This window comes from Streptomyces guryensis (genome assembly GCF_021261325.1).
Classification (GTDB): domain Bacteria; phylum Actinomycetota; class Actinomycetes; order Streptomycetales; family Streptomycetaceae; genus Streptomyces; species Streptomyces guryensis.
Map to the genome: position 1 here is coordinate 1 of NZ_JAJSBI010000027.1, position 112,886 is coordinate 112,886.

Below are 112,886 nucleotides of genomic sequence, written 5' to 3' on the forward strand. Positions count from 1 at the left end.
GTCTCAAGCGCCACCGGGCCGTCGCCACTCGTTACGACAAACTCGCCGTCCGCTTCGAAGCGACCGTGCTGGTCGCAGCCATTAACGAGTGGCTGTGACCAGCACTTTCGCAACAGGCCCTAGAGGGGCCCGGAACTCGACCTCAGCTGCCTGCGTGCCGCTGTGGATGGCGACCAGGTACGCGTGGTCCCCCGCGAGGGCGCGTCGCCCCGGGAGCGGTTTGCGGGCCGCCGGGCCCCGGGCGAAATTCGCGGGTTCAAACCCGCGGTTCGGCCGCCCTGACAGTCTCTCGCGGCTTCGTCACGGCTTCTTCGCAAGCCACTCGGCGAGTACGGCGGCCTGGCTGTGATCCACGTCCTTGGTGGCGGTCAGGAGCGTGAGCCCGTCGTGGGCGGCGAGGTCTTGCAGATGCTCGGCGGCCTGCCGGTGTCCGGCATCCTTCAGTTCGGACAGGTAGCGGCGACGGAACTCGGTGAAGCGGCTCGGCTCGTGGCCGTACCAGCGGCGCAGTTCGGTCGAGGGGGCGACATCACGCAGCCACTCGTCCAGGTGTGCGTCCTCCTTACGCATGCCGCGTGGCCAGACGCGGTCGACAAGTATCCGCTTGCCGTCCGTGGGCGAGGTCTCTTCGTACACTCGGTGGTAGGTGATCTGCTTGGCCATGACGGCACCCTTCAGATCGATCGGCCGACCCGGCCCTCCGAGATGGTGGGCGCCAGGTGCGCCCGCGCGGGGCCCTTCCGACCCGCTCATTTTATCGGCGATCGCCTTCGGCGGGACTCGCCCGGGCGAGCCGGCCGGTGAGAGGAGGAGGCCGAGCATGCGCGGCAGCCGTACGACACCGCAGGCCCACGACTTTCCCTCGGTGACGGCCCCCCGCCTGGGTTGCGTGCGTGAACTGGACGAGGCCGTGGCCACCTGCCGGGCCTGCCCACGGTTGGTGGCCTGGCGTGAGGAGGCCGCACGCGTCAAGCGCAGGGCCTTCCGGGACTGGGAGTACTGGGCCCGCCCGGTGCCCGGCTTCGGCCCGCCGGACGCACCACTGGCGATCATCGGACTGGCTCCGGCCGCGCACGGCGGCAATCGCACCGGACGCATCTTCACCGGTGACCCGTCCGGCGACGTGCTCTACGCCGCCCTGTACGACCTCGGCCTGGCCTCCCGGCCAGTGGCCGCGCACCGCGACGACGGGATGAAGCTGTACGGCGTGCGGATCACGGTGCCGGTGCATTGCGCACCGCCTGACAACCGCCCCACCACAGCCGAACGCGACACCTGCCGCCCCTGGCTCGCCCGGGAGCTGGAACTCCTGCGCCCGACCCTGCGCGCGATCGTGGTGCTCGGCGGCTTCGCCTGGCAGGCGCTGCTGCCGGCACTCACCGCCACCGGGTGGCGGGTGTCCCGCCCACGCCCAGCTTTCGGGCACGGCGCACGCGCGCAGCTCACCGATGCCCGAAGTGAACGGGTGTTGCACCTGATCGGCGGCTACCACCCGAGCCAGCGCAACGTGTCCACCCGCACACTGACCCCAGCGATGCTCCGCGACGTGCTGCACCGCGGTGCGGACATCGCCGGCGTGGCGGTCTGCCGCCCTCCCGCCTGATGGGAGTCCTTGACCAGCTCTCCTGCGTGGGGACCGGCGACGCGCGTCACAGGCTCGGGGGCACCGACCCGTGAGCGGCGGCGAGGGCATGGGCGCGTTCGGTGTAGTCGCGGATGCGGATGACCTGGTCGTGGCACAGGTGAAAGACTCGGTAGTACAAAGCAGGCTGCTCGTCCGCGGTGCCGGCGATGCCGGGAGCGGTGATGCGCAGGGCCAGAACGATCACGGTGGGGAAGGTGAAGATCTCCTCAGCGTGCACACGCACGCCTTGGTCATGACGCTCCTGGTACCAACGGAGCACGCCGGTCCGGCCCTGGCGTGGGGGCTCGCCGGGGCCGGCACTGACCCACAGCACCTGGGGGTGGAGCAGCGCCTCCAGAAGCCGTGGGTCGGCGGTGTGCAGGGCGTCGCGCAGGTCGGCGGCGATGGAGCGAAGGGAACGAGATGACATGCGTGTCTCCTCGGCACTGACAGGGATGGGCTCGTGTAACGGGTGAAGCCGCCAGAGCCGGCGGGCGTCGGCCCCGCCTGTTCGGTCGGGTGAGGCCGCACGGTCGGCCTGCTCCCTGCACACGGGCACTCTGGGCTCCGGGCCTGGTGTGAGCAGGATGCGCTGACGGTGGTGTTCCTCGGTCAGATCGTGCAGTCGGGCGTGGAGCAGGTCCGGCAGGGTGATGATCCCCACCACACAGCAGTCCTCGTCCAGGACCGGCGCACTGGTCTCGGCGTGCTCCGCGAACAGGTAGGCCACCTGACGAAGCGTGTCGTGAGGGCACACGGGTGCCGGAGCCGGGCGGGCTATCTCGCCCACTGCGAGTTTTTCCCGCGTTGCGGCGACATGCTCTCTCAGGTCGCGGTCGGAGACGACGCCCACCCACCCCTCGTCGCCGACGACCGGGTGGAGGGGCTCATGCCGTCCCGTCGGGAGGGAGCCCAGCCGGACCAGGAGGCTCTCGTCGACCAGGTCGTCCTTCGAGAGCACCATCGGGGCGGGGCGCATGACCTCGCGGGCGAAGAAGGTCTCCAGGGGATCGGTGGAGTACTCGCGGGTCAGGTGCAGGCCGCGGCGAGCGATCTTCTCGGTGAGCACGGAACGCTTCAGAACCAGGGCGGACAGGGCGTAGGCGGCGGTGGAGGAGACCAGCAGGGGCAGCAACGCGCCCCAGGCGTGGGTGAGTTCGAGGGCGAACACCACGCCGGTCAGAGGGGAGCGCATGACGCCACCGACCACCGCGGCGAGCCCGCACATGGCCCAGAAACCGGGCACGACGTCAGGGAACAGCATGACTTCCCGGGCGCCGAGCGCCCCACCGACCATGAACACGGGAGCGAGGACGCCCCCGGAGGTGCCCGAGCCGAGTGACAGAGACCAGATCAGGGTCTTGACGACGAGTATCCCGATGATCAGCGACAGGGTGGTGCGGCGGGTGAGCAGCTGGTCGATGACGTCGTAGCCGACGCCCAGCGCACGGGGTTCGACGAGGCCGCCGAGGCCGATGACCACGCCGCCGATCGCGGGCCACCACATCCAGTGGAAGGGCAGCTTCGCGAAGCCGTCCTCGGCCCGGTAGACCAGCCAGGTCGCGGCGACCGCGAGGGCCCCGCCGGTCAGTCCGGTGACCACGGCGAGTGCCTCCGTGCCCGTGGTGAGGTGCAGGCCGGTGACGGGGACGGGGAAGACGGGGGCGGTGCCGAGCAGGAAGCCGCGGCACACGGGTCACGGTGCTCCGCATGGGCGCAAGTATTGCATAAGGCAAGACTTGCGCTTGCGTAGAGTTGCGGGCCCGGTGGGCCCACGCGCAGCCGACTTGCCGCGAGGCCAGGCCCTGTACCGACCCCCCTGCCGGCGTCACTCGCGGGCGGGCGCAGGAGAACTCCAGCGACATCACGGCATCGACCATGCCGCCCCGCAGCCTCGACGCTGCTTCCTGCGCCTGCATCATTGCCCAATGCAATAGTGCGATGGAAGAGGCGGCTCCGGAGGGGTGGTCGGAGCCGCACGGGAAGAGGCCCGCCCGTGGAACGGGCACCCGCAGACATCACCCCGATGACCGGCGTCGCCACCGCCGCGCGCCCGGTCCCTCAGGTCATCGTGACCCGGCCGTCAGCGCCGGACATGGGACCGCGTGAACCGATAGGGGAGTTTCAGGGGATTGAGAGGAAGCGAGTCATGTCTGACCTCTCCCACGCTCGGCCCGACATCGCCGGCCACCCCGACGTGGCCGAGATGCGGGAACGCTATGCCCGCATGGCGGGCGCCCGTCAGGCCGTCGCCCTCGACGGGCTGATCCTGCTGACCGGGCTGTACACGGCGATCTCGCCGTGGGTGGTGCACTTCCACGCGCTGCCCGACATCACCGTGAACAACCTCATCGTCGGCATCACCATCGCCGTGATCGGCCTGGGCATGACGCTGGCGGGCGAGAAGCTGCTCCGGCTGAGCTGGACCGTCGCCGCCATGGGTGTGTGGCTGATCATCTCGCCGTGGGTGGTGACCGCCGGACACGGCGCCCCGGCGGGGGTCATCTGGAACAACTGCTGGATCGGGGGCGTTGCGTGCGCCCTCGGACTGGCCGCCATGGCCATGATGAGGACGGCCGGTCGCCCCACCGCCACGAAGTAGTGCCCCATCGGCGCGGCGCAGGCTTTGCGTCACCAGGGTCCCGCCGCGCCCCCGGCACGCGAATCGCCTCTGCGAGGTTCGCATGAGCCTCTCCCAGCATGACCAGCGCATCCTCGCCGACATCGAGCAGCACCTGACCGAGCAGGATCCTCAACTCGCACGGATGCTGAGCTCGTTGGGCAAGGTCGCACCCATGCGCACCCTCCTCCCGCGCATGCTCAGGCGCTGCCACACGGTTCCGCGGACCACCGCGGCGTTTCTGTGTCTCACCGCACTGCTCCTCGTTGTGGGCATCGCCGTTCGCAGTCCGGCCGTCTTCGTCACGGCGATGGCGATGGCCTGCGTCTCGCCACTGCCGAAGCTGGGCGGATTCTGCCGATGGCCTCTCCGCAGCCGCCGCACGGACCGCTGACCTCGGCCCCACTTGAGGACGTCGGTCTTCTTGTAGAGAATCTTGGCATTCCTGCCACGGCCCAGCTTGTAACCCTTCAGCCCAAGCTTCGACGCCTCTTTGTAGACCCAGCTGGTGGACATGCTGAGCCGCCTTGCAACCTCGGACGTGTCAATGAGGACAGGATCCACTCGGCGGCGATCGGCCGACGGAATGGATCGGAGGGAGACTTCGTCGGCAGTGCTGGGTGGCTTCAAGATCGGCTTGCTCCTTGCCATCGGCCGGAAGGTCAATTGGGACTTCGGCTCGACATTGGTTTCTTGCGGGTGGGTGGCCCCCGTCGCGTGCCACCGCCAAGCGTCACTGCGAGGGCGAAACAATGATCAGAGGAAAGCCCGTTTGGCTAACCGGCGGTGTGCGGCTATGTTGCGCGCCGCCGGATCGGATGCCCGATGTTGTTCGACCTGATGGTCGGGTGGTCGAGTCCTGCTGTGGTGAGCGTCACGAGAGTCTTCGGGAGCCGTTGCGTACGCTGATCGCGGCCGTTCGTGAGGGGCACCCCGGGGCGTGAAGGCGACCCCGAGTGCCTTTCCCGGCACCTGATACACCGTCAGGAAAGTCAGCATTCGGTCAGTGTGAGTCCTGAAAAACCTGGGGAGAGCTGCCCGAACATGCGACTCGTTGTAGGGTGTGGGAACAGCCCTTGACCTGCAAAAACGCAGGCAGGGAGCCTACTCGTGGGAGTGCCCCGATGTTGCGTACCATGTTCAAGTCCAAGATCCACCGCGCCACCGTCACCCAGGCCGACCTGCACTACGTGGGATCGGTGACGATCGACGCCGACCTCCTCGACGCCGCCGACCTGCTGCCCGGCGAGCTCGTGCACATCGTCGACATCACCAACGGTGCGCGGCTGGAGACGTACGTCATCGAGGGCGAGCGCGGCTCCGGCGTCATCGGTATCAACGGGGCCGCCGCCCATCTCGTCCACCCCGGCGACCTGGTGATCATCATCAGCTACGCTCAGGTGACCGACGCCGAGGCGCGGGCGCTCGAACCCCGCGTCGTGCATGTGGACCGCGACAACCGCATCGTGGCCCTGGGCGCAGACCCGTCCGAGCCGGTACCGGGCTCGGACCAGGAGCGCAGCCCGCAGGCCGTACCGGCCTGATCGCCGACCTCCCCGACCTTCGGACTCCGGACCAGGAGCGTGCCCATGAGCGACATCGAGATCCGCGACGACCGGGCGGCGGGCCGCCTGGAGGCGATCGGCGACGGTACGGACGGTGAAGTCGTCGGCCACATCGAGTACTTCGTCCTTGAATCTCCCGGGCGCGCCCTGGTCCCGGTCCACACGATCGTGGAGCCGGCCCACGAGGGGAAGGGCATCGCGGGCGCGCTGGCCCGGGAGCTGTACGTCATCGCCGAGCGCGAGGGAGTCGTCGTCGCGCCCTTGTGCCCCTACGTCACCAAGTGGGCCGCGCGTCACCCCGAGGAGGCGCCGGCCGCCGACCCCGAGCTGTTGCGGGCGGCCAAGGAGTGGCTGGTGGCGCACCCGGGACGGTTCTGAGGCCGCCCGGCAGTTCCGTGACCCATGACGACCCTGGGAGAAAGGCACCCCCACCCGCGATGCTCGCCCTCCTGCACACATCGCCCGCACACGTCCCCGTCTTCGACGTACTGCGCGACGAGTACCACCCAGGCCTGGAACTGCGGCACTTCGTCGACGAGGAGCTGCTGGCCCGGGCCCGCCGCGAGGGGCCCGAGGCGGTGGCGGACGAGGTGCGGGCCGCGCTGGACAAGGCGGTCGACGAGGGCGCGCGGGCCGTCCTGTGCACCTGCTCGACCATCGGCGGTGTCGCGGAGGCGGCCGCCGCCGGGACGGGTGTGCCGGTGCTGCGCAGCGACCGTCCGATGGCAGCCGCCGCGGTGGCCGCCGGTTCGCGGATCGTCGTGCTCGCCAGCGTGGAGAGCACGTTCGGGCCGACGGTGTCCCTGATCGAGGAGGAGGCCCGTCGCGCCGGTCCCTCCGTCGAGGTGCGCACCGGGCTCGTCGAGGGGGCCTGGGACCGCTTCGCGGCGGGTGACGGCGAGGGCTGCGCACGTCTCGTGGCGGCCGCGGCCGACGCGGTCACCGACGCCGACGCGATCGTCCTCGCCCAGGGGTCCATGGCCCCGGCCCAACAGCTGACGACCACGGCGGTCCCGGTGTTCTCCAGCCCGCGTCCCGGTCTCGCGGCGGGCGCGGAGGCGGTGCGCGGGCGGTAGGCCCACCTGGACGGCGTGTCGTCCTACGGGCGGGTGAGTGCGCAGGCGGCTGTCGGGTACGCGGGGGAGTAGTCCAGAGCCGACGTCGACCGACTGGCCGGAGGACACCATGACCAGCCCGCACCCCGACCCCGTACCGCCGGGTCCCCCACCCGGCCCGGGCCCCCAGCCGCCGGACCCTTACCCCTCGCCGGTCCCCAACCCCCAACCACCGCCCGGCCCGGAGCCCACGCCACCCGCACCGCCCGGCCCGGAACCCACGCCACCCGCACCGCCCGGCCCGGAGCCCACCCCGCCCGCACCGCCGGACCCGACACCGGGCCCCCGCCCGACTCCGGAACCGTCCCCGTCGCCGATCCCGCCGGGGCCGGAACCGGTGCCGAACCCGGAGCCGGGGCCCCCGCTGACGTGAACCGCTCATCGGCGTACGGCTGAAGCGGCTTCACCGCCTCGGACACCTCCGCCTGCACTTCTCGACTCCGGCGATGGGCGGGCGGGGCGGACAAAGACGGCGGACGGCCACTCGGGCCGCCCGCCGCCTCGTAGACCTACCCGCTACTGCCCGCTACGCGTCGACCTCCGACCGGTCCCCGCCCCACAGCGTGTGGAACGAGCCGTCGCGGTCCGTGCGCCGGTATGTGTGCGCGCCGAAGAAGTCACGCTGTCCCTGCGTCAGCGCGGCCGGCAGCCGCTCCGCGCGCAGGGCGTCGTAGTAGGCGAGGGCCGCGGCGAAGCCGGGGGTCGGGACGCCCTGGCGGGTGGCGGCCACGATGACCTCGCGCCAGTCGTCCTGGGCGTCCGCGATCTCCTGGGCGAACGTCTCGTCGGACAGCAGGCTCGGCAGGTCGGCCCGGGTGTCGTACGCGGAGCGGATGCGGTCCAGGAAGGCCGCGCGGATGATGCAGCCGCCGCGCCAGATCGCGGAGACCGCCCCCAGGTCGATGTCCCAGTCGTACTCCTCACGGGCGGCCGCGATCTCGTGGAAGCCCTGCGTGTACGACACGATCTTCGAGGCGTACAGGGCCTGCTCCACCCGGTCGGCGAAGGCCGCGGCCTCGGACTCGGACAGCGGGGAGGCCTTCGGACCGGCCAGCCCGCGCGAGGCCTCGCGCAGCGCCGCGTGACCCGACAGCGAGCGGGCGAACACCGCCTCCGCGATGCCCGACACCGGAACGCCGAGGTCCAGGGCGATCTGGACGGTCCAGCGGCCGGTGCCCTTCTGCTCGGCCTGGTCCACCACCACGTCCACGAACGGCTGGCCCGTCGTCGCGTCCACATGGGACAGCACCTCGGCGGTGATCTCGATCAGGTAGGAGTCGAGGCGGCCCGTGTTCCAGGTCCGGAAGATCTCGGCGATCTGCGCGGGGGAGTATCCGGCCACATCACGCAGCAGCTGGTACGCCTCGCCGATCAGCTGCATGTCGGCGTACTCGATGCCGTTGTGGACCATCTTCACGAAGTGCCCGGCGCCGTCGGGACCCACGTGCGTCACACACGGCGCGCCGTCCTTCGCCTTCGCTGAGATCTTCTCCAGCATCGGGCCGAGCGAGTCGTACGACTCCTTGGGGCCGCCCGGCATGATGCTCGGCCCGTTGAGCGCGCCCTCCTCGCCGCCCGAGACGCCCATGCCGACGAAGTGGATGCCCTGCTCGCGCAGTTCACGCTCCCGGCGGCGGGTGTCCGCGAAGTGCGCGTTGCCGCCGTCGATGATCATGTCGCCGGGCTCCAGGAGCGGGGCGAACTCCTGAATGACCGCGTCCGTGGGGTCGCCGGCCTTGACCATGATGACCAGGCGCCGCGGCCGCTCCAGCGCCGCCACGAACTCCTTGGCGGTCTCCGCCGCGATGAAGTCGCCCTCGTGCCCGAACTCCTCGACCAGGGCGTTCGTACGCGCCACTGTGCGGTTGTGCAAGGCGACCGTGTAGCCGTTGCGCGCGAAGTTACGGGCGAGATTGCGGCCCATGACCGCGAGTCCCGTGACGCCGATCTGGGCTGAGTTGCTCATTCGGTTGGCTCCTAAAGGATCCGGTATCGGTGGTGCCGGTCGTGCACGTCAGTATCGCCCCACCGACCATCCTGACTTGCCGGTACACCGGGCGCATGTCCGGGGTCCCCGATGTTCCGCAGGCAGATACGCACGGCACGCCCCACCCGCCTCAGCCGTTCTGCAACTGGTGTGAATCACTGGTTGTTCGAGGGACAGGGCGGCTGATTGCCGTCTTGTCATGGCCTGTTCGGGGCGCTTATTTTTGGCCCTTCTGGCATATGTCGAGGGGGATCTCCATGGCCGTACGCGGCCGGCACCGCCGGTATCAGCCGAACAGGATCAACCGCGCCTCACTCACCGTCACGGTCGGCGGCGCCGGCATGGCGATCCCGCTGATCGGCACCGGCACCGCCCACGCGGCCGACGTGTCCACCTGGAACAAGGTCGCCGCCTGCGAGTCGACGAACAACTGGAACATCAACACCGGCAACGGCTTCTACGGCGGTCTGCAGTTCACCCAGTCCACCTGGGAGTCCTACGGCGGTGCGAAGTACGCGCGGCGCGCCGATCTGGCCACCAAGGACCAGCAGATCGCCGTGGCCGAGAGGGTTTTGGAGGGCCAGGGGCCGCATGCCTGGCCGGTGTGTTCGGAGAAGGCCGGTCTGGCCCGGGGCGGCGGCGCTCCGGACGTCCACCCGGCCACCACCGGGAAGACCCCCGTGAAGACCTCCGTCGAGGACGTGAAGCCGCAGTCCACGCCCCAGTCCCGGGCCGGCAGGGCCGAGATGTACACCGTGGTCCGCGGCGACTCCCTCTCCCGGATCGCCGAGACCGAGCACGTCCGGGGCGGCTGGCGGCGGCTGTACTCCGCGAACCGGAAGACCGTCGGCGCCGACCCCGACCCCGACCTGATCTTCCCGGGACAGCGGCTGAACCTGCGGGCGAAGGCTCCCGCCACGCACCACACCGAATCCAAGTCCTCGACGGAGAAGGTGTCTTCGGCCACCGAGGAGAAGGCCACGACCAGCCACTCCCTGGTCGCTCCGGTGAGCGGGCCGATCGGCACGCCGTACCGCGAGGCCGGCTCCTCCTGGTCGAAGGGCTACCACACCGGTGTCGACTTCCCCGTCCCCACCGGCACCACCGTGAAGGCGGTCGCAGCGGGCCGGGTCGTCTCCGCCGGCTGGGGCGGCGCCTACGGCTACCAGGTGGTGATCCGGCACGCCGACGGCCGCTACAGCCAGTACGGCCACCTCTCGGCGATCTCCGTGAAGGAGGGGCAGGCTGTGGGCGGCGGGCAGCGCATAGGCCGGTCCGGGGCGACGGGCAACGCGACGGGCCCGCATCTGCACTTCGAGGTGCGGACGGGGCCCGGTTTCGGTTCCGACATCGACCCTGTCGCCTATCTCAGGGCCGGTGGTGTCAGGATTTGACGCGTACGCGGTGCCGGTCGGTGTCCGGCGACGGGATGTACGAGCCGCCGTAGAAGGGGCCGTAGAAGCGGTAGCGGGCCGGGTCCGGGGGCAGCTCGTCGTCCTCGTCGTAGGCCACCGCCAGGACGGTGGGGCCGACCTGGGCGGGGACCAGGATCTCCTCGCGGAGTGCGGCCACCGGCTGCTCGGGGATGGCGGCGAGCAGTTCCCCGACGGATTCCTCGATGGATTCCGTGACGGGCACCGGCTCGGTGACGGGGGCGGCCGGCTCCGGCGCGGGCTCGGCGGTGGTGCGGGCGATGCGCTCGGTGGTCAGCAGGATCAGACCGCCGGCCGCGACCACGCCGCAGCTCAGTGCCAGCGCGGTGCCCGTGCTGCCGTACCGGAAGGTCTCGCCGAACATCGTGATGCCGACGGCGGCCGCCACCACCGGGTTCACGACGGTCAGGGTGGCCAGCGGCGCCGCGAGTCCGGCGCCCCGGTAGGAGGCCTGGGACAGCAGCATGCCGGCCGTCGCGAAGAGGGCGATCACGGCCAGGGCGGGGATGTCGGCCGCGGAGCCGCCGCCGGTCCAGTCGACCGCGACGGTCTTCGTGAACACCGAGGACATGCCGAACGCGATGCCGGAAGCGGTCGCGAGCAGCATGCTGCGCACCGCCGGGTGCCGGTGGGCGGCCCGGCCCGCGATCATCAGGGACACGACCACGCCGCCGGAGACCACGGCCACGGCGATCCGCTGGGCCGTGTCCAGCGACTGCGCGTCCGAGGAGCCGACCAGGGCCAGCAGGCCGGCGAGGCCCACCGTCGCCATGATCGCGCCCCGCCATGCGGTCGCACCGGCCTTGCGGCCCACGAACAGCGCCGCCATCGGCAGCGCGAACACGATCGTCAGCGCACCCAGCGGCTGCACCAGGCTCAGCGGGCCGTACGCCAGCGCCACCACGTGCAGCAGTCCGCCGAGGCCGTTCAGCGCCACCGCGGCCCACCAGGTCGGCCGGCGCAGCGGCGCGTACTCCTGAACGGGCGAGGATACCGCCACGTACTCCTGCACGATCGCCCCGCCCGCGTAGGCGACGGCAGAGACGAGCGAAAGGAGAACGGACAACGCGAGGGCACTCATGAGCTGCTCCTCTGCGTGTGGCGGGGGCGCTGAACCCTGCGCGACGAACGGTCGGCCTTCATGGGCAACACGATGCCTTGTCGATCTGTTCCCGTCGTCGTCCCAGAGCAGGCAATGGGTCCTACTGCCGATGGAGTACGAATCGGGCGCCGTCCTCCCCAGGGTGGGCGACTCCGGGTGGACACCCCTGGGTGGCAACCCCTGGGGACCTTGGTACTACTGCTCTTCGTGGACCTCGATCAGGATCTCGCCGCCCTCGTACCGCTCGGCGGCTTTTCCGTACTGCGGACGGGCGGAGCGCCGCACACGCCACTGCCGACGCTCGCCCACGCGTACGAGAACCGGTCTTCCGATGTATACGGAAATGCTATTACTTTTCGGGTCGAAAAGGTTGCGAATATTCTCCGCGTTCCCGAGATGCGGATCGCGGTCTCGGTCGCCCAGCAGGGGCTGGCGGCCCGGCTCTGGGCGGTGACGCTCGGCTGCGCCGCGGTGTACGGCCGCGTGCCCGACCTGGACCCCGGGCTGCTGCACTGGAACCCCGACGCCTCCGCTCCCGACGACCTGTGGCTGTCCGAGGTCCGCCCCCTGCCCGCCGACCCCGCGACGCTCGCGGACGTCGTCCTGCACGGCCACCTCGCCCCGCTGGCGACGGCCCTGCGGGCGCACCACCGGATCGCCCCCGGCCTGCTGTGGGGCAACGCGGCCTCCGCGCTGGCAGGAGCCGCCCGGCAACTGGACCACTGGGCGGGCCTGCACGGCCGTGCCGAGGCCGCCGTCCGCACCCGCATCCTCACCGCCGAACTCCTCGCCCACCCCCTCCTGTCGAATACCGGCACCCTCACCGGCACCGCCTTCCGGCGCCGCAGCTGCTGCCTCTACTACCGGGTGCCCGGCGGGGGAGTGTGCGGTGACTGTTGCTTCACACGACCCCCGCGCTCTTCCCCGCGCGGCGCATCTGGGTGACCATGAGGGAACCGGTCGACAGGACATGGGGGTTGCGGGTGCGAGTCGGACTGCTGACCCGGGAGTACCCCCCGGATGTGTACGGCGGAGCGGGCGTCCATGTCGAGTTCCTGGCCCGGGAGTTGAACCCCCTGGTCGACCTCGAAGTGCACTGCTGGGGCGAGGGCCGCGGAGTGGGCGTCGTACGCCACCGCTCCTGGGCCGCCCTCGACACCGCCAACGACGCCCTGCGCACCTTCTCCGTGGACCTCGCGATGGCCGCCGGCCTCGAAGGCCGCGAACTGGTGCACTCCCACACCTGGTACGCCAATCTCGCCGGCCACTTCGGCAAGCTGCTGTACGGCATACCGCACGTGATGACCGCGCACTCGCTGGAGCCGCTGCGCCCCTGGAAGGCCGAGCAACTCGGCGGCGGATACGCCCTCTCGAGCTGGGCCGAGCGCACCGCGATCGAGAGCGCCGATGCCGTGATCGCGGTCTCCGGCGCCATGCGTGAGGACATCCTCGCCTGTTATCCGACGCTGGATGCGGCCAAGGTCCAGGTCGTGCACAACGGCATCGACACCACGCTCTACCGGCCCGACCACGGCACTGACGTGCTCGACCGCATCGGCCTCGACACCGAACGCCCGTACATCCTGTTCGTCGGCCGCATCACCCGCCAGAAGGGTGTGCCCCACCTGCTGCGCGCGGTGCGGGACATCGACCCGGGTGTGCAGGTCGTGCTGTGCGCGGGGGCGCCCGACACCCCGGAGATCGACCGGGAGTTCCGCGATCTCTACCAGGAGCTCAGCCGCGTGCGCCGGCACGTGCACTGGATCCCGCAGATGCTGCCGCGTCCCGAGGTGATCCAACTCCTCACGCATGCCACGGCGTTCGTCTGCCCGTCGGTGTACGAACCCCTTGGAATCGTCAACCTTGAGGCGATGGCCTGCGGGACACCCGTCGTCGCCTCCCGGGTCGGCGGCATTCCCGAGGTCGTGGACGACGGCAGCACGGGCCTGCTCGTCGACGTGGACGACGGCTTCGAGGCCGGCCTCGCGCGGGCGCTGGACCAGGTGACCGGCGACCCGGAGGCGGCTCGGCGGATGGGTGAGGCGGGGCGCGAGCGCGCGGTGGGGGAGTTCGGCTGGGATGCCGTCGCCCGCCGTACGGTCCGGCTTTACGAGGAGATCCTCAAGCAGGAATAGAACGAAGGGGACTTCCTCGAACAGGCTTACTCCGCCCTGGGCAGGGGCAGGCATGGATCAACCACGGTGAGGGGAGCGGCCATGCGTCGTGGCGGACCTTCGGTGCTCGGGATCGTACTGGCGGGCGGAGAAGGCAAACGCCTGATGCCCCTGACTGCGGACCGCGCGAAACCAGCGGTCACCTTCGGCGGTACGTACCGCCTTGTCGACTTCGTCCTGTCCAACCTCGTCAACGGCGACATCCTGCGCATCTGCGTCCTCACGCAGTACAAGTCGCACTCGCTGGACCGGCACATCACCACCACCTGGCGGATGTCCAGCCTGCTCGGCAACTACGTCACCCCGGTCCCGGCCCAGCAGCGGCTCGGCCCGCGCTGGTACCTGGGCAGCGCCGACGCCCTGCTGCAGTCGCTGAACCTCGTGCACGACGAGGCGCCCGAGTACGTCGTGGTGTTCGGCGCCGACCACGTTTACCGCATGGACCCGCGGCAGATGCTCGCCCAGCACATCGAGAGCGGCGCGGGCGTCACGGTCGCGGGTATCCGTGTCCCGCGCGCCGAGTCCTCGCAGTTCGGTGTGATCACCCCGGGATCGGACGGCCTGACGGTCGAGAGCTTCCTGGAGAAGCCCGCCGACCCGCCGGGCCTCGCGGACGACCCGGAGACGGTCTTCGCCTCGATGGGCAACTACATCTTCACCACCAAGGCCCTCATCGAGTCGCTGCAGCGGGACGCGGAGGACGAGAACTCCGTGCACGACATGGGCGGCTCGATCCTGCCTCAGCTCACCGACCGCGGCGAGGCCCACCTGTACGACTTCAGCGCCAACCACGTGCCCGGCGAGACCAACCGCGACCGCGGCTACTGGCGCGACGTCGGCACCCTGGACGCGTACTACGACGCCCACATGGACCTGATCGCCGAGCGCCCGGCCTTCAACCTGTACAACCGGCAGTGGCCCGTCTACACCCACTCGTACCAGCTCTCTCCGGCCCGTTTCAACGCGGGCGGCATGGCCAGCGAGTCGATCATCAGCGCGGGCTGCCTGATCCGCGGCCAGGTCACGCGGTCCATCCTGTCGCCGGGCGTCAGGGTCGACCCGGGCGCCGTGGTCCAGGGCTCGGTGCTGCACGACAACGTCCACATAGGCCGGGGCGCGGTCGTGCGCGGGGCGGTGCTGGACAAGAACGTCGAGGTACCGCCCGGCGCGACGATCGGCGTCAACCCGGAGCGGGACGCGGAGCTGTACACCGTCTCCAAGGGCGGAGTGATCGCGCTGGGGAAGGGGCAGGTGGTTCCGTAGCCGACGGGCCGGTCAGCCCGAGGCCTCCCGCATCGCCTGGAAGTTCTTCATGATGGCCTCGCTGGTGGGTCGCACCTCCCGGGTCGGGCTGAACTGCAGGGCCTCGGTGCCCGGCGCGGTGCGCACGGGGACGTGCCCGGGCGGTGCGTAGTACGCGTCGCCCTCGTCGTAGACCTCGTCGCGGTCCGCGTAGTGGAAGGTCAGCTGCCCCTTGAACACATAGCCCCAGTGCGGGCACTGGCACCGGTCATCGGGCAACCCCTTGAGCAGCGGCGTGTGATCGACATTCTCGCGGAACGTGACGAAGTCCACCGTGTAGTCGTCCAACTCCTCGGACCGGTCGAGAACGATTCCGAAGTCGCCGCCCTGGGAGGCCGTCTCCCTGGATACCTTCGACATCTCCCTCGCCCCTTTCTGCTGAGGGTGCCGTCGCAGCCGGCTGGCGCGACACAGGCGTGACGCTCTCCATTCTTCGCCGGTGATGGCGAGGGGGCCACTCGCCGGTTCCCACCCCGGGCTCGGCTTGTCATGTCCCTGGACGGAACCCGGAATCCGTGTTGGCATGCCAACTGCTGTCCATGACAACGTTGTTATGGGAGGTTCCGTGCACTTCCGACACCTCAGAGACAGACTCGCGTTCCTGCTCGCCGCACTGCTCGGCACGGCCGGCCTCGCCGCCGCCCCGACCGCCACCGCCGCCGACGCCCCCGTGGAGATCCACGGGCTGAAGGGCGAGTACTACACCCAGTCCGCCCCCGGCGCCTTCGACTTCGACCAGCTCAAGGCCACCGGCTTAGACCCGAACCTCGACTTCGACAACCTCGAACCGCGCCTCGCCTTCACCACCGGACAGTCGGACGACGTGAGCGTCCGCTGGACCGGCAGGATCGTCCCGGAGAAGACCGGCCCCCACACCTTCTCGATCATCGGCGACAACGGCTTCCGGCTGTGGATCGACGGGAAGACCGTCATCGACCACTGGGTCGACGACTGGGACCGCGAACAGGCCGGTGAGCCGGTCGAGTTGACCGCGGGCAGGGCCTACGACATCAAGGTCGAGTACTTCGAGCACTACGGCGGCTCCAACCTCCACCTGCGCTGGACCGAGCCCGGCGGCAGCAAGGAGGCCGTCCCCCCGTCGGCGTTCCGCCTCCCCGACGGATTCGACTACGACGGCGCCATCGCGACCACGGTCACCGGCACCGGTCGCACCCTCAAGCTCGACTTCGCCCAGCGCCTCGCCGCACCCCTGGCCGGCCTGACCGACCATCTCGAAGCGGTGATCGGCGGAGCCAAGTGGCCACTGGACAGCGCCGAGCCGGATCCCGACGACCCCCGCGCCCTCCTCGTCACCCTCGGCGAGCCCGTCGTCGGCAACAAGACCGGCACCGCACACGGCACCGCCGACGTCCGCTACGACGGGAACGGCGGCCTCGCCACCGCGGGCGGCAACGTTGTCAAAGCGTTCTGGAGCGGCGGCCCCAACCATTCCACGTACGAGCTGCGCACGAAATGGGCCGACCAGGTGGGCCCGGACAACGCCCTCCCCGAATACCCGCGCCCGCAGCTGACCCGCCCCGCCTGGCGCAACCTCGACGGCCGCTGGCAGTTCGCCGCCGCCGCAGCCGGGGAGCGGCCGCCGGTCGGCAGGACCCTCGCCGAGCGCATCCTCGTCCCGTACCCCGTGGAGTCCCAGCTCTCCGGCCTGGAGCGGCACGAGGACCGCATGTGGTACCGCCGTACCTTCACCGTCCCCGCCGACTGGAAGATCGGCTCGGGCAAGCGGCTGCGGCTCAACTTCGGTGCCGTCGACTGGCGTGCCGAGGTGTACGTCAACGGCACCGGGGTGGCCCGACACCAGGGCGGATACGACAAGTTCAGCGCCGACATCACCGATGCGCTGAAGCCGGGCCGTACGCAGGAGCTGATCGTCGGCGTGTACGACCCGACCGACGCGGCCACCGGCGAGAACCCCCCGATGGGCAAGCAGCGGCTCGACCCCAGCGGCATCTGGTACACGCCCACCTCGGGCATCTGGCAGACGGTGTGGCTGGAGCCGGTGGCGACCGACCACGTCGACTCCCTCAAGCTCACCCCCGACGTCGCGCGAAGCCAACTGACGCTCGAAGCCAGGGGAGTTCGCGACGGCGTGCCGATCACCGCGAAGGTGTACGACGGCCGGCGCAAGGTCGCCACGGCCCGCGGCCGCACCGGCGAACCGCTCACCCTGACGATCCATGCCCCGCACCTGTGGTCGCCCGACGACCCGTTCCTGTACGACCTGAAGGTCACCGTCGGCGCCGACAGCGTCGGCAGCTACTTCGGGATGCGCTCCATCGCCGTCAAGAAGGTGAACGGCGTCCCGCGCACACTGCTCAACGGCAGGCCCGTCTTCATGATGGCCACCCTCGACCAGGGCTTCTGGCCCGACGGCCTCTACACGGCACCCACCGACGACGCCCTCGCCTACGACCTGAAGGTGCACAGGCAGCTGGGCTTCAACGCCGTGCGCAAGCACATCAAGGTCGAGCCCGACCGCTGGTTCTACTGGGCCGACCGGCTCGGCCTCCTGGTGTGGCAGGACATGCCCGCGATGACCGCCGGGGTGAACCCGAGCGCCGAGGCCCGCGCCGAGTACGAGCGCGAGCTGAAGCAGATGATCGACGAGCACATCAGCAGCCCGTCGGTCGTCATGTGGGTCACCTTCAACGAGGGCTGGGGCCAGTACGACGAGACCCGCATCGCCGACCGGGCAAAGGCCTGGGACCCGACCCGGCTGGTCAACTCCATGTCCGGGCTCAACCTCGGGGCCGACGGCGGCACCGGCGACGTCATGGACGAGCACGGCTACCCCAGCCCCGCCCTGCCGCCCCAGCCCGACGGCCGACGCGCCCTGGTCAGCGGCGAGTACGGCGGCCTCGGCCTCGCGGTGCCGGGACACGCCTGGTCCGTGCAGCAGTCGTACGTCGACGTCGACCCGGCGGCCTACACCGACGACTACCTGGCCAGGCTCGCCGAGGTGCACGCCCTGGCCTGCAAGGGGAGCAACGGCGCGGTCTACACCCAGATCTCGGACGTCGAGGGCGAGTTGAACGGCCTGCTGACGTACGACCGCAGGGTGCTCAAGCCGGACGTCCAGCGTGTGCGCACGGCCCAGCAGGCCCTGATCCGCGACGCTTCCCAGGCGACTCCCGCAGGCTGCCCGACCCCCTGAACCCCGGAGGCCTTCCGACATGAGATGGACCCGGCGCCTGCGCCTGTGCACCGCAGGTGCGCTGGCAGCGTCCGCCCTGTTCGCGGCACCCGCCACCGCGCAGACCACCCAGCCGAAGGACGGTCGGCTCACCGATCTCGTCAACCCGTTCATCGGAACCGAGAACGAGGGCAACACCTATCCCGGCGCCGCCGTGCCCTTCGGCATGGTGCAGCTGTCGCCGGACACCGGCCACAACACCGGCTACGACTACTCCCAGAACCACATCCGCGGCTTCTCCCTCGTCCATCTGTCGGGCGTCGGCTGCGGGCTCGGCGGCGACCTGCCGGTGCTGCCGACCACCGGTGACGTCACACAGACGGACTACGCCAAGTACGCGGCCGAGTTCAGCCACGACGCCGAGCAGGCGAGCCCCGGTTACTACCGGGTCGGCCTGAAGACCGGCATCGAGGCGGAACTCTCCGCCACCGCGCGCACCGGCGTGCAGCGTTACACCTTCCCGGCCACCGACAAGGCCAACGTCCTGCTGAACGCGGCCCAGTCGCTGCACACCACCGTCTCCACCGAGGTGGAGATCCTCGACAGCCGCACCGTGCGCACCGCCATCACCGGCCGCGGCTTCTGCCAGGACACCAAGCCGTACACCGTCTACACGATCACCCGCTTCGACCGGCCCTTCACCGCCTACGGCACCTGGGACGGCTCCACGGTGACCTCGGGCTCGAAGAGCGGGCGCGACGGCGCGTACGTCCGCTTCGACACCACCAAGGACCGCACGGTCGAGGCGACCACGGCCCTGTCCTACGTCGACCCGCACGGCGCCGCGGTCAACCTGCGTGCCGAGGGCGGGCGTTCCTTCGACGCCGTACGCCACAGTGCGCAGCAGGCGTGGGAGGACCGCCTCGACGACGTGCGGGTGAAAGGCGGCGGAGACAGCCTGCGCCGGACCTTCTACTCGTCCCTGTACCGGTCGTTCCTGGCGCCCAACATCGGCAGCGACGCCGACGGCCGTTACACCGGCTGGGACCAGAAGACCCACCGGACCGAAGGGTTCACGTACTACCAGAACTGGTCCCTGTGGGACACCTACCGCACCCAGTCCCAGCTGCTGTCCCTGCTGGCGCCCCGCGAGGCCCGGGACATGGCGATCTCGGTCGTCAAGATCTCCGAGGAGAGCGGCTGGCTGCCCAAGTGGGGCTACGGCACGGTCGAGACGAACATCATGACCGGCGACCCGGTCACCCCGTTCCTCACCAACGCCTACCAGCAGGGCTTGCTCAAGGGGGCCGAAGGATACGCAGAACGGGCGTACCGGGCGCTGAAGCGGAACGCCGACGGGGTGCCGCCCGCCGACTCGCCGGCGGTGGGCCGGGAGGCCGACAAGGAGTACCTCGCGGACGGCTTCGCGCCGTACATCAAAGGCCGCCCGCATGTGAAGCCGGGCGACTCGGACTACGACCACGGCGCCTCGGCGACCCTGGAGTACGCCCTGTCGGACGCGATGCTCGCCCAGATGGCCCGCGGTCTCGGGCACCCGTCCGACGCCGAGCGGTATGCCGCCCGCGCGCAGAGCTACCGCCATGTCTTCGATCCCTCGACCGGCTTCTTCCGCGCCCGCGACGCCTCCGGAGCCTTCACCGGGCCGGCCGACCCGGCGCGGAGCGAGGGCTTCCACGAGGGCACGTCCTGGCAGTACCAGTGGCTGGTCCCGCAGGACCTGCCGGGCATGGTCGGTCTCATCGGCGGCGAGCAGGCCGCGAACGACCGGCTCGACTCGTTCTTCGCCTACGACCGGCTGCTGGCCGACCCGGCGAAGACGGCCCGCGAGGTGTGGGTCAACGGCCCGTACGACTACTACAACGCCGACAAGTACAACCCGCAGAACGAGCCCGACCTCATCGCCCCCTACACCTACCTGTCGACGGGCGAGCCGTGGAAGACGACCGACGTCGTGCACGCGGCTCTGACCCTCTTCACGGACGCGCCGACCGGCATGACCGGCAACGACGACCTCGGCACGATGTCCGCCTGGAACGTGCTGTCCTCGATCGGCATCTTCCCGGTGCAGCCCGGTTACGACACCTGGGGGCTGTCCACGCCCGTCTTCGACCGGGTCGACCTGACGCTGGACCGCCGCCACTACCCGCGCGGCGCTCTGACGATCACCGCGCCCGGCACTTCCGCCGCCGAGCGCTACATCCAGTCGGCCCGGACGGACGGGATGGCCTACGAGCGGACCTACCTGACGACCGGTTCCCTGCGCTCCCTGCGCTCGCTCGCCTTCACGGTCGGCTCGCGCCCGTCTGAGTGGGGAACATCGGCGCAGGCGGCGCCACCTGCACTGAAGTGACCTCAGGTGTCTCTTGAGTCCCGCCTCTCACAGAGAGGCGGGACTTAATCTGCTGTTAACTGTGCGTAGCTTGATCGTACTTGACCGTAATCGCCAAGGGGGGGTTGACTGCTGGCTCACCCTTCGTCGACGCGAGGCAAGCCATTGACTTCTGACCTGCTCGCTCCTCTCGACCTTGCGTTCTGGAACATCGAGTCCGCCGAACACCCCATGCACCTCGGCGCGCTGGGGATCTTCGCGGCGCACTCGCCCACCGCGGGCGCCCACGCCGCCGACCTGCTCGCCGCGCGGGCCGCGGCCGTCCCCGGACTGCGGATGCGCATCCGGGACATATGGCAGCCGTCCGCGCTGCGGCCGTTGTCCTTCGGCAGCGCCACCCGCGAGCCGGACCCGGGATTCGATCCCCTCCATCACGTACGGCTGCACGCTCCGACCGCGGACTTCCACGCCGCGGCCGGACGGCTCATGGAGCGGTCGCTGGAGCGTGGCCGGCCGCCGTGGGAGGCGCATGTGCTGCCGGGGGAGGACGGTCTGTCCTTCGCGGTGCTGTTCAAGTTCCACCACGCCCTGGCCGACGGTCTGCGTGCGCTGACCCTCGCTGCCGCCATCCTGGACCCGATGGACATGCCGGAGCGCAAGCCCCGCCCCGAGGAGCCCAGGCGCGGCCTGCTCCCCGACGTGCGCAAGCTGCCCGGGCTGGTCAAAGGCACCCTGTCCGACGTGGGGCGCGCCCTCGACATCGGCGCCTCGCTGGCCGTGTCCAGCCTGGGGGTGCGCTCCTCGACGGCGTTCACCGCCGAGGCCACCGGCACCCGCCGCACCGCCGGCGTGGTCCTCGATCTCGACGACGTGCACCGCATCCGCAAGGCCCAGGGCGGCACGGTCAACGACGTCCTGATCGCCGTGGTGGCGGGCGCCCTGCGCCGCTGGCTCGACGAGCGCGGCGACGGCAGCGACGGGGTCCGGCCGCGCGCCCTGATCCCCGTCTCCAAGCGCCGCCCGCGGAGCGCCAGCCCACAGGGCAACCGGCTCTCCGGTTACGTGATACGGCTTCCCGTCGACGACCCCGACCCGCTCGGCCGCCTCGACACGGTCCGCTCGGCCATGGACCGCAACAAGGACGCCGGCCCCAACCGGGGCGCGGGCGCCGTCGCCCTGCTCGCCGACCACGTGCCTGCACTCGGTCACCGGCTGGGCGGACCGCTGGTCAGCCAGGCCGCCCGGCTCTGGTTCGACATCCTGGTCACCAGCGTGCCGCTGCCCAGCCTCGGACTGAAGCTCGGCGGCAACCCGGTCACCCAGGTCTTCCCGTTCGCCCCGCTGGCCCGCGGCCAGTCCCTGGCGGTGGCCGTCTCGACCTACCGCGGACACGTCCACTACGGCCTCGTCGCCGACGCCGAGGCCGTCCCGGACCTGGACCGACTGGCCGCCGCCCTCACCGAGGAGGTCGGGACACTCATCACCGCCTGCGGCTCCTGACCACCCGGATTTTGGAGGACGGGCCCGGCGCTCCGTACAATTCCCCGTTCGAAAGCGGACGCGGTCGGAGCGCCGCGCGGGTGATCAGGGAAACGGCAGCGCGATGACGGTGACAGACGAAGGCCCGGCGATCACGGACGAGGTCGCGTACGAGCCCGGTGACGAGGTCGCGTACGGCCCTGGCATCGACCCGGAGCGGCTCGCCGTCTGCCTCAGCGTGCTGGAGGAACTCGACAAGCTGGAGGTCGACCACCCCGACGCGATCGCCGTGCGCCGGGCCACCGCGGGCGTCTACCGCACGGTCAAGCAGCGCCGCCGCCAGGAGCGCCGGGCCGCCAAGACCGCCCACGACAAGGCGGTCACGGAGGCCACGGCTACCGGCTCCGCCCAGCGCATCGACGACGAGACCGAGGGCATCCTGCCGTCGTCGGCGACGGAGGAAGGCAGGATCGCGGGGATACTCCAGCGCCCCCGCTCCTGCTACACCTGCAAGACCCGGTACGTGGAAGTCGACTACTTCTACCACCAGCTCTGTCCCGACTGCGCCCGCCTGAACCGCGACAGGCGCGACGCCCGCGCCGACCTCACCGGCAAGCGTGCCCTGCTCACCGGCGGCCGCGCCAAGATCGGCATGTACATCGCGCTACGGCTGCTGCGCGACGGCGCGCACACGACGATCACCACGCGCTTCCCCAAGGACGCCATCCGCCGCTTCAAGGCCATGGACGACTCCGCGGACTGGATGCACCGCCTGGAGGTCGTCGGCATCGACCTGCGCGACCCGGCGCAGGCCGTGGCCCTCTCCGACCAGGTCGCCGAGGCGGGCCCGCTGGACATCCTCGTCAACAACGCGACGCAGACCGTGCGCCGCCTGCCCTCCGCCTACGCCGCCCTGGTCGACGGCGAGAGCGCCCCGCTGCCCGCCGGCGAACTGCCCGCCCACCATGTGATCGGCGCCTTCAACTCCGGCGCGGTCGACGGCCTGGCCGCCCTGCCCCTGGGCACCAGCGGCCTCGACGCCCAGCAGGTCGCCGACCTCGCGCTGGTCGCGGGCAACGCCAGCGTCGCCCGGCACCTCGACGGCACCGCCATCGACGCGGGCGGCCTGGTCCCCGACGTCGTCGACACCAACACCTGGGTGCAGACCATCGAGCAGATCTCCCCGGTGGAGCTGCTGGAGACCCAGCTGTGCAACTACACGGCGCCGTTCATCCTGATCAGCGCGTTGCGCCCGGCCATGGCCGCCGCCGCGAAGAAGGCGAAGAGCGGACGCGCGTACGTCGTGAACGTCTCCGCGATGGAGGGCGTCTTCGGCCGCGGCTACAAGGGCGCCGGCCACCCGAACACCAACGCCGCCAAGGCCGCCATGAACATGGTCACCCGGACCAGCGGCCAGGAGATGTTCCAGACCGACGGCATCCTGATGACCTCAGTCGACACCGGCTGGATCACCGACGAACGCCCCCACTACGACAAGCTGCGCCTGGCCGAGGAGGGATTCCACGCGCCGCTCGACCTGGTCGACGGGGCCGCACGGGTTTACGATCCGATTGTGCGCGGCGAACAGGGCGAGGACCTGTACGGCGTCTTCCTGAAGGACTACGCGCCCGGCAAGTGGTGAACCACCGGCCGTGACGTGTGGCCCGGCGTCCGTGGGGAACCCGGACCTCTGGTGATTACCGCGCCAGGGAGTGACCATGGGCAGTCCACACAGCATTGATCCGCGAGCGCAGCACGACCCGCGCAACCGCTATCCGACCGACGAACAGTTCTACGGCAGCGACCGCCCCGACCACGCCGTACTGCCGGAGGACCGGCCGCGCGGCGGCGGGGGCACGAGGCCGGTGAGGCACCGCGGCACGTGGGCCACGGTCGCGCTCGTCGCGTGCGTCATTCTGCTGATCCTGGTGGGGATCGCACTGTTCCCGTAAGGGAGCCACAGCCACCGTCACGAGCGAGGTGGTGCGTATGAGCGAAGACGGTCGTGGACGGCGTACTCCCGCGCGGAGTACGCCGTTCTGACGCGTGTGCCCCCGTCCACCAGCAGGTCCGCGCCGGTGATCCACTGCGCGGCGTCCGAGGCCAGCCACACCACGGCCCGCGCGACGTCCTCCGGCTCACCGATCCGCCCCAGCGGCAGCCCCGCGGCCAGCTCCTCCTCGCCCGGCTCCCACACGAACCGCGCCATCTCGGTGCGCACCAGCCCGGGGGAGACCGAGTTGACCCGCACCTTCGGCGCCAGCTCCCCGGCGAGCTGCTGCGTCAGATGCAGCAGGGCCGCCTTGCTCGTGCCGTACGCGCCGACGTTCGGTCCGACATGGGCGGCACCCTCCGTGCAGACATTGACGACCGAGCCGCCGTGCTCCCGCATCCAGGCCCGCCACGCCCTCTGCACCAGCCGCAGCGGCGCCTCGACGTTCACGGCGAACGCCTCCGGCCAGGCATCGGGATCGGCCTCCATGAGCGGCCCGTACGGCTGGTTCGTCGCCGCGTTGTTGACCACGACGTCGATCCGGCCGAACGCGCGCAGGGTCAGCTCCGTGACCTCCCGCAGATGGTCCGGATCCGCGACGCTGCCGCTCACCCCGATGCCGCCCAGCTCGTCGGCCGCGGAGCGCACCTCGTCCGGGTCCCGCGCGGTCACGCACACCAGCGCCCCCGCCGCGGCCAGCTGCCCCGCGACGGCACGCCCGATCCCGCGCGTCGCCCCGGTGACGACGGCGGCCCTGCCCTCGAGCCCGTACCCCTCGAACGCGTGCCCCTTGAGTGCGTACGACGACGTCATCGCCGTACCGTCTCATGACGGGCCGTCAGTCGACAGCCTCGAGACGGGAGTTCCGCGCGGCGACCAGCTCCAGCACCGTGCGCCAGTCCTCCAGCACTCCCGCGTCCAAGCCCACGCTGCGGCCCTCCTCGTCCGCCTGGCGCAGGCGCAGCAGATCCTCGTCGGCGGGCGGCTCGCGGCGATGGTGCTCGCGGATCAGCCGGGCGACCCGCTCGCCGAGCAGGCCTCGCACCGCGTCCGCCGCGCAGCCCGGGTGGGCGGTCTCGTCGCCCGGCCGCAGCAGCGGCCCGATGGCGTGGACCAGGCCCGCGACCTGGAGCTCCTTGTCGGCGGGGCGGCGGCGCCGCAAAAGCGCGGCGGTCTGCAGCGCGTGCTGGTGCAGATCGACCCGGCGACTTCGCAGGCCCGGGCCGTCCCATGAGCCCCGGCAGGCGTACAGCAGATCCATCAGCTCCTCGACACTGCGCAGCTCCATGCGCCAGCCCTTCCGCCGGACAAGCCGTTGCCGTCCCGCCAGCAGATCATGGCCGCCTTGCGATTCGGCCAACGGGACCTGAACTGCGTGGCCGGTTCACAGGCCTCCGTGACCTCACGTCACCGGTGAGGCGTCCGCGTCCTCGGGAAGCCGCTGTCCGGTCAGGGCGGAGAAGCAGTGCACGCCGCGCGCGAACCGCCACCCGCAGAGTGGCCCCCTTGCCGTGGACGGGGCGTCCCGGGAGCCGGACGACGATGCGGGCGAGCCCCTCGCCGACCACGCCGTCGTATGGAGGTGGACGACGGCGCCGGTGTCCTCGACCGTCTCCACCACGAGGTCCAGGCCCGGAGTCTCCCGGTCCTCCGTCGACAGGAACTCGAACTGCTCGGGCCGGACGCCGAGCACGATGTCGCCGGCGCCCCCGGGCGCGGCCGGGCGCAACGCGGCGCGGGGCAGCGGCGCGGCGAGGGCGCCGAACCGGCGGACAGCGGAAGCGGGAAGAGGTTCATCGCGGGCGAGCCGGTGAAACCGGCCACGAATGTGTTGACCGGGTGCGCGTAGACCTCCTTCGGCGTGCCCACCTGCCGCAGCACACCGTCCTTGAGGACGGCCAGCCGATCGCCCACGGCCATCGCCTCGGCCTGGTCGTGGGTGACGTACACCCTGGTGATGCCGAGGTGGTGCTGCAGCCGGACGATCCGCCTGTGGGTCCGCGCCCGCAGGCGGGCGTCGAGGTGGGACAGCGGCTCGTCCATCAGACAGACCCACGGGCCCCGCACCAGCACCCGCCCCTTCGCGACCCGCTGCCGCTCGCCGCTCGCCGCCCGCCGGCGACCCGGGCCTGCGGCCCAGGAACTGTTCGAGGTCGAGGACGGAAGCGGCGGGCCCGACGCGCTGCCGGGCGCGCACCCGGGACATGCGGGCGATCCTCAGGGCGAGCCGATGTTGTCGGAAGCCGACAAATGCGGGTAGACGGCGTAGTCCTGGAACACCATCGCGATGTCCCGGTCCCTGGGCGGAAGATGGGTCACGTCCCGGACGCCGATGAGGACCGAGCCCGAGTCGACGTCCTCGAGTCCGGCGAACATGCGCAGGCAGGTCGACTTTCCACAACTCCCTCGCACCCAGCAGGGGACGCGTGTTGCCCGTTCGGCACGCCTGTAGACCGAACGAGTGACAGGAGAGGGGTTGGAAACCGGACGACTTATGACAGTAACCCCAAGTTTTCAGCCCCATAGAGCGGATGCTCGCTCATTTGGTTAATCTGGAGTGGACGGGCAGTACCAACGGGTCCAACCCACACCCACGTCCGTCCCGGGGCAAGCCGGCAGACAACGGCCTGTTCTCAAACGAGTTGCCGGCGCCACCGCGTCCGAACTGCTTTCGACTCACACCCGAGCGGGCGTCAGGCGCCGGAACGCAAAGTGACCGGCACGCCCCGAGGGTGACCCGACACATAAGGAGTGCGCGGTGACACCGGAGAAGACGAATCGCGAACAGCGCCCCAAGGAACGCACGGAGCGCCCCGGCCGACGGTCGGACGAACTCGGCAGCCTGGAAGTCTGGGCCCACGCGGCCCCCATCCGCCTGGCAGGCTACGAGGACGACCTCGCCGAGCCCCACATCCTGCCCAGCGTCGACTGAACCCCGGCAGGACCTTCGCGATCGCCGGCTGCATGGGCGTGCGACACTCACGCCCATGCAGATCAGAGAAGCCGCGGCCGAGGACTGGCCGCGGATCTGGCCGTTCTGGCACCGCATCGTCGCCGCAGGCGAGACCTACACCTGGGACCCGGACACCTCCGAGGAGGCGGCCCGGGTCCTGTGGATGAACCCGGCCAAGCATGTCTACGTCGTCGAGGACGAGACCGGCGCGCTCGTCGGCTCGGCCTACGTCACCCCCAACTACGGCGGCCCGGCGGCCCACATCGCCAACGCCGGTTTCATGGTCGACCCCGACCGGGCGGGCCGCGGCATCGGCCGCGCCCTCGCCGAACACGTCCTGGCCGCCGCCAGGTCCGAGGGCTACCAGGCGATGGTCTTCAACGCCGTCGTCGAGACGAACCCGGCCGTGCAGCTGTGGACGTCCCTGGGCTTCCAGATCCTGGGCACCGTGCCGGACGCGTACGAGCACCCCCGGTACGGGCGGGTGGGGCTGCATGTGATGTACAGGGCGTTGTAGGGCTCCGCTAATCCTTGCGCCCTGTCACGGCCACGGTCACTCCGAGGCCGATCATGGTGAGACCGCCGACCCCGCCCACCATGGAGAGCCGGCGCGGGGAGCGCGCGAACCAGCCGCGGGCGGTGGACGCGATCAGGCCCCACACGCTGTCGGAAGCCAGCGCGATCACATTGAAGACCAGGCCGAGCAGCAGCATCTGCACCGTGACGTGTCCGCTGTCACGGTCCACGAACTGCGGCAGTACGGCCGCGAAGAACACGATGGTCTTCGGGTTCGTCACACCGACCGCGAACCCCTCCCCGAAGGTGCGCAGTCCGCTGTGGGCGGCCCCGCCGCCCGTGAAAGCGGCCCGCGGCGACCCGTGTTCACGCCACGCCTTCACACCGAGACACACCAGGTAGACCGCGCCTGCCAGCTTCAGCACCGTGAAGACGAGCACCGAGCGTTCCACGACGGAACCGATACCGAACGCCACCGCCGCGACCAGCAGATAGGCGCCGAGCGTGTTGCCCACGACCGTGGTCAGCGCGGCCCGGCGCCCCTGCGCGAGCGCCCGCCCGATCACGAACAGCACACTGGGCCCGGGTATCACGATCAGCAGGAGCGACAGCGCCGCGAAGGCGAGCAGCCGGTCGGTGGACATCATGCGGTCCATGCAAGCACGGGCGGGGGCCGCTCTTCAGCCCTATTTTTCCCCGGCGTCCACCGCTCCGGATCTACGCCTCCGTTTGCGCCGTGGCCGTGGCCGTGGCCGTGGCCGTGGACGCACGCCGTGCGGTGCGCCGCCGCAGGAGGCCGGCGAGGGGCAGGGCCGCCGCACCGAGGAGGAAGCCGTAGACGGCGACCAGGCCGTGGCCGTTGTCCTGGGCCAGCCACATCGCCAGGCCGGCCGCGGGCACGCTCATCGCGAGCAGACGCTGCCTGGTGTCGGTAGTGGTCAGCAGGAGCGCCGATGCGACGGTGGCGGCCAGGAAGTACGTCGCACCGGAGCTGCCGGCGAAGTTGCGCGGGTCGGTGCTGTGGGAACTCTCGCCGAACAGGGCGTCGATCCGCTCGGGCAGCAGGATGCCGGCGGTGAAGAGGGCCACCATCAGGGGGCCGCGCCAGAACCACTGGGCCAGCGCGGCCATCACCGCGAGGGTGACGATGTTCCAGGCGGCGCCGAAGAAGCCGCCGTTCTGCATGAAGACCGACGTCACCACACGCCACCAGCCGCTTTTCCGCGGGTCGCTGTCGAGCGCGTCCATCGCCCCGGACCAGCTGTGCTGGAGCACCACCCCGCCGATCGCCACCGCCGTGAGGGCGACGGCCGCCCACGGGATCGGACGTTGGCGGAGGGTGTCCTCGCCGACGAGGGCCACGCCGCTCTTGAACATCAGCACCATCAGTGCCGCGGTCGTCAGGTTGAACACAATGGTGCCCACGCGGATCAATCCCCCGTTGAAAGATCGTGATTGAAGGTCGGGGGAACAATAACCCCTAGTCCAGCGGCGCAGTCCGCTGCCATGGATGCAGCTTCTCCAGTTGCTGTGCCACCTCCAGCAGCATCGCCTCCGAGCCCGGGCGGCCCACCAGCTGGACGGCGCACGGGGCGCCGGAGGGCAGGGTGCCGAACGGGACGGACATGGCAGGCCAGCCGGTCAGGTTCCACGGCGGGGTCATGGGGGAGTAGTTGGTGTTGGCGAGGACGTTGGCCAGCCAACCCCGCTCGTGCCAGGCCACCGCCTTGGGGGAGCGGCGGGCGAGCGCGGGGGTGAGCAGGACGTCGTACTCGGCGAAGAAGGGCTCCATCCGGCGGCGCAGTCGGTCCCGGCTGTCGCCGCTGCGGACGCTGCTCAGGAAGCGGCGGCCGATGGCGGCGTGCACGCGGGTGCGCCGGGTGAGCAGGCGCGGGTCCAGGCCCTGGGCGTCCACCGCGGTGCCCGCGGTCCAGTGGGCGAGGGACATGGTGCTCAGGGAGAGCGGGTAGGGCGGGTCGGCGCGGCGGACCTGGTGGCCGGCCTTGATCAGGACGCCGGCCGCGTCGCGGGCCGCGGTCGTGTACGGCGGGCTGATCGTGACGCCGGCCAGGGGGCTGCGCAGCGAGACGGCGATCTTGCGCATGGCGGGCTCGGCCGGTGCCGCCGCCTCGCCGTCCGCCAGCACCGCCAGCATCAGGCGAGCGTCCTCGACCGTCGTCGCGAGCGGACCGTTCTCGGACATGCCGAACCAGTCGCCCTCGCTGACGCCCGCCGGGACGACCCCGTGGCCCGGCTTGATGGTGACCAGGCCGCAGTTGGCGGCCGGGATGCGCAGTGAGCCCATGCCGTCGTTGCCGAGGGCGATCGGCACCAGGGCGGCGGCGACCGCGGCCGCGCTGCCGCCCGAGGAACCGCCCGCCGTGCGGGTCGGGTCCCACGGGTTGCGGGCGGTGCCGTGAACGCCTTCGGTGGTGCCGAAGACGCACAGCTCGGGCACGTTCGTCAGCCCGACGACCACCGCGCCGGCCGCGCGCAACCGGGCCACCGTGACGTGATCGTCGGTGGCGGGCGTGTCCGGCGTCGCGGCGGAGCCGACGCGGTTGGACTCGCCGCGTACGGCGAGGTTGTCCTTGACCGCCACCGGCACACCGGCCAGCGGCAGTTCGGCCAGGTCGTCGCGGGAGGCCAGCTCGTCGGCCTCCGCGAGCGCCGCCTCGGCCCGCACGACCCGGAACGCCCCGCCCCGCCCGTCCAGCCGCCCGATCCGGTCGAGGTGCTCGGCCACCACTTCACGGGGCGTGGCCCGCTTCTCGCGTACGGCGGCGGCGATCTCGGCGGCGGTCCGGCCGACCCAGCTGGTCACGGGCGCTCCTCGGGGTGTGCGGCATGGGGCTACTCATGAGTATGCGGAGCACTCTGCCCCGCCGCGGGCCCCGCGTCGAGAGGACCCGCTCTTGGACATTCGAGCAACTCCTCTTGGATTTTTCGCGGGACGTGCGGAGGGTTCCGTTTCTTGCTTCGCAGGTTATCCGATCAATGCCTCAACTCCAGTCCATTCACCTCCCATTGACAGGCCTCTGACCTCGTCCAATGATCAGACATCCGATGACTCGGGGGTCGCTTATGAGCGGGCATCCCCGTACGAGCCGTACCGCTACCCAGGTGGAGTGACATGGGTGAGTTCAGAAAGAGGGCGTTGCGGCTGTTCGGCGCGGCCGTGGCACTGACCCTCCTGGTGGCGCCGACTTCGGCGGTCGCGCGGGAGCAGGAGCAGCAGACACCGCTTACGGTGCCCGCCCTCGCCAACTGGTCCGCCGAACACGGCAGTTACGACTACGGGAAGGGTGCCCGGCTGGTCGCCGACAGCCCGGTCGAGCGCCGGGTCGCGGGCACCCTCGCCGACGACCTGCGCGCGGCGGGCCACGGCACCGTCCCGGTCGTCAGCGGTGGCGCCCGCACCGGCGACATCGTGATCGACGTACGGCCCGCGACGACCTCACTCGGCGCCGAGGGCTACGAACTCCACGCGGGGAAACGGCTGTCGGTGACCGGTGCCACCGAGACCGGCGCCTTCTACGGCACCCGCACGGTCCTCCAGCTCCTCGCGCAGGGCGACCACATCCCCGCCGGACGGACGGTCGACGTACCGCGCTACAAGGAACGTGGCGTCGGTGTCTGCGCCTGCTACATCCACGTCTCGCTGCCCTGGCTGGAGAACCTGGTCCGCGAGATGGCGTACCACAAGCTCAACCAGCTGCTCCTCGAACTGAAGGTGAAGAGCGACACCCACCCCGAGGCCGACACCTGGGGCTACTACACCAAGGATGAGATACGCCGGCTCGTGGCCCTCGGCGACAAGTACCACGTCGAGATCATCCCGGAGATCAACTCCCCGGGGCACATGGACCCCTGGATCGAGAACCGCCCGGACCTGCAGCTGACCGACTCCGACGGCAACAGGCAGCCCGCCCGGCTCGACGTCACCCAGCAGGCCGCCTTCGACTACTACACGAGTCTGATGGACGAGTACGCGCAGGTCTTCACCGCGAAGTCCTGGCACATGGGCGCCGACGAGTACATGCTCGGCTCCGACTACTCCAAGTACCCGCAGATGCTCCGCTACGCCCAGCAGAAGTACGGTGCGAACGCCACCCCGCAGGACGCCTACGTCGACTTCATCAACCGCGTCCAGGCCTACGCCGCGAGCAAGGGCAAGCAGCTGCGCATCTGGAACGACGGGCTCACCGGCGCCAACACCGTCCCGGTGGCGGCGGGCACGACGGTCGAGCACTGGCTGAACGTGACCACCAGACCCAGCCGGCTCATCGCCCAGGGCCACCCGTTGATGAACGCCGCCTACTCGCTCTACCTCGTCCGGGGCGGCTTCCACAGCGACACCAAGGCGTTGTACGACCAGAGCTGGGACCCGCGCAGCTTCGAGGGCGAGAAGCTGGCCTCCAGCAAGGGCATCACCGGCGCGAAGATCAGCCTCTGGCCCGACAACGGCCGTGGTGAGACCGAGAACGAGGTCGCCGTCGAACTCTGGCCCGCGCTACGGCACATCGCCCAGGCCACCTGGGGCGACCCGCACCCCGACGCCACCTACGCCGAGTTCACCGCACGCGGCACGGCCGTGGGCCTCGCGCCCGGCCGGCGGGACCTGACCCGGCTGCCGGTCGCGGAGGGGACGTACACCTTCCGGACGGCGGGCACGTCCCTCGACGCGCAGGTGCAGCGCACGGCGGACGGCTATGCCACCGTGCGCACCGCGGACGGCTGCCTCGAAGTCCGCGGAGGCAAGCTCACCCTCAATGTCCCGCTCCAGCCAGGTGCCGAGGCGACGGCGCAGACCTGCGATCCCGCGAACACCCTCCAGCGCTGGGAGCTGGAACCCGCCGCGGGCGGCTACCGGCTCGTCAACGCCATCACGCGGATGGCGCTGAGCGTGACCGACGCCGGGCACCTCGCGCAGGAGCCGCCCGACCAGCGCACACCCGCTGTCTGGCACCTGACCGCTCACTGAACCCGAGGAGTCCCCATGGCCCTCTCCAGACGCATCTTCCTCACCTCGGCCATCACCTCGGCCGCCTTGCTCACCGCCTCCGGCCACCCCGCGGCCGCCGCTTCCGGAACGCCCGTCCCTGCCGACCCCCGCTACCGCATCCCCGTCAGCCCCGACGACACCCCGGACGAGCTGGTCCGCAAGGCCTCCCAAGTCCGGCCCACCGCACGGCAGATCGCCTGGCAGGCCCTGGAGCAGACGGCGTTCCTGCACTTCGGCGTGAACACCTTCACCGGCCTGGAGTGGGGCACCGGAGACGAGGACCCCAACGTCTTCCAGCCCGCAGGCCTCGACACCGACCAGTGGGCCCGCGCCCTGCGCGACGGCGGCTTCAAGCTCGCCATCCTCACCGTCAAACACCACGACGGCTTCGTCCTCTACCCCTCCCGCTACACCAACCACACCGTGACATCGAGCAGTTGGGAGGGCGGCCACGGCGACGTGCTGCGCTCCTTCGCCGACTCCATGCGCCGGTACGGCCTCAAGGTCGGCGTCTACATCTCGCCCGCCGACGAGAACCAGTACCTGCACGGCGTGTACGCCAACGGCAGCGCCCGCACCGAGCGCACCATCCCCACCCTGGTGGCGGGCGACGATCGCGCTCCGGACCGCTCCTTCACGCTGCCGGCCACCGACTACGGCGCCCACATGCTCAACACGCTCCACGAAGTGCTCACCGAGTACGGGCCCGTCGACGAGGTGTGGTTCGACGGCGCCCAGGGCCGCATCCCGCCCGGCAAGGTGGAGGACTACGACTGGGACAGCTGGTACACCCTGGTCCGCACGCTCGCCCCGGACGCGGCGATCGCCGTCACCGGACCCGATCTGCGCTGGGTCGGCAACGAGAGCGGCCTGGCCCGTGAGGACGAGTGGAGTGTCATCCCGGTCAAGGAGAACCAGTACGGCCGCACCGACTGGGCCCTGTCCTACGACACCCCCGACGAGGGCAGCCGCGCAGCCCTCGGCAAGGCGCAGCCGACGACGGACTACCTCCAGTGGTGGCCCGCGGAGTGCGACGTGTCCATCCGCGACGGCTGGTTCTACCACGCGGACCAGCAGCCCAAGTCCGTCGACGACCTGACCGGGATCTACTTCGGCTCGGTGGGCCGCAACTCCGTCCTGCTGCTCAACGTCCCACCGGACACGGACGGGCGGCTGCACGACACCGACGTCGTCCGGCTGCGCGAGTTCCGTGAGCGGATCGAGCGCGAACTCCCCGAGGACCTGGCACGCGGGGCACGGATCACCGGCTCGTCCCGGGTGCGGGCCGTCGATCTCGGCATCGATCAGGAAGTGGACCGCATACGGCTGGCGGAGGACATCCGCCACGGCCAGCAGGTGGAGGGCTTCGTGGTGGAGGCGTATCGCGACGGGGCGTGGACGGAGGTGACCCGGGCCGGGACGATCGGCGCGAGCCGCATCCTGCTCCTGCCGGCGCCGGTACGGGCCCGGCGGTGGCGGCTGCGGGTGACCGGGGCGCGGGACGCCGTACGGATCGCGCGGTTCGAGCTGTACCGGTCACGGGCCTGAGGCTCACCCGTGCCGTCATGCGCCGGGCGCCGCGACGGGAGGCACCTCAGGCGCCGTGACCCTCGGTGGGCGGGCCAGGAACACACTCGCGACGATGATCCACAGCCCGCCCGCGAGGAAGGCGATGAAGCCCGCCCACGGAATGAAGCAGGCCACCCCGAGAATGATTCCGGCCCAGCCCAGCCAGCGAGGCAAAGGCGTGCCTCTGCGCGCCGTGTCGAGACCGGCCGCGAGCATCATGATGCCGATTCCGGCGACAAAGGGAATAAAGAAATCGGTGCTGATGGCATTCATCGACTGAAATGCCTGGCCGCCGATCCGCCGTTTGTCGCTGGCGTCGACCATGGCAAGGGTGATGCTCGACGCCGTCCAGAAGCCCACCGCCGACAGAATGCCGCCGGCGAAGGCGACTTGGGGCAGCCAGCCGTGCCGGTCGGCCTCGGAGAGGTGGTGGCGCAGGTTCCCGGCGAAGAACACCAGGACCGCCGCCGCGAGGATCAGCAGATAGAGGGCGACTGCCTGGCGTGTGTCGTGCTGGTGGTAGAAGAGCTTGATCTTCGGGCCCGGATCCCCGATGTCCGGTGTCGACCCGCCGACGGCGAAAGCGACCACAATCAGAACGACGGCAACAATGCCGGTGAATGGTCCGAGGCGCATCGGAAACCTCCGATCCGGGCATGCGGATTTCAGGCATGCGCATTCCGGGCATGCGGATTCTGGGCATTCGGATACCTCTTTTTATGCTTTCACGCAACTCGGCACCCGGCAACTCGGCCGTTATTCGCGGCGTGTTTCAGGAATGGGAGCGCCGGTGCCGGCGAATTCGCCAGACGACAAGGGCCACGACGGCGATTGCGGCGGCGGCCAGGGCGACGGTCCGGCCCACCAGGCCCTCGACGCGTTCGTAGGCGGCGCCCACCGCATAGCCCAGAAGGACGTTGCCGACACCCCAGACCAGGCCGCCCAGGGCGTTGTACAGGAGGAAGCGGCGGTACGGCATGTTCGACGCGCCCGCCATCGCCGGAACGAAGGACCGGAAGAAGGCGACGAAACGGCCCACGAAGACCGCCGCCGGACCACGTCGGCGGAGCAGGTCGCGGGCCTTGTCCACCCGCTCGGCCCGCCGGCGCACGGGGCGCCTGGAGAGCAGCGGCGGTCCGAGACGCCGGCCGATCTCGTAGCCGACGCTGTCCCCGGCGATCGCCGCGAGGACGACGGCGAGCGTCAGCCAGGCCAGGTCGACGTTGCCCTGCCGGGCCAGTACGCCGCCGACGATCACCGCGGTCTCGCCCGGCAGGACGAACCCGAAGAACAGCGCGTCCTCGGCGAACACCAGAGCCGTGATCACGACGTAGACCACGGGCCCGGACAGATCGGCGAGCCAGTCGACGAGAGCGTGCATCTGCCGCCCCCCTTCTTCGCCGATTACGAGTACCCGGCAGAAGCGACGTGGCGCAGGGCCTGGCCCGCGGCTGTCCGGCGCAGCAGAAAGTTGACCGCGGTCATGGTCAGGACCGGCTCGCCGTGCTGGTTGAGGACCTCGATTCCGGTGTGGACCAGTCCGCGGTCCGGCTTGGAACGGGACGGGCGGCTCTTCCGTACTGTCGTGCGCAGGGAGAGGCTGTCGCCGGGCCGTACCGGCCGTACCCAGCGCAGGTCGTCGATGCCCGGGGAGGCCAGCCCGCCCACCTTGCTGATGTAGTGGTCGGCGTACAGCCGCATCATGACGGCGCAGGTGTGCCAGCCGCTGGCGATGAGCCCCTGGTACGGACCCCGCAGTGCGGCCTGCGGATCGATGTGGATGCCCTGCGGATCGAACTCCCGGGCGAAGCGGAGGATGTCCTCCTCGGTCATGGTGATGCTGCCGTAGACGTAGACCGCGCCCGGCAGGTAGTCCTCGAAACAGCGGTCCTCGATGGGTACGGCGAAGTCCGCGTCGCTCAGTGTGGTGGTGGTCGGTGCTGTCATTGGCGGCACGATAGCCGCCGGGTGGGGCGATCCCGCGGCGTGGCGGGTTCAGATCTCCTTGAGGATCTGCTCCAGGAAGGGCACCGAGTCCACCGCCGGGGAGGCCACCAGGCTGAGGCGGTCCATGACAGCGAGGTAGTGGTCGACCTCCTCGGGCTTGTCCAGGTACAGGGCGCTGGAGAGCTGCTCCAGGTAGACGACGTCCGGCAGGTCCGCAACGGGGAAGCGCAGCACGGTGATCGGGCCGCCGGCCGCCGCGTGACCGCCGACGTGGAAGGGCAGCACCTGGAGCGTCACGTTCGGCCACGCGGCCGCCTCGATGAGGTGCTCCAGTTGGGCACGCATCACCTCGGCCCCACCCAGGGGACGGCGCAGCGCCGCCTCGTCCACCACGACCCACAGCTTCGGCGCGTCCGGCCGGGAGAGCAGCTCCTGCCGGGTCATACGCAGCTCGACCCGGCGGGCGATCGCGTCCGGTGAGGTGATCGGGTGGCCGAGCCGGATGACGGCCTCGGCGTACGCGGGGGTCTGCAACAGGCCGGGGATGAACTGGACTTCGTACGTACGGATGAGGGAGGCGGCCTCCTCCAGGCCCAGATGCTGCTCGAACCAGCTCGGGAACGCGTCCCCGTACGCCCGCCACCAGCCGGGCTCGTTGGCCCTCCGCACCGAGTCCAGGAACTCCTGGTGTACGGCGGGGTCGTGGACGCCGTACAGGGTGAGCAGGTCGGCGATGTCACGCTGTTTGAAGCCGACGCGGCCCAGCTCCATGCGGCAGAGCTTGGCGTCGGAGGCGCGAATGGCCGAAGCGGCCGTCTCCCGGCTGATGTCGAGGGATTCGCGCAGACGGCGCAGGCGGGTGCCCAGCATGATGCGCTGCACGGTCGGCCCGCCGCGCCGCGGGCCAAGGATGTCGACACCGGAGGGGATGGGTTCTCGCTGAACTGCCGTCATGGTCATCCCCTCGGCCGCCGCACCGGCTGCGTCTGCGTGTGTTCGGGACTCAACCAAGGAGGGTAGCACCGAGGCGTCGTACGGCTGCGGTGCGTGAAGTGGCCGGAAGGCGCCGACCCCGGTGGCCGGCGTCTTCCGGCTGTCCGCGGGTGTGCCCGGCCTCAGCCGGCGGGGAGCAGGCCGTCGAAGTCGCCGTCCTTCACACCGCGGACGAAGGCGGAGATCTCGGCGCTGGTGTAGACGAGCGCCGGACCCTGGGGGTGGCGGGAGTTGCGGACGGCGACGCCGCCGTCCGGGAGGGCGGCGAGCTCGACGCAGTTGCCCTCCGGGTTGCTGTGGTGGCTCTTGCGCCAGACCGCCCCTGCCAGCTCGGTGGCAGGCATGCCGTTGCTCACGTGCTGCATCTGAAGCCTCTTTGAGATGAAGTCGCGTTGAGGTGGACTCGCGGTCGGCGCTGCAATTGCATCTTCAATTGCATCCACGGGTGGTGTGCGGGACGATAGCGCCCGGCGACCACTGCCCGCAAGATCATCTGCAATTGCAGGCGTAATTGCCGATGCACTTGCGTGCGGACTGTCGGACGTAGCACGATACTTCGCACAGGTGTAGCGCTCGGTTGTTCTCTCCGCAGGGGTACCAGGGGTCGCGATGTCCGCAGAGCAGGTCGCAGAACCGGTCAACCCCCTGCGTGTCGAGGCGACTTGGCAGTGGCTGTGCCAGGCCGTGGACCAGGTCGGCCGCCCCGGGCCCGGGCTCAGTCTTCCCCTCGTCCCGAGTTCCGAGGACGGCCCCGGCCCCGCCGACTGCTCGGTGCTCGTCGTACCGCCGATCGCCCAGTCCGCCCACATCGCCCGCGACTTCACGCGGACGACGCTCGTCGACCGGGCCACGGACGAACGCGTCCAGGACGTGGCGGTCACCGTGTCGGAACTGGTGAGCAACGCCCTGCGCTACGGCCGAGCAGCCGACGGCGGGGCGGAGTTGCAGCCGGCGTTGTGGCTCGCGTACTGGGATCGCTGGTCGTGCGCCGTGTGCGCGGTCACGGATGACAGCGACCTGGTCCCCGTCGCCATGGAGGCCGACGAGCTCGCGGAGTCGGGACGGGGACTGCAGGTCATCTCGGTGCTGAGCGATGCATGGGGATGGAACCCGCGCGTCGGCGGCGGAAAGGTCGTCTGGGCCCTGTTCCGGCTCTGACGGCGCCGGTTGGGCCGGCCGTCGCTGCCGCTCCCCACGCCTCCTACTGGTACCCGGACTCCCTGCCCTCCGGCACCCAACCGGCATCACCTGGCGCAGCCTGAAGGCCTGGCGCGCCGCCGACGACACCGACCTCGCCTTCAACACCGCTTCCGGCATGCAGTGGTGCGGGGCAGGATCGGGGACGCGGTCCGCGAAGAGTGGCGGATCAACGTGTGGGAAGGGCGGATGAACGGGGCGGCGGAGGTCGCCCCGCTGGTGACGGTCGATCACGAGGCGGTCGTGGTCACCGCCGTCAAGCTGGCCGACGACGGCAGCGGCGACGTGGTGGCCCGTTTCCATGAAGCCATGGGGGACGCGCCCGGGCCACCCTCACGGCCGGCTTCGAGGTGGCGGCCGTGACGGAGACGGATCTACTGGAACGCCCGGTGCCCGAGGAGGCGATCGAGCGCCGGGAAGGAGACCGGGCCGGTGTGCGGCTGCGCCCCTTCCAGCTGGTGACCTTGCGGTTCCGACGGGCCTGAGGCGGCCCCGCGCAGGCATGATGTGCCGATGAGAAGAAGAACGGTCACCGACCGGGACTGGGCCGCGGCGCCGGATCCCGTACTGGCGCTCGCGCAGCGGGACTTGGCGTTCTACGCCCGCACACGGGACAGGTCGCGACGGATGCACTACGCGACGGAACTGGGCGCCCTCGCCGCCACCTCCTCGACGGTGGTGGCGGCGGGGCTGCACGCCCCGGCATGGCTGACCGCCCTGATCGCCGGCGGTGCCGTCTTCTTCACCGGCGTGCGTCAGCTGTTCAGCCCCGCCGCGCGATGGGTCGTGTGCGGGCAGTCCCACGAGACGTTGCGGCGGGCTGTCGACCGTTACCGACTGCTGCCGCCCGCGGAACGCGACACGGCGGCACGGGCCACGCTCCAGGCGACCATCGAGGAGGTGGGCACGAACGAACTGCGGGAATGGTCGGACACGCAAGGGCAGGCATCAGGGCAGACATCAGGCCAGACGCAGGGAGGGGCCCTGGGGCAGGGCGCGGCGCCGCCGAGCGCCTGAGCGGTGCCGTTCCCACGGGAACGAGCTAGCGGCCTGCCGGGCGGCGGTCACCTGTCGAGCTGCGCGCGCAGCCATTGCTCCACCTCGCCCACATGCGCGGCCGCCGCCGCCCGCGCTGCTTCCGGGTCGTGTGCCACCAGCGCCCGGTGGATCGCCGCATGCTCCCGGCGGGTGCGGGCGAAGGCGCCCTCCTCCTGGTAGCCGCGCCACACCCGGGCGCGGAAGGTGCGGGAGGACAGGCCCTCCAGGATGGCTGCCATGGTGTCGTTGCCGGCGGCGGCCGCGATCTCGCGGTGGAAGGCGAGGTCGTGGGCGAGGATCTCCTCCGGGTCGTCGGTCGCGTTCATCGCCGCGAGGTGCTTTTCGACCTCGGCGAGCTGGGCGGGTGTGATGCGGGCCGCCGCCAGCGCGGTCGCGGTCGACTCCAGGATGCGGCGCACCTCCAGGAGTTCCACCAGGCGCGGGCCGCGGGACAGGTCGGCGACCACCCCGAAGGTCTCCAGGAGGTCGCCGGCCTCCAGTTGGGTGACATAGATGCCGGAGCCGTGCCGGGCCTCCAGCACGCCGAGCACGGTGAGCGCGCGGATCGCCTCGCGCATCGAGCTGCGGGAGATGCCCAGCTGGGCAGCCAGATCACGCTCCGTGGGCAGGCGCTGGCCCGGCTCCAGCCGGCCCCCTGCGATCAACGCCTTGATCTGCTCGATGGCGCGCTGCGTCACGGTGCCCTTCTGCGGCGCGGGTCCGGGCTGTGCCCCTTGGGTCAGGGTCTCGTCCACGCCATTCCTCCACTCACCGGGTGCGCCGCAGTCTAATCAGCGGAGTGGTCGGACCACTATGGCTCCGATCCGTGAAAATCTGCCGCCGGAGGGTGTTCTTTCGGCGGAGTGGTCTGATAAGTATGCGGGCATCTGCTCGAACACGCTCAACGAGGAGCCGCCAGATGCCCGGCAGGACAGTGGGGAAGCGGAACAGGTTTCGACTGGTCGGTGTGCTGGCCGTGGCCGCGAGCGCCTCGCTCGCGCTCGCCGCGTGCGGCAGCACCAAGGACACCGGCGGCACCGGCAGCGCCTCAGGCGGCGGCACCGGCAAGGTCGGGGTGATCCTGCCCCTGCTGACCTCGCCGTTCTGGCAGTCGTACAACGACTACGTGCCGAAGATGGCGAAGACCGAAGGCGTCGACGCGCTGAAGACGGTCAACTCCAACAGCGACCCCTCGCAGCAGATCACCGATATCAACAACCAGCTCAACCAGGGCGTGAAGGGCCTCGTCGTCGCCCCGCTGGACAGCGCCGCCATCGAGGCCGGCCTCGACCAGGCCGACCGCAAGGGTGTCCCGGTCGTCGCGGTCGACGTGGCGCCCGACAAGGGCAAGGTCGCCATGGTCGTGCGCGCCGACAACGTCGCCTACGGCACCAAGGCCTGCGACTATCTCGGCAAGCACGTCACCAGCGGCAAGGTCGTGCAGATCATGGGCGACCTCGCCTCGGTCAACGGCCGGGACCGCTCCGAGGCATTCCGGGCCTGCGTGAAGCAGAAGTACCCGAAGCTGAAGGTTCTTGAGATCCCCGCCAAGTGGGAGTCCGACACGGCCGCCTCCCAGCTGGGCACCCTCCTCAACGCCAACCCCGACATCAAGGGCATCTATATGCAGGCCGGCGGCGTCTACCTGGCGCCGACCCTGCAGACCCTCAAGTCCAAGGGGCTGTTGAAGAAGGCCGGCACCGCGGGCCACATCACCATCGTCTCCAACGACGGCATCCCGCAGGAGTTCGACGCCATCCGCAAGGGCGAGATCGATGCGACCGTCTCCCAGCCCGCCGACGCCTACGCCAAGTACGGCATGTATTACATCAAGGCGGCGATGGAGGGCAAGACCTTCAAGCCGGGCCCGACCGACCACGACTCGACCATCGTCAAGCTGCCCAGCGGCATCCTCGAGGACCAGCTGCCCGCGCCGCTGGTGACGAAGGACAACGTGGACGACCCCAAGCTGTGGGGGAACACGGTCAAGTGAGCGTCCAGGACAGCCCGCCCGTGCCCCTCGTCGAGGCGCGGGGCATCGTCAAGCGCTACGGCCCCACCACCGCCCTCGCGGACGGCAGGCTCACCGTGCTGTCCGGCGAGTCCCACGCCCTCGTCGGCCGCAACGGCGCCGGCAAGTCGACCCTGGTCAACGTCCTCACCGGACTCCAGACGCCCGACGAGGGCACGATCCGCTTCGACGGCGAACCCGCACCCCCGCTCGCCGACCGCGACGCCTGGCGCCGCAAGGTCGCCTGCGTCTACCAACACCCCACCGTCGTGCCGGAGTTGACGGTCGCCGAGAACCTCTTCATCAACCGGCAGCCGCTCAGCCGCGGCTTCATCAGCTGGCGGCGGCTGAAGGCCGAGGCGGCCGCCCTCCTCGACACCTGGGACGTGCGCGTCGACCCGGAGGCACGCACGGCCGACCTCAAGGTCGAGGACCGCCAGATGGTGGAGATCGCCCGGGCGCTCAGCTTCGGCGCCCGCTTCATCGTCCTCGACGAACCGACGGCCCAGCTGGACAAGCGCGAGATCGAGCGGCTCTTCAGCCGCATGCGCACGCTCCAGGACTCCGGTGTCACGTTCCTGTTCATCTCGCACCACCTCCAGGAGGTGTACGAGGTCTGCCAGGCCGTCACGGTGCTGCGCGACGCCCGCTGGATCACCACCGCCCCGGTCGCCGACCTGCCGAGGGCCGCGCTGATCGAGGCCATGGCGGGGGAGTCCATCGAGGCGATCGCCGAACAGGCCGTACAGGAACGGGTCGTCGACGCCGGCGCGCCCGTCCTGCTCGACGTCCGCGGGCTCACCTCGGACGCCTACGAGGACGTCGACCTGACCGTCCGGCGCGGTGAGGTGGTCGGGCTCGCCGGATCCAGCGCCAGCGGCAAGACCGAGCTGGCTGAGGCCGTCGCAGGCCTGCGCACGCCCACCGGCGGAACCGCCCGACTGGACGGCGAGCGGCTGCGGTTCGGCTCGGTGCAGGCCGCTCTGAAGGCCGGCGTCGGCTGTGTCCCGCGCGACCGGCACGACCAGGGCCTGGTCGCCGGGATGACCATCGGCGACAACACCACCATGAGCGTCCTGGACCGGCTCGGCCGCTTCGGCTTCATCGGCACCGACCGCAAACGCGGCTTCGCCACCGAACTGATCGACCGCCTCGACATCCATACCGAGGGCCCCGAGCAGCCCGTCTCCGACCTCTCCGGCGGCAACGCGCAGAAGGTCGTCATGGCCCGCGCCCTCGCCTCCGACCCGCGGCTGCTCGTCCTGATCAACCCCACCGCGGGCGTCGACGTGAAGTCCAAGGAGTCACTGCTGGCCCGCGTGGACAGCGCCCGCGAGGACGGCACCGCGGTCCTGGTCGTCTCCGACGAACTCGACGACCTGCGGCGCTGCGACCGCGTCCTCGTCCTCTTCCACGGCCGCGTCGTCGCCGAGCACCCGGCGGGCTGGCGCGACCATGAGCTGATCGCCTCCATCGAAGGAGTGGACCACCATGGCTGACACCAAGGCTCCGCCGGTGAAGCCGGTGAGCATGCCCGACGCCCGGGCGGCGAGGGCGGTCCTGCTGCGCCGCGCCCGCGAACTCGCCCTGGTCCCCGCACTGTTGCTGCTGCTCCTGCTCGGCGCCCTCCTGAACGACTCCTTCTTCACCGAGGCCACCCTGATCTCCATCCTGGCCTCGTCGGCATCGCTGGCGATGGTGGTCCTGGCCGAGTCGCTGGTCCTGATCACCGGCAAGTTCGATCTGTCGCTGGAGTCGGTGGTCGGCATCGCGCCGGCGGTGGCGGCGCTCCTGGTGCTGCCGGCCGCCGAGGCCGGCTGGGGCACGGAACTCCCCACCGGGCTCGCTCTGCTGGCCATCCCTCTGGTCGGCGCGGCGATCGGTGCCTTCAACGGCATCCTCGTCGTGAAGGTGAGGCTCAACGCGTTCATCGTCACCCTCGCCATGCTGATCATCCTGCGCGGGCTGCTGGTCGGTGCCACCAAGGGCAAGACGCTGTTCGGCATGCCCGACGCGTTCTTCTCGGTGGCCACCACCACGTTCCTGCGCATTCCGATCTCCGTGTGGGTGGCCGCCGCTGCCTTCGCGATCGCCGGGCTGGTGCTCAAGTACCACCGTGTGGGCCGTTCGCTCTACGCGATCGGCGGCAACCTGGAGGCGGCCCGCGCCGCCGGAATCCGCGTCGACCGGGTCCGGCTCGGCGTCTATGTCGTCGCCGGTGTCCTCGCCTCGATCGGCGGTCTGATGTACACCGGCTACGTAGGCGCCATCGGTGCCAACCAGGGCCAGAACATGATCTTCACGGTGTTCGCCGCCGCCGTGATCGGCGGGATCAGCCTCGACGGCGGCAAGGGCACCATGTTCGGCGCCCTGACCGGCGTACTCCTGCTGGGTGTGGTCAAGACCATGCTGACCATGGCCCAGGTGCCGTCGTTCTGGATCGACGCCATCTACGGCGGAATCATCCTGCTCGCGCTCATCCTCGCCCGCCTCACCACGGGCCGCGCCCAGGACTGACGCCCGCCCCTGCCCCCGACCGAAAGGCCCTCCGTGTCCCCGACGCCCGGCCCCTCCCGCCGCATCACCGCGGTCGACACCTACGACATCCGGTTCCCGACCTCGCGCGAGCTCGACGGCTCCGACGCGATGAACCCGGACCCCGACTACTCGGCCGCGTACGTCGTACTGCGCACCGACGGCGAGGACGAGCCGGAGGGGCACGGCTTCACCTTCACCATCGGGCGTGGCAACGATGTCCAGGTCGCCGCGATCCACGCGCTGCGTCACCACGTGGTGGGACGGTCCGTCGACGAGGTGTGCGCCGACCCGGGAGTCGTCTACCGCGACCTGATCGGCGACAGCCAGCTGCGCTGGCTGGGGCCCGAGAAGGGCGTGATGCACATGGCGATCGGGGCGGTCGTCAACGCCGTGTGGGACCTGGCGGCCAAGCGTGCCGAAAAGCCGCTGTGGCGGCTGCTCGCCGAGGCCGACCCCGAGTGGCTGGTCGGGCAGATCGACTTCCGGTACCTCACGGACGCGCTCACCCCCGAGGAGGCGCTGGAGATCCTGCACCGGGGCCGCGCGGGCTCCGAGGAGCGCACGGCCCGGCTGCTGGAGCACGGCTACCCCGGCTACACCACCTCCGCCGGCTGGCTCGGCTACAGCGACGAGAAGCTCACCCGGCTGGCCGCCCAGGCGGTCGTCGACGGGTTCACGCAGATCAAGCTCAAGGTCGGTGCCGACCTCGACGACGACATCCGCCGCTGCCGGGTCGCCCGCTCGGTCGTCGGTCCGGACATCCGCATGGCCATCGACGCCAACCAGCGCTGGGACGTCGGCGAGGCGATCCGCTGGACCAAGGCCCTCGCCGAGTTCGACCCGTACTGGATCGAGGAACCCACCAGCCCCGACGACGTCCTCGGCCACGCGGCCATCCGTGCGGCGGTGGCCCCCGTCAAGGTGGCGACCGGCGAACACGTCCAGAACCGGATCGTCTTCAAACAGCTCCTGCAGGCCGGCGCCCTCGACGTCGTCCAGATCGACGCGGTCCGAGTCGGCGGCGTCAACGAGAACCTGGCGATCCTGCTGCTCGCCGCCAAGTTCGGGGTGCCGGTCTGCCCGCACGCGGGCGGCGTCGGCCTGTGCGAACTCGTCCAGCACCTGTCGATGTTCGACTACGTGGCGGTCTCCGGCACCACCGAGGACCGGGTCATCGAGTACGTCGACCATCTGCACGACCACTTCCTCGATCCGGTGGTGATCCGCCAGGGTCACTACACGGCACCCGCCGCGCCGGGCTTCTCGGCCGCCATGCGCCCGGAGGCGATCGCGCGGTACACCTTCCCCGGCGGCGCCTTCTGGGCCGCCGACCTCGACGAGAAGAAAGAAGGACGGGCGGCATGAGCGACTTCGAGGGGCTGAAGGCCCTGGTCACGGGCGGGGCCTCCGGCATCGGACGGGCGACGGCGGAACTCCTCGCCGCCCGCGGCGCCCAGGTCGCCGTCCTCGACCTCGACCCGGCCCCGGTCGACAAGCCGCTGCTCGGCTTCCGCGCCGACGTCAGCGACGACGCGTCCGTACGGGAGGCGGTGGCCGCCGCGGTCACCGAACTCGGCGGCCTCGACATCGTGGTCAACAACGCCGGTGTCGGTGCGCAGGGCACGGTCGAGGACAACGACGACGCCGAATGGCACCGCGTCCTCGACATCAACGTGGTCGGCATGGTCCGCGTCGCCCGCGCCGCCCTGCCTCATCTGCGCCGCTCGCAGCACGCGGCGATCGTCAACACCTGCTCCATCGGCGCCACCGCGGGCCTGCCGCAGCGAGCCCTGTACTGCGCGAGCAAGGGCGCGGTGTACTCGCTGACCCTCGCCATGGCCGCCGACCACGTCCGCGAGGGCATCCGCGTCAACTGCGTCAACCCCGGTACGGCGGACACGCCGTGGATCGGCCGTCTGCTGGACGCGGCCGACGACCCCGCGGCCGAACGTGCCGCACTGGAAGCCCGCCAGCCCACCGGCCGCCTCGTCAGCGCGGCCGAAGTCGCCGGTGCCATCGCCTACTTGGCGAGTCCGTTGTCCGGCGCCACCACCGGCACCTCCCTCGCCGTGGACGGCGGCATGCAGGGACTGCGCCTGAGGCCGGTGGGTCAGTGACGGCGAACCGGCTGGGCGGCAGCGCCGTCGAGGTCAGCACACTCGCCTTCGGTGGTGCCGTCATCGGCAACCTCTACACCGAGGTGAGCGAAGAGCAGGCGCAGGAGGCCGTGGCCACCGCCTGGCAGCAGGGCATCCGCTACTTCGACACCGCCCCGCACTACGGCCTCGGCCTGTCCGAACGCCGCCTCGGCGCCGCCCTGCGCGCACACCCCCGTACCGGCTACACGATCTCCACCAAGGCGGGCCGCCGTCTGGAGCCCTACGGCGGGGGCGGCGACGACCTCGCGAACGGCTTCGCCGTGCCCGCCACCCACCGTCGGGTGTGGGACTTCAGCGCCGACGGCGTACGCCGCAGCATCGACGCCAGCCTGCAACGGCTCGGCCTCGACCGCGTCGACGCCGTCTACCTCCACGACCCCGACGACCACGCCGAACAGGCCTTCCGCGAGGGATACCCGGCGCTGGAGAAGCTGCGCTCGGAAGGAGTCGTGGGCGCCATCGGCGCGGGCATGAACCAGGCCGAGATGCTCACCCGTTTCGTCCGCGACACCGACGTCGACGTCGTCCTGTGCGCCGGCCGCTACACGCTCCTGGAGCAGCCGGCGCTCACCGAGCTCCTGCCCGCTGCGCAGGAACGCGGCACGTCGGTGGTCATCGGCGGTGCCTTCAACTCCGGTCTGCTCGCCGACCCGAAGCCGGGAGCGACGTACAACTACGCGGCCGCTCCAGCGGGGTTGCTGGACCGCGCCCTGCACCTGAAGGCGGTCGCCGCCCTGCACGGCACCACGCTGCGCGCCGCCGCCCTCTCCTTCTGCGCCGCCCATCCGGCGGTCGCGAGCGTGCTCGTGGGCGCCCGCTCGGCTGCGGAAGTCCGCGACTGCGCCGAGCAGTTCGCGGCGCCCCCTCCCGCCGCCTTCTGGCAGCAGCTGCGCGCGGAAGGGCTCCTGCCGCCCGACGCCCCCGTACCCGCCGAGGAACCGTCATGAGAGTCGCCCTGCACACCAAGGTCCGCGCGGACCGTATCGCCGAGTACGAGGCTGCCCACCGCGAGGTCCCGAAGGAACTGACGGACGCGATCCGCGCGGCCGGCGCCACCTCCTGGACGATCTGGCGCAGCGGCACCGACCTCTTCCACGTCCTGGAGTGCGAGGACTACGCCCGTCTCCTCGCCGAACTGGAGAAGCTCCCGGTCAACATCGCCTGGCAGGCCCGCATGGCGGAGCTGCTGGACGTCGTGCACGACTACTCCGGCGAAGGTGCGGCCGCCGGTCTGCCCGCGGTCTGGGAGCTGCCATGACGGTGGACGCCCACCACCATGTGTGGGACCTCTCCGTCCGGGACCAGGACTGGATCCCCGAACCCAGCCCACTCCGCCGGAACTTCACTGTGGCCGACCTCACCCGCGAGGCGCACGCGGCCGGAGTCGACCGCACCGTCCTCGTACAGACGATCACCGTGCCGGAGGAGACCCCGGAGTTCCTGGAACTCGCCGCCGCCCACGACCTGATCGCGGGCGTCGTCGGCTGGACCGACCTCACCCGCCCGGACATCACCGACGAACTGTCCCGCCTGCGCGCACTCCCCGGCGGTCACCACCTCAAGGGCATCCGCCACCAGGTCCAGGGCGAACCCGACCCCGAGTGGCTGCTCCGCCCGGACGTCCACAGAGGCCTGGCCGCGGTCGCCGCAGCGGGCCTTGTCTACGACCTCGTCGTCCTCCCACACCAACTCCCGGCCTGCACCAAAGCGGCCGCCGCTCTCCCTCAACTCACCTTCGTCCTCGACCACTTGGGCAAACCGTCCATCGCCTCCGGTGCCCTCGAACCCTGGGCGGCCGGCCTCCACGCCCTCGCCGACCTGCCAAACACGGTCGCCAAACTCTCCGGCCTGGTCAGCGAGGCCGACCCGGACTCATTGACCGTCGACGACCTCCGCCCGTACACCGACACCGCACTGGAGGCGTTCGGCCCCGACCGCCTGATGTTCGGCTCGGACTGGCCGGTGTGCACAGCGACGGTGACATACGGCGCGGTCATCGACATCGCACGCCGGTTGACGCCGGAGGCCGAACACACCCAGCTCTTCGAGACCACCGCCGTCCGCGTCTACGACCTCTGAGCCACCCCCGCCAGCCGCGTTGGCGGCAGATACTCCCGCACATACGTCCGCTCCCAGCAGGCCCCTGTCTCCCGCAGCTTCCGCCAGCTCGTGTACTCGTAGCGGAAGAGGCGGGCCCGGATGTAGCGGGGCGGGGCGTCCGGCGGGAACGGGGAGCGGCGCAGCAGGCGCAGCGTGTCGCGGTCGTTCTCCAGGAGCCGTTCCACCAGGGCGCCGAACCATGCCCCGGCGTACGAGGGCGAGAGCGCGGCGAACCACATCAGCCAGTCGAGGCGCAGGTGGTAGGGAGCGAACTGGCGGGGCCAGCGCCGTGGATCGCCCGGTTTGCCCTTGAACTCGTATTCCCGCCAGTCCGAGTCCTCGTGCGGTACGGCGTCGTCGGTGCCCTCGATGACCACCTCGTGCCGGATCCGGCTGACGCTGCCGAACGCGCCGTAGGTGTTGACCAGGTGGAGAGGGTCGAAGGAGCGGTTCATGATCTGGCGGCGGGAGATCATGTTCGCCACCGGGTGGTAGCTGAGCCCGAGGAGCAGCGCGGCGATCGCGAGGACCACGGCCTCGTACCAGAGCGGGGCGTCGGGCACGGAGGACGGCGGGCCGGCCGGGAGCTTCAGCGCGGAGACGGCGAGGACGATGGTGATCCAGTTCAGCCAGGCGAAGTTGCCCGACAGGACCAGCCACAGCTGGGTGACGATCATCAGCGAGGCGGCGGCCGTGGCGACCGGCTGAGGGGTGAACAACAGCACCGGGACGACGAGTTGGGTGACGTGGTTGGCGGCCACCTCGACCCGGTGCAGGGGCCGGGGCAGGTGGTGGAAGAACCAGCTCAGGGGTCCCGGCATCGGCTGGGTCTCGTGGTGGTAGTACAGGCAGGTCAGCTTCCGCCAGCACGCGTCGCCGCGCATCTTGATCAGGCCTGCGCCGAACTCCACCCGGAACAGGATCCAGCGCAGCAGGAAGAGGACCACGACCGGCGGAGCCACGTCGTCGTTGCCGAGGAAGACCGCCAGGAAGCCCACCTCCAGCAGCAGTGATTCCCAGCCGAAGGCGTACCAGGTCTGGCCGACGTTGACGATCGACAGGTACAGCACCCAGGGGACCAGCCACAGCAACATCCCTGCCCAGAGCGGGAGTCGGGAGTCCAGTCCGGCGATCAGTGCCGCCGAGACCGCGCAGCCGGTCCAGGCGCAGGCGGCGAAGAAGCGGTCCGAGTAGTGGAGTTGGAACAGGCTGGGGGCCTGCTTGAAGCGCACCCGGCCGACGAAGCGGGGGACCGGCAGCATGCCTCGCTCGCCGATCAGCGCGCGGAACTGCAGGGCCGCCGTCAGGAACGCCACGAGGTACAGGCCGGCCAGAGCCCGCTGGAAGACCAGCCGGCTCCACCAGTACCCGGGTGCGATGAACCACTCCACGGCCGTGCGCTCCTCACTCCATTGTCGCGCCGAACCCTATGTCACTCTCCGTATGTCCCTCTTCCGCTTGCGTAACCCAAGTGGGTGAGGCGGACAATAGTGACGAAATGCGTGAACTGAGCCAGGAGGAACGGTTTCGACGGCCGAGCACCGACGGCGACCGGAGAGCCGGGGAATTCCTCGTCGCTTCCCGGTCGAAGAATCGGGTGAACCCTGGCAAGGTGGGCCCATGGTTGATCGGGGCGTGAGCGCCCTGTCTCTCCCGGACGCCTGGCCCGCCCACCCGGATCCGATCCTGGCGCTCAACCGCATGGGCAGCTTCGACTGGGACCTGGACACCGGTCTGTTCCACATGGACGCCCAGGCCCACGAGGTCTTCGACCTGCGCCCCGACGAATACGACGACCACCCCGAGACGCTCGCCGTCCGGGTCCCCAGGCCCGAGGCCTACCGGCTCGACGGCCTGGTCGCCCAGGCCCTGAAGGACGGCAGCGAGAACTACGGCGCCTACTTCCGCATCCGCCGCCGCGACGGCACCCTGCGCTGGACCCACACCCAGGGCTACATCCGGCGCGACGAGACGGGCCGCCCGCGCCGGATCATCGGCATCGTCCGGGACGCGACCCAGGAGCTGAGCGAGAGCCAGGACCGCCGCGAGGAGGCCGCCGAGGACGCGGCGCGGCGCGAGCAGACCAACGTCGTCCAGCTCACCACGGCCGCTCTCGCGCACGCCCGCACCGTCCAGGACGTCATCGACGTCCTCAAGGACACCCACGGCCTCACCCACCTCGGCGCCACCAGCCTGGTCGTGGGCCTGGTCGAGGCCGGCCGCATCCGGCTGATAGCGGAGGGCCCCGCGGGGAGCTTCGTCCCCGGCACCGACGTCACCCGCATCGACGAGCCGTACCCCATGAGTGAGGTGGTGCGGACCCTCACGCCCCGCTTCATCGAGTCGCCGGAGGAGTTCGCCCAGGGCTATCCCCTGCTGTGGCCGCACCTCACCGGCCTGAACATCACGGCGGCCGCCTATCTGCCCCTGATCGTCCAGGCCCGGCCGATCGGCGCCATGGGCCTGCTCTACAGCGACCGGCGCGGCTTCTCGCCCGAGGAGCGCAACGTCCTGCTCGCCCTGGGCAGCAGCATCGCGCAGAGCATGCAGCGCGCCATGTTCTACGAGCAGGAGAAGGACCTCGCAACCGGCCTCCAGCAGGCCATGCTGCCGCGCACCATCCCCAGCGTCCGCGGCGCCGACGTCGCCGTCCGCTACCGCTCCGGCTCCGCCGCGGGCTCCCTGGGCCGGGACATCGGGGGCGACTGGTACGACCTGATCCCGCTGCCCGGCGGCCGGGTCGGCGCCGTCATCGGAGACGTCCAGGGCCATGACACGCACGCGGCCGCCGTCATGGGCCAGCTGCGCATCGTGCTGCGCGCCTACGCCGCCGAGGGCCACACCCCCGCCACCGTCATGGCCCGAGCCTCCGTCTTCCTGCGCGAACTCGACACCGACCGGTTCGCGACCTGCCTGTACGCGGAGGCCGACCTGGCCACCGGAGTGGTCCAGGTGGTCCGTGCCGGTCACATCGACCCGCTGATCCGGGACGCCGACGGCAGCTGCCGCCGGGTCTCCCTGCCCGGCGGACTGCCGCTCGGTCTGTCCGCCGAGTTCGGGCGCCTGGAGTACCCGGTCGGCACCCTCGAACTCGACCCCGGCAACACCCTCCTGCTGTGCACCGACGGCCTCGTCGAACAGCCCGGCGCCGACCTCGACGACGGCATGCGCACCCTCACCGCCCTCATCACCAGCGGCCCGGACGACGTACGGGACCTCGCGGACTGTCTCATCTCCGTGGCCGAGGAACGCGGCGGCGACGACGACGTCGCCCTGCTCCTGCTGCGCCGCCGCGGCCTGGACGCCCAGCGGACCGGCGGCCGGCTCCAGCAGCACGTGTCCCCGGGCGACCCGGAGGCCCTCACCGAGGCCCGGCACATGATCCGGGCCGCGGTCCGTGCCTGGGGCGCCAAGGAGCGCGCCGACGAGATCGAGCTGGTCGCCGACGAGATGATCACCAATGCGCTGATGCACACCGAAGGCTCCGCGATCGTCACCCTCCGGGTCCTCGGCGGCAGCGAGCGCCGGCTGCGCGTCGAGGTCGACGACTCCTCCAGCGCCCTCCCGCGCCGCCGCGAGGCGGGGGAGTCGGGGGTCTCCGGGCGGGGCCTGCTCCTGGTCGACCTGCTCACGGACGTGTGGGGCGTGGAGGCCCGCGGCGGCGGCAAGTGCGTGTGGTGCGAGTTCGTGGTCCCGGACCGCGACTGAGCCCGCCACGGCTGCTCCCGCCCGCCGCTGTCGTAGCCGGGTGGCACTCTGGACGTATGCCGGAACTCCCCGAGGTCGAAGCGCTCAAGGACTTCCTCACCGAGCACCTGGTCGGTCACGAGATCGTGCGGGTGCTGCCCGTCGCGATCAGCGTCCTCAAGACGTACGACCCTGCACCCACCGCCGTCGAGGGCCGCGAGGTCACCGCCGTGCACCGGCACGGGAAGTTCCTCGACCTGGAGACGGACGGCGGCCCGCACTTCGTCACCCACCTGGCCCGCGCGGGCTGGCTGCACTGGAAGGACCGGCTCCCGGACGGCCCGCCCCGCCCCGGCAAGGGCCCCCTCGCCCTGCGCGTGGCCCTGGAGACCGGCGCGGGCTTCGACCTCACCGAGGCGGGCACCCAGAAACGCCTCGCCGTCTACGTCGTCCACGACGCCCAGGAGATCCCGGGCGTCGCCCGCCTCGGCCCCGACCCGCTGGCCGACGACTTCGACGAGAGCCGCCTTGCCGCCCTCCTCGGCCCCGAGCGCCGCCAGCTCAAGGGCGCCCTGCGCGACCAGAGCCTGATCGCCGGCGTGGGCAACGCCTACAGCGACGAGATCCTGCACGCGGCGAAGATGTCCCCGTTCAAGCTCGCCGCGACCCTCACCCCCGAGGACACCGCACGTCTCTACGAGGCCCTGCGTACCACGCTCACCGAGGCGGTCGAGCGCTCCCGAGGGGTGGCGGCCGGCCGTCTGAAGGCGGAGAAGAAGAGCGGTCTGCGCGTCCACGGCCGCACCGGCGAGCCCTGCCCGGTGTGCGGCGACACGATTCGCGAGGTCTCCTTCAGCGACTCCTCGCTCCAGTACTGCCCGACCTGCCAGACGGGCGGCAAGCCGCTCGCGGACCGGAGGATGTCGCGGCTGCTCAAGTAGCCGGTCGGCTCGGTCGGCCTACCCCTTCCGGCCCTTCGTCTTGTCCTTGCCGCGCCTGTCCTTCCCGCCGTGCTGCCCGTCCTTGTGCTTCTTCGGCTTCGGCGGAGCCGACCTGGCGGAGGGGACGGCGGACGGCGGCGCGCCGCGGGCAGTGGCGGTGTCGCTCGCGGGCGGGGTGGTGACGTCCGTCGGCGTCGAGGCAGCTGTCCGGGTCGGCGACGACCTCGGCGGGACGGTCGGGGCAGGGGTGTCGCCGCCGGAGTTCAGCGCGGCCCCGAGGGCCGTGGCCGCGGCGAACAGGGCGACGGCCGCGCCCCCCAGCAGGGCCTTGGATGCCCGTCGCCGGCGGTTGCGGGGGCGGGAATGCGCTGCGGGGGCGCCGGTTCGGGGCGGTGGTGGAGAGGGTGCGGAGGGCGGCGCGGGGATGAGGGCCCTGCCGTCCGGTCCCGGAGGTTCCGCCGGGTCCAGCGGTTCCGTCGGTTCTGTCAGCTCTGCCGGTTCGGCCGGGGCCCGGCTCCATTCCTGCGCGCCAAGCCACTCGGCCGCTTCCTCCGCGCTCGGCCGCTGCGCGGGCTCCTTGGCCAGCAGGCGCAGCACATAGTCCGAGAGCTGCCGGGGTGTGCCGGCGTTCAACCGGTGGGGCGGCGGTGGGGCGGTGTCCACGTGCTGTTGCACCACGGCGAGCGAGGTCGCGCCCCTGAACGGCGGGTGGCCGGTGAGCAGTTCGTACAGCACGCAGCCGAGCGAGTAGACGTCGGAGGCAGGCTGCGCGTCCCGCCCCAGGGCCCGCTCGGGGGCCAGGTAGTCGGCGGTGCCGAGGATCTTCCCACCGGCGGTCGCGGTGCCGGTGCTGTCGTCGGTGAAACGGGCGATCCCGAAGTCCGTGATCTTCACGGTGCGGCAGGTGGTCAGCATGATGTTGGCGGGCTTGATGTCCCGGTGGATCACGCCCTGGCGGTGTGCGGCGGACAGGCCCCGCGCCACCTGCGTGGCGATGGCGGCCGCTTCCCGTGGTGCCAGGCTCCCGCGCTGCGACCTCTCCCGCGCGAGGGTCCAGCCGTTCACGAGTTCCATCACCAGATGCAGCCGGCCGTGATCGGAGCCGAAGTCGTACACGCCCACCACATGCGGATGGTTGAGCCGGGCCGTGGTCTGCGCCTCCATGCGGAACCGCTCGATGTCTGTGGTGTCCTCCGCCTTCAGCAGCTTGATCGCCACCGGCCGGCCCAGGACCTGGTCGGCCGCGCGCCACACCTCGCCCATCGCGCCGCTTCCCAGCAGTACTTCCAGCTGATAGCGGTCCGCCAGCAGCACGTGCACACCCATCCCGGATTCCGACATCACCAGTGCGTACAGCGCAGCGTCGGGCGGGGGTGTCACACCGGGCGGTGAGGCGTTGCGGCGGTGGTGCTAGCGGGGCTGGAGCGTGACGAGATGCTCCCCGTCCGACGTGCGGAGCTCGTAGCGGGCGATCTCGCCGGTGTGCATGGAGGAGCTGCCCTGCATCGTGATCGGGCGGGCGTCGTGGCTGGGGACGGTCCAGCTGGTCAGGACCTGCTCGGAGCCGTCGCGGCCGAAGGCGATCAGACGACAGGGGCGCGGGCCCGCGCCGTCCTTCACCTCGAGTTTGATCTGGCTGCCCGAATACTCGTCCTGGGTGGTCACCTGCGCCCACACGCCCGACTTCGCGTCGGTCGCCGCGACCCGGACGGTTCCCGCGCTGCCGCCGTCGGCCGCCAGCATCGCGATTCCCGGCCCGGCCACCCCGATCGCCAGGGACGCGGCGACGGCGTAGAGGAAGCGCCGCCGGCCGGCCCGGTGCCGGGCCGCCACCGCCCCGAGCAGCCGGTCGAGCAACTGTGGGCCGGGCCGGGACATGGGGCTCACGAACCGTGGCGTCGCCCGGCGGTACAGCATCATCTGCCGGGTGATGGGCCCGAATTCGGTCACGTGAGCGGCGCAGCGCGCGCACTCCATGAGGTGGTCCTCGAAGCGGAAGGCGTCCGCCTCGTCCAGCACGCCGAGCGCGTACGCGGCGACGTCGCGATGCCTCTCCTGGGACCTCATGCCGAATCCTCGTGCCGTTGGGTGCGGGTGGGGTTACTCCTTGCTCCCACCGGTACGCACCAGACAGTCGAATCACTCAAGGCGTACGGAGAATCGCAACCAAGGGATTCGGAGCCGCCCGGCCCGCGGATTGGTCCAAATCAAATCGAGTTCAAAAAAGGTGGATGGCGAGGTGGCCCAGGGGCAGACCCAGTTGCCACGCCTTCGTCCACACCTTCGGACCCTCGTCCTCGCCGACCACCCCCGCGCCGCCCGGCACCGCGTTCAGGTCGGGCGCGAGCAGCTCGGTCTCCTCCAGCCAGCGCCAGGCCGCCCGTGCCAGCTCCAAGTCCGGAGCGGGGCCGCCGGATCCGGCCGACTCGGCGGCCAGCTTCGCCATCCGCTCGCGCACCCAGTCCTGCCACGGCTGGTCGTATGCCGTCAGCGACAGCCAAGTCTCCAACTGGGAGACCACCCGGATGCCCGGGAGCTCGCCGTCCGTGTCCGAGAGGAAGACGGTCAGCGCCAGGGCGTCGCGCCCGGCGCGGAACTCGAAGGACGTAGGCGGCATCAGGTCGCCCGTCCGCAGCAGCTCGTCGGCGATGTACTCGGCGTACAGCCACGCCATGGGGACGACCAGCTCACCGCCGCCGGTGCCGTCCGTGCTCTCTTGACCTCTGTGCAGCATCCCTTCCTGCCCTCCTCCGGTGCGTGCGCGTCGCCCGACTCCGGGCCCCTGTGGGCCCCAAGCCCCCAGTCCGGAACACGGATGAGGACAGCTGATTGCTCAACCGGGGTCCTCAGCAAGGCGCTTTACGGAGGTTTGACTCAGCCGTCGGTTTCACCGCAGGTCGGCTGCATATCCGGGAAGCACCCGGCGCAGGGCGCGCAGCGCGTAGTACGCGCGGGACTTCACCGTACCGGGCGGGATTCCCAGGGTTTCGGCTGCTTCCGCCACACTTGCCCCCTGGAAGTACACGAGCACCAGGACTTCACGGTGCTCCGGAGTGAGTGTCTTCACAGCCTCGCGGACGTCGAGGGCGGCGGCGGCCCGCTCGGCGTGGTCGCCGATCACCCGCGCGTTCTCCAGGATCGCGTCCCCGACCTCGGGCGGCCGCGCCTGCCGGGCCCGCCGCGCGTCGATGGCGAGCCGCCGTCCCACGGTCATGAGCCATGGCCGTACGGAGTCGAAGTCGTCGGCGCGCAGCGCCTCGGGGTGCTGCCAGGCACGCACGAGGGTCTCCTGCACCAGGTCCTCGGCGCGCTGCCGGTCGCCGTCGGAGAGCCTTAGCAGGAGCGCGAAGAGGGGGCGGCCGTGCTCGCGCTGCAGCGCGGCGAGCTCGTGGTCGGCGGTCGTCGCGTTCGTGAGGGTGGTCCCGGCCGTCATGGCCGTATGGCATCGCAGGGTGCCGCCTCGGGACAGGGTCCGTGCCGGGATCTGCGGCGGACGGTCGATCGCGTCGACGAACGGTACGACGAACGGTCCCGCGCGCCCCGCGAGCCTCCCCGGGGCGCTCGTTCGCCGGCACCGGACGGGCTAATCGGCATGGCGCGGTTGTTTGGGCGCGCACTCAGGTTCGTACCTATTTATGCGTAAATCTGACAACAGTGGGGTGAGCTGATGATTGCACGGAGACGACAGGTTGCCCTGGCCCTGATGGCCATGCTGACCGCGGGAGCGGCCTGCCAGGCCCAGCATCAGCACGCGTCCACGCGCGCCGGACAGCCGGGGGCCCCGGCCGAGGCCCGTACGTTCACGCTGGTCGCCTCCGGTGACGTCATCCCGCACGCCTCGATCATCGACCGTGCCCGCTTCGACGGCGGCGGCGCCGGATACGACTTCCGGCCGATGTTCTCCGGCATCGGCCCCGTCGTCTCCCGCGCCGACCTGGCGCTGTGTCACATGGGTACCGTCTACGGGGCGAACGGCGCCTACAGCGGCCACCCCCCGTTCAAGTCGCCGCCCGAGATCGCCCGGGGCCTGGCCGCCACCGGTTACGACAGCTGCTCCACCGCCTCGGACCACAGCCTCGACGACGGCGCCGACGGTGTCCGCCGCACCCTCGACGCCCTCGACGGCGCGGGCGTACGGCATGCCGGTTCGGCACGCACCGAGGCCGAGGCGCGCACCGTCACGATCCTGCGTGCGGGCCCCGCCCGGGTGGCCCACCTCGCCTACACCTTCGACACCAACGGCATCCCGCTGCCCCAGGGCGAGCCGTGGGCCGTCAGCCTCCTGAACGGGAACAGGATCATCGAGGACGCCCGGGCGGCCCGGCGGGCGGGCGCCGACGTGGTCGTCGTCTCCGTGCACTGGGGCACCGAATGGCAGGACGCGCCCGACCGGCAGCAGCTCGCCCTGGCCCGGCAGCTCACGGCCTCCCGCGCCGGCGGCCGCCCCGACGTCGACCTCATCCTCGGCACCCGTGCCCATGTCCCGCAGGCGTACGAGAAGGTCAACGGCACCTGGGTCGTCTACGGCCTGGGTGACCAGATCGCCGGCGAGATGAACAACAAGGAGGGGGTCCAGGACCCGCGCGGCAACCAGTCCACCCTCGGTCGCTTCACCTTCACCCGGCCCGACCGTCCGGGCGGCCGCTGGCTGGTCACCAAGGCGGAATTCGTCCCGCTGATGTTCGACGTCGACGCCGGGCGGGCGGTGAACCTCAACCAGGCCATCGCCCAGGGCGCCGAGGTGAAGGCCGTGCGCGACGCGATCCGCAACGTGGTGCTGAGCCGGGGAGCGGCGAAGGACGGGCTGACCATGGGGCAGTAGGTCAGTCCATGTCCACCTGGTCGAAGGTCTTCAGGATCTCCGTCAACACCCGTACGCACGCCCGGACTTCGGCGTCGGTCAGCTCGCCGCCCACCTGCCGGTTCAGGTAGTGCTCACGGCCCAGGACGGCCGTGACGGTCGCCCGGCCCTCCTCCGTGAGCCGGATCAGGGACGACCGCTGGTGCGCGGGGTTGGGTGTGACCTCGACCCACCCCTGGGCCGCCGCGTCGTTGACCATGCGCTGCACGAACTGCCGGCTCAGGGCGAGGATCCGGCCCATCTGGGGCACCGTCAGGGGCCCGTGCTGCCGCAGCAGGTCCAGTACGGCGCGTACGCCGACGGAGACCCCCTCGACGGCCTCGCCCTGCTCGACCTTGCGCAGGGCGCGCCGGTACAGCGGGCCGACCAGGTCGAACACCTCGGTCAGGCGGTGGCCCAGCTCGTCGGGGGTGAGGGGCTTGTCGATGTCGTCCACCCGCCCATCATGACATCCGGGTTGTCAAAACCCTCCGAAGATGACACCTTGGTTGTCATGAATGGTGCTTCGAACGTTCGCCTCTTCCCGTCCTCCGACGGTGACCTCGCCTACCTCGACACCGGCTCCGGTGATCTCGTCGTCCTCCTCCACTCCGGGTACGTCGACCACCGCGTCTGGAACGACCAGATACCGGCCCTCGCCGCCCGGTACCGCGTGATCGCCCCCGACGTACGCGGCCACGGATCCTCCGCCAACGCCACCGAGCCGTTCCGCTGGGCCGACGACCTCGCCGGCCTGCTGCGCCACCTCGACGCGGGCCCCGCCGTCCTCGTCGGCCTCTCGATGGGCGGGGTGATCGCCACCGACACCGTGCTGGAGTACCCGGAGCTCGTCCGCGCGGTGGTCACCTGCGGCGCGGCGACGGGCGACTTCCAGTACACGGACGACTGGACCCGTCAGATCCAGGCCGAGTACGCCCGCACCCTGGGCGCCGGTGACATCGACGGCTGGCTCGATGTCTTCGTGCGGGTCGTGCCCGGCCCGTACCGCAGCGCCGACGACGTCGACCCGGACATCTCGCGCCGGTTGAAGGAGATGGCCTTCAACTCGATCTCGAAGCACACCCCCGGCGAGAAGGACTGGTTTGTGCGTGTGACCGACTCCTGGTTCCGCCTGCCGAAGATCGACGTCCCGGTGCTCGCCGTCAACGGCACCCTGGAGCCCCCGGAGTTGCTGGACGCGGCTGAACGCCTCGCGCGCGCTGTCCCCGACGGGCGGGCGCGGACCGTCGAGGACACCGCCCACTACCTGAACATGGAGAAGCCGGAGGTCTTCGACGAGATCCTGCTGGAGTTCCTCGAAACTCTCTAGGCGTGCCGTCTCATGACAACGGTTCCTCGCGGTCAGGCTTGGCGGGCGCAGGACGTGAGGCGATCGGCGAGCGCGATGACGAGGTCGCGGAGTTCAGCGGGGCGCTCGATGACGAACGGCCGGTCGAGTGCGGCGAGCACCGGAGGCAACCAGTCGAGCCGCTCGGCTCGCAGTTCGACACGCAGCCAGCGCTCGGCCGCCAGGTCCTGGCCGGCCGCGGGCTCGAGCTCCGCCAGGCTCGCGACGCTGAGGGGAAGGTGCGCGCGGATCTGCTCAACTGTCCCGTGGATCCGCAAGGTCACCTCGTGCCGGTACTCGGCCGTGGCGAATCCTGACAACACGCGCTGCGCGGGAGCGGGACCGACGGGCGCTTCGAATGAGCCGGGCAAGGTTCGCGCGTCCGCGATGCGATCGAGCCGGAACGTTCGGTCCTCGCCGATCCGGGCGTCCTTGCCCGTCACGTACCAGCGGCCCGCATGGGCGACGATCCCGTACGCGTGCAGTGTGCGTTCGCTGCGCCGTCCGTCGCGGTCGGTGTAGCGGATCGAGACCGGCCGGCGGTGGCGCACCGCATCGGCGACGGTGAGCAGGAGTCCGGCGTCCGGGTGGTCCAACTCGCCGGGCAGATCCGTGAAGGCGAGAGCTTCCAGGAGGGTGTCGAGCCGGCGGGCGATGTGCTTGGGCAGCACCCGCCGGATCTTCGCCGATGCCGTCTCGTTGGCCGTGCGCTCCGCCGTCGTCAGCCCTGCCCGGCGGCCTGCGACCAGGCCCAGCAGCACGGCCAGCGCCTCGTCGTCGCTGAGCATGAGAGGCGGCAGGCGGTACCCGGGAGCCAGCCGGTACCCGCCGTAACGGCCGCGCACCGACTCCACGGGCACGTCCAGGTCGATCAACTGGTCCACATACCGCCGCACGGTGCGCCCTTCGACGCCGAGCCGGTCGGCGAGTTCGGCCACCGTCCGGGTGCCGCCCGACTGCAGCAGCTCCAGGAGTGTCAGCACGCGGCCGGTGGGTCGAGACATGTCCGCAGCCTAGCGCGAATACAGGACCGATTCTGTCCTCTATTTCTCCTAGCCTGCGACGTGCACGCCTGCAGCACAGCCAAGGAGATTCCCATGCACTTCGTCTCGATCCGCATCATCACCAGCGACGTCGCACGCCTCGTCGACTTCTACGAGCGAGCCACAGGGGCGCGGGCCACGTGGGCCACCGAGGACTTCGCCGAACTCACCACCGCGGGCGCCACCCTCGCGATCGCCGGCACCCGCACCGTCCCGCTGTTCGCCCCGGGCTCCGCCCGCCCGGCGGACAACCACAGCGTGATCACCGAGTTCCTCGTCGACGACGTGGACCGCGTGCACCAGAACCTGACCGGCTTCGTCACCGAGTTCGTCAACGAGCCCACCACGATGCCCTGGGGCAACCGGTCACTGCTGTTCCGCGACCCCGACGGCAACCTCGTCAACTTCTTCACCCCTGTCACTCCAGCGGCCAAGGAAAAGTTCGCACGCTGAGGCAACGCACAGCAGGGCACAGCAGAGAGGGCCGTCACACATCAGGAAGGCGGCTCTCCAGGAAGGCGGCTCTCCAGGGAAGCGGCTCTCTAGGAGTGGCTCGGGGTGCGGGACGGGCTCGGAGAGGCGGACGCGGGCGGATAACTCGGGTGCAGTGAGGGAGAAAGCGGAGCCAGGCCTTTGCACAGCGGGGTCGGAAACGCCGGCGCCCTGCGCTTTACGACCCGGCAGCCTCCGGCCGCCCCTTCGACGAGCGGCACCCAGCCGGACTTCTCGGCCCGGAAGAACCAGCGGTCACCGAGCCGGGACGAGCAGCCGGGCGCGGATCCGTCGCCACAGGCCGGCCCGGTCCGCCAGGAGAAGTCCAGCACCAGCCACTTGCCGTCGCACTCCTGAGAGTCCCGGTACGTGTGCGCGGGCGCGTCGACCGCCATCAGCGCCTGGTCGTAGGAGGCGTCCGTACAGCCGGTCGCCGGCGGCGTGCAGCCCAGCTTCCCGCACAGCCGCAACGCGGGCGGCCTGGCGCCCTCGGCGGTGAACTGGACGTCGTGGTCGACGACCACCTTCCGGCTGCCCAAGGGGACGGGCAGCCGGACCCGCGCCGTGGCAGAACTCTCCTTGGTACAGCCCGAACGCCGGTCTCCCGACGGCGAGGAGAAGGTGAGCTGGACCCGCACGAGGTCCTGCTGCACCGGGTCGGTGAGCACCGCCTTGAAATCCCGCACACACGCGGGCGCACCACTGGGCACCTGCGCGTCGAGCAGCAGCGTACGACCGCCGTCGGCCAGTCGGGCCCCGGTCACCTCCGAGGGCGACCCAAGGGTCCACGGAATCGTCTCCGTAGCCGACGGCGACGCCCCCCGGCCTGCCAACTGCGTCCCGCACCCGCCGAGCAGCAGCACGGCCACCACACAGAGCACAGCGGCCACGACCGCTCCACGCCCGTCACGTCTTCCAGCGGATCCCATCAGCGCTCAATCCCCCCGTATCGCACCGGCGTTGCCCGGGCCGACGCAGAACTCCAGTGCCGTGACGCAGCTCACCGGAAAAGGGGGGGCACGGTGTGGATCACGGCACGCGGCGGGCGGCCCGATTACACGTGATGTTGGGCGTGCAACTCTCCTTCACACCGGTTGTCGAGAGCGTCACCGTGGCCGGGACATGCCGTTCCCCGGAAGCCGAGCGCCCGGCGACGGATCTGCCCGGCCGCTTTCGAAAGTCTCAGCCAGTGCCACCGCGCGAGGCCGAGACGGCACGGTCCAGGGTTGCGTGATCGGCCCAGTTGCCATGGAAGCCGAAAGGAACGCGGCTCGGGAGCTTGACCCTTGCCAGAGGAGTACGGCGCAGGTCGGCGGCGTCATGGACGAGCAGCTCGGACAGCCCCGTGAGGCGGTTCCACCACAGGGTCAGCAGGTAACCATCGTCCTCCGAGGTGGCGTTCTGGCGGGCCACGAAGACGGGTTCACCAGGGCTCGTCAGCGCCTCGGGACCCTCGATCACGGTCGTGGCGTCGCTCAGGAAGTCCTGCTTGGCCAGGCCGTCGCTCATGGTGTCCTCGGCCAACGCGCGCGTGGTGACGAAGTAGCCGTAGCGGTGCTCCCGGCCGGTGTACGCGTCGTTGATCCGCGGGAACTCACCGGCGACACCGCTGGTCATCTCCTCCGTCGCCGAGCCGGTGGCCAGGTCGACGCGCCAGCGGTGGGGCAGGGCCGGCGGGAACCAGGAGTGGGAGGTGACGGGGGTGTCGAGCCGGTCGGCAGGAGTGCCCAGGCGGGTGATGCGGTGCCCGTCGACGATGACCTGCCCATTGCACTCGTAGGCGTTGTAGAAGTGGGTGTTGGCCCAGTGGCCGCCCACCTCGTGCCAGGTGGCGGTGTGGGTGCGGCGGTCCATGAGCACGATCTGTACGCCGTGCGGGAGCGATGCCTCGTCCCAGACGACTCCCGGCTTGCCCTGCATGACGTGGTCCAGCCGGACCTGGGCCGGGGTCACGAAGAAGATCGCGTAATGGTCGCTGACGGCGAAGTCGTCCATCAGCACGGGCACTTTGATGTCGAGGCTGTGGCTTTCCACGACGTGCCCGGTCTTCGCGTCCGCCCGGTACCAGGTGATGACCGGCCCGGTCGCGGCGAAGAAGAGCATGTCGCCGCTGTCGGGGTCGATCTTGTAGTGGGCGGTGCACAGTACGTCGATGCCGCCGTGGAAATCGTGGCTGCCGTACGTCTCCAGGGTCTCGGGGTGCATCGCGTACGGCAGACCGCCCTCGAGTAGACGAGCAGGTGGTCACCGAAGACACCGACGTTGGTGTTCGCCACGTTCTTCGCGGGTGGAGCGCCCTGGGGGAGCGGACCGGGGGTGCCGCCGTTGGCGAATCCGCTGTAGACGGCCGTGCCCTGCTCGACCTCGAACTTCATGGAATCGGTCATCACCCAGCGGGTGCGGAACGCGGCCCGGCCCTCGCGCAGATAGATTCCGCACACCATGCCGTCGCCCTCCCACCAGTGATAGCGGCCGGGATCGCGAGGCCGGAAGCGGGGGTTGGACGAGACCCGGAACAGAGCCCCTGCGAGGTCGGCCGGGATCTCCCCGTCCACCTCCAGGTCGTAGGCCTCGGTCTCCTCCGTCCAGGGGGTGAAGGGGCCGTCGAGGAACTTGTTGTGGTGCGCCCAGCCGGCGGCGTCCTGTGCGAGCCGTGGGACCGACGGCCGGAGCACGGCACGCGGCGCGATCGTCATCGGGTCGGGTGGGACCAGGCCCGGTCCGGAGGCGACTGAGGTCATCGGAGTGCTCCAGGGGGTGGGAGAGTCGATCTGCGGGAGCGGGAGCGGCCCTTGCCGGGCCGCCTTGTCCGGGAGGCCATGGTCAGAACGGGTAGCAGGGGATCTCCTGGCGGACGGTGACCCACTGCTGCTCGGTGAAGGCCTCGAGGTTGGCGGCGGCGCCTCCGTGGCGGGAGCCGTTGCCCGAGTCGCCGACGCCGCCGAACGGGATGGTCGATTCGTCGTTCACGGTCTGGTCGTTGATGTGTACAAGGCCGGTCGGGATGCGGTCGGCCAGCGCCAGGCCCTTGGCCACATCGCGGGTCAGGATGCCGAGCGAGAGCCCGTACTCGCTGTCGGAGGCCAGCCGGGCGGCCTCGTCGAGATCCTGGAAGGTCACTACGGGCGCGACAGGGCCGAAGATCTCCTCCGCGTAGGCGCGGGCGGTGAGCGGGACGTCGGCCAGGACGGTGGGCCGGTAGAACAGGCCTTCATGGGTACCACCGGCAGCGAGCCGTGCTCCCGCGGTGACACTGTCGCAGACCACGGCATGGGCGGCCCGCAGCTGACCCTCGTCGATCATGGGGCCCATGAGGACCGTGCCGGTCATCGGATCACCCACGGGTGTGGCGTCGGCGTGCTCGGCGAGACGGGCTGTGTACTCCTCGGCGATCGAGGAGTGTACGAGATGACGGCCGGCGGCCATGCAGACCTGCCCGGCGTTGAAGAAGGAGCCGAAAGCGCCCGCGGACACGGCCTTGTCGAGGTCGGCGTCGTCCAGGACGACCAGCGCCGAGTTGCCGCCCAGCTCCAGGTGGACCCGCTTGAGCCGCTGCGCGGCTGCCGCCGCGATGGCCTTCCCCGCCCGGGTGGACCCGGTGAAGGCGATGACGGGCACGCGCGGGTGGTCCACCAGCGCCGCGCCGACGGCGGCGCCACCGGGCAGGACGTGCAGGACGCCCTCGGGAAGCCCTGCCTCCTCGAAGACCCGCGCGATGGTGACACCGCCGCAGATCGCGGTGCGCGGATCGGGCTTGAGAACGACGGCGTTGCCCAGGGCCAGCGCCGGGGCCACCGCACGCATGGCCAGCAGCATCGGCGCGTTGAACGGGGAGATGACACCGACCACGCCCACCGGGCGCCGCCGCGAGAACGACAGACGGTCCTGGGCTGACCGGAGCACTTCACCATAGGGAGCCGCAGCGAGTGCGGCGGCCTCGTAGCACTCCTCGGCCCCACCATCAGTCGCCTGGGTGTCCGCGAACAACCGCGGGGCGCCCGACTCGCGCACGATCCACTCCGCTATCTCCGCCTGGTGCCGCTCGAACAGGGCCGCGGCGCGCCGCAGCACCTGCGCACGCTCCACGTACGGCACCGCCGCCCATGCGCGTTGGGCCTGCTGCGCGTGTGCCACGGCCCGGTCCAGATCGGCGGGAGAGGCTGCGCCGATGCGGCCCAGCGTCTTTCCCGTCGCCGGCTCGGTGGAGTCGTACGGCTCACCCGAGCCCTTGACCCATCCGCCCGAGAAGATCCGCTCCTGCCAGTCGGCTGCATCGAGAAGGGTCATGGTGTTCCGTTCTGCGTAGGTGACATGGGAAGGCGCACCGTCTGCGCCGCCCCTCGGTCCCGGAGGCATCGCGCCAGGTGGCGCCAGTCATTCGGTCGGAACCCGGTCTCAGCCCGCTCGGGAATACTGGAGTGTCCCGTTAAGTAGGACTCCTATCCTGATTAACAGGACATTGCTGTTGAATGTCAAGCGGTATGCCGAAGGTGCCGACGACGGGTGTCGTGCCGGCATGCCCAGGGTGCTGCAGTGTCGGTTCTGGAGGAGTGCCGGGTCGCGGCAAGCTTGCAGCAAGCACGGTATTCGCATGAATGTGGCGAATTGCGCAATGCTGAAGGAGGGTCAGAGGCCAGTCTGATCCGCTGATCCACGGATCGAGGGGCTTCGCCCCGACGCACTTCTTCAACGCCTGCCAGGGGCGACAGGGTGCCCGGCGCCATGGCATGGCGGCCTGCGACTGCGGCATGGACGGGGACTCTCCGACGGCGTGGCCACGGTCGACGCCTCGGCCCGGAGACAACCGCCGGATACCGGGACCGCTGCCGGCGGCCCCCGGATCCGCCATGGGCGGGACCCTTCCTTCAGCGAAGGCAGGAGGCCGCCACGCCTGGGAAGGTGTGCATCGCCAACGAGGGAAAGACCCCCGTTGGTTCCTTCACTCGAGCCCGAACCGCCACAGCGTCCGTACGCCTCGTTCGGCACCGCCCGGGTGTCAGCCCCCGACGGCTGTCAGTCGCTCGCTGATCTCCCGTGCCGTCTCCTGAACCTTCCCGGCCAGCTCCGCCTCCGCCTCGGGGAACACGCGAGAGGCCAAGGCCGCGATGCTCACCGCTGCCACCACCTGCTGCTCGTCGCGGACGGGAGCGGCGATGCCCATCACGTCGGCGTCGAGTTCGCCGCGGGTGACCGAGTAGCCGGCGCGCCGGATGTGGGCCAGTCGCTGCATGAGAGTGTCGACGTCCGTGAGGGTGGCGGGAGTGAAACGGCGCAGGTCTGCTGATTCAAGAAGCCGTCGGGCTTCGTCGTCGGGAATCCAGGCCAGCAGGACGAGTGCCGCAGCACCCGCGTTGAGGGGGAGAGTGCTGCCTCTCTCGTAGGAGATGCGCACGGCGCCCGTCCCCGCTTCGGCCCGGTCGACGCACACGACCAGCTCTCCGGTCCGCCTGGTGAGCAGGACCGTCTCGCGCACGTCCTCGGCGAGCGTCGTCATGGCCGGGAGGGCGACTTCGGACAGGCCGTAGCTGCGGCGTGCCAGCCGTGCGATCTCCATGACGCGCAGCCCCAGCCGGAAGCCTCCGCCCGGCGCCTCTTCGAGGAAGCGGCTGCTCACGAGGCTCTGGAGGTACCGGTACGCGGTCGAGCGAGCCACGCCGAGCCGCTCGGCCACAGCGGTGCCGGAGACGACGAGGTGGGTGTCGGTGAACATGAGCAGGATGTCCAGGGCCCGGTCGGCCGTGGAATTACGCTCGCGATAGCTGGTGGACGCTGCTCCTGACATGCGAGACATCGTAACGGGTGTCGGGGCACCATGGGCACCAGGCGTCACAATCGGTCCTTGACCACTGTATTGCGCAGTTCGCCGATCCCCTCGACGACCGTGACGAGTTCCTGCCCCGGCTGGAGAAAGACCTTGGGATCGCGGCCGGCACCCACGCCTCCCGGCGTACCCGTGGCGATCAGGTCGCCGGGCAGCAGCGTGATGATGGTGCTGACGTACGCGATGATCGCGGCGACGTCGAAGAGCAGGTCCGCCGTGTTGGACTTCTGCATCGTGGTGCCGTCCACAAGGCAGCTGATCGTCAGCCCGGACGCACCGCGCGGCAGTTCGTCCGGTGTGACGAGCGAGGGTCCCACCGGGGTGGTGGCCTCGAAGGTCTTGCCGGACAGGAACTCACGGGTGCGATGCTGCCAGTCCCGGACGGTGACGTCGTTGAGGACGGTGTAGCCCGCGACATGCGACAGCGCCTGGTCCGGTGACACGTGACGCGCGCGGTGTCCGATCACCACACCGAGCTCAGCCTCCCAGTCCAGGTCATCGCTCACCGGCGGGATGTGCACGTCGTCGTAGGCTCCGACGAGAGAGCCGTCGTACTTGGCGAACAGTGTCGGATGGGCTGGGGTCGCGCGGCCCATCTCCTTGATGTGTGTGGCGTAGTTGAGGCCCAGACACACGATCTTGTTCGGGTGAGGGACGACGGGAGCGAGGGACGTGGTCGACAGGGAGATGCGATCGCCGTCCTCGGCGGCCGCGCGTTCAGGCCAGTCGTCGCCGCTCGACAGCAGTTCGCCGATGTCGGAGTAGGGCAGCACAACGAGCTCGTCCCCTTCCTGGCGGGCAGCGGCTGTGCCGCGCTCGTCGTAAAGCCGGACGGTGCTGAGCCTCATCGGGGCCCTCCTTGGGTCTTGGAAGCGCTCTTGGTGACGGGGTGCGCGGTCGGTGCGGGCCGCGGTAGGACGGCCTCGTGATCGATCTGCGCCGGGACGTCCGACAAGGGAACGGGGGCATCGCGCCCTGGACCGGGCGCGAAGCGACGCAGGCTGTGCGAGACACGCTCTGCTCGGTCGGGTCGGAACACGGCCGCGATCAGCCGGTCAGGGCGTACCAGCACGAAGTGTCCCTTGAGCCCGCCGAACAGGGCCTGGAGTCGGCCGTCGGCGTCGGCTACGGCGGTGCGCCCCGGGCCGTCGCGCGGGTAACGGTCGCCGAGGACGACGGATACCCGCTTGTCTGCGGGCAGACCGGCGTGTACGGCGGTGTCCCAGTCGGCGTCGGTGACGCCCACGCCCAGCAGGCTCCAGCCACGGCCGAGCACATTGTCGAGCCGGGTGACCTGAAGGCGCGGACCGTGCAGGACGCATGGCTGCGGAAGAGCTGTGCCCACCGGCGACCTGTTCTTGCCGTCGAAGGGGACAACGGCGCCCGAACGAACGCGGGTGTTCGGCCGGTAGCGCATCTCGGTGAGGTACCGGCGCCCCTGCGGGGTGTGCATGGCCGTACGCACCAGCAGATCGCGCAGCCGCGCCCGGCTGCGGCTGGTGGTCATGACGATGTGGCCGAGCCGGACGGAGAGGTCGATGACGGCCTGGGCGTGTGGACGGCGTTCGGTGTCGTAGGTGTCGAGCAGGGTGTCTCCCGCCCGTCCGGCCAGGACGTCGGCGAGCTTCCAGCAGAGGTTGGCCGCGTCCCGCACGCCGGAGTTGAGTCCCTGGCCCGCGAACGGCGGCATCATGTGGGCGGCGTCGCCCAGAAGAAAGCAGCGTCCGTCGCGCAGGCGGTCGGCCAGCAGGGCGTGGAACGTGTACGACACGGCGCGCTCGACCTGGTCCGGGGTGATCTCGCGGTACGGCCGCAACAGATCGCGCACCAGTTCGAACGGTGGGGGATCGCCGGGCAGGCCCTCCCCGGGGTGCAGCAGGAACTCGTAGCGGCACCGACCGTCGCGGCCCGGCACGACGACCGTGGGGCGGCTGGGGTCGCCCAGGTGCATGCCGTAGCGCTGGTCGTGGGGATCTCCCGTTGTGTCGGCGACCAGCCACACGTCGGGAAAGCTGCGCCCCCGCATGGGGATGGACAGCAGTTCCCGGACGGTGCTGCGTCCGCCGTCGCATCCGAGGACGTACGAGACGTCGAAGTGCTCGACCGGTCCCGTGCCATCGCTCGGTCCGACTCCGACCCGTACCCGGTCCCAGTGCTGCTCCAGCGAGAACAGCCGTGTGCGGAAACGGGTTTCGACGTCGGGGCGGCCGCGCAATTCCTCAACCAACACCCGCTCCAGGTCGGGTTGGGCGAAGGGGTTCTTGAACGGGTGCCCGAACCGCTGGTCGCCGAGGCCGCGGGCGTGCACGAGGGGTCGGTTACCGACGCCGAAGTACTTCGTTCCCGTGCCGGGCACGATGATCGGGTACACCGCTCCGTCGATGCCGGCCGCTTGTAGCGTGCGCAGCGACTCGTCGTCGAGACTGATCGCCTTGGCGTCGTTGCTCGTTGTCGGATTGCGCTCGACGAGCAGGACGCGTATGCCGAACGAGCCGAGCAAATGGGCGGCCGTGAGCCCCGTCGGACCGGCGCCGACCACGAGTACGTCGGCTTGTACCAAGGTGGCCGAAGCGAATCTTCGTTGCGGTTCCGGATGCGGTGTCTGGGGGTTGCTCATGGGCGGGACTCCATCGATCGGCTGCGTGTGAGGGTGCGGTGGGCTACTGGACCGGCTGGTACGCCGGGCCGCCCTCGGTCAGCAGCCGCTCCACGTCCGCCATCACGTCGGCAGGCTCCTGGTCGAGGTCGAGGGTCTTGCGGAACGGCTGCCGCACGTCGCGCTCCACCCGCAGATACACCTCGTTGCGGTTGCCCTCGGGATCGAAGAAGTAGATACCGATCGCGTTGCCGTGGGTGACTTCCTGCTGCACCTCGATGCCCTCGGCGCGGAACCGGTGGTGGAACTCGATGACCGACTCCAGGGAGTCCACCCGCCACGACACCTGATGTGTGAGCTTGGCGCCGTCGTGGGCGGTCCGCCCGCGCTGCAGGACGAACTCGTGGTGCTCCTGCTCAGGGCAGGAGGAAAGGAAGACGATGCCCAGCTCCTCGTCCTCGTCGGTCACGGCCAGGCCAAGGACCCGCGTGTAGAAGTCGCGCATCGCGTCGAGGTCGTGAACCCAGAAACCGGTGTGGCCGAGACCAGTGATCGCCATGGCCTGTCTCCTTTTTCAGGATCAGAGTTTTGTTTTACAGGACAATAGGTGGATGCTGAGCTAGGCGTCAACCGTCGACTGTGGGACGTGCTCGGCAGAGCGGGGCGCCCCATGTCGGACCCGATGCGGCAAGGCGCTGAGGTTCGAGTCCGCTCCGGAGCGGCGAAGCCTTGGCCCTGCGGTCGATCGTGAGGGGCGCCATGGCTCGCGTAAGCCCGGACGCGCGATGCAACGTACGAAACGGTTTCGTTGTCATGCCGGTTGGCGTATGGTCATGGCCGTGCGGTGATCCGTACGAAACGGTTTCGTTCATAGGGTGTGATGGTCGAGGTTGCAACGTCGCGTCGCGGCCGGATCACACCCGAGCGCGAGGCCTAGCTGTACGCGGCTGTGCTCGATCTGCTTCGTGAGGTCGGCTATGGCTCGTCACCATGGACGTCGTGGCCGCACGCACCCGCTGCAGCAAGGCGACGCTCTACCGGCAGTTGGCGGCGAGGCCGAGCTGATCGTCAAGGCGATGCGTCCAACAAGCCCGCCAGCGTCAGGGGCGTCGACACCGGATCGCCGCGGGCAGATTTCCTGGCTGCGCTGTCCATCGAGGACGACTCCGCCATGGAACAGAACTCCGCGCTGATGCGCGGCCTGATCATGGAGATACACCACAACCCTGACCTCGAGCGGGCGTTCCGGGAACTGCTCATCGAACCGGAACGCGCCGCATTCAACCGGGAGTTGCAGCGTGCCGTCGACCGAGGCGAGATCCGTGCGGACAACCCTGCGTTGGATTATGTGCCGCATGTAGTCATCGGCGGCTACTTCGCCCGCACTCTGATCGACGATCGCCCGCCGACGCGGGCGTTCCTGGCTGAGTATGCCGACGCCGTGCTCTTCCCCGCCCTCGGCGTCCGGCTCTCCCCTTCTTCCAGTCCCCAGCAGTAAGCCGCTCTCCAGCCGTACTTGGCGCAACCTCCCCCTGCCCCCAGGGCATGTGAGGGCCCCCATCGTCGCGGGGCCTGCCCGTTGCCCTGAACCATCCACGACTGACCCGGAGCACGCCCCGTGGCTACCTTCCTGTACAAACTCGGCCGATTCGCCTTCAGGCGACGGCACTACATCGCCCTGTTCTGGGCCGCCCTGCTGTCCGCCGCCTGCGTCGCGGCCTTCAACGCGCCCGCCGCAGGCTCATCGTCCTTCTCGATCCCCGGCATCGAGTCCCAGAAGGCCTACGACCTGCTGGCGCAGCGTTCGCCTGGCTCGAGCGCCGACGGAGGGAACGCGAACGTCGTCTTCAAGGCTCCCGCGGGCGAGAAGATGACGGACGCCGACGACAAGGCCCTCGTCGAGCAGACCGTCAAGGACCTCGGCAAGGGGCCCGAGGTCGATTCCGTCACCGACCCGTTCACCCAGCACAACGCGGTGAGCAAGGACGGGACGATCGCCTACGCGCAGGTGAAGTACACCGCCCCGGCCAAGGAACTGAAGGACTCCACCAAGGACTTCCTGGAGGAGACGGTGGCGGAGTCCCGGCACTCCGGGGTGACCGTCGAGATCGGCGGTGACGTGCTCGACGAGTCGCCCGCGACCGGGATCGGAGAGGTCATCGGTGTCGCCGTCGCCGCGGTCGTCCTCGTCGTCACACTGGGCTCGCTCGTCGCGGCCGGACTGCCGCTGCTGACCGCCCTCATCGGGGTGGGTATCGGAGTCGCGGGCATCACGGCCCTCGCCAACGCGCTCGACCTCGGCGACACCACCTCCATCCTGGCCATGATGATCGGCCTCGCCGTCGGTATCGACTACGCCCTGTTCATCCTCTCCCGCTACCGGGGTGAACTGGCCGAGGGCCGCGAATGCGAGGACGCGGTCGGACGGGCCACGGGTACGGCGGGCTCGGCAGTGGTCTTCGCCGGGCTGACGGTCGTGATCGCACTCGTCGGCCTCTCGGTCGTCGACGTCCCGGTGCTGACCAAGATGGGTATCGCTGCGGCGTGCACGGTCGTGCTCGCGGTGCTGATCGCCCTCACGATGATCCCCGCGATGATCGGCTACGTGGGCCGGAGGATCCAGCCGACAGGCAAGAAGAGCAAGCGGCCCGTTGGCAGGAAGGCGCAGCAGAACACCGAGGGCAAGCCCAACATGGGCACCCGCTGGGGAAGCTTCGTCGTCCGCCGTCCCGCCGCCGTCCTGGTGCTGGGCGTGGTCGCCCTGGGGGTCATGGCCGTCCCGGTGACCCAGCTGCAACTGGGGCTGGGCGACGACAGCACGAAGCCGGCGTCCACGACGCAGCGAAAGGCCTACGACCTCCTCTCGGAAGGCTTCGGCCCCGGCTTCAACGGCCCGCTGATGATCGTCGTCGACACGAAGGAAAGCAGTGACCCGAAGGCGGCCGCCGGCACGGTGACCGACGAAATCGAGGGCCTGAAGGACGTCGCGACGGTCACCCCCGCGCTGTTCAACAAGGCCGGCGACACGGCGACGATCACCGTCATCCCGGACTCCAAGCCGTCCTCGACGCAGACCGAGGACCTGGTGCACGCCATCCGTGACAAGGCCGACCGCATCAAGGCCGACACGGACGCCCGGGTGCTGGTCACCGGCACGACTGCGATGAACATCGACTTCTCGCAGAAGCTGACCAACGCGCTGATCCCCTACCTGGCGCTGGTGGTCGGCCTCGCGTTCCTGCTCCTGATGGTGGTCTTCCGCTCGATCCTCGTCCCGCTGAAGGCGGCCCTCGGGTTCCTGCTGTCGGTGCTGGCGGCACTGGGCGCCGTGGTCGCGGTCTTCCAGTGGGGCTGGCTGGCCGGTCTGCTCGGTGTCGAGGAATCCGGCCCGATCATGTCGTTGGTGCCGATCTTCATGATCGGCGTGATCTTCGGCCTGGCGATGGACTACGAGGTGTTCCTCGTGACCCGGATGCGTGAGGCCTATGTCCACGGTGAGGAGCCCAAGAAGGCGGTGGTGACCGGCTTCAAGCACAGCGCACGCGTGGTCACGGCCGCCGCGATCATCATGATGGCCGTCTTCGCCGGCTTCATCAGCTCCAGCGAGTCCATGATCAAAATGATGGGCCTCGGGCTGGCGTCCGCGGTCTTCTTCGACGCGTTCATCGTCCGCATGGCCATCGTCCCGGCCGTCCTCACGCTGCTCGGAAAGAGCGCCTGGTGGCTCCCCAAGTGGCTGGACCGCGCCCTGCCCAATGTGGACGTCGAGGGCGAGCGGCTCCGCGCACAGGACCAGCACCGGAGCGGGAACACGCAGGCCCCGTCCACGGACCCGCAGTCGGAGCGGCAGCCGGTGCTGGTGGGCGCCGGTGCCCTGCGGAAGTCGGCGGAGGCCGAGCCACCGGCGGCGTACGCCTCCACCGAGAGCGTGCCTGCCCCGGTTCCCGCGACGAGCGGGCCGTCCATCGAGGGTCAGGTGCGCGACGCGGAGGGCACGGGCGTCGACGGCGCCACGCTGACACTGATCTCCCTGACCGGGCGTCAGCTCGGGCGGACCGTCACGCGGTCCGACGGCCGGTACTCGATGCCGACGCCGGGCTCAGGAACGTACCTCCTGACCGCGGCGGCCGACGGCCATCAACCGCGGGCCGCCACCTTGGAGGTGGGCGAGGAGCCGCTGGCGTACGACGTGCTGCTTGCCGGGATCAGCGGGCCGGACGACGCGGGCCTGCCGAGGGCGCGTTGATTGTTGTCACCGATGTGCGCGGAGATGTGCCGGCGACGGTCAGGTCCGTTCCCCAGGTTGTCTGCTCCGTCGGCGAACCGCCGGCAGTGACCCCACCGCACGCCACTTGCTGATCGTCAAAAAGCCACTTCACCCGGGGGCCGGTCCCCGGGTGAAGTGGCTTACCGCTGCACCTGGCTGCATCAATGGACGATTGTCCGGTCGAGTGAGGCCAGCAGCATGGTCGCCATCAGGCCGGCGAACAGCGTGCCGAACCGCTGTGGCAGGGCGGAGGAGTCGGGCTGCTCTGTCCGAGCGGTGGGGGAGGAGGCGGTCATCACGTGCTCCAAGACGGACGGGAGGCCGTGGTGGAGGGGCGAGGCAGGGCGAACCGATGAGAGGCCGCGTGGGGGCCATGGGCCGAGGACGGTCCGCAGCAAGGTCATCACGCGCTCCGCTTGCGCCGTCGTGCTGTCCTCCTGGTCCTGGGGGCTCTCCGCCACCCAGCTGTCCATGCTGATCCGGAGGACGGTCATCGCCAACGCGGTGATCAAGCGTGGCGGTTGGGCCTCCGGGGGCTCCCCAGTGCGTGCCGCCACGATGCCGGCCAGGAACCGCTCGAACTCCGCGAAGCCTGCCAGCCAGGACCGCGAGGTCGACCGTTTCCTCCAGGGTCTGGGCCAGGTGCTCCATCGCCGGCCGGAGCACGGCGCGAATCTCCGGTCGGCCGGCCTCGGTCAATCGCACCAATTCGGGACCGATGCGGACGCGACCTGTGGCGGAGGCTGCGACCAGCACGCCTTCGACCTCCAGTGCGGAGACCAGCCGGTGAATCGTCGAGCGCGGGAGCCCGGTGCGTACGGCGAGCTGGGAGAGGCTGAGTCCCTCCCGCTCGCCGGCGAGGGCGCGGAGCACCGCGACAGCCCGCCCGATGATCTTGATTCCGGCTTCGCCACCGTCCTGTGCGGCGGCTTCCTTGTGTGCAGCGTCAGGTGTCACTCGCCCAGCATGCGACTGCCGCCCGGGACAACGGCGTCTCGTGTAGCGGGCATTGCTGGTCGACGGGCTCGGCCTTTTTCGTTCACCTGTTGCGTTTCGGGCATGCCCACGTCCTGGCGAACAACGCGGGGATCAGGACCGTACGACGATCGGTACGTTCTCGTCTCTGAACCGGATGAGCGACCTGTTGAGTGACTGGGGTCGACCGGCTACGGTGCTGCCTCGCGTAAGAGGGCCAGGAGGGTGTGCGCCTGTGGTCTCGATCAAGGCCAGGACTGCGGCCGCCTCGCTCCCGATCCAGTGGGCGCCTGCCCTGCCGGGATACGGGCTCCCGCGCTTTGTGGGGAGTCCGGAGATCCTTGTGGCCTCCAGCAACACAGCGGTGGCTACGGCTTCGGTGGGGAGCTGCATGTGCGTAGTGTGCCCGCGTCCGGTATCGGGGCTGTGCACCCGCCCCGGAGGACCGACTCGCGCACTCACAGGCCGACCGAAGCGGAGCGCCTGCCGTGGAGCAGGATGCACGGTGCCGAGGAGACAGCTTCGAGCATGGGGAGGATGGATGTGACGCCGACGCCGCAGACTATGCGGCGGCCCGGGCGCGCGGTCCGGGCCGAAGACAATGGCGGGACATCGGCCGCCCGTAACGGTGCTCCGGGCCGCGCGGTCGTGTCGACAAACTCGAATCCGCCAGGTCGTTGGCCAGCGGCAGATCGAGATGAGCGCCGGGTTCCCGCGCGGTCAGTGGATGCCCGTCGAGGCGTGCTGGGGCAGGTATGCGCGACACCGGCCTTTGGCGGCGGTCGGCCGGGACAGCGTCGTACAGGTCGGTCGGCGGGCGGAATCTTGTCGGGCGTCCGCAGTGCTGCCGGATCTCGTGGGCTGAACACACAAGGCGGGTCTCGCTCCGGCCTCGCGGCACGGCGGGGGGCATCTCAATCGACTACGGCAGGTTCGGGCGGGGTGGTGTCGTCAACTCGCCGTCACATTTCGGGCCCGGGCGAAACGGTGGTGGCAGCGGGGTGATGTGCCCGGCGTCCGCGATGGTGCCGACGTGCTCCTGAAGGGCGGGGTGGGGACGGCCATCGAGCACGCGCGGTGCCGCGCAGAGCGTCAGCGACCGAAGGTAGCCGTCGGCGATCCACACACCTATCAGCGGCATGACGAAGGAGAGGGGCTGGCCTGCGAGGAGGCTCAGCACCACAGCCGCGGTCAGTACCGTGACCGGCGGATAGAGCAGGATGAAAGCCATGGTGGCCCGGGCGGTCTCCGAGCGGGAGGTGGACTTCTCGTTCCGATGGATCGCCGTGCACGCCACGACGAAGATCGCCACAACCGCGCCCGCGCTCAGCGCGGCGTTGAAGCGCAGGTCGGCGGAGGCGAGTCCCGTGAGGCCTGACCAGGCGATCAGGTTCGCTCCGATCACGAGGGCGCCCGTCCACACGATGACCCGCCGGCCCGGCTCGCGGTGTCCGTCCTGGCCCCCGGCCAGGACGGACACGTCGGTGCCGCGCGGCAGTAGCCACAGGCACAGGGCAACGGCGATGATTCCCAGGCCCGCTCCCATGGCCGTGATCAGACGCCATGCGTTCTCGACCGGCAGCGCGCCCGCCGTGTTCTGGGCGACGAATCCAGCGATGGGTATTCCTAGCGGAACTATTGCGAGTGAACGCCTGGCGCGGCTGGCCGCGTCCGCGCGGGCGCGCCTGCCTTTGGGGGCGGCGTTCTGACGCGCGGCCCCGATCCTGGTGGCGGAGTCCTTGACGAGACTCAGGGTCAGTGGAAACGCGACGCCTGTGCCGATTCCGGCGAGCATGCTGAGAAGTCCCAGTTGCCAAGGGGCGGTTGCGAGTGCGCAAGCCCCGGACCAGAGCGTGAGCCACAGGAGTGCGGCGAGCGTCGCCTGCCGGAGCCCGAGGCGCCGCGCCAGCGCCACTGCGGCGTGGACGCCGGCCAGAACGCCCAGAAAGGCTGTGCTCCCGATCAGCCCCGCAGCGCTGGGCGACAGGTGCCAGCCGGGTTCGTTCTGAAGGGAATCGAGGAAGTTGGGGAACGCGACGAGCTGGTAACTCTGTATGGCCAGAAGAAACAGTCCGAGTGGGACCAGACTGCGGCCCACAGGGAGGGTGACGGTGTCGGACGGCATGCCGGCCTCCAGATGGCGAACGGAAGGAAGGGACCAGCGCCCGGGACGGAGCCGGGGCCGCGGTTGCGGGGATCTCGCGGTCGGATGTTTTCTGCCGAATGCCGGGAGCGCGCCGGCCATGATTCGGCGGCGTCGAATCATGCGGGTCAGCTTCGGGGCGTGCCGTTCAGGGGCAGGGCGCGGTGGTAGGCGGCGACGGCCACCGCGGCGACCGCGACGTGCATGAGCACCAGTCCGACGATCCCGGCGGCATCGGCGTGCGGAATGTAGTCGCTGACGAGCATCAGCAGGTCGGGGACGAAGGAGATGACCACGACGGCGGGGACCAGCCAGGACAGCAGGGCGCGCGGCCGGGCCGACCACCGGCGGATCACCGCCCATCCGACCGCGCCGATGATGACGCCCAGGACAGTGAAGGTGACGTATGGCCCGGGCTGGAGGGGCTCGAAGTCGTCGGAGGCTCCGGCCGCCCGGGAGACCAGGGCGATCAGCGCGTCGGCGATGATCGCGGCCACGGTGCCCGCGATCAGCCATCCCGCGACGGCGGTCCGGCTGGGCGCGGAGCGTATGGACCGCGCCGGTGCAGGGGTGGCGGAGGAAGGCGTGGTGGACATGGGAAGACTCTTTCGGTGACGGGCGGTCGGCCGCTTGGGGCCCTGTGTTCCGCCCGGGCGTCAGGCGGTTTTCGGAAGCGGCTGTCTACACCACCCGCCACCTACAGAGCATGTGGGGGTTCAAGAGCCGGATCGACTACGGGAACGAGAACTCGGCCGGACCCACCGTGGGACTGGCCGCATAGGAAGGGCTCCACACTTCGAGGGGATTGTTCGAGGGGATTGACAGACGTCGGCTGCTCATCGGGCATGCACGCGGACGCCGGTGCTCATCGACCGCGCACGACGTGCAGCACCTTGGTCTCGGTGTAGGACAGCAGGCCGGCCAGTCCGTTGGCCACGCCGAGGCCACTCCACTTGTGCCCGCTGAAAGACACGCCCGGTGCCGGCATGCCGTGCGTGTTGACCCAGGAGGTCCCGCATTCCAGCCGGGCCGCCACCGCCGCGGCCCGCTCCGGGTCCGCGCTCCACACCGAGCCGTCGAGCCCGAAGTGCGTACCGTTGGCACGGGCCACCGCCTCTTCGACGTCGTCGTACGGGATCACCGGCAGAACGGGCCCGAACTGTTCCTCGTCGACGACGCGCACGCCGTCCTCGAGATCCCTCAGGATGGTCGGCGCGAAGAAGTAGCCGTCACCGTCCAGGCGCCGGCCTCCGGCGGCCGCGGTGGCACCGCCGGCCAGCGCGTCCGACACCAGCTCCTGGACCCTGGCGAACTGCGGCGCGGTGGCGAGCGGGCCCATCTGGACGCCGGGGAGCATGCCGTCACCCACTTGGACCGACCGTGCCCGGTCCGCCAGGGCGTCGACCACCTCGGTGTACCGGGCGCGTGGTACGTAGAGACGTTTCATCGCCGCGCAGATCTGCCCGCAGTTGACGAACGCGCCCCAGAACAGCTTCTCGGCCATGGCGTCGAGGTCGACGTCGTCGAGGAGGATGCCCGCGTCGTTGCCGCCCAGCTCCAGGGTGATGCGCTTGAGGTCGGGCGCAGCCGACGCCGCCACGTGCTTTCCGGTGGCGACCGAACCCGTGAACGTCACCTTGCGGACCAGGGGGTGTTCGGCGAGCTGTGCACCCAGCGGGTCCCGGCCGCTGATGACGTTCAGCACGCCCGGCGGCAGCACGTCACGCAGAACGACTCCGAGTGCGAGCGAGGACAGCGGCGTGAAAGGAGACGGTTTCAGTACCACTGTGTTGCCCGCCAGCAGGGCAGGCGCGAATTTCATCGCGGCCTGGATCAGCGGGACATTCCACGGGGTGATCGCCGCGACCACGCCCATGGGCTGGTGCAGCACCTCGATCCGCTCCTCGTCGTCCCGGATCACCTCCCGGGGCACGTCGAGGGCGGCCGTGCCCCGCAGGGTCATCGCGGTCACCATCACCTCGAAACGGGCGTCGGCCAGAGGCTTGCCCTGCTCCAGTGTGAGCAGGGTGACGAGTTCCTCGGCGCTCTCCTCGATGCGTGCGGCCGCGGCCAGCAGCGCGCTGCGGCGAGCGTCCATGTCGTCACGCCAGAGTGGGAAGGCGTCGGCGGCCGCTTGCACCGCGTCGTCCAGCTGGGCCGGTGAGCAGTCGGGCGCCTGGGCGAACACCCGGCCGGTGGCGGGGTTGTGCACCCCGAAGGTATCGACAGTGTGGACGTCCTTGCCGCCCACTGTCATCGGGTGGTTTTGCTCGGACACGGTGTCTCCTGGAGTGTGGGGCGGCCGTTGCCGTCGGGAGGTGAGGAGTGTGGCGGTGAGATCAGCGAGTACCGCGGGCGGAACGGGGTCGGAGTTCCGTCAGGACACGACGTGCATGCGGCAGGGAACGGTGTTGAGCTCGTCCGGTCCGTTCTCGCCCACGACGACGGTGCCGCCGATGTTGACGCGGTGCTGTCCCGTACAGGCGTTGGGTTCGAAAGCGAACGCCATGCCGGGGACGAGTTCCAGGTCGGAGATCGGCTCGACGGTACGGAAGACACGGCGGCTGTCCTGGCCGGGGATCTGTTCGGCGTTCAGCGCGATGTGCCCCGCGAAGGCCGCGGGAGTGAGACTGTGCACCAGGGGGGTCATGTTGTAGTGGCCGGTCTTCAGGAGGGGCTCGCTCATGGCCCGGGCGACGTCGAGGAAGGCGGCTCCCGGACGCAGGGCCCGGAGGCCGGCGTCGTAGCAGTCACGGGCGATGTCGTGGAGCGTGTGCAGCACCTTCGTACGGGCTCGACCGCGACGGACATCTGGACCTGTGTCTCGAATCCGCCGTAGCAGGACATGATCTCGGCCTGGACCAGGTCGCCGGGCTGAACTGTCCGGGAGGCGCCGCCGGCGTAGGTCCAGTAGGGCGGAGCCCAACCCGGGTCGTCCGCGCCGACACTCATGATGACGTGGGGGTAGGTGGTGGTGCACGAGTTGCGGTGGAGGACCTCCACGGCTGCCGCGTAGATCTCGGCCTCGCGCACGCCGGGCCGGATCATCTCCAACATGGTCTGGCAGGCTTCCTCGGCCGCCTGGGCGGCGAAGCGGACCAGTTCCAGTTCCTGCGGCGTCTTGGGCAGCATCGTCTGGGCGAAGTCGAGGGACATGTCCTCGAATTCGGCCTCGGGCAGGTTGTTGAGGACGTAGTCCCACATCATGTGGGTGATGAGGCCCTCCATTTCCCCCGCCGAGCTCCCGGTCATTCCGACCACACCGATACGACTGGACGTCAGTCCCTCTTCGGTGAGTGCCTGGACCACCCCGCGGCCGAACGGACCGACGCGTACATCGTCGATCCAGAAGCGCACATCCCGCATGTTCGCGGCCAGGCGGCGGGTGTAGCGGTGGTGGGTCCAGGTGAGGTGGACGGGGTCGCGTTCGGCGAAGAAGACGACGACGCCGTCGAGGACCTCGTTGGCGAGGTAACCCTCGTACCGTTCACGGCCCTTGAGCCCGAAGACGAGCAGACAGTCGAGGCCCTTGTCCCGCATGAAGTCACGCGTGCGCTGCCAGCGCAGTTCGCGGGCGGCGAAGGGAAGGACCGGGTACTGTTTCGCGGTCATGCCCCTACCCCCTCGGTCGCCTCGACGAGATCGCTCTCCAGGATCCTCGGATCGGCGCCCGCCGCCTCTGCCACGTCCCGGTAGTACGGCAACCAGTCGGCGCCCTCGGGGACGTGACCGCCGCCGGCCATGAGGCCCCGGGTGAACTCGGCGTCGTCCAGGGTGGCCGGGAGGTCCCCGGTTGTTGCGCGCAGCCACATCTGGATCTCCAGCTCCTCGTCGTCGGCGACCACGCCGATCACGGGCAGCGGTGGTGGGGTCTCGCGCGACCCCATGTAGATCCAGACGACGCCGTTGCGTTCCCGCACCGAGTAGGCCTTGGCTCGCACACGGGTGGGCACGCGTCTTCCCGCACTGCTGGGAATGTCGGTGACGCGGCCCTGCACGTCGAACATCCAGCCGTGGTAGGAGCAGCGCAGCCCGCCGTTATCGATGCGGCCGGAGAACAGGGAGGCACAGCGGTGCGGACAGCGGTGGTCGAAGATGCCCATCCGGCCGCCGCTGTCGCGGAAGCCGACGAGGCGCTCGCCCAGCGCCATCAGGCGGATCGGGGCACCATCGGCCTCGAACTCGGAGGACCGGGCTATCGGCAGCCAGAACTGGCGGAAGAACTCTCCGGTCGGACTGCCGGGGCCGACTTGCGTCAGCTTGGCGAAGGGGTCGGTCATGGAGCGATCCATCTCTGTACGAGGTCGATGGTTCATCCGGATCACCAGGCGCGTGCGGGCCCGAGCAGGTTCATCCCGTCCAGCGGATACAGGTCGCTGACCTCTGGTGTGGCCCATCCGAGGTCGACCGGGTGAGTGACCTCGGCGAAGGTCAGGGCGAGCTCGAAGAGGGCCTGCTCCCGCGGGGGCATGTCGTCGAGGGGGAAGGCGTTCAGATGGTTCACCACCGCTTCGATACGGGGAAGCATTACGGCGCACAGGTCACGCAGCTCCTCGATGTCGGCAGCGGCCATCGCCTCCATCCGCTCCTGTGCGTCGCGCAGGCGCCACCGCTCCAGGAAGCGCTCCAGGTCGGCAAATCCTTCGGGAAGTCCGGCTTCTGCGGAGAGCTCCATCACTTGGCTCCGATCAGTTCGTCGATGAGTCCGTAGCGGTGCTGGAGCGCGAACTCCTGCAGGGAGAGGTACAGGTCGCTGATGGCACCCGACTCGAGGCCGCGCTGCACGTCCTCCATGGCGGCCAGGTCCTCCCGGGACACCGTGTACTGCAGGGCCCGGCTGTACGCCTGGGCCAGGCGGTCGCCGGCGTGCCGGGCCTTGCGGCCATAGACGTCGAAGACGACGCGGGAGTGGTTGCGGTCGATCGGCCAGACCGTGACGGTGCTGTACCAGTGCGAGCCGTTGAGGATGGCCACGTTGGGGAACTGCCACACGATGTCGAAGAACCAGGGGTGGTAGCGGGTGCGGTTCACCGCCGGCGGCAGCATGGAGAAGTCGGTCTCGACCGCCGGTGTCTGCTTGTACCCGAGGTCGTACAGGGCACCCTCGACGGGCGGGCTGACGTAGTCGGGGTTGGAGGGGTTGCTGGAGCGGATGTGGCGGTCGTACATGTCGACCACGGGCTTGTGCCGCATCGGATTGCTCTTGCCGGCCAGCTTCGGCTGGGTGCGCCGATGCAGGAAGACGGTGTGGTACCCCTCCGAGAATGCGTCCATGGCGATGTTCCAGTTGGCCCGGACGTCGATGGACCAGCAGCTGACCTTCTCCATCTCGCTGTAGTAGCCGTCGAAGCCCTCGGCGAGCTCCCCCAGCCAGCTGTCGAGCGGCTCGGGGTTGTCACTGAAGTTGGCGTAGATGAGGCCGGACCGGACCTCGACGCGGATCGGCACCAGTCCGAGACGGGACTTGTCGACGGAGCGGAACTGCTTCTCGTCCGGCACCGAGCGCAGTGATCCGTCACCGGTGTACGACCAGCCGTGGAGCCAGCAGGTGTGCGCGGACGACGTCCCCTCGGCGAAACCGCAGGCCGTGGGGATCACCTTCTTGCCGCGGTGGCGGCACACGTTGTGGAACGCACGCACCTGCCCGTCCCGGCCCCGCTGGACCAGTACCGAGATGTTGAAGGTGGGCACGTCCAGGACGTAGTAACTCCCCGGCTTGGGAAGGTCGTTGACGTTTCCGACCAGGAACCAGGACGGACGGAAGACCTTCTCGACGACTGCGTCGTGGTACTCCTGCGTCAATTTGTCCTTGACGGACACGACGTCACGCAGGCCGGCGAACGGGTTGGGCGGGGACGGGGTCCCGCCGGTGAGTGGGGAAGCAGGGCTGACAGCGGCTTCAGACATATGATCTCCATAAGTTAGGACGCTAGTCCTGTAACATGGGACCGTATGGGAAGGGGGGGGCCGCCTGGCAAGCGAAGTGGCCTGGGACGCCTTTTCCTGCAGGCAGGTTGACTTCGCCTGGCATCTGGATGGCGCTCCGGCCCGACTTGACCTCTTCGTGATGCGGTTATACGGTCCCCATAGTGTCCTAAGTTTACAGATTTAATTCCTGACTATCAGGACACCTCAGGTGCATGACAAGGAGGACCATCCATGTGGGACCCCAGCAACATGTTTCTCAACGGGCCGTACGCACCCTGGCGCGAGGAGGGCGAGGCCTTCGACCTGGAGATCGAGGGCCGGCTCCCCGACGGGCTGAGCGGTGCCCTGTTCCGGGTCGGCCCCAGCCCGCTCCACCGCCCGGAGAATCCGAGCAGGTATCACTGGTTCGACGGCGACGGCATGGTCCACGCCATCTTCCTGCGTGACGGCCGGGCGACCTACCGCAACCGCTACGTGCAGACCGCGGGCCTGAAGGAAGAGATGGAGCTGGGCCGGGCGATCTACGGCGGTTTCATGAACGGCAGGGACACCCCCCTGCCGTCCGGCAAGTTCCCGAACAACCCCGCCAACACGCACGTGCAGCTGTACGGCAGCCGTCTGCTGGCCTTCTGTGAGGGCTACCCTCCGCGCGAATTGCGACCGGACACCCTGGAGACGGTCAGCGAGCAGTACAACTTCCGCGGCGGAGTCGTCGGTCCCCTGACCGCGCACCACAAGGTCGATCCGACGAACGGCGACTTCCTCACCTTCGGCAACATGGACGGCGCGGTCACGTGGTACCGGGCCGACCGCGACGGGAACATCCTCGACCGTCACTCGGTCGACCTGGGGTTCCCCGCCCTCACTCATGACTACGCCGTAACCACCGATTACGCGATCTGGCTGGTCAGCCCGGCAACGGCACGCTTCGAGCGCATCCTCAACGGTCAGCCTTCGACGGTCTGGGAGCCGGAGAAGCTGGACACATGTCGGTGGGCCGTCCTGCATCGCAGGACAGGCGAGGTGACGTGGATAGAAGCCTCCGACGCCTTCTCCGCGTCACACTTCCTCAACGCCTACCAGGACGGCACGAAGATCATCGTCGACGGGCACCGCGTCGGCCAGTTCGGTCCCACCCTGAAGGACCTGGAGTCACCGCCGCCCGGCGGGGACTGGAACTGGTGGTTCAAGGAGATCATCACCACCCCCTGGCGCTGGGAACTCGACCTCGCCACGGGGAAGAGCAGGGACATTGAGGTCACCGATATCCAGGGAGAGTTCCCCCGGATCAACGATCAGCGAGCCGGGCTGTCCCACCAGTACGGCTACTACACGACGACACGCGGAGCCGGCGACTGGTTCACCGACGGCCTGGCCAAGCACGACTACCGCACGGGCGAGACGTCGATCCAGACACTCGACGGTGTCCTGACCTCCCCGGGCGAGCCCGTCTTCGTGCCCCGCCCCGGCGCCCAGGCCGAGGACGACGGCTGGCTGCTGTCGATCTGGTGGGACCCGACCACCGACCGCAGCGAGGTCATCGTCCAGGAAGCCCAGGACTTCACGGGCACGCCCATCGCCCGGATCAAGCTCAACCACCGGGTCCCCCTGGGCTTCCACGGCAGCTGGTCCGACGCAGCCGAGCTCGACGCCGCGGTGCGCGGCGCCTGAGTCATCGGTGATCCCTCGCCGGCGGGGTGCTACGGCTCCCCGCCGGCCATCGCATGCCCGCACCCCGGTGCGCAGGGCACGCCAGGAAGCGGACGGACTTGCCCTCAGTCGCCTTCGTCTGAAGTGGCGCCGAACTGAGCATGGTCCTGGGATACGACGACGACCTGGCCCAGGGTGGCCGAGCAGCGCCGGTCCCGTGAACAGGAGCAGGGTGGCTGCGGGGCACAACGGGTGGCCCCTGCGGGGCACCGGAGGGGCTGCGAATGCCTGTCGTAGCGCTGTGATCTGAGGGTGAGGAAGCGTCGTTCGCCGGGCCGCGAGGCAGCCGATCCCGACGACGAGAACCACCCGTCAGACAGTCCTGCGGGCGAGTCGCTGGGCCGCGCCACCGTTACCTGACTCTCTGTCAGTTCTCGTATTCCTCTCCCGGGTCTCCCAGTTGGGTGGGTGAGAGTCGGGCTCTGTTCGCGATCAGCCCTATGCAGCCGCCCCCCATGTCCCGTCTCGCCTGAGGAAGCCATGTCACCCACCCCCCACAGCACGGCTTTCACGCACAGCCCCGGCCGGACCGTCGCCTTCCAACCCCCTGGCGGGGCCGCCCACGCCGGCTCCGGGACGGCGAGCGTGGAGATCGTCGTGCCCGTCCACAACGAGGAACGCGCTCTGCCGGGCTGCCTGCGTACCCTGCACACACGGCTGACCGAGGGCCACCGAGACTTCTGACGAGAGCTGATTCCCTTCCATGAACGAGTCCCACCGGACCCTGTCCGTCACGCCGGTGTCTGACGGTCCCTCGGAAACTCCTCCTCGCTCCCTGCCCGCCTGGGCGGCGCCGGCCGCTCCCGGCGCCATCCTGCTCGTCGCAGCCACGGCTGGGCGCCCGGTTCGTTGGGCTGGGGCAACAGCTACTACTCCGCGGCCGTGAAGTCGATGGGGAAGAGCTGGACCTACTTCCTCTTCGGCTCCTACGACCCGGCCGGGGTCGTCACTGTCGACAAGCCGCCCGCCGCGCTGTGGCCCCAGGTCATCAGCAGCAAGATCTTCGGGCTGCACGGGTGGGCCGCTGCCGTCGCGGTCGAGTCGGGAGTGGTGTAGCCGACCTGACGGCGGTCGCGCCGCGTGCATGAGGGTGTGCCGACCGGTCCGCGTGCCTCTTCAGGTGTGGTGTGGCGCACGCAGCGCGCGGGGTACACGCCGGGGAGTCATGCGGACTCGTCCTGCGGCAACGGTCGGCTGTTGATCGCGTCGGTGATGGCGTAGGCGATACGGACGAAGGACTCTGCCTGCTGCGCCGACAGGTCCCGCGCGGAGGTCTCCTCCAAGGCGCGCCACATGGCGGAGATGGGCTCACGCAGGGCGCGGCCCTCGTCGGTGAGGTGGACGACCATGACCCGCCGGTCGTGTTCCGCCGGCTCGCGGATGAGCAGGCCGGCGTCCTGCATGCGGCGGAGCGACTTGGAGACGGTGGAGTGGTCCAGACCGACGCTGTCGAGCAGTTCGGACTGGGTCTGGCCGTCCCGGTCGAGGAGTTGCATCAGCAGCAGTTCCTGTCCGGGATGCAGGTTCATCTCGCGAAGCATGGCGGCGGCGCGGGCCCGGTGAGCGCGGGCGAGCTGGAAGATCGCGTAGCTCATCGGCCCCTCGCCGGCCGTGCTGGGTGTGCTGGTTGTGGGCATGGTTCGGTTCCTCAGACGGTGTAGGTGGGGTAGTCGGTGTAGCCGGCCACTCCGCCGCCGTAGAAGGTCGCCGGGTCGGGGGTGTTCAGCGGCGCGTCAGAGCGTAGCCGCTCGACCAGGTCCGGGTTGGCGAGCGCGAGGGCGCCGACGGAGACGAGGTCGGCCGTACCGTCGTCGATGTCCATGGCGCGGGCGGGCAGGTCGGCGCCGGCCCGGTTGAGGATCAGCGTGGTCGGCCACAGCGCGCGCAGGGTACCCAGCAGCTTCTCGTCGCCCGCGTGGAGGACGTGGAGGTAGGCGAGGCCGAGCGGGCTCAGGGCGCGCACGAGAGCCGGATACAGCTCGGCGGTGTCGGACTCGGCGATGTCGTTGTAGGTGTTGCCGGGGGAGATGCGCAGACCGGTGCGGTCGGCACCGATTTCGTCGGCCACGGCAGCGGCGACCTCGACGGTGAAGCGGATTCGGTTGTCGAGGGAGCCTCCGTAGCGGTCGGTGCGCTGGTTGGTGCTGTCGGACAGGAACTGGTGCACCAGGTAGCCGTTGGCGCCGTGGATCTCCACGCCGTCCGCGCCTGCCGCGACGGCGGCCGCTGCGGCGCGGCGGAAGTCCTGGACGGTCGCTTCGACCTCCTGCGTCGACAGCGCCCGCGGTGTCGGCATCTCCTGAGGTCCGGACGCGGTGAACATCAGGCCCTGCGGGCGGATCGCCGAAGGGGCGACCGGCTGGCGCCCGTGGGGGGTGTTGTCGGGGTGGGCGATGCGGCCGGTGTGCATCAGCTGGATGACGATCCGGCCGTCGGCCGCGTGCACGGCGTCGGTGACCTTGCGCCACCCTGCAACCTGTTCGTCGTTGTGCATGCCGGGGGTGAGGAGGTATCCCTGGCCGTCGGCGGAGGGCTGGGTTCCCTCGGTGATGATGAGAGCGTGCGAGGCCCTCTGGGCGTAGTACTCGGCGTTCAGTTCGGTGGGGACGCCTTCAGGTGTGGAGCGGTCACGCGTCATGGGGGCCATGACCAGGCGGTGCGGGAGGGAAATGGCGCCGACGGTGGTCGGTGCCCACAGGGCGTTCAGCATGAATGGTCCTTCTGTCTATGAGGCGATGAACAGGGGTGATCGGAAAGGCAGGGAGTCCGGGGCGGAAGGCGAGGCGGGCGTGGTCAGCCGAGGGTGAGGACGAGCTTGCCCCGCACGTGCCCGGTGTCGCTGACCTGCTGGGCCGTGGCCGCCTGGTCGAGTGGGTAGGCGGTGACGGTGGTGAGAAGCTTGCCGGCCGCGGCATCCTGCGCCAGGGCGGCCAGGCGGGCGGTCGAGCGTTCCTGGGACCCCTGGGAGAAGGCGATGCCCAGCCGGCGCGCACCGAAGTCGGCGATGGTGACGATGCGGTCGGTGCCGCCCCGCAGGGCGATGGAGTCCTCCAGGGCTCCTTTCCCTGCGAGGTCGAACACCGCGTCCACGCCGGCGGGGGCCAGCGCCCGCACCCGCTCGACCAGGCCTTCGCCGTACACGGTCGCGCCGGCGCCGAGCGAGGTGAGGTAGTCCTGGTTGGAGGGGCCCGCGGTGGCGATCACGCGTGCTCCGCGGGCCGTGGCGAGCTGGACCGCAAGGGTTCCGACCGCTCCGGACGCGCCGTGCATCAGCACCGTCTCCCCGGCGCCGACGTCCAGCACGTTCAGGACCCGCTCGGCCGTCTCGCCCGCCACCGGCAGCGCGACCGCGTGCTGCCAGTCGAGGCCCGCGGGCTTGGCGGCCACGGTGGTGGCGAGCGCGTACTCGGCGTATGAGCCGGTGTCCGACCAGCCCAGCACCTCGTCGCCCACCTGCATGTTCCGCACACCCTCACCCACGGCGTCCACCACACCGGCGAGCTCGTGACCGGGAACGGAGGGGAGCGGTGTGGGGAACACGGCCTCCAGCGCCCCGGAGCGGATCTTGCCGTCCAGCGCGTTCACCCCGGCCGCCTTCACCCGGACCCGGACCTGCCCGGGGCCGGGCCGCGGAACCTCGATGTCCGCCTCCCGCAGCACTTCTGTGCCTCCGAACCGGTCGAACAGGATGGCTTTCATGACTGCTCCTCTCGTGCCACCGCCCATTTAGGTGGCTGGACACATGAATACGCTAACAGTAAACGTGTGGCTAGCCAAGTATTTGTGTGCGAGGGCTACGCGAGAGCGCCGCCCGACGTTCAGGCCATACAGGGACCGGAGGGGGAGGCCCGGAGCGGCGGGCCGGGCGGGGCGTGGTGCATGCCCGGGACTGCGGTGGAGCGCTGCCGTTCCGAGGCCCGGAACCTCGCCCAGCCGTGGAGGCCGCAGCGAAGCCGCGGTGCGGTTCGGCTCGTTGCGCGGCGCGGCCGAGGAACTCGAGGCCGTGCGGGGGTTCGACCAAGAGCGAGGGCCCGACGTGTATCGCGTGTGAAAGCCCCTGCCGGCAGCGACAGCGGGCGCACGGACGCGCCGGTATCAGTGACGGAGCCCCGTTATGCCGAACCGACGTTCGCCCTCGCCTATGTCATGGCTCGCCTCTTCGTCGGCCGTGTGTGGGATCGCCGCCGTCAAAGGGTGCAGGGCTGGCCCGCTGCCCGTTTCACCGCGGGACTCGCGCCGTGGATCGCCTCCGGGCCGCGGAACCGGTACGGCTGTGGGCCGCGGGCCTGACGATCGACCTCGCGCTCAACGTGGCAATCACGGCACGTGCGAGCCCGGGGCCTCCCGCCAGGGATGGGACGGCCGCGTGAATCCGGCGCGGCCGACAGTGCTTTGGAGCCCGCGGGGCGGCTGCCGGCCTCGGCCGGGGAACCACTCTCGTGCGCGTCGATCACGAGCATCTCACCGAGCGGCTTGGGCCGTTCGTCCTGATCGTGCTGGGCGAAGGTCTCCACCAGCTGGTCGACGCCGTCACCGAGGGTCCCTCAGGCCAGTTCACTTGCGGAGGCGACCACCACGCCGTACGCGTCGGCGACGGTCGCCAGCGCACTGCGGTGCAGTTCGTCCGCGGACACGTCCACGATCGACCGGGTGGCGCACGTGTCCGCCGGCACGGTGGGCCTGTTGCCGCGCAGGGCCGCGGACGCCGTCGTGTACGCGACGCACATGTGGGTCATGAACCCGGCGACGATGACGGTCTCGTTGCCGGCCTCGTCCACGAGCTTGCCGAGGTCCGTTCCGTGGAAGGCGTCGGGGGCGTGCTTGACGACCACGGGCTCGCCCTCGACCGGCGCCACGCCGGGGTGGATCCGGCCGATCTCCGTGCGGATGTCGTACGGCGAACCCTCCCCGTCGTCGTGCTGGACGTGGATGATGCGGGCTCCGGCCCTGCGGGCGCGGGCGAGCAGGTCCGCCGCGGCGTCCAGGGCGGGCTTCCAGCCGTCGAGCTCCATCACCCCGCGGGTGTAGGTGTTCTGATAGTCGACGAGGATCAGCGTCGAGGACGCGAGGGCCGCGGGGGCGGGGTCGGCATGGCCGAGTTCACGCAGCGTCTTGCTTGCCACAGGTCTTCTCCTGGGTTCTGCCGGGGGCTTGAGAGGGCTGTTCAACGACCTGTTGAACACACATGCGACGCTATGGCGCGAACAAGGGTGTCGGCAATGACGCACTACTTGCAGAAAACGACGCCCGCGGCTGGGCACGAAATCGGGGGTCGCAGGATGGGGACCGTGAATCGGCTGATCGTGGTCGTGCTGTTCGAAGGCGTCGACCTTCTCGACGTCACCGGCCCGCCGGAGGTGTTCTCCCTCGTCCGGCACGAGACCACGGACGGAGCGGGCTACGAGGTCGTCCTGGCCGCCGAGACCCTGGAGCCGGTGACCACGGCGGCCGGCGTGCGGATCCTGCCCGACGCCACCTTCCGCGAAGTCGGCGCACGGCCGATCGACACCCTGCTGGTGCCCGGCTCCGTGGAGTCCGTCGAGGCCGACGGTGACCAAATCGTCCGGCCCGTGGTCGAGCCCGGCACGGTGGCCCGGGTGAAGGCCCTGGCCACTCGCACCCGGCGCGTGGCCTCGGTGTGCGTCGGTGCGCACATCCTCGCCGCCGCGGGGCTCCTCGACGGCAAGCGCGCCACCACTCACTGGTCGACGGCGCAGCGGCTCGCCGAAGACCATCCGGCGGTGCGGGTCGACCCGGATCCGATCTTCATCCGCGAGGAGGGCGGGATCTGGACCGGCGCGGGGATCAGCGCCTGCCTGGACCTGTCCCTCGCTCTGGTCGCGGAGGACTTCGGGGAGCCGGTCGCGTTGCGCGTCGCCCGCGAACTCGTGATGTACCTGAAGCGGCCCGGCGGGCAGTCCCAGTTCAGCGTGCCGTTGGAGCAGGTGTCCACGACGCGGCGCATCGAGGAGCTCCGGCATCACATCCTGAACCACCTCGGCGAGCGCCTCACCGTCCCGGACCTGGCCGCGTACGCGCATGTCAGCGACCGGCAGCTCACCCGCGTCTTCAAGACCGAACTCGGTACGACACCGCACGCCTACATCGAGTCGGCCCGGGTCGAGATGGCCCGCAACCTGCTGGAGACCACCGACGACACCCTGGAACGCGTCGCCTCCGCGTGCGGGTTCGGCACCGTCGACACCCTCATCCGGGCGTTCCGCCGCCGCCTCGCCGCGACGCCGGGCGAGTACCGGGCGAGGTTCCGCGCCACCCCGGTACGGAGGACGGCAGAAACGGTGTGAGCAGCTACGGAACCACCGTCACCGGCCACCGCCCCGCCTTCACCAGCCGCACGGCGACCGAACCGACGATCCGGTGCCCGGCCTGCTCGGAGGCGCCCACCACCACCGCGTCCGCCTTCAGCTCGTCCGCCGCCTTGACCAGGCCGCTGTAGGGGTCGCCTCGGAAGGTGTGGAACTCCCAGCGGACCTCGAATATCCCCTTGAGCCGCTCGGTGGCGTCCCGGATGTAGGTCTTGAGGTCCTCGGCGATCTCGTCCGTCGTCTCGGCGACCGGCGCCCCCATCGCCGCGCCCGCGGCCATCACCGGCTGCACATACACGACGGCGAGCAGCGCGTGCTGACGCCGGGCCAGACCGCCGGCATATGCCGCAGCGCGTAGGGAGGAGTCCGAGCCGTCCACTCCGACCACGATGACCTTGGGCCCGTCGGTGCCCCGCTCGAACTGGTGCGAGTGCTGTTCCGTCACGGCTGTGAGGCTATCGGAAACCGCAGGTCCCGCCGCCATGCGGGCCCTCTCGACGGGCGAGGCGCCCGAGCCCTTCCTACAGTCGGAACCATGAGTGCCACAGTGGAGGCCTCGCCGTCCAAGGACGCCCCGGGCCCGATACGGCCGCCCGGGAACGGGCCGACGAGCAAGGTGCCCGAGGTCTTCGCGGCCTTCTTCGGCGCCCTCGGCCTGCTCTGCGGCCTGCTGGCCCTCATCCCTCCGGTGCGCGTCCTGCTGCGCCCCGTGGTCCGCTTCCTCGACCTGCTCATCGTCCCGGTCAGCGCCAACCTCGCCTACGCCGTCTTCCTCTTCCTGCTCGCCGCCGCCACGGCAGCCCGCAAGAAGATCGCCTGGTGGCTGGTGGTCGTCTACCTCGGACTGCTGGTCCTCGACGACATCCTGGGCGTGGCGCTGGGCCTGTATGTCGAGTCCGTCCCCTCCCTCGTCGTCTGCGGTCTCGCACTGAGCGTGCTGATCGTCGCCCGCAGGGAGTTCTACGCCGCCTCCCGCCGCGCCGCCGTACGCCGGGCCCTGGTGGTGCTGCTGGCCGGGGTCGTCGTCGGCATCCTCGTCGGCTGGGGCCTGGTAGCCGCCTTCCCGGGCACCCTGCCTGAAGGCCAGCGCCTGCTGTGGGCCGCCAACCGTGTCTGCGGCGGCCTGGTCTCGGGCCGTTCCTTCGACGGCCGCCCGCCCCGTGCCCTGTTCTTCCTGCTCGGCCTCTTCGGCGCGCTCGCGCTGCTCAACGCCGCTGCCGCCCTGTTCCGTTCGCAACGCCTGGAAGGCGCCCTGCACGGCGACGAGGAACCCCGCATCCGCGCCCTCCTGGGGGCCTACGGCGAGCAGGACTCCCTCGGCTACTTCGCCACCCGCCGAGACAAGGCCGTCGTCTTCTCACCCAGCGGCAAGGCCGCCGTCACCTACCGCGTCGAGGCCGGCGTCTGCCTCGCCAGCGGTGACCCCGTCGGCGACCGGGAGGCCTGGCCGCACGCCATCGCCGCCTGGCTGGACGTGGCCCGCCGGCACGCCTGGGCGCCCGCCGCAATGGGTGCCTCCGAGGACGGCGCCAAGGCATTCGCCCGCGCCGGACTCGGCGCGCTCCAGCTCGGCGACGAGGCGATCCTGCACGTGCCCGGCTTCGACCTCGACGGCCGCGACATGCGGGTCACCCGGCAGGCCGTGCACCGGGTGCGCCGCACCGGCGCCCACTGCCGCGTCCGCCGCCACGCCACCCTCACCGACGAGGAGATGGAGGAGGTGATCGACAAGGCGGACGCCTGGCGTGACACCGAGACCGAACGCGGCTTCTCCATGGCCCTGGACCGCCTCGGCGACCCGGCCGACGGCGACTGCCTCCTCGTGGAGGCCCTCAGTGCGGACGGCCGCCTGCTCGCCCTGCTCTCCTTCGTGCCCTGGGGCCGCGACGGCGTCTCCCTCGACCTGATGCGCCGTGACCGCACCGCCCCCAACGGCGTCATGGAGTTCATGGTCGCCGAACTGTGCGCGGCGGCGCCGAAGCTGGGGATCCGCAGAATCTCGTTGAACTTCGCGGTCTTCCGCTCGGCCTTCGAGGAGGGCGCCCGCATCGGAGCCGGCCCGGTGCTCCGGCTGTGGCGGCGCCTGCTGCTGTTCTTCTCCAGGTGGTGGCAGCTGGAGGCCCTCTACCGCTCCAACGCCAAGTACCGGCCGGAATGGTACCCGCGCTTCATCTGCTACGGCGACACAGGCTCCCTCGCCCGCATCGGACTTGCCTCCGGCATAGCCGAAGGTTTCGTTTCGGTACCGTCCTTGCGCAAACTCTGGGGAAAGGGGCACCCGAAGGGCGCGTCCAGGCCCGCGACCACCGAGGGCCTGCCGTCGCTGTCGGCGCTCGGCCTCGACGGAGGGGGCGAGGCCGGGCCCGGCGAACCCCATGCCGGCCTGCCCGAACAGGCCCGCATCCGGCACCGCACCCTCGACCGCCTGCGCGCCGAGGGCACCGACCCCTACCCGGTCGGCATCCCGCAGCGCACCCACGCCCTCGCCGAGGTCCGCGAGGGCGAGCAGGTCACGGTCGCCGGCCGGATCATGCGGGTGCGCGACTTCGGCGGCATCGTCTTCGTCACGCTGCGCGACTGGTCCGGCGACCACCAAGTCGCCCTCACTCGCGAGGACTCCGGCCCCGCACTCGACCGCTTCACCGCCGACACGGACATCGGCGACCACATCAGCGCCACCGGCCGGGCCGGCCGGAGCGACAAGGGTGAACCGACCGTCTTCGTCACCTCCTGGCAACTGGTCGGCAAGTGCCTGCGCCCGCTTCCCGACAAACGCCGGGGCCTGGCCGACCCCGAGGCCAAGGTCCGGATGCGCTACCTCGACCTGGTCTCCAGCCCCGACGCCCGCCAGGTCGTCCGCGCCCGCTCAACCGCCGTACAGGCCCTGCGACAGGGCCTGTTGAGCCGCGGCTACCTCGAGGTCGAGACCCCGATGCTGCAGCAGATCCACGGCGGTGCCAACGCGCGCCCCTTCACCACCCACATCAATGCCTACGACCTCGACCTGTACCTGCGTATCGCGCCCGAGCTGTATCTGAAGCGGCTGTGCGTCGGCGGCCTGGAGAAGGTCTTCGAGATGGGCCGCACCTTCCGCAACGAGGGCGTCTCCTACAAGCACAACCCCGAGTTCACGATGCTGGAGGCCTACCAGGCCTTCGCCGACTACGACGTGATGCTCGACCTCACCCGCGAACTGATCCAGGGCGCGGCCACCGCCGCCTTCGGCACGCCGATCGCCCGCAAGGACGGCAAGGAGTACGACATCTCGGGCGCATGGCCGGTCAAGACGGTCTACGGCGCGATCTCGGAGGCGCTGGGGGAGGAGGTCGACGCCGACACGGAGCTGCCGGCGCTGCACCGGCTGTGCGACCGCGCCGGCGTGCCGTACACGCCGGACGACGGCCGCGGTGACGTCGTACTCGAAATGTACGAACGCCTGGTGGAGGAGAAGACCCGACTTCCCACCTTCTACAAGGACTTCCCGACCGACGTCTCCCCGTTGACCCGCCAGCACCGCACCGACCCACGGCTGGCCGAGCGCTGGGACCTGGTAGCCTTCGGCACCGAACTCGGCACGGCCTACTCAGAGTTGACGGACCCGGTCGAACAGCGCCGTCGGCTCACCGCCCAGTCCCTGCTCGCCGCCGGGGGAGACCCCGAGGCGATGGAACTGGACGAGGACTTCCTCGACGCCCTCGAATACGCGATGCCGCCCACCGGGGGCCTGGGCATCGGCGTCGACCGGCTCGTCATGTTCCTCACCGGCCTGACCATCCGCGAGACACTGCCGTTCCCCCTGGTGCGCCACCGCTGACCACCAGGGCCGCGGTGGGAGCAGCAGCCGCAGATCGTCTCCCCAGGAGTCGAGGACCTCGCCGTGCCCCGCGGCCCGCGCGGTCCCTGCGATGTCAGCGAACAGGGCGCGCTGGGTGTGCGGATCACCGTCGGCCAGCATACGGCGCAGCACCGGCAGCAGCCGCCCGGCACGCCACCGGTCGTCGCCGAGCGGCTGCCGCTCCAGCTCCCACTGCAGGTACTTGTTGTACGGCCGTACCCGCCGGTGCAGGGCGAAGAGCACCTCCAGCGCGTACGGCACGCTCTCGGCGGCATCCAGGTGCCCCATGGCGTCGCGGCCGTCGCGATAGCTCTTCAGGGAGCGGTAGGTCTGGTTGACGTAGGCGTCCAGGTGGCCGGCCGCGGCTGTGCGCGCCTCGTCGGGGTCCAGCGTCCGCTTGCGGTCGAGGACGGCGGCGATCTCACCGTCCAGCCGGTCGAGGAGCACCCGGGCGTACACGTACGAGTACCGGCTGAAGGCCGCCGGGTCGCCGGGCAGCCCACGCCGGCGGAACTCGGCGAGCGTGATGACGACCAGGTCCAGATGGGCCGAGCGGAACCCGTCCAGCTCACTGAGCGGCGAGGCGTCGCGGTCGCGCAGCACGACGTGCAGGTCGTGGTCGGAGTGGGCGGTCGGCATTCCGTCGTGCACCTGGGAGCCGCTGAGGACCAGCCCGACGACACCGGGGTCGCCGGCGGCCCGGGCGACGAAGGCCGCCAAGGTGGCCTCGGGGGTGTCGCCGGGAACAGGGGGAAGCGCATGCATGTCGGTGATCTCTCCGAGCGGATACGTGTACGGCCGACGGCCGGTGGCCGCGGACACGTATGGGGAACGGTTCGCGTCTGCGGCATCCGGGACACCGCGCGGGAGATCACTGCACGCGCTCGACGGTAGTCGCAACGCCCGTATGGAGGAAAGCGAATTCTTACGCAACTCCGCGCCTGCCGTGGGATACCCCGTCCGTCCGGGACACGCCCGGTGGCTTGGGCCGGGCGTGTGCTTTCCTGCCGCCGCTGCGGTGTTGTTGAGAGCGCCGGTCCCGGTTCGGGCGACTGATGAGTCATGAAGAAGGATCAGTTGCTCACGAGGCGCCGGGCGTTGATCGCCGGCGCCGCCGCTCTGGGCGCAGCCGGCGCCGCCGGTGTGCTCGCGTCGGGCGGGGGCGACGAGACGGATCGGCCCGCAGCCCCCGCCCCCCTCCCAGGCCCTCAGGAGAGCCACGCGCTCGAGCCGTCCGACTATCGCCTCCAGCCCCTGGCCGGATACGGGCAGGCGCGCACGGCCCCCCGCCCGACCCGCGTGCGGCATCAGCCGTTCCTGCGCGTGCACGGACGCGGTCGCACCATGGTGCTGACCTTCGACGACGGGCCCGACCCCCGCTACACCCCGCACATCCTGGACACCCTGGCCGAGTACGACGTCCGCGCCATGTTCTTCGTGTGCGGGGAGATGGCCGTCGACAACCAGGACCTGCTGGCCAGGATGGCCGACGACGGCCACATCGTCGGCAACCACACCTGGACCCACCCCCTGCTGACCCGCCTGAAGCGGTCCGAGATCCGCTCCGAGATGAAACGCACCAGCGACGTCATCGAGAACGCCTACGGCGAGCGGCCCCTGTGGTTCCGCGCACCCTACGGCGCCTGGAACCGTGCGGCCTTCCAACTCGGCGCGGAGATGGGGATGGAGCCCCTTGCCTGGACGGTCGACACCCTCGACTGGTCCACGCCCGGCACCCGCAGCATCGTCGACCGGGTCGAGGACGGAGCCGCCCCCGGCGTCGTGGTGCTCTCGCACGACGCCGGGGGCAACCGCTCCCAGAGTGTCCGGGCGCTGCGCCGCTATCTGCCGTATCTGCTCGATTCCGGTTACCACATCACCGTGCCGAGACGGCGTCCCGCATAGCCGGATTCCGCCCGCCCGGCCGGGGCACGCTCAGCGGACCTCGACCAGGCGGGCGAAGGTGACGACGTTTCCGTCGTAACCGTGTTTCTTGGAGAAACCGCCGCCGCAGGTGATGACCCGCAATTCCGCGGCGCCCTTGGAGGCGTAGACGCGGTCGCCTGGGAAGTTGTTCTTCTCGAAGACCTCGATGCCGTAGATCTCGAACACGGCCGTCTTTCCGTCCTTGCGGGCGACCTCGACGCGATTTCCCTTCTTCAGCGCCCCGAGGTTGTAGAACACCGCGGGGCCCTGCTTGTTGTCGACGTGGCCGACCACCACCGCGGTGCCCTTCTCGCCCGGGCTGACGGAACCGGTGAACCAGCCGGCCAGGTTCGGGTCCTCGGGCGGCGGGGCGCCGACCCAGCCGTCCGCGGCCAGGCCGACCTGCAGCACCGGTGCGTCGACCCGGATCGTGGGGATCCTGACCCGGTCGGGCGGAGAGAACGGCAGCGGCTGGACGGTGGCGGAGATGCCCACGGCGGCGGGGACACGGCTGTCCGCCGCCGCCGCGGTGGCGGGCTGCGGCGGGCCGACGTCGAACTCTCCCGAACCGTTCCGAATGAGCGCGACGCCGGTCAGCAGAACAAGCGCTATCACGCCCCAGGGGGCGCGCTTCTTCCGCCGCTCCTCCTCTTCGGCCAGTTCGGCCAGTTCGGACGCAGACATTCGTTTCCCCTCTCGACGAGGCCGTCGCCGCGTCATTCGCGCCTGAGGCAACGCTAGATGGCGTGTGGGGAACCGGCGACGGGGCGGATGCGAACGGGTGGCCCACCCCCTGGTGGTGCGCCATCCGAGTTGCCGCGGACAGGAAATTTCTGACGGTCCGTGACCTGCGGAGATATCTGATTATGTGCTTAATGCTCGGCGTGTCCTCTCACCAGGACGGACCATCGCCGAAATGCGGGCGCGTCCACCGCATCTGACTGTCTTTCTGGGAGGCGCTTTCTCGCCGACATTGCCGGGGACGGGACCCGGGGCGTCTTCCGCGGAGGATCACATGAGTAGTCATCGTGCCCTGGCGGTCTCTGCCGCCGCGGTCGCCGCCCTCGGCCTCGCCGCGCCCGCGGCCGCCGCGCGGGACGGCATGAACTTCAACCCGAGCAACATCGTCGCCCTGCCCAGTGTCATCGCCCGTGGTGGGCAGTTGACCATCACCGTCGACGGCTGCCCGGGCGGAGCCACTGCGACCTCGGACGCGTTCCCGAGCACGAACCTGATGACGGTCGCAGGCAGCAACACGGCGAGGGGCACCGCAACGGTGAACAGGGACGCGAGAAACGGTACGCACCCCATCACCGTCACCTGCGGCGGCAAGTCCCTGACCAACCCCGCCGCCTTCACCGTCATCGGCGGTGTCCAGGGCGGCTTCGGAGGCGGCAGCTCCAGCGGGGCGACGCCGACCGACGTGGCCATCGGCGGCGGGCTCGTGGCCGCGGCCGTCCTCGCCGGCGGAGCGTTCTGGCTGCGCCGGAGGTCCGAGAAGCGGATCTGACCCTCCCTCTTCGGAGAGCAGACCGCACGTCCAACCCGGAAAGCGGATCGCACGTCAAGTCCGCGGAGCAGATCGCGTGTTGAGGGCCTTCGCCTCCGATCCCCCGAGGGGATCCGGGGCGAAGGCCCTTTGTCAGGCACCTTCCTCGCCGCTGCGGCGGCGCGAGAGCCGGTACGCCGCGCCGACCGAGCCCGTGATGAGGGCGAGACCCATTCCGATCTCCTTGAGGTCGAACCCGGCGATGCTGCCGCCCACACCGGCGTGCACACCCCGGTGAGGCTGGTCCGGGACCGGGACGGGGTCGACCGGCACCGGTCTCGGGTGGTGCGGTTGGCCGCCCACGATGGTCAGATCCACCGATCCACTCGCACCGTCGCAGGAGAACCTCACCCGGTACACCGCACCCGGCTTGGCATCCCGGTCGACCACCGCCGTCGCCCAGGACCGTCCCGGCGCAATGACGACCGTGTCGAAGACCACCGAATGGACTGTCGCGGGCCCCTTGCAGTCGCCGTCCCGGTTCACATGCAGCTTGACCTGGCTGCCCGCCGCGACGGTCGACGGCAGCACGCTGAAGCCGAACGGAGCGAAGTTGTGGCCGTCGTCCCTCGCGACGGCGGCGGGTGAGGTGAGGGCGAGGACGCCGATGCCCAGTAGAGCGGCCGAAGCAATGCGTATTGCGCGCACGGTGGTTCCTCCGGTCCCCGAGGAGCAGCTGCGGACCCGTTCCGCTGTGGGTGGGAATGCACCTCGACAAGCGAAACGCTAGGAACAGGTGTCCGATCCCGCGATCGCTGTAGTGCGAACGGGGCAAACATGTGGGCCACCCAGGGGACGGCGGCGGCGTGGCGCGCGTCTCCCGGGTGGCCCGTCGTGTGCAGGCCGGCCGGTCAGGCCTGGATGTGCGGGAAGAGGTTCAGGAACGGTGCCGCCGAGGCCGTGATGCCCCGGGTGTAGGGCGCGTCGAAGTCCCAGATGAGGAAGAGCAGGAACGCGATCAGGGCGGAGAACAGCCCGGCGAGGACCAGTTCGCGCGTGGTGCGCCGGATCTGCAGCGCGAAGACCATGCCGATGGTGATCACGGCCCCGGCGAGCAGCCCGAACCACACCACGCCCGGCATGGTGGCCCCCATGGAGTCCGCCCGGGCGCTGCGGGCCTGGGCCGCCGCGGTGACCTGGTCCAGGAGCGGCTGGTAGGCCTGGGCCTCGAAGTCGGACTTCGGCTGGTAGTCGGTGACGTCCTGGCGGATGCGTTCGAAGAGCTCGTCACCGCGCGGCGTGACATGCCCGTCGTCGTCCATCACCTTCCACTCGGTGTTCACGACGTGTCCGACATAGGCGTTGACATCCTCCCGAATGCGGTCACGGACATCGGTCGGATAGACCCGCACCCGCTCCGAGATCTCGTGCAGCGCGACGGCCTCCGACTGCACATGGTCCTGGGCGGCGCTGCGGCCCTCCCACACCCCGGCGATGGCCAGGCCCAGGACGATGGCGTACACCACGCCGATCCACATCGTCATGTACTCGATGACGTCCGGGGTCTCGCTGGGATCCTCGTCCAAGGGCGCGGACCGGTGCCGTACGAAGGTGACGATGACCACCACGGAGCAGGCGGCCAGCATCGCGAGGGTGAGAACAAGCCATTCCGGCAAGAGGTGCCTCCAGGAATCAGCGCGGCCGCAACGCGGCGACGGCGATCACGGCGGGAACCGTGATGAGCAGGACGAAAATGACGGGTGAAGGACCGCCGCGCGGCGACCCGTTGGGCGCAGGCGCCCGATAGTGCGGGTAGGCCACCGGGGTCACGACCGGACGGGGGGTCGGCTTCGCCGGCGGTTTCGGAGCGACCGGAGCCGGAGCGACCGGAGCCGGAGCGGGCGGAGGAGTGACGCGCGGGCGCGGTGCCGCGGGCTTCGGGGCGGGCGGGGCAGGCAGCGGTGGCTTCGGCTTCGGCGTCGGCTTCGGTGCGGGCGCAGGAGGCGGAGGCTGAGGCAGAGGTGGAGGCGGCGGCTTCGGCTCGGGCGGCGCGGGCCTGGGAGTGGGAGGGGGCTTCGGTGTCGGCGCGGGTTCGGTACACATCGGCGGAGCCGGCCAGCCGAGGTCTCCGGCGACGGCCACCGCTTGGGTACCGTCCGGTCCGGTCGAGGCGTAGGCACAGGCATCGGCCGCGGCGACGCCCGCCGGTGCCCCCACCAGGAACCAGGTCAGAGACACCACGCAGGCCAGACGCGCCCCGAAGGGGCGCGGGGCTGTGTTGATTCGCGGCTCCGCCACGGGGCGCGACGAGCCACGACGAGGCCGCATGGGAAAGACGACCGATCGCCCCCCATCCCACGGAGCGCCACGCACCAACGCCCGTACAGTGAAGGCAGTTTGAGTCGGTTCGGGTCCATACACGCCGAAGATCATGAGCCCTGGCGCGCCAGGGCGTGCCGTATCGCGCCCCGATTGGCTCGAACGGGGGACGAGCCCCGTACGGCGGTTTGATCGCTGCGCACCCGGGCGCACAAGGAAGCGCACGCATGTGCGAGATCCCGCCCCGGTGCCGCAGGTTCCGGAAAGAAATTTGTGAGGCGGTTGAACACAACCGTGGGTCCCATTCGTACCCATGCTCGTGCGGCGACGCAGCAGGGCGCTGCAACACCTTTGCGATATTGGGGAGTTGACGATGAAGACCTCCTGGCGGAGCGCCTCACTCGTGGCAAGCGCTGTGGCCGTACTGGCCCTGACGACGGCGTGCGGTCAGGAAAGCGGTACGTCATCGGTGGGCAGCCAGAACGTGGGCGCCACCGCCCCGGCGGGCGGTTACGGCAGTGTCGGCGCAGCCGGTGCCGGCGCGAGCGCCAGCCCCAGCAATGGCTACGGCGCCGACGGCCAGAACTCCGGGGCCCAGTCCTCGGCCGCGGGCAAGCTCGCCGTCACCCAAAACGCCGAGCTCGGCAAGGTGCTGACGGACGGCAACGGCATGACGCTGTACCGCTTCGACGAGGACACCGCCGAGCCGCCCAAGTCCAACTGCGAGGGCGACTGCGCCAAGGCCTGGCCGCCGGTCGCCGCGGACGACGCCACCGCCGGCGCCGGCATCGACAAGGCCCTGCTCGGCGAGGTCACCCGGGCCGACGGCACCAAGCAGCTGACCATCGGCGGCTGGCCCGCGTACCGCTTTGCGAAGGACGCCAAGGCCGGAGACGTCGCCGGTCAGGGGGTGGGCGGCAAGTGGTTCGCGCTGGCCCCCGACGGCAAGAAGGCCACCCTGGCGAGCCTGCCCGGCCTGTCCGTGCGCAAGGACCCCAAGCTCGGTGACATCGTCGTCGACAAGAACGGAATGACGGTCTACCGCTTCCTGAAGGACGTGGCCTGGCCGAAGCCGATCTCCAACTGCACCGGTTCCTGCCTGGAGAAGTGGCCGGCGGTCGGGATCGTCTCCAAGGACGACACCAAGGGCATCGAGAAGAAGGGCCTGATGGGCTTCACCCGGCCCGACGGCGTCAAGCAGATGACCGTCGACTGCTGGCCCGCGTACACGTTCTCCGGCGACACCAAGCCCGGGGACACCAACGGTCAGGGCGTGGGCGGCACCTGGTACGCCATGGCGCCCGACGGAAAGCCGGTCGGCGCGCCGAAGAAGTAGCCATCACCTCCCCAGGGTTGATTGCAACGACAGCGCGTTCGGCCCCGGTCCGCCCCCTCCGCACCGCACGGAGGGGGCGGACCCTTTGGCGTTTCACCGCCGGGGGTCGGGGGCCCGCGGCGGAGCCGCTGATGTCACAGCCCCCGAAAGGCGCAGCTTCGGGCGAATGCGGCAAGTGCCGCAGGCAGTGACCGGGAACGGACGGTCAATTTCCGTTTGGGCTCGCCCCGTTGGCGGGCGATCAGTAGCCTCAGCTCGAACACCGGATCGCCTACGCCTTGGAGAGATAGATGGAGCGTCCCGCCTGGGCCCCACGGAGCATCGACATCTCGGTGCCCAGTGTCTCGCGGATCTACGACTACTACCTGGGCGGTTCGCACAACTTCGAGGTCGACCGGGAGGCGGCCCGCAAGGCGATGGAGTTCATGCCGGGACTTCCGAAGATCATGCAGGCGAACCGGGCGTTCATGCGGCGCGCGGTGCGCTTCGCGGTCGGCGAGGGCATCGACCAGTTCCTGGACGTCGGCTCCGGCATCCCCACCTTCGGCAACGTCCACGAAGTGGCGCAGTCGGCGAACTCCGGCGCGCGCGTGGTGTACGTCGACCACGACCCGGTCGCCGTCGCGCACAGCCAGGCGGTCCTCGCGGGCAACGACGGCACGGGAGTCGTCGCCGCCGACCTTCGCAAGCCCCAGGAGATCCTCGCGAGCCCCGGAGTGGAGCGCCTGATCGACCTGAACCGGCCAGTGGCGCTGCTTCTCGTTGCCATACTGCACTTCGTGGAAGACGCGGACGACCCTTACGAGGCGGTGGCTGAGTTGCGCGACGCGCTCGCGCCGGGCAGCCTGCTCGTCCTCACGCACGCCTCGTACGAGGGAATTCCGCTGCCGCCGGAGCGGGCCGAGGGCGCGGTGGACGTGTACAAGGACATCCGCAACCCGCTGATCATGCGCTCGCGCGACGACATCGCGCGGTTCTTCGAGGGGTACGACATGGTGGAACCGGGACTGGTGGCGCCGCCGCTGTGGCGGCCGCAGGAGGCACCGGAGGACGAGGATCCGTATGCCTTCTCCGGGTTCGTCGGCGTGGGGATCACGGCGTGATCGCGGAGCCGGACGGGCAGCAGGACAGACAGCGCAGGTTCGCGACGATCTGGAGCCGGGCGGTGTTCCCGGTGACCTCGACATCGCTGACCCGGCCGGAGTTCGAGGAGCAGCTCCTGCCGCTGGCCCGTCGGTTGAGCCAGGCCCTGCACACCCGGACCCTCGATGCGGACGCGGGCCGGGCGGTCGGCGCCGCCCTCGTCGCCGCGCACTGCACCGACCCGGACGCGCTCACCCGCACCCTGGACTGCGTCGACGCCTACCTGGTGCTCTACTGCGGTGAGAACGGCGACCAGGAGGAACTGCGGACGCGTTCCTCGCGGTTGCAGCACGCCATGGCCGCCGGCTTCGCCGCGGCGCTGCGCGAGCGGACCCTGGCCGAGCAGGAGGCGATCTCCGCGGCCGCCCTGAAGGCGCAGGGCGTCGTCGCGCAGGCGCTGCACGCGACGGAGGCCCGCTTCCGCGCGGTCTTCGAGGGCGCGGCCATAGGAATCGGCATCGCCGACCTGGAGGGCCAGATCCTCCAGGTCAACGGCGCGCTGCTGCGCATGTTCGGCATCACGGACAAGATGGCCCACGGCCGCAACGTCCAGGAGTGGACCCACCCCGAGGACGCGCCGCAGACCTGGAAGCTCTACGAGGAACTCGTCCGCGGCGAGCGCGAGCACTACCACGTCGAAAAGGCCTTCTACCGCCCCGACGGAACGGTCCTGTGGACCAACCTGACGGTCTCCCTCCTGCGCGACCCGGACGGCAACCCGCAGTACCAGCTCGCCCTCATGGAGGACACCACCGAGCGGCGGCTGCTCAACCTCCGGCTGCGCTACGAGGCCACGCACGACGCGCTCACCGGCCTGCCCAACCGCACCTTCTTCTTCGAACGCCTGGAGAAGGCGCTGGGCGCGGGCCGGGGCCAGCGCTACGGCCTGTGCTACCTCGACCTGGACGGCTTCAAGACCGTCAACGACAGCCTCGGCCACGCGGCCGGCGACCGGCTGCTCGTCGAGGTCGCCGACCGGCTGCAGGGCTGCGCGACCGCGCCCGGCGAGATGGTCGCCCGGCTCGGCGGCGACGAGTTCGTGGCGCTGACCACCGGCGCCGACACCGAGCGGGAGGTCGACGAGCTCGCCGCCCGCATCATGAACGCCCTCATCGCCCCGATCAGCATCGACGGCCGGGAACTGACCGTGCGCGGCAGCATCGGCATCGTCGAGGGCCCGGCGGGCGAACGCAGCCCCGCGGAGGTGCTGCGCAGCGCCGACATCACCATGTACCGGGCCAAGTCGGCGGGCGGCAACCGCTTCGAGCTGGCCGACGAGGAGGCCGACGCCCGCGCCATCACCCGGCACGGACTGACCACCGCCCTGCCGGCGGCCCTGGACCGGGGCGAGTTCTTCATCGAGTACCAGCCACTGGTCCACCTCGGCGACGGCAGCGTGCGCGGCGCCGAGGCCCTGGTCCGCTGGCTGCACCCGCAGCACGGCATCCTCGGCCCGGACCGCTTCATCCCGCTCGCCGAACACACCGGTCTCATCGTGCCGCTCGGCCGCTGGGTCCTGGAACAGTCCGTCCGCCAGGCCCGCGAATGGCGAGAACGCTACGACGACGCGGGCCCCCTCCGTATCAACGTCAACCTCTCGCCCTGCCAGCTCACCCACCCCGGCCTGGTCCAGGACACCGTGGACATCCTGGAGCGCGCGGGCGTCGAGCCGGACGCGCTGTGCCTGGAGGTCACCGAGTCGGCACTGATCGGCGCCGACGACGACCTCCTCAAGCCGCTGCGCCGCCTTGCCGAGATGGGCGTCGACATCGCCCTCGACGACTTCGGCACCGGGTACTCGAACCTGGCGAACCTGCGCCGCCTGCCGGTGAGCATCCTCAAGCTGGACCGCTCCTTCACCCAGAGCATGCAGCAGTTCCCGGCGGACCCCGTCGACCTCAAGATCGTCGAAGGGATCGTTTCCCTGGCCCACAGCCTCGACCTCGCGGTGACGGTGGAGGGCGTGGAAACCGGGGCGCAGGCCGAGCAGTTGCGGATACTGGGCTGCGACACCGCCCAGGGCTGGTACTACGCCCGGCCGGGCCCACCCGACCGGCTGCACCAACTGGCGCTGGTGGACGCGACGGGCTGAGTCCCGCCCCGGCCCTACGGCAGCGGCAGTGAGCGCAGGGAAGCGTGGGTACGGGCCATGACGACGACGTGGCCCGTGTCCCCGCCCGGCGCGACGACCACGGGGTATTCGCCGCCTCTGGTCTGCGGGTACGCCGCGGACATGCGGGGCGCGGCGGTTCCGGTCCCCTGCGGACCGGCGTGCAGGTCGATCGTGATCACGCGGCCCCGCGAGGTGCGGTCGTTGACGGGGGTGAAGGTCACGAACCGGCCGTCGGCCACGGTGGCGTCCGCCTCGGTGGCGTATGTGCTCCACAGTCTGCGGTCGTTCTCGAGGTCGTACGCGTTCCAGTTGCCCGCACTCGTGTCCTCGGCGCCGGCCTCGTACAGCACCAGGACCCCGTCCTCGGAGATCACCCCGCGTACGGGCTTGTCGGCCGTGTTCCTCGGTGTCGGCAGCGGCCTCAGCGTCGCCGGATCCAGGTGCCGCATGGGCGCGAAGGTGTCCCCGGCGGAGATCGGGCTGCCGGTGCAGACCAGGTAGTGGCCGCCGGTCACGAGATGCGGGCACTCGACTCCCGTGGGGCCGGCCGCCACGGTGTCGCCGCTCCGGGCGTCGCGGGCGGTGACCCGGGTGCCGTCGGCCGTGTAGACGCGGCCCCGGAAGGCGGCCAGGGGTTCGCCCGTGCTCCAGGCGATGGTCCGGTGCCAGAGGGGCGTGCCGTCCGATGCGCGCACGGCGTCGAGGACGGCGGTGCCGGTGAAGGGATCCGGTGCGTCGAGAGCGTAGACGATTCCGTCCGCGGCGCCGACAGCGAAGTAGGCGCGTCCGGTGGGTAGTTGATGGGTCCACGCCTGCGTCCCCGTCCGCAGGTTCGCCGCGTGGAGCACACCCGCGACCCCGGTCACGGCACGTTCGTCGGCCGCGTCGACGACCAGTCCGGCGCTCTTTCCGTGGTCGCCCGCGGGCACGGTCCAGGTGACACGGCCGTCGGCCCGCGAACGCCCCACGAATCCGCCGGAGTCGGTCGCGCACACCACCTGGTGCGCTGTCGCGCCGCAACTGCCGTGGGCCTCGTGGCTGGAGAGGGACGCCGTCCACGCGCGCCACGGGCCCGAGACGGACGTCGGGGACGTCTCCACCGTCGGCTCGGAGCCGCCGGACGGTGACGCGACCGCCGGGCTCTTCGGCCCGCCGGACGCGGTGTTCCCCGCGCACCCCACCAGCACCAGCAGTGCCGCGCCCACCGCAACGATGCGCCGTTTCATCCCCGCCCACCCCCGTGTGAGAACCCCATGCTACGACCGCTCAGCGCTCCAGCAGCATCCGCTGCAACTCCCGAGCCGCCCGTGGCGGAGCCACATCGCTGCGGTGGGCCAGCGCGATCGTGCGGTGCAGGCCTGGGCGGGCCAGCGGGGTGACCCGTAGTCCCCGCCCGGACCGCGTCGCGACCATGCGGGGTACGACGGCCACCCCGAGACCCGCCCGCACGAAGCCCAGCACCGCGTCCATCTCACCGCCCTCCACCGCGAAGTCCGGCTCGAAGCCCTCGGCACGGCATGCGGCCACGGTCAGTTCGCGCAGGTCGTAGCCGTGCCGGAACATCACCAGGGGTTCGCTCTCCAGGTCGGCGATGCGTACCGTGCGCCGGCCCGGACCGGCGGGCGCGGGAGACTCCGGGGACGACACCACCACCAGGTCCTCGCGCAGCAGCTCCACCGTGGTGAGCGCCGGGGACGGCGTCGGCAGCGGCAGCACGACCAGGGCGAGGTCGAGGGCGCCGCGGGCGAGTTCCCGTACGAGATCGTGGGAGCCGCCTTCCTCGATCAGCAGCCGGATGCCGGGATAGCGGTCGTGGAAGGCGCGCAGTACGTCGGGCAGCAGGCCCGTGCACAGGCTCGGGGTCGCGCCGAGGCGGACCCGGCCGCTGCGCAGCTGCACCAGCTCCTGCACCTCGTGCCGGGCCGTGTCCGCGTCGGCCAGGATGCGCCGGGCCAGCGGCAGCAGCGCCTCGCCCGCGTCGGTGAGGGTGATGTTGCCGCGCGCCCGCAGGAACAGATCGGCCCCCAGCTCCCGCTCCAGCGCCTTGATCTGCTGGGACAGGGAGGGCTGCGCGACATGGACCAGGTCCGCGGCCCGGGTGAAGTGCCGCGTCTCGGCGACCGCCACGAAGTACTGGAGCTGCTGGAACTGCATCCTCCTACGATAGCCGCCAACTATGGAATCAAGCCGGACCATGTCTTGGACCGATCGGGGCCTTCGGCCCTAGCGTCTTGACCCATGGCTCTGGCAACGCGGACTGACCGACGGCCGTCCATGGCGCGCACCGTGTGGGACAGCTCCGTCGGCAAGAAGACGGTGATGGCCGTCAGCGGCGTGATCATGCTGCTGTACCTGGTCGTCCACATGATCGGCAACCTGAAGATCTACTTCGGGGCGGGCGAGTTCAACCACTACGCCCACTGGCTGCGCACCATCGGCGAACCCTTCATGCACTACGAGTGGACGCTCTGGCTGATCCGCGTCGTGCTCGTGGTCGCGGTCGTCGCCCACGCCACGTCCGCCTACCAGCTCAGCCGCCGTGACATCAAGGCACGGCCGAGCAAGTACGTGCACAAGAAGGCGAAGGCCGGCTACGCGACGCGCACCATGCGCTGGGGCGGGATCATCCTCGGCCTGTTCATCGTCTGGCACATCCTGGACCTGACGACCGGCACCGTGCACCCGGGCGGCTTCCAGGAGGGCCACCCGTACCAGAACGTCGTGGACACCTTCTCCACCTGGTACGGCAACGTGATCTACATCGTCGCGATGCTCGCCCTCGGCCTGCACATCCAGCACGGCTTCTGGAGCGCCGCCCAGACCCTCGGCGTCGGCAGCCGCACCCGCGACCGCGCCCTGAAGACCATCGGCAACGTCCTCGCACTGCTGCTCACGGCCGGCTTCATCGCCGTACCGGTGGGCGTCATGACCGGAGTGGTGAGCTGACATGACAACCTTCGTGGACTACAGCACAGGTGAGCCGGTCGTCGACCACAAGGCGCCCCCCGGCCCCGTCAACGAGCGCTGGGACAAGCGCCGTTTCGAGGCCAAGCTGGTCAACCCGGCCAACCGCCGCAGGCACACGGTGATCGTGGTCGGCACCGGTCTGGCGGGCGGATCCGCCGGGGCCACCCTCGCCGAACAGGGCTACCACGTCGTGCAGTTCTGCTACCAGGACTCCCCGCGCCGCGCCCACTCCATCGCCGCTCAGGGCGGCATCAACGCCGCGAAGAACTACCGCAACGACGGCGACTCCGTCCACCGCCTGTTCTACGACACCGTCAAGGGCGGCGACTTCCGCGCCCGCGAGTCCAATGTCCACCGGCTCGCGCAGATCTCCGTCGAGATCATCGACCAGTGCGTGGCGCAGGGCGTGCCGTTCGCCCGCGAATACGGCGGCCTGCTCGACACCCGCTCCTTCGGCGGCGTGCAGGTCTCGCGGACCTTCTACGCCCGCGGACAGACGGGCCAGCAGCTCCTGCTGGGCGCCTACCAGGCGCTGAGCCGACAGATCGCCGCGGGCAATGTCGAGATGCACCCGCGCACCGAGATGCTCGACCTGATCGTCATCGACGGCAAGGCGCGCGGCATCGTGGCGCGTGATCTCATCACCGGCCGTATCGACACCCACTTCGCGGACGCCGTCGTCCTGGCCAGCGGCGGCTACGGAAACGTCTTCTACCTGTCGACGAACGCCATGAACTCCAACGCCACCGCCATCTGGCGGGCCCACCGGCGCGGCGCCTACTTCGCCAACCCCTGCTTCACCCAGATCCACCCGACCTGCATCCCGCGCACCGGCGACCACCAGTCCAAGCTCACCCTGATGAGCGAGTCGCTGCGCAACGACGGCCGGATCTGGGTGCCCAGGGCCAAGGGCGACGACCGTCCACCGAGCAAGATCCCCGAGGACGAGCGCGACTACTACCTGGAGCGCATCTACCCCTCCTTCGGCAACCTGGTCCCGCGCGACATCGCCTCCCGCGCCGCCAAGAACGTCTGCGACGAGGGCAGGGGAGTGGGGCCAGGCGGGCAAGGTGTCTACCTGGACTTCGCCGACGCCATCCAGCGGATGGGCCGGGGGGCCGTCGAGGAGAAGTACGGCAACCTCTTCGACATGTACGCGCGGATCACCGCCGAGGATCCGTACACCGTCCCGATGCGGATCTACCCCGCCGTGCACTACACGATGGGCGGGCTGTGGGTCGACTACGACCTGCAGACCACGATCCCGGGCCTGTTCGCGATCGGCGAGGCCAACTTCTCCGACCACGGCGCGAACCGCCTCGGCGCGTCCGCACTGATGCAGGGCCTGGCGGACGGCTACTTCGTGCTGCCGGCGACCATCAACGACTACCTCGCCCGCAATCCGGGCCACGAGCCGGTCACCATCCAACACCCGGCGGTCCAGGAGGCGTTGGCGGAGACCCAGGACCGCCTCAACCTCCTCCTGTCCGTCGACGGCGACCGCACCCCCGACTCCTTCCACCGCGAGGTCGGCGAACTCATGTGGGAGTTCTGCGGCATGGCCCGCACCGACAGCGGACTGCGCAAGGCACTGGAGCGCATCCCGCAGATCCGCGAGGAGTTCTGGCGGCGCATCAAGGTGCCCGGCACCGGCGAGGAGTTCAACCAGTCGCTGGAGAAGGCCAACCGCGTCGTCGACTACCTCGAACTCGCCGAGCTCATGTGCCTCGACGCACTGCACCGGGCGGAGTCCTGCGGCGGCCACTTCCGCGAGGAATCGCAGACCCCGGACGGTGAAGCCGCGCGCAGGGACGAGGAGTTCGCGTACGCGGCCGCCTGGGAGTTCACCGCAACCGGCGAGGCACCGACGCTGCACAAGGAAGACCTGGTCTTCGAGTACGTCCACCCCACCCAGCGGAGCTACGCATGAAGCTCACCCTGCGCGTCTGGCGGCAGCAGAACGCCGACGCCGAAGGCGCCATGTCCACATACGAGGTGGACGGCATCTCCTCCGACATGTCGTTCCTGGAGATGCTCGACACCCTCAACGAGGAGCTCATCCTGCGCGGTGAGGACCCCGTCGCCTTCGACCACGACTGCCGCGAGGGCATCTGCGGCGCGTGTTCGCTCGTCATCAACGGCGACGCGCACGGCCCCGAGCGCACCACCACCTGCCAGCTGCACATGCGGTCCTTCCAGGACGGCGACACGATCGACATCGAGCCCTGGCGCGCCTCCGCCTTCCCGGTGATCAAGGACCTGGTGGTGGACCGGTCGGCGTTCGACCGGATCATCCAGGCCGGCGGCTACATCACCGCCCCGACCGGCTCGGCACCCGACGCCCACGCCACCCCCGTACCGAAGCCGGACGCAGATTTCGCCTTCGAACACGCCGAGTGCATCGGCTGCGGGGCCTGCGTGGCGGCCTGCCCGAACGGCGCGGCGATGCTCTTCACCTCCGCCAAGATCAACCACCTGAACGTGCTGCCGCAGGGCGCACCGGAACGCGAGACCCGGGTGCTGGACATGGTGGCGCAGATGGACGAAGAGGGCTTCGGCGGCTGCACGTTGACCGGGGAGTGCGCCACCGCCTGCCCGAAGGGCATTCCGCTGGTGTCCATCACGAGCATGAACAAGGAATGGCTGCGGGCCACTCGCAAGGTGGCGAAGCGGTAGCGCCACCACAAGCGTTCGCCGTCATGCGCGGACGGGCGGGGCCGGGAGTGGTGCTCCCCGGCCCCGTCTCGCTTGTCACGCCCGTACTGCTCGGCATGCCCGGCCTGAGCGAGCCGTTCAACAAGCTCACACCCGCTCTCTCTGCGCCTGTCACGCCAAGGTCAGCCGGCATCGGAAGAACAGGGGCGGGAGATCGCACGTCCCCGTCTGCTCCCGCTCCGCCGAACGGCCCGCGACCAGGAGAGAGCCATGACCGGCGTCACCACCCTCGACCGTCCCCCGAAGCCCGCCGCACCCACCCGCTACACCGTGTCCCTCGCCCGCGACGAGGCCGACGTGCGCGCCGCGCAGCGGCTGCGGTACGAAGTCTTCGCCGGTGAGATGGGCGCCCTGCTGGCCACCCCGCAGCCCGGCCACGACATCGACGCCTTCGACGCCTACTGCGACCATCTGCTGGTACGCGAGGAGATCACCGGCCAGGTCGTCGGCACCTACCGGCTGCTGCCGCCGGAGCGTGCCGCGGTGGCCGGACGCCTGTACTCCGAGGTCGAGTTCGACCTGACGGCGCTCGACCCGATACGCCCCGGACTGGTCGAGGTCGGCCGTTCCTGCGTGCACCCCGGCCACCGCGACGGCGCCGTCATCAGCCTCATCTGGGCCGGCATCGCCCGCTACATGGTGGACCGCGGCCACGAGTGGCTGGCCGGCTGCTGCTCCATCCCGCTCGCCGACGGCGGCGCGCTCGCCTCCGCCACCTGGGAGAAGGTCCGGGGCAAGAACCTGGCCCCGGAGGAGTACCGCGTACGGCCGCTGCTGCCCTGGGTCCCGGACGCCGCCGCGCCGGCCGCCGGCACCGAACTGCCCGCCCTGCTGCGCGGCTACCTCCGCCTCGGCGCCTGGGTGTGCGCCCAGCCTGCCCACGACCCGGACTTCGGGGTCGCCGACCTGTACGTGCTGCTGTCGATGCGCCGGGTCAACCCGCGCTACCTGCGGCACTTCCTCTCCCTCGTGCCCGCCTGATGAGCGTCTGGCAGCCCAGCGCGCCCTGTACCCCGCGGGCGTGCATCGAGCCGACGGGGTCCGCCACGGCCGTACCGCGTGCCGTGCTGCGGATGGCGGCGGTCGTGGTCCTGATGCTCGTCGGGATCATGCTGCTGCCGCTCGGCGGGCGGATCCCCGCCGAGCTGGTGAAGCGGTGGTGCCGGTGGATCGTGCGGGCCGCGGGGGTCCAGGTCCGTATCACCGGCACCGCCGCGCCCACCGGCGGACTGCTCCTGGCCGCCAACCACATCTCCTGGCTGGACATCCCGCTGCTCGCCGCGGTCCGCCCGGCCCGCATGCTGGCCAAGTCCGACATCCGGGGCTGGCCCGTCGCCGGCTGGCTGACGGCGAGCAGTGGGGCGCTGTTCATCGACCGGGAACGGCTGCGCGCACTCCCGGAGACGGTCGCCCGCATCGCGGACGCCCTGCGCGACGGGCACGCCGTGGCCGTCTTCCCCGAGGGCAGCACCTGGTGCGGACGCGCCCAGGGCAACTTCCGCCGCGCGGTCTTCCAGGCCGCCCTCGACGCGGACGTTCCCGTACAGCCGGTCCGTCTGCGCTACCGGATCGCCGGGGGCACGGCCAGCACGGCACCCGCCTTCATCGGCGACGACTCGCTGCTGGCCTCGGTATGGCGGGTGGTGTCGGCGCGAGGAATCGTGGCCGAGGTCGACGTACGGGACGCCCTCGCGCCCGGCAGCCACCCGGACCGGCGCTCACTCGCCCGAGCCGCCCAGCCGGGGGCGACGGCCCAAGCAGACTGGATCCACGCCGCGTTGGTGGCGTAGCCGCCCGGCCCGTCCCGCAGCGCCCGGATCAGGAGGCGGCCCCCGTGGCCTCCGCGGCCTCGGTGGCCTCCGCGGCCTCGGTGGCCAGGCGGGGGACGGCGACATCGACCGGCTGCTCGAAGAGCTCCGCGGCCGACTTCCGTTCGCACGTCGGATCCGTGCCCCGCCACAGGTGGGTGAGCAGGAGCCGGGCGGCGCCCGCCTGGCGGGGGTACCGGCCGGCCGGCCGTGCGGTCAGCAGGCAGGGCGCGTCGGCGCCCGCCAGCACGAAGTGCGGCAGAAGCCAGGTCTCGGCGGTGAACGGTCCCACGGCGAAACGGTCGCCGGCGGCGAACCCGTGCACGCGGTACGCCGCCGCGAGCATGCGCGGTCGCTCAGCCCGCGGGCCCGGAGCAACGGTTCGAGGCCGGCGCAGTGGTCGGGGTGCCAGTGGCTGACCAGCACGGCGTCGACCGCGTCGAGGGCGTGGTGCGGCGGCAGGCGGAGCAGGGAGGCGTAGCCGGGATCCACCAGCAGACGGAACCCGTCGTTACGCGACGCCCTGAAGGCCAGAGAGGCGATGCCGGGAAAACCGGAAGACGCGTCCCACGCCCCCTGTTAGCGTTCCCTCCATGAAGGTCAGGCACTGTCGTACCCACACCGCAGCCGCGCGAGCGACCAGCTCCCCGGCTGCCGACGCCTGACCCCTCCACCTCTCCCCGGCGGCCGGAAACGGATCGCCGGGATCCGGTTCCACCCCTCCGCGCAGTCTCACAGGTGCGCGGGCGCTGCTCCGGCGGTCCGTTCCGGTCCCCACGACCTGAAGGAACACGCCATGAGCACCACCCTGAACACCGAACAGACCCTGCGGACGTTCACCGACTTCTACCGTGACCGCGGGCACCAGCTCATCACCGGCAGCTCCCTCCTGCCGCCGCCCTCGGACCCGGTGCTGTTCACCACCTCCGGGATGCACCCCCTCACGCCCTACCTCCAGGGCCGTCCCCATCCCCAGGGACGGCGCCTGGTCAACGTCCAGCGCTGCCTGCGCACCACCGACCTCGACGAGATCGGCGACCCCACCCATCTGACGGTCTTCGAGATGCTCGGCTCGTGGTCGCTCGGCGACTACGGCCACCCACAGAGCCTGCGGTGGGGGTACGAGCTGCTGCGCGACGGGTTCGGCATCCCGCGTGAGCGGTTGCACGTCACGGCCTTCGGCGGCGACGACCA

102 protein-coding genes and 9 pseudogenes (1 of these 111 running past the window's edge) are annotated in these 112,886 nt (G+C 70.3%); 56 read left to right on the forward strand and 55 right to left on the reverse strand.

Annotated features, from left to right (window positions below; translation table 11 throughout):
* Positions 1 to 98, forward strand: a pseudogene (locus LJ657_RS49410) (IS5 family transposase); the annotation flags it as partial.
* A gap of 202 nt (positions 99 to 300) precedes the next feature.
* Here the strand turns inward: LJ657_RS49410 and LJ657_RS37525 are convergent.
* Positions 301 to 663 carry a DUF488 domain-containing protein gene (locus LJ657_RS37525; protein WP_232653580.1) on the reverse strand — a complete coding sequence of 121 codons (363 nt, stop codon included), beginning with the start codon at positions 661 to 663 and terminating at the stop codon, positions 301 to 303.
* 157 nt (positions 664 to 820) lie between these two features.
* Between LJ657_RS37525 and LJ657_RS37530 the strand changes: the two genes are divergently transcribed.
* Positions 821 to 1,603 carry a uracil-DNA glycosylase gene (locus LJ657_RS37530; protein ID WP_232653583.1) on the forward strand — a complete coding sequence of 261 codons (783 nt, stop codon included), beginning with the start codon at positions 821 to 823 and terminating at the stop codon, positions 1,601 to 1,603.
* 46 nt (positions 1,604 to 1,649) lie between these two features.
* Here LJ657_RS37530 and LJ657_RS37535 read toward each other — a convergent pair whose 3' ends face one another.
* The gene (locus LJ657_RS37535; RefSeq protein ID WP_232653587.1) at positions 1,650 to 3,317 is read right to left on the reverse strand and encodes a chloride channel protein; all 1,668 of its coding nucleotides are present in this window, start codon (positions 3,315 to 3,317) and stop codon (positions 1,650 to 1,652) included.
* A gap of 456 nt (positions 3,318 to 3,773) precedes the next feature.
* Between LJ657_RS37535 and LJ657_RS37540 the strand changes: the two genes are divergently transcribed.
* The 5 genes from LJ657_RS37540 (at position 3,774) to LJ657_RS37560 (ending at position 6,885) form a co-directional block, all read left to right on the forward strand.
* Positions 3,774 to 4,226: an SPW repeat protein gene (locus LJ657_RS37540; protein WP_232653590.1), complete on the forward strand. Its 453-nt coding sequence runs from the start codon at positions 3,774 to 3,776 to the stop codon at positions 4,224 to 4,226.
* An 82-nt stretch (positions 4,227 to 4,308) separates the two neighbouring features.
* Entirely contained in the window at positions 4,309 to 4,638 is a 330-nt protein-coding gene (locus LJ657_RS37545; RefSeq protein ID WP_232653592.1) for a DUF3040 domain-containing protein, read from the forward strand.
* Positions 4,639 to 5,368: 730 nt separating this feature from the next.
* A complete protein-coding gene (panD, locus tag LJ657_RS37550) occupies positions 5,369 to 5,788 on the forward strand; it encodes an aspartate 1-decarboxylase (protein ID WP_115910693.1) in 420 nt (139 codons plus the stop codon).
* A gap of 45 nt (positions 5,789 to 5,833) precedes the next feature.
* Positions 5,834 to 6,187 carry a GNAT family N-acetyltransferase gene (locus tag LJ657_RS37555; protein WP_232653595.1) on the forward strand — a complete coding sequence of 118 codons (354 nt, stop codon included), beginning with the start codon at positions 5,834 to 5,836 and terminating at the stop codon, positions 6,185 to 6,187.
* Positions 6,188 to 6,246: 59 nt separating this feature from the next.
* A complete protein-coding gene (locus tag LJ657_RS37560; RefSeq protein WP_232653597.1) occupies positions 6,247 to 6,885 on the forward strand; it encodes an aspartate/glutamate racemase family protein in 639 nt (212 codons plus the stop codon).
* Positions 6,886 to 7,450: 565 nt separating this feature from the next.
* Here the strand turns inward: LJ657_RS37560 and gnd are convergent.
* Positions 7,451 to 8,890 carry an NADP-dependent phosphogluconate dehydrogenase gene (gnd, locus tag LJ657_RS37565; RefSeq protein WP_232653600.1) on the reverse strand — a complete coding sequence of 480 codons (1,440 nt, stop codon included), beginning with the start codon at positions 8,888 to 8,890 and terminating at the stop codon, positions 7,451 to 7,453.
* A gap of 278 nt (positions 8,891 to 9,168) precedes the next feature.
* Between gnd and LJ657_RS37570 the strand changes: the two genes are divergently transcribed.
* The gene (locus LJ657_RS37570; protein ID WP_232653603.1) at positions 9,169 to 10,305 is read left to right on the forward strand and encodes a transglycosylase family protein; all 1,137 of its coding nucleotides are present in this window, start codon (positions 9,169 to 9,171) and stop codon (positions 10,303 to 10,305) included.
* Here the strand turns inward: LJ657_RS37570 and LJ657_RS37575 are convergent.
* Positions 10,295 to 11,425, reverse strand: a complete 1,131-nt coding sequence (locus LJ657_RS37575) for a DMT family transporter (RefSeq protein WP_232653605.1) — start codon at positions 11,423 to 11,425, stop codon at positions 10,295 to 10,297. The genes LJ657_RS37570 and LJ657_RS37575 overlap by 11 nt on opposite strands.
* Before the next feature lie 282 nt (positions 11,426 to 11,707).
* On the opposite strand from LJ657_RS37575, the gene LJ657_RS37580 reads away from it, so the two are divergent.
* From LJ657_RS37580 to glgC, 3 genes are all read left to right on the forward strand, one after another.
* Positions 11,708 to 12,391 carry a (2Fe-2S)-binding protein gene (locus LJ657_RS37580; protein ID WP_232653923.1) on the forward strand — a complete coding sequence of 228 codons (684 nt, stop codon included), beginning with the start codon at positions 11,708 to 11,710 and terminating at the stop codon, positions 12,389 to 12,391.
* A gap of 38 nt (positions 12,392 to 12,429) precedes the next feature.
* Entirely contained in the window at positions 12,430 to 13,581 is a 1,152-nt protein-coding gene (gene glgA, locus LJ657_RS37585) for a glycogen synthase (protein ID WP_232653607.1), read from the forward strand.
* Positions 13,582 to 13,662: 81 nt separating this feature from the next.
* The gene (gene glgC / locus LJ657_RS37590; protein WP_232653609.1) at positions 13,663 to 14,883 is read left to right on the forward strand and encodes a glucose-1-phosphate adenylyltransferase; all 1,221 of its coding nucleotides are present in this window, start codon (positions 13,663 to 13,665) and stop codon (positions 14,881 to 14,883) included.
* A gap of 12 nt (positions 14,884 to 14,895) precedes the next feature.
* On the opposite strand, the gene LJ657_RS37595 is transcribed toward glgC, so the two are convergent.
* Entirely contained in the window at positions 14,896 to 15,282 is a 387-nt protein-coding gene (locus tag LJ657_RS37595; RefSeq protein WP_232653612.1) for a cupin domain-containing protein, read from the reverse strand.
* A gap of 193 nt (positions 15,283 to 15,475) precedes the next feature.
* Between LJ657_RS37595 and LJ657_RS37600 the strand changes: the two genes are divergently transcribed.
* The 5 genes from LJ657_RS37600 to LJ657_RS37620 all read left to right on the forward strand — a co-directional run bounded on the left by LJ657_RS37600 (position 15,476) and on the right by LJ657_RS37620 (position 23,857).
* A complete protein-coding gene (locus tag LJ657_RS37600) occupies positions 15,476 to 18,097 on the forward strand; it encodes a PA14 domain-containing protein (RefSeq protein WP_269787393.1) in 2,622 nt (873 codons plus the stop codon).
* 19 nt (positions 18,098 to 18,116) lie between these two features.
* Positions 18,117 to 20,447 carry a GH92 family glycosyl hydrolase gene (locus LJ657_RS37605; protein ID WP_232653630.1) on the forward strand — a complete coding sequence of 777 codons (2,331 nt, stop codon included), beginning with the start codon at positions 18,117 to 18,119 and terminating at the stop codon, positions 20,445 to 20,447.
* A gap of 144 nt (positions 20,448 to 20,591) precedes the next feature.
* Positions 20,592 to 21,926: a wax ester/triacylglycerol synthase family O-acyltransferase gene (locus tag LJ657_RS37610; protein WP_232653632.1), complete on the forward strand. Its 1,335-nt coding sequence runs from the start codon at positions 20,592 to 20,594 to the stop codon at positions 21,924 to 21,926.
* A 103-nt stretch (positions 21,927 to 22,029) separates the two neighbouring features.
* Positions 22,030 to 23,547 carry an SDR family NAD(P)-dependent oxidoreductase gene (locus tag LJ657_RS37615; RefSeq protein ID WP_232653634.1) on the forward strand — a complete coding sequence of 506 codons (1,518 nt, stop codon included), beginning with the start codon at positions 22,030 to 22,032 and terminating at the stop codon, positions 23,545 to 23,547.
* 76 nt (positions 23,548 to 23,623) lie between these two features.
* Positions 23,624 to 23,857 carry a hypothetical protein gene (locus LJ657_RS37620; RefSeq protein WP_232653636.1) on the forward strand — a complete coding sequence of 78 codons (234 nt, stop codon included), beginning with the start codon at positions 23,624 to 23,626 and terminating at the stop codon, positions 23,855 to 23,857.
* Between the two features lie 17 nt (positions 23,858 to 23,874).
* Here the strand turns inward: LJ657_RS37620 and LJ657_RS37625 are convergent, their stop codons facing one another.
* The 4 genes from LJ657_RS37625 to LJ657_RS37640 all read right to left on the reverse strand — a co-directional run bounded on the left by LJ657_RS37625 (position 23,875) and on the right by LJ657_RS37640 (position 26,274).
* Positions 23,875 to 24,711, reverse strand: a complete 837-nt coding sequence (locus tag LJ657_RS37625) for an SDR family oxidoreductase (RefSeq protein WP_232653638.1) — start codon at positions 24,709 to 24,711, stop codon at positions 23,875 to 23,877.
* A 25-nt stretch (positions 24,712 to 24,736) separates the two neighbouring features.
* The gene (locus tag LJ657_RS37630; RefSeq protein WP_232653640.1) at positions 24,737 to 25,186 is read right to left on the reverse strand and encodes an HD domain-containing protein; all 450 of its coding nucleotides are present in this window, start codon (positions 25,184 to 25,186) and stop codon (positions 24,737 to 24,739) included.
* A gap of 114 nt (positions 25,187 to 25,300) precedes the next feature.
* Positions 25,301 to 25,627 carry a P-loop NTPase family protein gene (locus tag LJ657_RS37635; protein WP_232653643.1) on the reverse strand — a complete coding sequence of 109 codons (327 nt, stop codon included), beginning with the start codon at positions 25,625 to 25,627 and terminating at the stop codon, positions 25,301 to 25,303.
* A 488-nt stretch (positions 25,628 to 26,115) separates the two neighbouring features.
* A complete protein-coding gene (locus LJ657_RS37640; protein WP_232653645.1) occupies positions 26,116 to 26,274 on the reverse strand; it encodes a hypothetical protein in 159 nt (52 codons plus the stop codon).
* A 382-nt stretch (positions 26,275 to 26,656) separates the two neighbouring features.
* Between LJ657_RS37640 and LJ657_RS37645 the strand changes: the two genes are divergently transcribed.
* The gene (locus LJ657_RS37645) at positions 26,657 to 26,830 is read left to right on the forward strand and encodes a hypothetical protein (protein ID WP_180292383.1); all 174 of its coding nucleotides are present in this window, start codon (positions 26,657 to 26,659) and stop codon (positions 26,828 to 26,830) included.
* Between the two features lie 55 nt (positions 26,831 to 26,885).
* A complete protein-coding gene (locus tag LJ657_RS37650) occupies positions 26,886 to 27,368 on the forward strand; it encodes a GNAT family N-acetyltransferase (RefSeq protein WP_232653648.1) in 483 nt (160 codons plus the stop codon).
* Between the two features lie 7 nt (positions 27,369 to 27,375).
* On the opposite strand, the gene LJ657_RS37655 is transcribed toward LJ657_RS37650, so the two are convergent.
* The 3 genes from LJ657_RS37655 to LJ657_RS37665 all read right to left on the reverse strand — a co-directional run bounded on the left by LJ657_RS37655 (position 27,376) and on the right by LJ657_RS37665 (position 30,191).
* Positions 27,376 to 28,014 carry a LysE family translocator gene (locus tag LJ657_RS37655; RefSeq protein ID WP_232653925.1) on the reverse strand — a complete coding sequence of 213 codons (639 nt, stop codon included), beginning with the start codon at positions 28,012 to 28,014 and terminating at the stop codon, positions 27,376 to 27,378.
* Positions 28,015 to 28,084: 70 nt separating this feature from the next.
* A complete protein-coding gene (locus LJ657_RS37660; RefSeq protein WP_232653651.1) occupies positions 28,085 to 28,792 on the reverse strand; it encodes a hypothetical protein in 708 nt (235 codons plus the stop codon).
* 55 nt (positions 28,793 to 28,847) lie between these two features.
* Positions 28,848 to 30,191, reverse strand: a complete 1,344-nt coding sequence (locus LJ657_RS37665) for an amidase (protein WP_232653653.1) — start codon at positions 30,189 to 30,191, stop codon at positions 28,848 to 28,850.
* A 309-nt stretch (positions 30,192 to 30,500) separates the two neighbouring features.
* Here LJ657_RS37665 and LJ657_RS37670 point away from each other — a divergent pair, with 309 nt between their 5' ends.
* Positions 30,501 to 32,351 (forward strand): glycoside hydrolase family 20 protein, encoded by a 1,851-nt coding sequence (locus tag LJ657_RS37670; protein ID WP_232653666.1) that lies wholly within the window; start codon positions 30,501 to 30,503, stop codon positions 32,349 to 32,351.
* A 15-nt stretch (positions 32,352 to 32,366) separates the two neighbouring features.
* Complete coding sequence (locus LJ657_RS37675; protein WP_232653669.1) at positions 32,367 to 33,920, forward strand: alpha-L-fucosidase; 1,554 nt, start codon at positions 32,367 to 32,369, stop codon at positions 33,918 to 33,920.
* Positions 33,921 to 33,935: 15 nt separating this feature from the next.
* On the opposite strand, the gene LJ657_RS37680 is transcribed toward LJ657_RS37675, so the two are convergent.
* From LJ657_RS37680 to LJ657_RS37700, 5 genes are all read right to left on the reverse strand, one after another.
* Entirely contained in the window at positions 33,936 to 34,577 is a 642-nt protein-coding gene (locus tag LJ657_RS37680; protein ID WP_232653671.1) for a hypothetical protein, read from the reverse strand.
* A 136-nt stretch (positions 34,578 to 34,713) separates the two neighbouring features.
* Positions 34,714 to 35,322, reverse strand: a complete 609-nt coding sequence (locus LJ657_RS37685) for a DedA family protein (RefSeq protein ID WP_232653674.1) — start codon at positions 35,320 to 35,322, stop codon at positions 34,714 to 34,716.
* 23 nt (positions 35,323 to 35,345) lie between these two features.
* The gene (locus LJ657_RS37690) at positions 35,346 to 35,888 is read right to left on the reverse strand and encodes a MaoC family dehydratase (RefSeq protein ID WP_232653676.1); all 543 of its coding nucleotides are present in this window, start codon (positions 35,886 to 35,888) and stop codon (positions 35,346 to 35,348) included.
* A 48-nt stretch (positions 35,889 to 35,936) separates the two neighbouring features.
* Positions 35,937 to 36,842, reverse strand: coding sequence for a Sco1979 family transcriptional regulator (locus tag LJ657_RS37695; RefSeq protein ID WP_232653679.1), 906 nt, complete (start codon positions 36,840 to 36,842; stop codon positions 35,937 to 35,939).
* Between the two features lie 161 nt (positions 36,843 to 37,003).
* A complete protein-coding gene (locus tag LJ657_RS37700) occupies positions 37,004 to 37,246 on the reverse strand; it encodes a DUF397 domain-containing protein (RefSeq protein WP_232653683.1) in 243 nt (80 codons plus the stop codon).
* A 244-nt stretch (positions 37,247 to 37,490) separates the two neighbouring features.
* Between LJ657_RS37700 and LJ657_RS37705 the strand changes: the two genes are divergently transcribed.
* From LJ657_RS37705 to LJ657_RS37720, 4 genes and pseudogenes are all read left to right on the forward strand, one after another.
* Positions 37,491 to 38,039 (forward strand): ATP-binding protein, encoded by a 549-nt coding sequence (locus tag LJ657_RS37705; protein WP_232653705.1) that lies wholly within the window; start codon positions 37,491 to 37,493, stop codon positions 38,037 to 38,039.
* A pseudogene (locus LJ657_RS37710) lies at positions 37,979 to 38,193 on the forward strand (endo-beta-N-acetylglucosaminidase); the annotation flags it as partial. The gene LJ657_RS37705 and the pseudogene LJ657_RS37710, both read left to right, overlap by 61 nt.
* Positions 38,184 to 38,563, forward strand: a pseudogene (locus LJ657_RS37715) (glycosyl hydrolase-related protein); the annotation flags it as partial. The pseudogenes LJ657_RS37710 and LJ657_RS37715, both read left to right, overlap by 10 nt.
* A 28-nt stretch (positions 38,564 to 38,591) precedes the next feature.
* The gene (locus LJ657_RS37720) at positions 38,592 to 39,095 is read left to right on the forward strand and encodes a DUF4231 domain-containing protein (RefSeq protein ID WP_232653708.1); all 504 of its coding nucleotides are present in this window, start codon (positions 38,592 to 38,594) and stop codon (positions 39,093 to 39,095) included.
* 47 nt (positions 39,096 to 39,142) lie between these two features.
* On the opposite strand, the gene LJ657_RS37725 is transcribed toward LJ657_RS37720, so the two are convergent.
* Entirely contained in the window at positions 39,143 to 39,871 is a 729-nt protein-coding gene (locus LJ657_RS37725) for a FadR/GntR family transcriptional regulator (RefSeq protein WP_232653711.1), read from the reverse strand.
* 164 nt (positions 39,872 to 40,035) lie between these two features.
* Between LJ657_RS37725 and LJ657_RS37730 the strand changes: the two genes are divergently transcribed.
* Genes LJ657_RS37730 through LJ657_RS37765 form a run of 8 tightly spaced genes read left to right on the forward strand, consistent with a single transcriptional unit; the run spans position 40,036 to position 47,903 of the window.
* Positions 40,036 to 41,109 (forward strand): sugar ABC transporter substrate-binding protein, encoded by a 1,074-nt coding sequence (locus tag LJ657_RS37730; protein ID WP_232653714.1) that lies wholly within the window; start codon positions 40,036 to 40,038, stop codon positions 41,107 to 41,109.
* Complete coding sequence (locus tag LJ657_RS37735; protein ID WP_232653717.1) at positions 41,106 to 42,626, forward strand: sugar ABC transporter ATP-binding protein; 1,521 nt, start codon at positions 41,106 to 41,108, stop codon at positions 42,624 to 42,626. The genes LJ657_RS37730 and LJ657_RS37735 overlap by 4 nt, the downstream gene beginning before the upstream one ends.
* Positions 42,619 to 43,644: an ABC transporter permease gene (locus tag LJ657_RS37740; protein WP_232653720.1), complete on the forward strand. Its 1,026-nt coding sequence runs from the start codon at positions 42,619 to 42,621 to the stop codon at positions 43,642 to 43,644. The genes LJ657_RS37735 and LJ657_RS37740 overlap by 8 nt, the downstream gene beginning before the upstream one ends.
* A gap of 33 nt (positions 43,645 to 43,677) precedes the next feature.
* Positions 43,678 to 45,030: an L-fuconate dehydratase gene (locus LJ657_RS37745; protein ID WP_232653722.1), complete on the forward strand. Its 1,353-nt coding sequence runs from the start codon at positions 43,678 to 43,680 to the stop codon at positions 45,028 to 45,030.
* On the forward strand, positions 45,027 to 45,782 hold the full coding sequence (locus LJ657_RS37750; protein WP_232653724.1) for an SDR family NAD(P)-dependent oxidoreductase: 756 nt from the start codon (positions 45,027 to 45,029) through the stop codon (positions 45,780 to 45,782). Before LJ657_RS37745 ends, LJ657_RS37750 begins: the two co-directional genes overlap by 4 nt.
* Positions 45,779 to 46,771, forward strand: coding sequence for an aldo/keto reductase (locus LJ657_RS37755; RefSeq protein WP_232653727.1), 993 nt, complete (start codon positions 45,779 to 45,781; stop codon positions 46,769 to 46,771). Before LJ657_RS37750 ends, LJ657_RS37755 begins: the two co-directional genes overlap by 4 nt.
* Complete coding sequence (locus tag LJ657_RS37760; RefSeq protein ID WP_232653730.1) at positions 46,768 to 47,082, forward strand: L-rhamnose mutarotase; 315 nt, start codon at positions 46,768 to 46,770, stop codon at positions 47,080 to 47,082. Before LJ657_RS37755 ends, LJ657_RS37760 begins: the two co-directional genes overlap by 4 nt.
* Positions 47,079 to 47,903, forward strand: a complete 825-nt coding sequence (locus LJ657_RS37765) for an amidohydrolase family protein (protein WP_232653732.1) — start codon at positions 47,079 to 47,081, stop codon at positions 47,901 to 47,903. The genes LJ657_RS37760 and LJ657_RS37765 overlap by 4 nt, the downstream gene beginning before the upstream one ends.
* On the opposite strand, the gene LJ657_RS37770 is transcribed toward LJ657_RS37765, so the two are convergent.
* Complete coding sequence (locus LJ657_RS37770; protein WP_232653734.1) at positions 47,891 to 49,315, reverse strand: lipase maturation factor family protein; 1,425 nt, start codon at positions 49,313 to 49,315, stop codon at positions 47,891 to 47,893. The genes LJ657_RS37765 and LJ657_RS37770 overlap by 13 nt on opposite strands.
* 229 nt (positions 49,316 to 49,544) lie before the next feature.
* Here LJ657_RS37770 and LJ657_RS37775 point away from each other — a divergent pair, with 229 nt between their 5' ends.
* Both LJ657_RS37775 and LJ657_RS37780 read left to right on the forward strand, forming a co-directional pair.
* Positions 49,545 to 51,632 (forward strand): SpoIIE family protein phosphatase, encoded by a 2,088-nt coding sequence (locus LJ657_RS37775; RefSeq protein ID WP_232653736.1) that lies wholly within the window; start codon positions 49,545 to 49,547, stop codon positions 51,630 to 51,632.
* 56 nt (positions 51,633 to 51,688) lie between these two features.
* Positions 51,689 to 52,552, forward strand: coding sequence for an Fpg/Nei family DNA glycosylase (locus LJ657_RS37780; protein WP_232653739.1), 864 nt, complete (start codon positions 51,689 to 51,691; stop codon positions 52,550 to 52,552).
* An 18-nt stretch (positions 52,553 to 52,570) separates the two neighbouring features.
* Here the strand turns inward: LJ657_RS37780 and LJ657_RS37785 are convergent, their stop codons facing one another.
* The 4 genes from LJ657_RS37785 to LJ657_RS37800 form a co-directional block, all read right to left on the reverse strand.
* Positions 52,571 to 53,893: a serine/threonine-protein kinase gene (locus LJ657_RS37785; protein ID WP_232653741.1), complete on the reverse strand. Its 1,323-nt coding sequence runs from the start codon at positions 53,891 to 53,893 to the stop codon at positions 52,571 to 52,573.
* Positions 53,894 to 53,962: 69 nt separating this feature from the next.
* Positions 53,963 to 54,619: an anti-sigma factor family protein gene (locus tag LJ657_RS37790; protein WP_232653743.1), complete on the reverse strand. Its 657-nt coding sequence runs from the start codon at positions 54,617 to 54,619 to the stop codon at positions 53,963 to 53,965.
* Between the two features lie 151 nt (positions 54,620 to 54,770).
* Positions 54,771 to 55,286, reverse strand: coding sequence for a hypothetical protein (locus LJ657_RS37795; RefSeq protein WP_232653746.1), 516 nt, complete (start codon positions 55,284 to 55,286; stop codon positions 54,771 to 54,773).
* 153 nt (positions 55,287 to 55,439) lie between these two features.
* Positions 55,440 to 55,985, reverse strand: a complete 546-nt coding sequence (locus LJ657_RS37800; RefSeq protein WP_232653749.1) for a sigma-70 family RNA polymerase sigma factor — start codon at positions 55,983 to 55,985, stop codon at positions 55,440 to 55,442.
* Positions 55,986 to 56,219: 234 nt separating this feature from the next.
* Between LJ657_RS37800 and LJ657_RS37805 the strand changes: the two genes are divergently transcribed.
* Entirely contained in the window at positions 56,220 to 57,374 is a 1,155-nt protein-coding gene (locus tag LJ657_RS37805) for a CapA family protein (protein WP_232653751.1), read from the forward strand.
* A 1-nt stretch (position 57,375) separates the two neighbouring features.
* On the opposite strand, the gene LJ657_RS37810 is transcribed toward LJ657_RS37805, so the two are convergent.
* On the reverse strand, positions 57,376 to 57,849 hold the full coding sequence (locus tag LJ657_RS37810) for a MarR family winged helix-turn-helix transcriptional regulator (protein WP_232653754.1): 474 nt from the start codon (positions 57,847 to 57,849) through the stop codon (positions 57,376 to 57,378).
* Positions 57,850 to 57,906: 57 nt separating this feature from the next.
* Here LJ657_RS37810 and LJ657_RS37815 point away from each other — a divergent pair, with 57 nt between their 5' ends.
* Positions 57,907 to 58,722, forward strand: a complete 816-nt coding sequence (locus LJ657_RS37815) for an alpha/beta fold hydrolase (RefSeq protein WP_232653757.1) — start codon at positions 57,907 to 57,909, stop codon at positions 58,720 to 58,722.
* A gap of 32 nt (positions 58,723 to 58,754) precedes the next feature.
* On the opposite strand, the gene LJ657_RS37820 is transcribed toward LJ657_RS37815, so the two are convergent.
* Positions 58,755 to 59,744: a helix-turn-helix transcriptional regulator gene (locus LJ657_RS37820; RefSeq protein ID WP_232653759.1), complete on the reverse strand. Its 990-nt coding sequence runs from the start codon at positions 59,742 to 59,744 to the stop codon at positions 58,755 to 58,757.
* A 93-nt stretch (positions 59,745 to 59,837) separates the two neighbouring features.
* On the opposite strand from LJ657_RS37820, the gene LJ657_RS37825 reads away from it, so the two are divergent.
* Positions 59,838 to 60,236: a VOC family protein gene (locus LJ657_RS37825; protein ID WP_232653761.1), complete on the forward strand. Its 399-nt coding sequence runs from the start codon at positions 59,838 to 59,840 to the stop codon at positions 60,234 to 60,236.
* 89 nt (positions 60,237 to 60,325) lie between these two features.
* On the opposite strand, the gene LJ657_RS37830 is transcribed toward LJ657_RS37825, so the two are convergent.
* The 8 genes and pseudogenes from LJ657_RS37830 to LJ657_RS37865 all read right to left on the reverse strand — a co-directional run bounded on the left by LJ657_RS37830 (position 60,326) and on the right by LJ657_RS37865 (position 69,251).
* Positions 60,326 to 61,165, reverse strand: coding sequence for a hypothetical protein (locus tag LJ657_RS37830; RefSeq protein ID WP_232653763.1), 840 nt, complete (start codon positions 61,163 to 61,165; stop codon positions 60,326 to 60,328).
* Positions 61,166 to 61,457: 292 nt separating this feature from the next.
* A pseudogene (locus tag LJ657_RS37835) lies at positions 61,458 to 63,016 on the reverse strand (carotenoid oxygenase family protein).
* Between the two features lie 82 nt (positions 63,017 to 63,098).
* Positions 63,099 to 64,562, reverse strand: a complete 1,464-nt coding sequence (locus LJ657_RS37845) for an aldehyde dehydrogenase family protein (RefSeq protein ID WP_232653767.1) — start codon at positions 64,560 to 64,562, stop codon at positions 63,099 to 63,101.
* A gap of 709 nt (positions 64,563 to 65,271) precedes the next feature.
* Complete coding sequence (locus tag LJ657_RS37850) at positions 65,272 to 66,057, reverse strand: IclR family transcriptional regulator (RefSeq protein WP_232653769.1); 786 nt, start codon at positions 66,055 to 66,057, stop codon at positions 65,272 to 65,274.
* A gap of 44 nt (positions 66,058 to 66,101) precedes the next feature.
* The gene (locus tag LJ657_RS37855; protein ID WP_232653771.1) at positions 66,102 to 66,944 is read right to left on the reverse strand and encodes a fumarylacetoacetate hydrolase family protein; all 843 of its coding nucleotides are present in this window, start codon (positions 66,942 to 66,944) and stop codon (positions 66,102 to 66,104) included.
* Positions 66,941 to 67,603: a hypothetical protein gene (locus tag LJ657_RS49525; RefSeq protein WP_505016528.1), complete on the reverse strand. Its 663-nt coding sequence runs from the start codon at positions 67,601 to 67,603 to the stop codon at positions 66,941 to 66,943. Before LJ657_RS49525 ends, LJ657_RS37855 begins: the two co-directional genes overlap by 4 nt.
* 36 nt (positions 67,604 to 67,639) lie before the next feature.
* A pseudogene (locus LJ657_RS49530) lies at positions 67,640 to 68,713 on the reverse strand (FAD-dependent monooxygenase); the annotation flags it as partial.
* Positions 68,714 to 68,756: 43 nt separating this feature from the next.
* A complete protein-coding gene (locus LJ657_RS37865) occupies positions 68,757 to 69,251 on the reverse strand; it encodes a VOC family protein (RefSeq protein WP_232653775.1) in 495 nt (164 codons plus the stop codon).
* Between the two features lie 378 nt (positions 69,252 to 69,629).
* Between LJ657_RS37865 and LJ657_RS37870 the strand changes: the two are divergent.
* The 3 genes and pseudogenes from LJ657_RS37870 to LJ657_RS37880 all read left to right on the forward strand — a co-directional run bounded on the left by LJ657_RS37870 (position 69,630) and on the right by LJ657_RS37880 (position 72,938).
* Positions 69,630 to 70,190: pseudogene (locus tag LJ657_RS37870) on the forward strand (TetR-like C-terminal domain-containing protein).
* Between the two features lie 120 nt (positions 70,191 to 70,310).
* A pseudogene (locus tag LJ657_RS37875) lies at positions 70,311 to 72,554 on the forward strand (MMPL family transporter); the annotation flags it as partial.
* A gap of 66 nt (positions 72,555 to 72,620) precedes the next feature.
* On the forward strand, positions 72,621 to 72,938 hold the full coding sequence (locus LJ657_RS37880) for a carboxypeptidase-like regulatory domain-containing protein (protein ID WP_308117115.1): 318 nt from the start codon (positions 72,621 to 72,623) through the stop codon (positions 72,936 to 72,938).
* Between the two features lie 182 nt (positions 72,939 to 73,120).
* On the opposite strand, the gene LJ657_RS37885 is transcribed toward LJ657_RS37880, so the two are convergent.
* The 10 genes and pseudogenes from LJ657_RS37885 to LJ657_RS37920 all read right to left on the reverse strand — a co-directional run bounded on the left by LJ657_RS37885 (position 73,121) and on the right by LJ657_RS37920 (position 81,984).
* Positions 73,121 to 73,558: an acyl-CoA-like ligand-binding transcription factor gene (locus LJ657_RS37885; RefSeq protein WP_269787406.1), complete on the reverse strand. Its 438-nt coding sequence runs from the start codon at positions 73,556 to 73,558 to the stop codon at positions 73,121 to 73,123.
* Between the two features lie 151 nt (positions 73,559 to 73,709).
* A pseudogene (locus tag LJ657_RS49170) lies at positions 73,710 to 73,916 on the reverse strand (helix-turn-helix domain-containing protein); the annotation flags it as partial.
* 940 nt (positions 73,917 to 74,856) lie between these two features.
* Positions 74,857 to 76,059 carry an MFS transporter gene (locus LJ657_RS37890; protein WP_232653780.1) on the reverse strand — a complete coding sequence of 401 codons (1,203 nt, stop codon included), beginning with the start codon at positions 76,057 to 76,059 and terminating at the stop codon, positions 74,857 to 74,859.
* A gap of 146 nt (positions 76,060 to 76,205) precedes the next feature.
* On the reverse strand, positions 76,206 to 76,673 hold the full coding sequence (locus tag LJ657_RS37895; RefSeq protein ID WP_232653783.1) for a DUF6069 family protein: 468 nt from the start codon (positions 76,671 to 76,673) through the stop codon (positions 76,206 to 76,208).
* 269 nt (positions 76,674 to 76,942) lie between these two features.
* Positions 76,943 to 78,334 carry an aldehyde dehydrogenase family protein gene (locus LJ657_RS37900; RefSeq protein WP_232653929.1) on the reverse strand — a complete coding sequence of 464 codons (1,392 nt, stop codon included), beginning with the start codon at positions 78,332 to 78,334 and terminating at the stop codon, positions 76,943 to 76,945.
* Positions 78,335 to 78,454: 120 nt separating this feature from the next.
* Positions 78,455 to 78,859 (reverse strand): M24 family metallopeptidase, encoded by a 405-nt coding sequence (locus LJ657_RS48360; RefSeq protein ID WP_308117114.1) that lies wholly within the window; start codon positions 78,857 to 78,859, stop codon positions 78,455 to 78,457.
* The gene (locus LJ657_RS48365) at positions 78,760 to 79,689 is read right to left on the reverse strand and encodes a M24 family metallopeptidase (protein ID WP_269787395.1); all 930 of its coding nucleotides are present in this window, start codon (positions 79,687 to 79,689) and stop codon (positions 78,760 to 78,762) included. The genes LJ657_RS48360 and LJ657_RS48365 overlap by 100 nt, the downstream gene beginning before the upstream one ends.
* Positions 79,686 to 80,357: a Rieske 2Fe-2S domain-containing protein gene (locus tag LJ657_RS37910; RefSeq protein WP_232653785.1), complete on the reverse strand. Its 672-nt coding sequence runs from the start codon at positions 80,355 to 80,357 to the stop codon at positions 79,686 to 79,688. The genes LJ657_RS48365 and LJ657_RS37910 overlap by 4 nt, the downstream gene beginning before the upstream one ends.
* Before the next feature lie 41 nt (positions 80,358 to 80,398).
* Complete coding sequence (locus tag LJ657_RS37915) at positions 80,399 to 80,752, reverse strand: hypothetical protein (RefSeq protein WP_232653788.1); 354 nt, start codon at positions 80,750 to 80,752, stop codon at positions 80,399 to 80,401.
* The gene (locus tag LJ657_RS37920; protein WP_232653790.1) at positions 80,752 to 81,984 is read right to left on the reverse strand and encodes an aromatic ring-hydroxylating oxygenase subunit alpha; all 1,233 of its coding nucleotides are present in this window, start codon (positions 81,982 to 81,984) and stop codon (positions 80,752 to 80,754) included. The genes LJ657_RS37915 and LJ657_RS37920 overlap by 1 nt, the downstream gene beginning before the upstream one ends.
* A 252-nt stretch (positions 81,985 to 82,236) precedes the next feature.
* On the opposite strand from LJ657_RS37920, the gene LJ657_RS37925 reads away from it, so the two are divergent.
* From LJ657_RS37925 to LJ657_RS37935, 3 genes are all read left to right on the forward strand, one after another.
* The gene (locus LJ657_RS37925; protein WP_232653794.1) at positions 82,237 to 83,676 is read left to right on the forward strand and encodes a carotenoid oxygenase family protein; all 1,440 of its coding nucleotides are present in this window, start codon (positions 82,237 to 82,239) and stop codon (positions 83,674 to 83,676) included.
* Between the two features lie 519 nt (positions 83,677 to 84,195).
* Positions 84,196 to 84,399, forward strand: a complete 204-nt coding sequence (locus tag LJ657_RS37930; RefSeq protein ID WP_232653797.1) for a hypothetical protein — start codon at positions 84,196 to 84,198, stop codon at positions 84,397 to 84,399.
* A 198-nt stretch (positions 84,400 to 84,597) separates the two neighbouring features.
* The gene (locus tag LJ657_RS37935) at positions 84,598 to 84,771 is read left to right on the forward strand and encodes a hypothetical protein (RefSeq protein ID WP_232653799.1); all 174 of its coding nucleotides are present in this window, start codon (positions 84,598 to 84,600) and stop codon (positions 84,769 to 84,771) included.
* Between the two features lie 107 nt (positions 84,772 to 84,878).
* Here LJ657_RS37935 and LJ657_RS37940 read toward each other — a convergent pair whose 3' ends face one another.
* The 4 genes from LJ657_RS37940 to LJ657_RS37955 form a co-directional block, all read right to left on the reverse strand.
* The gene (locus LJ657_RS37940) at positions 84,879 to 85,352 is read right to left on the reverse strand and encodes a MarR family winged helix-turn-helix transcriptional regulator (protein WP_232653814.1); all 474 of its coding nucleotides are present in this window, start codon (positions 85,350 to 85,352) and stop codon (positions 84,879 to 84,881) included.
* A gap of 11 nt (positions 85,353 to 85,363) precedes the next feature.
* Complete coding sequence (locus tag LJ657_RS37945) at positions 85,364 to 86,425, reverse strand: alkene reductase (protein ID WP_232653817.1); 1,062 nt, start codon at positions 86,423 to 86,425, stop codon at positions 85,364 to 85,366.
* An 83-nt stretch (positions 86,426 to 86,508) separates the two neighbouring features.
* Entirely contained in the window at positions 86,509 to 87,414 is a 906-nt protein-coding gene (locus LJ657_RS37950; RefSeq protein WP_232653819.1) for an NADP-dependent oxidoreductase, read from the reverse strand.
* A gap of 845 nt (positions 87,415 to 88,259) precedes the next feature.
* Positions 88,260 to 88,838, reverse strand: a complete 579-nt coding sequence (locus tag LJ657_RS37955; RefSeq protein WP_232653821.1) for an isochorismatase family protein — start codon at positions 88,836 to 88,838, stop codon at positions 88,260 to 88,262.
* Between the two features lie 156 nt (positions 88,839 to 88,994).
* Between LJ657_RS37955 and LJ657_RS37960 the strand changes: the two genes are divergently transcribed.
* Positions 88,995 to 90,020 (forward strand): GlxA family transcriptional regulator, encoded by a 1,026-nt coding sequence (locus tag LJ657_RS37960; protein WP_232653823.1) that lies wholly within the window; start codon positions 88,995 to 88,997, stop codon positions 90,018 to 90,020.
* Between the two features lie 4 nt (positions 90,021 to 90,024).
* Here LJ657_RS37960 and LJ657_RS37965 read toward each other — a convergent pair whose 3' ends face one another.
* Positions 90,025 to 90,486, reverse strand: coding sequence for a universal stress protein (locus tag LJ657_RS37965; protein WP_232653825.1), 462 nt, complete (start codon positions 90,484 to 90,486; stop codon positions 90,025 to 90,027).
* Between the two features lie 90 nt (positions 90,487 to 90,576).
* Here LJ657_RS37965 and lysX point away from each other — a divergent pair, with 90 nt between their 5' ends.
* Together lysX and LJ657_RS37980 are read left to right on the forward strand one after the other, a co-directional pair.
* Entirely contained in the window at positions 90,577 to 93,855 is a 3,279-nt protein-coding gene (lysX, locus tag LJ657_RS37970) for a bifunctional lysylphosphatidylglycerol synthetase/lysine--tRNA ligase LysX (RefSeq protein WP_232653827.1), read from the forward strand.
* A gap of 1,083 nt (positions 93,856 to 94,938) precedes the next feature.
* Complete coding sequence (locus LJ657_RS37980) at positions 94,939 to 95,781, forward strand: polysaccharide deacetylase family protein (protein ID WP_232653829.1); 843 nt, start codon at positions 94,939 to 94,941, stop codon at positions 95,779 to 95,781.
* A gap of 30 nt (positions 95,782 to 95,811) precedes the next feature.
* Here LJ657_RS37980 and LJ657_RS37985 read toward each other — a convergent pair whose 3' ends face one another.
* Entirely contained in the window at positions 95,812 to 96,486 is a 675-nt protein-coding gene (locus tag LJ657_RS37985) for a class F sortase (protein ID WP_232653831.1), read from the reverse strand.
* A 331-nt stretch (positions 96,487 to 96,817) separates the two neighbouring features.
* On the opposite strand from LJ657_RS37985, the gene LJ657_RS37990 reads away from it, so the two are divergent.
* Complete coding sequence (locus LJ657_RS37990) at positions 96,818 to 97,312, forward strand: hypothetical protein (protein ID WP_232653833.1); 495 nt, start codon at positions 96,818 to 96,820, stop codon at positions 97,310 to 97,312.
* A gap of 132 nt (positions 97,313 to 97,444) precedes the next feature.
* Here LJ657_RS37990 and LJ657_RS37995 read toward each other — a convergent pair whose 3' ends face one another.
* Positions 97,445 to 97,999 (reverse strand): hypothetical protein, encoded by a 555-nt coding sequence (locus tag LJ657_RS37995; RefSeq protein WP_232653835.1) that lies wholly within the window; start codon positions 97,997 to 97,999, stop codon positions 97,445 to 97,447.
* Between the two features lie 203 nt (positions 98,000 to 98,202).
* Positions 98,203 to 98,967, reverse strand: coding sequence for a bestrophin-like domain (locus tag LJ657_RS38000; protein ID WP_232653838.1), 765 nt, complete (start codon positions 98,965 to 98,967; stop codon positions 98,203 to 98,205).
* A 1,016-nt stretch (positions 98,968 to 99,983) separates the two neighbouring features.
* Between LJ657_RS38000 and LJ657_RS38005 the strand changes: the two genes are divergently transcribed.
* The 3 genes from LJ657_RS38005 (at position 99,984) to LJ657_RS38015 (ending at position 104,181) form a co-directional block, all read left to right on the forward strand.
* Positions 99,984 to 100,946 (forward strand): SCO0930 family lipoprotein, encoded by a 963-nt coding sequence (locus LJ657_RS38005; protein ID WP_232653841.1) that lies wholly within the window; start codon positions 99,984 to 99,986, stop codon positions 100,944 to 100,946.
* A gap of 290 nt (positions 100,947 to 101,236) precedes the next feature.
* On the forward strand, positions 101,237 to 102,049 hold the full coding sequence (locus tag LJ657_RS38010; RefSeq protein ID WP_232653844.1) for an SAM-dependent methyltransferase: 813 nt from the start codon (positions 101,237 to 101,239) through the stop codon (positions 102,047 to 102,049).
* A complete protein-coding gene (locus tag LJ657_RS38015) occupies positions 102,046 to 104,181 on the forward strand; it encodes a putative bifunctional diguanylate cyclase/phosphodiesterase (protein WP_232653847.1) in 2,136 nt (711 codons plus the stop codon). Before LJ657_RS38010 ends, LJ657_RS38015 begins: the two co-directional genes overlap by 4 nt.
* A gap of 14 nt (positions 104,182 to 104,195) precedes the next feature.
* On the opposite strand, the gene LJ657_RS38020 is transcribed toward LJ657_RS38015, so the two are convergent.
* Positions 104,196 to 105,428, reverse strand: coding sequence for an outer membrane protein assembly factor BamB family protein (locus LJ657_RS38020; protein WP_232653849.1), 1,233 nt, complete (start codon positions 105,426 to 105,428; stop codon positions 104,196 to 104,198).
* Between the two features lie 40 nt (positions 105,429 to 105,468).
* Positions 105,469 to 106,356 carry a LysR family transcriptional regulator gene (locus tag LJ657_RS38025; protein WP_123969158.1) on the reverse strand — a complete coding sequence of 296 codons (888 nt, stop codon included), beginning with the start codon at positions 106,354 to 106,356 and terminating at the stop codon, positions 105,469 to 105,471.
* Between the two features lie 120 nt (positions 106,357 to 106,476).
* On the opposite strand from LJ657_RS38025, the gene LJ657_RS38030 reads away from it, so the two are divergent.
* From LJ657_RS38030 to LJ657_RS38050, 5 genes are all read left to right on the forward strand, one after another.
* On the forward strand, positions 106,477 to 107,148 hold the full coding sequence (locus tag LJ657_RS38030) for a succinate dehydrogenase (RefSeq protein WP_232653931.1): 672 nt from the start codon (positions 106,477 to 106,479) through the stop codon (positions 107,146 to 107,148).
* Between the two features lies 1 nt (position 107,149).
* A complete protein-coding gene (locus tag LJ657_RS38035; protein ID WP_232653851.1) occupies positions 107,150 to 109,099 on the forward strand; it encodes a fumarate reductase/succinate dehydrogenase flavoprotein subunit in 1,950 nt (649 codons plus the stop codon).
* Positions 109,096 to 109,845: a succinate dehydrogenase/fumarate reductase iron-sulfur subunit gene (locus LJ657_RS38040; RefSeq protein ID WP_232653853.1), complete on the forward strand. Its 750-nt coding sequence runs from the start codon at positions 109,096 to 109,098 to the stop codon at positions 109,843 to 109,845. The genes LJ657_RS38035 and LJ657_RS38040 overlap by 4 nt, the downstream gene beginning before the upstream one ends.
* Positions 109,846 to 110,094: 249 nt before the next feature.
* Positions 110,095 to 110,865, forward strand: coding sequence for a GNAT family N-acetyltransferase (locus LJ657_RS38045; protein WP_232653856.1), 771 nt, complete (start codon positions 110,095 to 110,097; stop codon positions 110,863 to 110,865).
* Positions 110,865 to 111,674, forward strand: coding sequence for a lysophospholipid acyltransferase family protein (locus LJ657_RS38050; RefSeq protein ID WP_232653859.1), 810 nt, complete (start codon positions 110,865 to 110,867; stop codon positions 111,672 to 111,674). Before LJ657_RS38045 ends, LJ657_RS38050 begins: the two co-directional genes overlap by 1 nt.
* Before the next feature lie 28 nt (positions 111,675 to 111,702).
* Here the strand turns inward: LJ657_RS38050 and LJ657_RS38055 are convergent, their stop codons facing one another.
* A complete protein-coding gene (locus tag LJ657_RS38055) occupies positions 111,703 to 112,038 on the reverse strand; it encodes a hypothetical protein (protein ID WP_232653952.1) in 336 nt (111 codons plus the stop codon).
* Between the two features lie 20 nt (positions 112,039 to 112,058).
* Positions 112,059 to 112,184 (reverse strand): annotated as a pseudogene (locus LJ657_RS38060) (MBL fold metallo-hydrolase); the annotation flags it as partial.
* Positions 112,185 to 112,488: 304 nt separating this feature from the next.
* On the opposite strand from LJ657_RS38060, the gene LJ657_RS38065 reads away from it, so the two are divergent.
* On the forward strand, positions 112,489 to 112,886 hold the 5' end (the start) of the coding sequence (locus LJ657_RS38065; RefSeq protein WP_372488026.1) for an alanine--tRNA ligase-related protein. Its footprint extends 784 nt past the window's final position; 398 of the gene's 1,182 nt are visible here — the first part of the coding sequence; it begins with the start codon at positions 112,489 to 112,491; its stop codon lies beyond the right edge, outside the window.

Bases quoted from the DNA above. Each gene is read 5' to 3' on its own strand.
- LJ657_RS37525 (WP_232653580.1), bottom strand. From the start codon at position 663: ATGGCCAAGCAGATCACCTACCACCGAGTGTACGAAGAGACCTCGCCC.
- LJ657_RS37530 (WP_232653583.1), top strand. From the start codon at position 821: ATGCGCGGCAGCCGTACGACACCGCAGGCCCACGACTTTCCCTCGGTG.
- LJ657_RS37540 (WP_232653590.1), top strand. From the start codon at position 3,774: ATGTCTGACCTCTCCCACGCTCGGCCCGACATCGCCGGCCACCCCGAC.
- LJ657_RS37545 (WP_232653592.1), top strand. From the start codon at position 4,309: ATGAGCCTCTCCCAGCATGACCAGCGCATCCTCGCCGACATCGAGCAG.
- panD (WP_115910693.1), top strand. From the start codon at position 5,369: ATGTTGCGTACCATGTTCAAGTCCAAGATCCACCGCGCCACCGTCACC.
- LJ657_RS37555 (WP_232653595.1), top strand. From the start codon at position 5,834: ATGAGCGACATCGAGATCCGCGACGACCGGGCGGCGGGCCGCCTGGAG.
- LJ657_RS37560 (WP_232653597.1), top strand. From the start codon at position 6,247: ATGCTCGCCCTCCTGCACACATCGCCCGCACACGTCCCCGTCTTCGAC.
- gnd (WP_232653600.1), bottom strand. From the start codon at position 8,890: ATGAGCAACTCAGCCCAGATCGGCGTCACGGGACTCGCGGTCATGGGC.
- LJ657_RS37570 (WP_232653603.1), top strand. From the start codon at position 9,169: ATGGCCGTACGCGGCCGGCACCGCCGGTATCAGCCGAACAGGATCAAC.
- LJ657_RS37575 (WP_232653605.1), bottom strand. From the start codon at position 11,425: ATGAGTGCCCTCGCGTTGTCCGTTCTCCTTTCGCTCGTCTCTGCCGTC.
- glgC (WP_232653609.1), top strand. From the start codon at position 13,663: ATGCGTCGTGGCGGACCTTCGGTGCTCGGGATCGTACTGGCGGGCGGA.
- LJ657_RS37595 (WP_232653612.1), bottom strand. From the start codon at position 15,282: ATGTCGAAGGTATCCAGGGAGACGGCCTCCCAGGGCGGCGACTTCGGA.
- LJ657_RS37600 (WP_269787393.1), top strand. From the start codon at position 15,476: ATGGGAGGTTCCGTGCACTTCCGACACCTCAGAGACAGACTCGCGTTC.
- LJ657_RS37605 (WP_232653630.1), top strand. From the start codon at position 18,117: ATGAGATGGACCCGGCGCCTGCGCCTGTGCACCGCAGGTGCGCTGGCA.
- LJ657_RS37615 (WP_232653634.1), top strand. From the start codon at position 22,030: ATGACGGTGACAGACGAAGGCCCGGCGATCACGGACGAGGTCGCGTAC.
- LJ657_RS37620 (WP_232653636.1), top strand. From the start codon at position 23,624: ATGGGCAGTCCACACAGCATTGATCCGCGAGCGCAGCACGACCCGCGC.
- LJ657_RS37625 (WP_232653638.1), bottom strand. From the start codon at position 24,711: ATGACGTCGTCGTACGCACTCAAGGGGCACGCGTTCGAGGGGTACGGG.
- LJ657_RS37630 (WP_232653640.1), bottom strand. From the start codon at position 25,186: ATGGAGCTGCGCAGTGTCGAGGAGCTGATGGATCTGCTGTACGCCTGC.
- LJ657_RS37640 (WP_232653645.1), bottom strand. From the start codon at position 26,274: ATGTTCGCCGGACTCGAGGACGTCGACTCGGGCTCGGTCCTCATCGGC.
- LJ657_RS37650 (WP_232653648.1), top strand. From the start codon at position 26,886: ATGCAGATCAGAGAAGCCGCGGCCGAGGACTGGCCGCGGATCTGGCCG.
- LJ657_RS37655 (WP_232653925.1), bottom strand. From the start codon at position 28,014: ATGATGTCCACCGACCGGCTGCTCGCCTTCGCGGCGCTGTCGCTCCTG.
- LJ657_RS37670 (WP_232653666.1), top strand. From the start codon at position 30,501: ATGGGTGAGTTCAGAAAGAGGGCGTTGCGGCTGTTCGGCGCGGCCGTG.
- LJ657_RS37675 (WP_232653669.1), top strand. From the start codon at position 32,367: ATGGCCCTCTCCAGACGCATCTTCCTCACCTCGGCCATCACCTCGGCC.
- LJ657_RS37680 (WP_232653671.1), bottom strand. From the start codon at position 34,577: ATGCGCCTCGGACCATTCACCGGCATTGTTGCCGTCGTTCTGATTGTG.
- LJ657_RS37685 (WP_232653674.1), bottom strand. From the start codon at position 35,322: ATGCACGCTCTCGTCGACTGGCTCGCCGATCTGTCCGGGCCCGTGGTC.
- LJ657_RS37690 (WP_232653676.1), bottom strand. From the start codon at position 35,888: ATGACAGCACCGACCACCACCACACTGAGCGACGCGGACTTCGCCGTA.
- LJ657_RS37695 (WP_232653679.1), bottom strand. From the start codon at position 36,842: ATGACGGCAGTTCAGCGAGAACCCATCCCCTCCGGTGTCGACATCCTT.
- LJ657_RS37700 (WP_232653683.1), bottom strand. From the start codon at position 37,246: ATGCAGCACGTGAGCAACGGCATGCCTGCCACCGAGCTGGCAGGGGCG.
- LJ657_RS37705 (WP_232653705.1), top strand. From the start codon at position 37,491: ATGTCCGCAGAGCAGGTCGCAGAACCGGTCAACCCCCTGCGTGTCGAG.
- LJ657_RS37720 (WP_232653708.1), top strand. From the start codon at position 38,592: ATGAGAAGAAGAACGGTCACCGACCGGGACTGGGCCGCGGCGCCGGAT.
- LJ657_RS37730 (WP_232653714.1), top strand. From the start codon at position 40,036: ATGCCCGGCAGGACAGTGGGGAAGCGGAACAGGTTTCGACTGGTCGGT.
- LJ657_RS37740 (WP_232653720.1), top strand. From the start codon at position 42,619: ATGGCTGACACCAAGGCTCCGCCGGTGAAGCCGGTGAGCATGCCCGAC.
- LJ657_RS37750 (WP_232653724.1), top strand. From the start codon at position 45,027: ATGAGCGACTTCGAGGGGCTGAAGGCCCTGGTCACGGGCGGGGCCTCC.
- LJ657_RS37760 (WP_232653730.1), top strand. From the start codon at position 46,768: ATGAGAGTCGCCCTGCACACCAAGGTCCGCGCGGACCGTATCGCCGAG.
- LJ657_RS37765 (WP_232653732.1), top strand. From the start codon at position 47,079: ATGACGGTGGACGCCCACCACCATGTGTGGGACCTCTCCGTCCGGGAC.
- LJ657_RS37775 (WP_232653736.1), top strand. From the start codon at position 49,545: ATGGTTGATCGGGGCGTGAGCGCCCTGTCTCTCCCGGACGCCTGGCCC.
- LJ657_RS37780 (WP_232653739.1), top strand. From the start codon at position 51,689: ATGCCGGAACTCCCCGAGGTCGAAGCGCTCAAGGACTTCCTCACCGAG.
- LJ657_RS37785 (WP_232653741.1), bottom strand. From the start codon at position 53,893: ATGTCGGAATCCGGGATGGGTGTGCACGTGCTGCTGGCGGACCGCTAT.
- LJ657_RS37790 (WP_232653743.1), bottom strand. From the start codon at position 54,619: ATGAGGTCCCAGGAGAGGCATCGCGACGTCGCCGCGTACGCGCTCGGC.
- LJ657_RS37795 (WP_232653746.1), bottom strand. From the start codon at position 55,286: ATGCTGCACAGAGGTCAAGAGAGCACGGACGGCACCGGCGGCGGTGAG.
- LJ657_RS37800 (WP_232653749.1), bottom strand. From the start codon at position 55,985: ATGACGGCCGGGACCACCCTCACGAACGCGACGACCGCCGACCACGAG.
- LJ657_RS37805 (WP_232653751.1), top strand. From the start codon at position 56,220: ATGATTGCACGGAGACGACAGGTTGCCCTGGCCCTGATGGCCATGCTG.
- LJ657_RS37815 (WP_232653757.1), top strand. From the start codon at position 57,907: ATGAATGGTGCTTCGAACGTTCGCCTCTTCCCGTCCTCCGACGGTGAC.
- LJ657_RS37820 (WP_232653759.1), bottom strand. From the start codon at position 59,744: ATGTCTCGACCCACCGGCCGCGTGCTGACACTCCTGGAGCTGCTGCAG.
- LJ657_RS37825 (WP_232653761.1), top strand. From the start codon at position 59,838: ATGCACTTCGTCTCGATCCGCATCATCACCAGCGACGTCGCACGCCTC.
- LJ657_RS37845 (WP_232653767.1), bottom strand. From the start codon at position 64,562: ATGACCCTTCTCGATGCAGCCGACTGGCAGGAGCGGATCTTCTCGGGC.
- LJ657_RS37850 (WP_232653769.1), bottom strand. From the start codon at position 66,057: ATGTCAGGAGCAGCGTCCACCAGCTATCGCGAGCGTAATTCCACGGCC.
- LJ657_RS37855 (WP_232653771.1), bottom strand. From the start codon at position 66,944: ATGAGGCTCAGCACCGTCCGGCTTTACGACGAGCGCGGCACAGCCGCT.
- LJ657_RS49525 (WP_505016528.1), bottom strand. From the start codon at position 67,603: ATGACCACCAGCCGCAGCCGGGCGCGGCTGCGCGATCTGCTGGTGCGT.
- LJ657_RS37865 (WP_232653775.1), bottom strand. From the start codon at position 69,251: ATGGCGATCACTGGTCTCGGCCACACCGGTTTCTGGGTTCACGACCTC.
- LJ657_RS37890 (WP_232653780.1), bottom strand. From the start codon at position 76,059: ATGCCGTCCGACACCGTCACCCTCCCTGTGGGCCGCAGTCTGGTCCCA.
- LJ657_RS37895 (WP_232653783.1), bottom strand. From the start codon at position 76,673: ATGTCCACCACGCCTTCCTCCGCCACCCCTGCACCGGCGCGGTCCATA.
- LJ657_RS37900 (WP_232653929.1), bottom strand. From the start codon at position 78,334: ATGACAGTGGGCGGCAAGGACGTCCACACTGTCGATACCTTCGGGGTG.
- LJ657_RS48365 (WP_269787395.1), bottom strand. From the start codon at position 79,689: ATGACCGCGAAACAGTACCCGGTCCTTCCCTTCGCCGCCCGCGAACTG.
- LJ657_RS37910 (WP_232653785.1), bottom strand. From the start codon at position 80,357: ATGACCGACCCCTTCGCCAAGCTGACGCAAGTCGGCCCCGGCAGTCCG.
- LJ657_RS37915 (WP_232653788.1), bottom strand. From the start codon at position 80,752: ATGGAGCTCTCCGCAGAAGCCGGACTTCCCGAAGGATTTGCCGACCTG.
- LJ657_RS37920 (WP_232653790.1), bottom strand. From the start codon at position 81,984: ATGTCTGAAGCCGCTGTCAGCCCTGCTTCCCCACTCACCGGCGGGACC.
- LJ657_RS37925 (WP_232653794.1), top strand. From the start codon at position 82,237: ATGTGGGACCCCAGCAACATGTTTCTCAACGGGCCGTACGCACCCTGG.
- LJ657_RS37930 (WP_232653797.1), top strand. From the start codon at position 84,196: ATGTCACCCACCCCCCACAGCACGGCTTTCACGCACAGCCCCGGCCGG.
- LJ657_RS37940 (WP_232653814.1), bottom strand. From the start codon at position 85,352: ATGCCCACAACCAGCACACCCAGCACGGCCGGCGAGGGGCCGATGAGC.
- LJ657_RS37945 (WP_232653817.1), bottom strand. From the start codon at position 86,425: ATGCTGAACGCCCTGTGGGCACCGACCACCGTCGGCGCCATTTCCCTC.
- LJ657_RS37950 (WP_232653819.1), bottom strand. From the start codon at position 87,414: ATGAAAGCCATCCTGTTCGACCGGTTCGGAGGCACAGAAGTGCTGCGG.
- LJ657_RS37960 (WP_232653823.1), top strand. From the start codon at position 88,995: ATGGGGACCGTGAATCGGCTGATCGTGGTCGTGCTGTTCGAAGGCGTC.
- lysX (WP_232653827.1), top strand. From the start codon at position 90,577: ATGAGTGCCACAGTGGAGGCCTCGCCGTCCAAGGACGCCCCGGGCCCG.
- LJ657_RS37980 (WP_232653829.1), top strand. From the start codon at position 94,939: ATGAAGAAGGATCAGTTGCTCACGAGGCGCCGGGCGTTGATCGCCGGC.
- LJ657_RS37985 (WP_232653831.1), bottom strand. From the start codon at position 96,486: ATGTCTGCGTCCGAACTGGCCGAACTGGCCGAAGAGGAGGAGCGGCGG.
- LJ657_RS37990 (WP_232653833.1), top strand. From the start codon at position 96,818: ATGAGTAGTCATCGTGCCCTGGCGGTCTCTGCCGCCGCGGTCGCCGCC.
- LJ657_RS38005 (WP_232653841.1), top strand. From the start codon at position 99,984: ATGAAGACCTCCTGGCGGAGCGCCTCACTCGTGGCAAGCGCTGTGGCC.
- LJ657_RS38010 (WP_232653844.1), top strand. From the start codon at position 101,237: ATGGAGCGTCCCGCCTGGGCCCCACGGAGCATCGACATCTCGGTGCCC.
- LJ657_RS38020 (WP_232653849.1), bottom strand. From the start codon at position 105,428: ATGAAACGGCGCATCGTTGCGGTGGGCGCGGCACTGCTGGTGCTGGTG.
- LJ657_RS38025 (WP_123969158.1), bottom strand. From the start codon at position 106,356: ATGCAGTTCCAGCAGCTCCAGTACTTCGTGGCGGTCGCCGAGACGCGG.
- LJ657_RS38030 (WP_232653931.1), top strand. From the start codon at position 106,477: ATGGCGCGCACCGTGTGGGACAGCTCCGTCGGCAAGAAGACGGTGATG.
- LJ657_RS38035 (WP_232653851.1), top strand. From the start codon at position 107,150: ATGACAACCTTCGTGGACTACAGCACAGGTGAGCCGGTCGTCGACCAC.
- LJ657_RS38040 (WP_232653853.1), top strand. From the start codon at position 109,096: ATGAAGCTCACCCTGCGCGTCTGGCGGCAGCAGAACGCCGACGCCGAA.
- LJ657_RS38045 (WP_232653856.1), top strand. From the start codon at position 110,095: ATGACCGGCGTCACCACCCTCGACCGTCCCCCGAAGCCCGCCGCACCC.
- LJ657_RS38050 (WP_232653859.1), top strand. From the start codon at position 110,865: ATGAGCGTCTGGCAGCCCAGCGCGCCCTGTACCCCGCGGGCGTGCATC.
- LJ657_RS38055 (WP_232653952.1), bottom strand. From the start codon at position 112,038: ATGCTCGCGGCGGCGTACCGCGTGCACGGGTTCGCCGCCGGCGACCGT.